Raw genomic sequence first — 115,343 nt, forward strand, 5'->3', positions numbered from 1 at the left:
CAGACGGCGGCCTACGCCGTCACGCCCGCCCTGCGCGAGTGGTACCTCTCCGACGACATCGAGGAACTGGAGTACGCCGCGCTCAACCGGGCAGCGCTGGCCTCGCTGCGGCTGCTCGCGGCCGACCCGGGGGCGCCGCGGCGCCGGGTGGTCGTCGCGGTCGACGTACCCGACGGTGCCGCGGCCGCAGATGCCGACCGCGCGCTGGACCCGGCGGCCCTCGGCGAGGTGCGGGTCGCGGGACCCGTGCCGCTCGGCAAGGCGGCCGCGGTGCACGCCGACGCGGACGACGCGGAGACGGACCTGACCGCGGCGGCCGAGGCGCTGGAGGCGGCGGACGGCGGCGACGACGACGCGCAGTTCGTCGTGGACGGCGCCGAGGACCACGAACTGCTCTGGTACGCGACGCAGGAGATTCCCCAACTGCTCGGCCCGGGCATCTGACCTGGCGTTTTCCCTCCGTGCCCTGTCCGCCCCGGCGCCTGTCGGCACGTGATTGTCACCGGGGCCGGGTACGTTTTCGGGCATGGGGACGTACGTAAGCGCGCACATCGTCTGGGACTGGAACGGCACGCTGTTCCACGACAATGACGCGATCATCGGGGCGACGAACGCGGCCTTCGCGGAACTCGGCCTGGAGCCGATCACGCTGGAGAAGTACCGGACGCTGTACTGCGTGCCGGTGCCGAAGTTCTACGAGCGGCTGATGGGGCGCCTGCCGACGAACGCCGAGTGGGAGGTCATGGACGCCGTCTTCCACCGGTACTACACGCTGCACCGGGTCCGGTGCGGGCTGACCGAGGGCGCCGCGGATCTGCTCGCGGGATGGCGGTCGGCGGGCCGCAGCCAGTCGCTTCTGAGCATGTACGGGCACGACGAGCTCGTCCCGCTGGTCAGAGGCTTCGGCATCGAGACGCACTTCCTGCGGGTGGACGGACGGACCGGGCCCTCCGGGGGCAGCAAGGCCGATCACATGGTCCGGCATCTGACGGCTCTGGACGGCGTGGAGCCGGCGCGCACGGTGATCATCGGGGATGCCGCGGACGACGCGGTCGCGGCCTTGCACGTCGGAGCGCAGGCCGTCCTGTACACCGGGGGCTCGCACAGCCGTGCCAGCCTGGAGGAGGTCGGCGTCCCGGTGGTGGACACACTGGCGGAGGCGGTCGCGGAGGCCGAGCGGCTGGCGGCGTGAGCGGGTGCGGCGTCCGAAGACGCCGCACCGCCCGGAGTCAGGTCACCGGCGCCTTGGCGCGCAGGACCGTCAGGAACTCGCGCATCCAGCTGGAGTGGTCGGGCCAGGCCCTCGAGGACACGAGCGTGCCGTCGACGACCGCCTCGGCGTCCTGGAAGGTGGCGCCCGCCGCCTGCATGTCCAGCTCCAGCGCGGGATAGGCCGTGACGCGCCGTCCGCGCAGGGCGTCGACCGCGGCCGTGAGCAGGGGGCCGTGGCAGATCTGGGCCACCGGCTTGTCGGTGTCGAAGAACGACTTGAGGATCTTGCGGAGCTCGGGGTCGTTGCGCAGGTACTCCGGGGCGCGGCCGCCGGGGATGACGATGGCGGCGTATGCACCGGGGTCGACCTCGGAGAAGGCGAGGTCCGCGGGCCAGGTGTAGCCGGGCTTCTCGGTGTACGTGTCGAACCCGGGTTCGAAGTCGTGGACGACGAAGCGGAGGGTCTTGCGGGTGGGGGCCGCGATATGGACCTCGTACCCCTCCTCGCGCAGGCGCTGGTAGGGATACAGGACTTCCAGTGATTCTGCCGCGTCGCCGGTGACGATCAGGATCTTCTGCGTCATGTTCGCCGTGCTCCCCTCGGTCGTGCGGACGGCTCCGTCGGGTGCTTCTGGCAACGTGCCCGAGGTCGAGGGTGCTTGCCAAGGGGCCTCGTACCACTCGTACAGACGTGCTCGCTGTTCGTACAGCCATGCTCGCACCGACGGGACTGCACGGCAGCGCTCCCTGCGCCCCTGTGCAGAACGTCAAAGTTCGACCCCCTGTTTTGTACACATACGGCTCATGACGTGCCCCCCGTGATGAGCGATAGCCTGGTGGCGTGATCAGCGCGATACATCGCGGGGACGTCGTCGTCCCTGCCCTGCGCCCGGTGAGCACGGACGACATCCGTGACCGGGCGGCGGTCGCTGATCCTGGCAGGCGGGGCCGGTCGGAAAGGGCGCCGCAGGCGCCCGGTACGGCTGCCGGAGCGCCGGGGACGCGAGAGGCGCCCAGTGCGCCGAGACGAGCGTCACAGTCGCCGAGGGCGCCGGAATTGGCCGATAAACCCCCACCTTTCTCTCCGTGCGGCATAGCGTCGAACCAGACCGGACACCCCGCGTCGCGGCGTTACGTCGGAGAAGAGACCGTATTTCCTTCTACGTCACGCAACGGCGCGCGACAGGAGCCAGAGGACAATGCAGACCAAGCTGGACGAAGCCAAGGCCGAGCTGCTCGAGAGGGCCGCCCGGGTAGCTGAGAACAGCCCGGTCGGGGGGCACCTACCGACTGGGACGACGGGCGAGGGCACCCCGGACCGGGACACCGTGCTCGCGTTCCTCCAGCGCTACTACCTGCACACCGCCCCGGAGGACCTCGCCGACCGTGACCCGGTCGATGTCTTCGGAGCCGCGATCTCGCACTACAGACTGGCCGAGACGCGACCGCAGGGCACGGCCAGCGTGCGGGTGCACACCCCGACCGTGGAGGAGAACGGCTGGACCTGCAGCCACTCCGTCGTCGAGGTCGTCACCGACGACATGCCCTTCCTGGTCGACTCCGTCACCAACGAGCTGTCGCGGCAGGGGCGCGGAATCCACGTCGTCATCCACCCCCAGTTCGTCGTTCGCCGCGACCTGACCGGCAAGCTCCTCGAGGTGCTGCCCGACGCGGCCGGTGGCGAGCTGCCGCACGACGCGCACATCGAGTCGTGGATCCACGTCGAGATCGACCGGGAGACCGACCGCGCCGACCTGAAGCAGATCACCGCGGATCTGATGCGTGTCCTGTCCGACGTCCGCGAGGCCGTCGAGGACTGGGAGAAGATGCGCGAGTGCGCGCTGCGCATCGCCGAGGGGCTCCAGAAGGAGGCCGTGCCCACGGACCTGCCGGTGGCGGAGCTGGAGGAGGCCGGCGAGCTGCTGCGCTGGCTGGCCGCCGACCACTTCACCTTCCTCGGCTACCGCGAGTACGAGCTGCGCGAGGACGACGTGCTGGCCGCGGTGCCCGGCACCGGACTCGGCATACTGCGATCGGACCCGAGCCACGCCGGCGACGACCAGCACCCGGTGAGCCCGTCCTTCGAGCGGCTGCCCGCCGACGCCCGTGCCAAGGCCCGCGAGCACAAGCTGCTGGTCCTCACGAAGGCCAACAGCCGCGCCACCGTGCACCGGCCGTCGTACCTCGACTACGTCGGCGTGAAGAAGTTCGACGAGCAGGGCAACGTGGTCGGCGAGCGCCGCTTCCTCGGCCTGTTCTCGTCCGCCGCCTACACCGAGTCCGTGCGCCGTGTGCCGGTCATCCGGCGCAAGGTCGAAGAGGTGCTCCGGGGCGCCGGGTTCTCACCCAACAGCCACGACGGCCGCGACCTGCTCCAGATCCTGGAGACCTACCCGCGCGACGAGCTGTTCCAGACCCCGACCGACGAGCTGCGCTCCATCGCCACCTCCGTCCTCTACCTCCAGGAGCGCCGCCGGCTGCGGCTGTACCTGCGTCAGGACGAGTACGGGCGCTACTACTCGGCCCTTGTCTACCTTCCGCGCGACCGCTACACCACCGGCGTCCGACTGCGGATCATCGACATCCTCAAGGAGGAGCTCGGCGGCACCAGCGTCGACTTCACGGCCTGGAACACCGAATCGATCCTCTCCCGGCTGCACTTCGTGGTCCGCGTCCCGCAGGGCACGGAGCTGCCGGAGCTGTCCGACGCCGACAAGGAGCGCATCGAGGCCCGCCTGGTCGAGGCGGCCCGCTCCTGGAGTGATGCCTTCACCGAGGCGCTGAACGCCGAACTCGGCGAGGAGCGCGCGGCCGAGCTGCAGCGCCGTTACGCGGGCGCCTTCCCCGAGGGGTACAAGGCCGACCACACGCCGCGCGCCGCGGTCGCCGACCTCGTGCATCTGGAGCAGCTGACCACGGAGGAGGGCGGCAGGAAGTTCGCTCTCAGCCTGTACGAGCCGGTGGGCGTCGGTCCGGGCGAGCGCCGTTTCAAGATCTACCGCAAGGGCGAGGCGGTCTCCCTGTCCGCCGTGCTGCCGGTCCTCAACCGGCTCGGCGTGGAGGTCATCGACGAGCGCCCGTACGAGCTGCGCTGCGCGGACCGCACGATCGCGTGGATCTACGATTTCGGCCTCCGGCTGCCCACCTCGCTCACCGACAACGGCGAGATCCTCGGCGACGACGCCCGTGAGCGGTTCCAGGACGCCTTCTCCGCCACCTGGACCGGGCAGGCGGAGAACGACGGCTTCAACGCCCTGGTGCTGAGCGCCGGGCTCACCTGGCGCCAGGCGATGGTGCTGCGCGCGTACGCCAAGTACCTGCGCCAGGCCGGTTCGACCTTCAGCCAGGACTACATGGAGGACACCCTCCGCAACAACGTCCACACCACCCGGCTGCTGATCTCCCTCTTCGAGGCGCGGATGTCGCCGGAGCGGCAGCGCGCCGGGGTGGAGCTGACCGACGCCCTGCTGGAGGAGCTGGACGCCGCTCTGGACCAGGTCGCCTCGCTGGACGAGGACCGCATCCTGCGCTCCTTCCTCACGCTGATCAAGGCGACCCTGCGCACCAACTTCTTCCAGGAGGCCAGGGGCGGCAAGCCGCACGACTACATCTCCATGAAGTTCGACCCGCAGGCCATCCCGGACCTTCCGGCGCCGCGTCCGGCGTACGAGATCTGGGTGTACTCGCCGCGTGTCGAGGGCGTGCACCTGCGCTTCGGCAAGGTCGCGCGCGGTGGTCTGCGCTGGTCCGACCGGCGTGAGGACTTCCGCACCGAGATCCTCGGCCTGGTCAAGGCGCAGATGGTGAAGAACACCGTCATCGTGCCGGTGGGCGCCAAGGGCGGGTTCGTCGCCAAGCAGCTGCCCGACCCGGCCGTGGACCGTGACGCCTGGCTCGCGGAGGGCATCCGCAGCTACCGGACGTTCATCTCGGCGCTGCTCGACATCACCGACAACATGGTGGCCGGCGAGATCGTGCCGCCCGCGGACGTGGTCCGGCACGACTCGGACGACACCTACCTCGTGGTCGCCGCGGACAAGGGCACGGCGACGTTCTCGGACATCGCCAACGAGGTCGCGGAGAAGTACGGCTTCTGGCTGGGCGACGCCTTCGCCTCCGGCGGCTCGGCGGGCTACGACCACAAGAAGATGGGCATCACCGCCCGCGGCGCCTGGGAGTCCGTGAAGCGGCACTTCCGCGAGCTGGGCGTCGACACCCAGACCGAGGACTTCACGGTCGTGGGCATCGGCGACATGTCCGGTGACGTGTTCGGCAACGGCATGCTGCTGTCCGAGCACATCCGCCTGGTCGCCGCCTTCGACCACCGGCACATCTTCATCGACCCGAACCCGGACGCGGAGACCGCGTACGCCGAGCGCCGCCGGCTGTTCGAGCTGCCGCGCTCCTCGTGGGCCGACTACAACACCGAACTGCTGTCGTCCGGCGGCGGGGTGTTCCCGCGCTCGGCCAAGGCGATCCCGATCAACGCGCACATCCGCGAGGTCCTGGGCATCGACGGCCGCGTCGCCAAGATGACCCCGGCCGACCTGATGCGGGCCATCCTGAAGGCGCCGGTCGACCTGCTGTGGAACGGCGGCATCGGCACGTACGTCAAGTCCTCCGCGGAGTCGAACGCGGACGTCGGCGACAAGGCCAACGACGCCATCCGTGTGGACGGACGCGATCTCCAGGTCAAGGTGGTCGGCGAGGGCGGCAACCTGGGTCTGACCCAGCTCGGCCGGATCGAGTTCGCCCAGCAGGGCGGAAAGATCAACACGGACGCCATCGACAACAGCGCGGGCGTGGACACCTCCGACCACGAGGTGAACATCAAGATCCTGCTCAACGCGGTCGTGGCCAACGGCGACCTCACCGTCAAGCAGCGCAACCAGCTGCTCGCCGAGATGACCGACGAGGTCGGCACCCTGGTGCTGCGCAACAACTACGCGCAGAACGTGGCGATCGCCAACGCCCTGTTCCAGTCGAAGGACATGCTGAACGCGCAGCAGCGGTTCATCCGCCATCTGGTGCGCGAGGGTCACCTCGACCGGGCGCTGGAGTTCATGCCGAGCGACCGGCAGATCCGCGAGCGGCTCAACTCCGGCCAGGGCCTGACCGGCCCGGAGACGGCCGTCCTGCTGGCGTACACGAAGATCACGGTCTCCAGGGAGCTGCTGGAGACGCAGCTGCCCGACGACGCCTATCTGCGCAGCCTGTTGCACGCGTACTTCCCGACGGCCCTGCGCGAGCGGTTCCCGCAGCAGATCGACGGCCACGCGCTGAGCCGTGAGATCGTGACGACCCTGTTGGTCAACGACACGGTCAACACGGGCGGTACGAGCTTCCTGCACCGTCTGCGCGAGGAGACCGGCGCCTCGCTCGAGGAGATCGTTCGGGCGCAGACCGCGTCCCGGGCCATCTTCCACTCCGGCGCGCTGTGGGACGCGGTGGAGGACCTCGACAACAAGGTCGACGCCGACGTCCAGACCCGGATCCGGCTGCACTCCCGCCGACTGGTCGAGCGCGGCACACGCTGGCTGCTCAACAACCGGCCGCAGCCGCTGCAACTCGCCGAGACGGTCGAGTTCTTCGCGGAGCGTGTCGAGCAGGTCTGGAGGGAGCTGCCCAAGCTGCTGCGCGGGGCGGACCTGGAGTGGTGGCAGAAGATCTACGACGAGCTGACGAGCGCCGGGGTCCCCGACGAACTCGCCACGCGCGTCGCCGGTTTCTCCTCCGCCTTCCCGGCGCTCGACATCGTCTCGGTGGCCGATCGCACGGGCAAGGACCCGATGGCCGTCGCCGAGGTCTACTACGAACTCGCCGACCGGCTGGGGATCAGCCGCCTCATGGACCGCATCATCGAACTGCCGCGCGCCGACCGGTGGCAGTCCATGGCCCGCGCGTCGATCCGTGAGGACCTGTACGCGGCCCACGCCGGCCTGACCTCCGACGTCCTGGCGGTGGGCAACGGCAGCTCCACGCCGGAACAGCGGTTCAAGGCCTGGGAGGAGAAGAACGCGGCGATCCTCGCGAGGGCGCGCACCACCCTCGACGAGATCTCCGGCTCGGACTCCTTCGATCTCGCGAATCTGTCCGTCGCGATGCGCACGATGCGCACGATGCTGCGGACGCACAGCTAGGCCCGGTACGGCCGGTCCTCCGGTCGACGACGGGGGCGCCCCAACGGTGTTGGGGCGCCCCCGTCCGCGTGTCCGGACGTCCTCCTCCGGCGCGTCCTCCCGGCCCCGCTTTCTTGCCAACACCTTGGGCAATTCCGGCGTTGAATTTACCGTTTCCTGCTAAACGGGACATTTGGGCTAGGGTTTGGCCTGATCGCCGGACGAGTGTGGAGGACCCGTACCCGTGACAGTGAACCTCTCCGAGCAGCGACCCCAGGTCGCTCGCCCGGTCGCCGAGACCGTCGTACCCGCCCCCGTCCCGGCGTTCGCCCGGGTCCGGCGGCTCGCGGTCGAGGTGGCCAAGTTCGGGGTCGTCGGCGGCAGTGGTGTCGCGGTCAACTTCCTCGTTTTCAACTTGCTGCTTCATGCGGTGAGTTGGGCGCCGATGACGGCCACCGTGATGGCGAGCGTCGTCGCGATGGGCACCAACTACCTGGGCTTCCGCTTCTTCGCCTACCGGGACCGGTCCTCGCGCACCCGGCAGCAGATCGCGCTGTTCTTCGTCTTCAGCGGGATCGGCGTGATGATGGAGAGCCTGCTGTTCTACATCGGCTACCACGGGCTGGGCATGAACGGTTCGCTGGGCTCCAACGCCGCCAAGGCGCTGTCGATCGTGCTGGCGTCGGCGTTCCGCTTCCTGGTGTACCGGACGTGGGTCTTCCAGCACGAGGCGAAGCAGGGCGCCGGAGCGCGATGAGCCTTTCGTCCGAGGGGGCGGGCGGGGCCGAGGGGGCAGGAGGAACGACCGGGACGACCGGGTCGGGCACGGGGCGTGAGGGACCGAAGCGCCCCCGGGACGCAGGCGTCCACACCGGTGCGCGGCGCGGACCGACTCGGGCCGCACTGTGGGCGGTTGCCGGCCTGATCGTCGTACTGATGCTGCTCGTGATCGTCCGGCTGCCGTGGGACGGCGACCTCGGCATGCACGCCGCGACCGTGGAACGGCTGCGGCACCGGCTCCTCGACCCGGGCAATCCGCTGGTCGACGAGAACACGCCGAGCCCCTACTACTCGCCGTGGACCGTGTTCCTCGGCGTCGTCGCGCGCTGCACGGGACTGTCCGTCTGGGTCGTGCTGCGCATCGGCGCGCTGATCGGTCTGGCGCTGCTGGTGACGGGCCTGTGGCGATACGTCCGCACACTGAGCGACCGGAGTGCCGCGCCGCCGCTCGCCCTGCTGTGCACGGTGTTCCTGTGGGGCACCCAGGTCTTCAAATGGAGCGGCTTCCTCGGGCTCAACTCGCTGGCGCTGACGGTGGCCTACCCGAGTGTGTTCGCGCTGGGGCTCACCTTCCACTTCTGGGCCGCGCTGGCACGGGCACTGAAGGGGGAACCCGCCGCTCCGGCCGTCTTCCTCGGGCTCGGTGCGCTGTGGGTGGTGATCCTGCTGAGCCATCAGTTCACCGGAGTGGTGGCGACGTTGGGCGCACTGGCGACGGCGGTGGGGGCGCGAGCCGGCCGCCGTGCCCTGCCGCGACTCGGAGCCGGGATCCTGCTGGGGGTCGTGGTCCTGGCGGTGTGGCCGTACTACGACTTCTTCGCCCTGTTCCGCGTGGGGGGCCTCGAGACGATCCACCGGGCGCTGTACCAGGATCTGTTCGCACGCTTCTGCCTCGTGCTGCTCGGGGTGGCGGCGCTGGCGGTCCGGGCGCGGCGGGATCCGCGGGACCCTCTGGCGCTGTTCTTCCTGCTCGGGGTGGCGGTGTTCGCGGCGGGCGGGCTGAGCGGGCACTACTCCTGGGGCCGGGCGCTCCCGGCGGTGCTGATCCCCGCGCAGATCGCGGCGGCCGTGGAGGTGGCCGGGGCGGCATCCGGGACACCGCGGAAGGCGGCGGCCGGTGTGCTGGCCGCCGCGCTGGCCGCCGGGGCGTGGACGCAGGCGCAGACCGTGGGCTATGTGGTGGGGCGCAGCGCGCTGCCCGGGCCGGTCGCGGCGAAGTACCGGGTGCCGTGGGCGGGGTACCACTGGATCACGCCATGGGTGCGGTACGGGGACGTGGTGATGGCGAAGACCTATCCCGCGCGGCAGATTCCCGCGTACGGCGCGTACACCGTGGCTCCGGGGTATCCGGACTTCTTCCTGCCGGACGAGGGGCGGCGGGTGTCGGCCGCGGGGACGTACTTCGGAGGGGGCGTGCCGCGGAACGCGCGTCTTCGTGCACTGCGGTCCTACGGCGCGCGTTGGGTGGTGCAGGGGCCGTCGGACGGCGGACTGCCGGCGGGGGACCGGGCGCTGCGGCGGGTGGCCGCGGGGCCGGGGGGACAGGTGCTGTACGAGGTGGTGCGCTGAGGGGCGGCTCGCGCGGCACCCGCCGCCGGTCCCCTGCGTGCACGAAGTGCAGCAGGTGCGGGCGGCACCCGCCACGTGGGCGCCGCGCCGTCACTCGTCCTGCGGGAAGCGGCAGTGCCACCACCGGGGGCCCCGGACCCGCGGGGCGCTCCGCCTCCGGCCCGGTCGCCGAGGGAGGCGAGGACCGCCTCGGTCCCGGAGACCGGCCGGGCGCCGTGGGCGTCGAGGAGTTCACGACGCCCAGCGCTCGTCGCACCCGGCCTTCCCGCCCTTGGGGCGCCCCCGGCGCACCGTCGCGCCGGGGACCTGGCACGCTGTCGTGCCTCAGGAGGAACGAGGCGCTTCCGCGGCCGCCGGTTCCTTCTTCTGCGGACTGGGCTTCTTCGCGGGCTTGGGCTTGGCGCCGCCCTCCGTGAACGCCTCGTACTCCTGGAGGACCTCCTCGGTCGGCCCGTCCATGCGCAGCACACCGCGCTCCAGCCACAGCACCCGCTCGCAGGTGTCGCGGATGGACGCGTTGCTGTGGCTGACCAGGAACACCGTGCCGGCTTGCTGGCGCAGTTCGCGGATGCGCTTCTCGGACCGCTTGCGGAAGGACGCGTCACCGGTGGCCAGGGCCTCGTCGATGAGGAGGACGTCGTGGTCCTTGGCGGCGGCGATGGAGAACCGCAGCCGGGCGCCCATGCCGGAGGAGTAGGTCCGCATGGGGAGGGTGATGAAATCGCCCTTGTCGTTGATGCCGGAGAAGTCGACGATGTCCTGGTAGCGCTCCTTGATCTCCTCACGGGACATGCCCATGGCGAGGCCGCCGAGGTAGACGTTCTTCTCGCCCGTCAGGTCGCCCATCAGGGCCGCGTTGACGCCGAGAAGGGAGGGCTGGCCATCGGTGTAGATGGCGCCGTTCTCCACCGGGAGCAGCCCGGCCACGGCCTTGAGCAGGGTCGACTTGCCGGACCCGTTCGTGCCGATCAGGCCGATGGCCTCGCCCTTGTAGGCGGTGAAGGAGACGTTCTTGACGGCGTGCACGCGGCGCACGCCTGCGGCCTTCTCTGCCGTCTTGCGGCGCAGCATGCGGTTGAGCGCGGCGGTGGCGGAGCCACGGCCGGCCCCGGTTCCGTTGACGCGGTAGACGATGTCGACGCCGTCGCAGATGACGGTGGGGATGCGCTCGTCGCTGTTCGGGTTAGCCACGGCCGTACGTCTCCTCAGCCTTCCAGAAGTAGATGAAGCCGCCGACACCGGCGAGCAGGGCCCAGCCCGTCGCGATCACCCATACGTGGGGCGGCAGCTGGTTCGCGTGGAAGCTGTCGATGAGGGCGAAGCGCATCAGGTCGATGTAGACGGCGGCCGGGTTGGCCTTGAGTACCGGGGCCACCCAGCTCGGCAGACCGCTCTGCTGATCGGTCAGCTTGTCGATGCTCCACATGACGCCGGAGATGTACATCCAGGTGCGCAGCACGAACGGCATCAGCTGGGCGATGTCCGGGGTCTTGGCGCCCAACCGGGCCATGATCATCGAGATGCCGGCGTTGAAGGTGAACTGCAGGATCAGGGCCGGGATCGCCAGCAGCCAGGAGGCGGCGACCGGCACGCCGAAGAAGAGCAGGATCACGAGCAGGGCGGCCATGGAGAACAGCAGCTGCTGGAGCTGCTGGAGGCAGAACGAGATGGGCAGCGAGGCTCGCGGGAAGTGCAGGGCCCGGACCAGCCCGAGGTTGCCGGAGATCGCACGGGTGCCGGTCAGGATCGAGCTCGATGTGAACGTCCAGATGAACACGCCCGTGACCAGGAACGGGATGTAGTCCGGCACGCCCTTCTTGGTGTGCAGCAGAACACCGAAGATGAAGTAGTACACCGCGGCGTTGAGCAGCGGGGTCATGACCTGCCAGACCTGGCCGAGCTTCGCCTGGGCGTACTGGGAGGTCAGTTTGGCGGTGGCGAACGCCGAGATGAAGTGCCGCCGCGCCCACAGCTGGCGGACGTACTCCGGCAGGGAGGGACGGGCACCGCTGACCGAGAGGCCGTGCCGTGCGGCGAGCTGCGCCGGGGTCTCGGCCGATTCGGTGGCCGTGGGGGGCGGTGTGTCGAGGACCTGGCTCACATCCGCTGCTTTCGCTCGGGGGGTCGGGTGCGCGAACCGGTCCGCAGTCTTCCGTCGGATCGACCCCGGTGACTCCGCTTTCCGGCATTTCTCACGTTTTCTTGCCGGGGTCTTGCTCTGCTCTAGGGTCTTGTACAGCTCTTGGGGGTTCGGACGACTGCTCTTTGCGTCGGGACGGGACCGTATCGTCGCATCGCGAGCCTAAGCCGATCTGACGTCGGAACGCAACCGTATCGTCGTCACGCCCTATGCTGGTCGGCATGACCACGAACGCCGGCACTTCCCAGGTGAAACGGCGCCGCCGGGCCCCAGCGGGCGCGGCCGTCCTCCGCGAGGACGTGACGGAGGCCATTCGCGCAGCCGTCTTCGAGGAACTCGCGGCGGTCGGCTACGCCCGAATGTCCATCGAGGGCATCGCGCGCCGGGCGGGCGTCGGCAAGACGGCGGTGTACCGCAGATGGCGCTCCAAGCTGCACCTGGTCCTCGACCTGGTCTCGGCGGTGGCGGTCCAGGGCCTGCCGGCGCCCGACACCGGGTCCCTGGAGGGGGACCTGAGACTTCTGTACGAGGTGACGTCCCGCGCCCTGCGCCACCCGGTGGCCGGCCAGATCATCCCGGACCTCCAGGCGGAGGCTGCCCGTAATCCGGACATCGCGGAGGCCATGCAGAAGGCGCTGCGCGAGGGCCAGCAGAGCGTCGCGAGCGGTGTCGTCGCCGCGGCCGCCGCTCGCGGTGAGATCAGCGACGGCATCGACGTGGACCTGGCCCTCGACCTGATCTCGGGCCCGCTGTACTGGCGAGCGGTCGTGGTGCGGGGCCCGAAACTGCCCAAGGGGTACCTGGCGGGACTGGCCCGGGCCACCGCGGGGGCGCTCAAGGCGCTGTGAGGGCGTCGGCGTGTCCGGCGGTACCTCGGCCCGGTCGGCCGCCGCGCCGACGGCGGCCCGAAGCGGCGTCCCGTCGCACAACCGGCCGGTGAGATGCGACACGTGACAGCGGTCGCTCCACCACGATTCAGCCGGCCTCGCCTCGCGGGGACGCGAGCCTCCCCGCCGGCCGCGCGAGTTCCGGCGCGCTCAGCACACGGTCGCCGAAGCCCGGCAGCGGTACGTGCAGCGGCTGCGTCCAGCGGACCGGGATCGCGTCCGGGCCGTGGACGGCTCCGGCCAGACCTCCTGTCACCGCCGCGACCGTGTCCGTGTCGCCGCCGAGGTCGACCGCGGCGCGTACGGCGTCCTCGTACGACGTGGTGGTCCGCAGGGCCCAGACGGCCGAGCCCAGGCATGGCCAGACCGCGCCGTTGAACTCCGTCGCCAGGTCCGGATGCCAGTCGGGGGCCAGAACCTGCGCGTAGCGGGCGCGGTGGCGCGGATGGACGGCGCCCAGGGTCTCCGAAAGCGCCTCGAGCGGGTCCTCTCCGGTGAGCGCCACGCGGATGAGCTCGTGGAAGATCGCCGTGCCCTCCCAGGCCGCCCGGTCCCCGTGGGTGAGCGCCGCGATCCGGCGGGCGGCGTCCATCGTGGCTTCCCGGCCGTGCGGCGCGAAGTACACGGCCGAGGTCGACGCACGCATCAGCGCACCGTTGCCCGCCCGCTCGTCCGGAAGTGCAGTGCCGCCGCCAGGTCCCAGGGGTCACCGCCGGTGAGAACGGCCTCGGTCGCCAGGCCGATGTCCTTGGGGCCGGCCGCCGCCCAGCGCCGGAACCGGGCGAACACGTCCGGGAGCTCGAGTCCGCCGTGCTCCAGCAGCGACTCCCCGACGAGCACCGCCATCTGTGTGTCGTCGGTCGCCTCGCCGGGCTCCCAGCCGCCGCCCCCGCACATCCCGGCGCCCTGGTCCGCTGCCGGGAAGCGTGCCGAGAACGCGCCCTCGGGGCCGAACTCGAAGGGCGCGCCGAGTGCGTCGCCGACGGCGGAGCCGACGACCGCGCCGATCGCGCGCAGGGTGCGGGAGCGGGGCGCGGGGCCGGGGGAGTCGGTCATCGGCGAAGCGTACGGGTGACGCGCGTGCGCTCACGCCTCCGGGGCGCAGCCCCGCAGGATGTACGCCACCAGTTCGTCCAGGTCCTCTCCGCGCATCTCTTCCGGCAGGGAGTCGCTGGCGGCGAGCGTGGCATAGCCGTGGAGGGTGGAGAAGACCCCGATGCCCACGCGCTCCAGAGGGCCCTCGCGCACCTCTCCGCGACGCTGACCCTCGACGATCAGGCTCAACATCTGCTCGGTCCACTGCTGGGAGGCCGCGCCCAGTTCCTCGGACGCCTCGGGGGTGTGCTTGATCGAGTACATGAGGTCGAGCAGCTCGGCGTTGGCGACGGCGAAGTCCACATAGGAGCGGGCTCCCGCCGCCAGCCGGTCGGCGAACGACTCGCCTGCCGCCTCCAGGGCCGCCGTCATCGACTGTGTGATCCGGTCGAAGCCGACGAGTGCCAGGGCGTCCAGCAGTGCCTGCTTGTCCTTGAAGTGGCGGCTCGGGGCGGCGTGGCTGACTCCCAGGTCGCGCGCGAGTTCCCGGAGGGACAGCGCGGCGGGTCCCTTCTCCCGGAGCGTCTCCTCCGCACCGGCGAGGAGTGCGGCGCGGAGGTCTCCGTGGTGGTAACGACGGCGGGTCTGCATGAAGGCAGTGTATCCGGAATGTGATCGACGCCTACATTGTGGGCAGCGACACCATTGTTGTCATTGACAGCATTGTTGGCGACGCCTACATTGAAGCCATGGCTCAGACATCACGTAAATGGAACATCTCCGACATCATCGATCAGAGCGGCCGCACCGCCGTGGTCACCGGCGCCAACAGCGGTATCGGACTCGCCGCCGTCGACGCACTGGCCCACGCGGGCGCTCATGTGGTGCTCGCCGTACGGGACGTGCGGCGCGGCGAGGCCGCCGCCGCGACCGTGCGCGGCGCGAAGGGCAGCGTCGAGGTGCGCCGCCTCGACCTCGCCGATCTCTCCTCCGTACGGGAGTTCGCCGCGGGCTGGCAGGGGGACCTCGATCTGCTGGTCAACAACGCCGGCGTCATGAACATCCCCGAGGCCTCCACCAAGGACGGCTTCGAGATGCAGCTCGGCACCAACCACCTCGGGCACTTCGCCCTGACCAACCTGTTGCTGCCGCACATCACCGATCGTGTGGTCACCGTCTCCTCCGGCGCGCACCGACTGCCGGCCGGTATGCACATCCACTTCGACAATCTGAACCTGACCGGTGAATACGCGCCGATGGTGGCGTACGGCCAGTCCAAGCTCGCCAATCTGCTGTTCACACTGGAACTCCAACGCCGCCTGGCCGAGGCGGGTTCACCGCTGCGGGCCCTCGCCGCGCATCCGGGCTGGGCCGCGACCAACCTCCAGGGCCACGACGCCAGCGCGGTGCGCCGGGTCGCCATGCGGATCGGCAACCGCGTGCTCGCCCAGGACAACAAGTCGGGCGCGCTGCCCACCTTGTACGCGGCGACCCGGGATCTGCCGGGCGCGAGCTATGTGGGACCCGACGGTCTCGGGGAGATGCGCGGCGCGCCGACCCTGGTCGGCCGCTCCCACGCGGCCAGTGACCCGGAGTCGGCCCGCCGCCTGTGGACGGTCTCGGAGGAACTGACCGGGGTCGTGTTCCCGCGCCTTCCGCAGCGCACGGAGGCGACGACCTGAGGGCGGCGGCCGTCCGGGCCCTATGCCCGGGCCGCCCCCGGATGTCTGCGTACCCACGCCTCCCACGCGGAGGTGATCATGTCCTCCACGTCGTGCTTGGCCGTCCAGCCCAGTGCGTGGGCGATGCGGTCGGCCGAGGCGACGACCCGGGCCGGGTCGCCGGGGCGGCGGGGGGTGACCGTCGGCGGAGTGCCGTAGCCGGTGATCGCGTTGATCCGGTCGACCATCTCGCGGACCGACACGCCCTCCCCGCGGCCGATGTTGAGGGTGAGGTCGGCGCCGGGCGAGGTCCGCAGGGCGCGGGCCGCGGCGACATGGGCCTCGGCGAGGTCGACCACATGGATGTAGTCCCGCACGCAGGTGCCGTCCGGTGTGGGGTAGTCGTCGCCGAAGATGCGCGGGGGCGCGTTCTCCGTCAGCTTCTCGAAGACCATCGGGATCAGGTTGAAGACACCGACGTCGGCCAGTTCCGGTGCGGCCGCCCCCGCCACGTTGAAGTAGCGCAGGCACGCCGTGGACAGGCCCGTCGCCCGGGCCGTGGCGCGCACCAGCCATTCGCCGACGAGCTTCGTCTCCCCGTAGGGCGACATCGGCAGGCACGGTGTCTCCTCCGTCACCAGGTTGACGTCCGGCATCCCGTACACGGCCGCGGAGGAGGAGAACACGAACGAGGGAACGCCGGCCCCCGTCACCGCTTCCAGCAGGACGCGCAGGCCCTCCACGTTCTCGCGGTAGTAGTGCAGGGGGAGTTCCATCGACTCGCCCACCTGTTTCTTCGCCGCCAGGTGGACGACCCCGGTCACCGCGTGGTCCGTCAGGGCGCGGCGCAGCGACTCGGCGTCCAGTGTGGACGCCACCACCAGCGGAACCTCGGCGGGCACACGTTCGACGAGGCCCGTGGACAGGTCGTCGTAGACCACGGTCCGTTCGCCCGCCTCGGTCATCGCGCGGACGACGTGCGCTCCGATGTAACCGGCGCCGCCGGTGATCAGCCAGGTCATGTGCGGCCGTCCCCTCGTCAGTTGGCCCACCGTGTCGATGCGTTCACGTCCAGTGAAGCAGGCGCCGCAGCCTGCGGCCCAGAACGGACGCCGCTTCGCGCACCCCGCACGCCACCCGCAGGGCCAGGGCCCCCGAGTGCGTCGCGTACGGCTGCACCAGCAGTACGCCGCACCCGGGGTTCGGCAACACGCGCCGGCGCAGCAGACCGGGCCCGGTGAGGGCGCGGGGCGTGGTGGCGCGGCTCGTGCCGTCGTCGAAGCGGAGCGTCAGCGAGAGGTCCCAGGTGCCGGTGCCGAGTGCCGCCAGGTGCACGGGCGTCTCGGCCGTCCAGCCGGCCGAGTCCGCATCGCGCCGCAGGGCGGCAGGATGCGAAGGCCCCACCCGGGTACCGTCCTCCCGGCGGACGAACTCCACGTCCACCCTGCCCGGTCGGGCGTTCTCCACCCGCCCGTACAGCTCGTGCAGGCGCAGTCGCAGCAGGGTGGCCCGCACCCGGGGGCGCAGTTCCGCGTCGACGGCGATCGGCAGGTGCCGCACGGGGCGGTACAGCAGGTGCTCCAACTGGACCTGGGGCAGATCCTCCGACCAGACCGGGGTGCCGTCCCGGGTGCTCGCGTACGGCGGGGTGAGCCGCGCGGGGCGGGCCGCCAGCTCCTTGAGCCGCTGCAGGTCACGCGGTCGCCCGGCGGCGAGCACCACCTGGGCGACGACCCTGCCCGGCACGGAGGCCTGGGCGAGGTCCGCCGCGTCGAAGGCCGACAGATACGCGCGGGTGAGCCTCCACCACTCGTCCCGGTACTCGGCGTCGCGGAGCGGGAGTTCCCGGGCGTACAGACGCAGTCCGCGGTCGAGGAAGGTGGTGCGTGCCGCGCGCGCGAGCCGCTTCTCGCCGGCGCCCAGCAGGATCTCGTGCGCCTGCCGGTTCGCCTCCGTGCGCGCCTTCCAGTTCTCGATGTCGGCGCGGTCCAGGGAGATGGACAGACGCCGGGCCGAGCGCCGGACGTGCCAGATGTAGACCCGGTCCGGGACCAGGGCCACGCTGGGGCCGGCGGCCAGGACACGCGCGCCGAACACGAAGTCCTCGTAGGGGAAGCGGCCTTCGGGGAAGCGGATGCCGTGCTCGCGCAGGAAGTCGGTCCGGTACAGCTTGTTGACGCACAGCGTGTCGTAGGTCAGACGGGGGCGCTTGGCGGGGCGGGAGACCAGCGCCGGACGCTCGTACAGCTCCGGTTGCCAGGGCGTCTCGCGGCCGGAGGGCAGTTCGCGGCGCACACAGAGCCCCGCGGCGAGCGGGGATCCGTGCGCGACGGCCGCCATCAGCAGTGCGTCCACCGCGCCGGGCGGCAGCAGGTCGTCGCTGTCCAGGAACATCAGGTACGGGGCGGTGGCCGCGTCGATCCCGTCGTTGCGCGGGGTGCCGCAGCCGCCGCTGTTGACCGTTCTGCGGACGACCCTCAGGCGCGGGTGCTCGGCCGCAAGGGCGTCCAGCAGTTCGGGGCTGCCGTCGGTCGACGCGTCGTCGACCGCGATCACCTCGCGGACGCAACCGCCCTGGGCGAGGGCGGAACGCACCGCGTCCGTCACATGAGTGGCGTCGTCGTACCCGATGACGACGACGCTGACCTGTGCATCGTGAGGGTGCATCGATTCCACGAGCCGAAACATTAGGGATGCCTGGTAATCATCGGTTAAGAGGCAATTCTCCACCTGTGCGGAAGTATGCAGGAATCCGGTCGGAGTTCCAGGACGACGCGTCCGGTTCCGGCCGTTCCGCGAGGGGGTGTCCGGAACGCCACAGGCGGACGAGGGACACGACGGCGGCGGTCGTCAGCAGCCCGTTGCGCACGAGCATGAGCATGCAGCCCGTCCAGGTGGTGTTGATGACCTCCCCGTAGCACGCGGGGTACTCGACGGCGCTCACGGCGGTGGCCGCCAGCAGGAGCGCGGCCACCGGCCGCTGGGTGGTGTGACGCGACGTCAGGCAGACGGCGGCCAGGCCGACCAGCCAGATCATGTACTGCGGGCTGATCACCCGGCTCGTCACGGTGAAGAGCAGGACGGCGGTGAGAGCCGCGTCATAGGGGGTCGCGGGCGTCCAGCGGCGGTTCCGCAGCCGCCACAGGAGCAGGAGGGCGAAGGCGGCCCCGGTCAGCGCGAGCGAGCCGACGGCGACGAGGTGCACGTGCGGGCCCACGAACTCCACGGCCCCGTACTGGTAGCGGGTGCGACCCGGCCAGCCGGCCCGGCGCGCGAACATCAGGACGGTGCCGCCCAGCGACTCGATCTGCACACCCCGGCCGCCCTGCTGGCGCAGGAAGTCGAACGGGTTGCGGAAGAGGGCCTCGACGACGGCGAGCAGTGTCACCACGGTGAGCAGGGCGGCGGTCCACGCCTGCCGGGTCGTACGGCCCCGCGGCGTGCCGATCAGGGCCAGCGCCGGCCACACCTTCACCAGGGCGCCGAGAGCGGCGAAGACGCCGGCCGCGCGCGGGTGGCGTGACACCGCCAGCAGGGAGATCACCGCGAAGGCGGTGACCTGGACGTCGTACCGGGCGAGCGGGATGTGCAGCAGCAGCGGCAGGCCCGCCGTCCACACGGCGGCGCCGAGCAGCGTACGGCCCGGGCGGGTGCCCGCGCGCGTGAGGGCGAGCACGATCACGGCGTCCGTGACCAGCGTGAGGACCACAAAGGCCTGAAAGTACGTCAGGCCCGGTACGAGCGCGGGCGAGAGCAGCACCGCACCCGCTCCGGGCGGGTACTGCCACAGCTGGTCGCCCGACGGGAACGCGCCGTGCCGCAGGACGCCGTACCAGTGGAAGTACAGCTTCCACACCTCTCTGGCGACCCCGCCCCGGCCGAGCGGGGGGTACTGGTCGTGGGTGAGCAGCCACAGCATCAGGGCGCGGGTGGTGAGCCACCCGGCGCCGAGGAGAAGCAGCCGATGCTTCTTGCCGATCCTCTTCACGAGGGGCGGCGAAAGCGGCGCGGCTACGGTCGTTCGGGACCACGTGGCACTCTTCAAGGCACTCATCAAGCCCGGATAGTAGGCCGTCCGTACGCGGCATGTGCGCAGATACGCCGTCAACTGCCACCAAAGGTTAGTTAATACTACAAAAACCGGTCATGTTGAATGCGGGCATGAGTCGGTTGTCGGAGAGACGTGCGGAGTGCCTGGCCGTCCTCGTGCCCGTCGTCGCCATGTGCGCGATCGGGCTGTGGGGACTGGACCGCGACGGGATGTGGCGCGACGAGGCGGTCACGTTCCAGGTGGCCCGCCGCTCGGTGCCGCAGATCCGGCATCTGCTGGGCAGTGTGGACGCGGTGCACGGCCTGTACTACCTGCTGATGCACCTGGTCCTGGCCGTCCACCCGGGCGAGGTGGCGCTGCGGCTGCCCTCGGTCTGCGGAGCGGCCCTGGCGGCCGGCCTGGTCGCCGCGCTGGGCACCCGGCTGTGTCGGCCGCGCGTGGGGCTGTGGGCGGGCCTGATGTACGCGGCCACGCCGATGGTCGGCCACTACGCGCAGGAGGGCCGCTCGTACGCGCTGGTCGCGGCAGGGGTCGCGGGCGCGACGCTCCTGCTCGTGCGGGCCGTGCGGGGCGGGAGGTGGTGGCCGTACGGGACGGTCCTCGCCGTCACGTGTGTGCTGCACGAGTTCGCCGTGCTGGTGCTGCTGGCGCACGCCTGCACGCTGGCGCTCGCGCGGGTGCCGGGGGCGACGTGGCGGCGCTGGGGATGCGCGGCCGGGGCCGTCGTGGTCGTACTGCTGCCGCTGGTGCTGGTCTCGTGGGGGCAGTCGGCACAGGTGGCGTGGCTGACCGCGCCCGACGGACGAAGCGTCGAGGAACTGTTGGAGCGGTTCGCCGGGTCCTCGCCCGTGCTTCTGGGGCCGTATCTCGTGCTGATGGCGCTGGCCGGCGGGATGGCGAGGTCCAGGCGGGACCTTTCGCCGGCGGGGGTGGCGCTGCCGCTGATGGTGCTCCCGCCGGCGGTGCTGATGGGGATCTCGCAGATCTCCCCGCTCTACGACGACCGGTACGTGCTCTATTCGCTGGCCGGGGCGCCGCTGCTGGCCGCGGCGGGCGCCGAACGGGCGGCCGGTGTCCTGGGCCGGCTGCGCACGGGGCGCCGTCGTCTGCCGGCCGTGCCCCGGCAGGCGACGTACGGACACGGCGCGGCCGTCGGCGCCCCCGTGCTGCCCGCGCCGCGTGGACCCGCGGGCCGCGGTGGGGGCGTCGCCCTCCGGGACGCGCCGCGGATCTCCGCGTCCCGCGCCCATGACGCCGTCCCGCCCTCCGCGTGGGTCCGGTACCGGGGTGGCGCCCTGCTGGGTGTGCTCGCCGTCTGCACCGTGCTGGTCGCGCAGTTGCCCCTGCTCAGGGCCGATCGCCGGGCCGATCACCGGCCGGACGACCTGGCGGGTGTCTCCGCTCTGGTGGGCCGGGTGGTGCGGCCGGGGGACCCCGTGCTGTTCCTGCCGTCGCTGGAGCGGCGGTCGGCGCTGGCCTATCCGGCCGGGTTCAAGGGGGTGCGCGACGTGGCGCTCGACGTGCCCGCCGCCGAGGACGGCTCGCTGTACGGACGGGAGGCCAGCCCCGCCGAGCTGCGGCGCCGGCTCGGCGGCCTCGCCTATGTGTGGGTGGTCAGCGAGCCGTTCGCGCTGAGATCCACCTGGGCTCCCCCGAACCCCACGGAGCGCGCCAAACTCGCGGTGGTGAACCGGGAGTTCATCACCCGTGAGGAGTATGTCCGGCGCGGTATCACCCTTCGACTTTACGTACGCCGCGAGGAGCCCTGGTCCGCCGGCTGGACGCAGCCGGGCGCCTCCTGAAGCGCCGCCTCGTCGAGCGTGCGGGTCAGCCGGTCGAGCCGGGCGTGCAGGTCCATGATCTCCTCCAGCTCGAAGCCGGTCGAGGCGGCGATCCGGGTCGGCACCAGCAGGGCGCGCTGCTTCAGGGCGGTCCCCTCCTCGGTGAGATGAACGTGCACGGACCGCTCGTCCTCGCGGCTGCGCTCGCGTCGCACCAGACCCGTGGCCTCCAGGCGCTTCAGGAGCGGCGACAACGTCCCGGAGTCCAGCCGCAGATGCTCGCCGAGCCTCTTCACCGGCAGTTCGCCGTGCTCCCAGAGCACCAGCATCACGAGGTACTGGGGATACGTCAGCCCGAGGTCCTTGAGGACTACGCGGTAGACGCTGTTGAAGGCGCGGGCCGCGGCGTGGAGCGAGAAGCAGATCTGGCGGTCCAGACGCAGGAACTCCTCGCCGGCGGAGGCCTCGGTACTGGGGGTCGGCGTGGTCGTCATGACCCCAGGATAGCCCTGGCGGATGATTCAGTTGTGCACAACTGAGTTGTGTGCTCTACTTGTGGTCGTGAGGCGGTCCGGACGAAAGGCCCGGTCGCCCCGGACATGACTTCGAGAGGGATGGTTCCCCATGGATGCGCTGTACACCGCCGTCGCCACCGCCACCCACGGCCGTGACGGCCGTGCCGTCACCTCCGACGGCAAGCTCGATCTTCAGCTGGCCCCGCCGGTCGAGATGGGCGGCAACGGCGAGGGCACGAACCCCGAGCAGCTGTTCGCCATCGGCTACGCGGCCTGCTTCGCCAGCGCCCTCGGCGTGGTCGGCCGGCGGGCCAAGGTCGACGTCAGCGACGCAGCCGTGACCGGCGAGGTCACCATCGGCAAGCAGGGCGAGGGCTTCGGTCTCGCGGTCACCCTGCGCGTCGAACTGCCGGAGTCGGTGGACCAGGCGACCGGCCGCAAGCTGGTCGAGCAGGCCCACCAGGTCTGCCCCTACTCCAACGCCACCCGCGGCAACATCCCGGTGGAGCTCGTCGTCGAGTAGTCCCACCCCGAGCGGCTCCGTGCGCCTTCGAGGACGTACGGGTCGGTTCTCGGGCCTGCGCCCGGCGCCGGGACATCCTCCCGGCGCCGGGCGCGTGTCATGTCGAGGCCGGCACGTCGCAGTCGCCCGCCGAGGGGGCCGGGATGGAGACGGCGGTGTCCGGCTCGCCCAGCATCAGGGTCCGCACCACCCGCCGGGCCGCCTGGCCGTCGTCGAACTCGCAGTAGCGCGCCCGGAAACCGGCCCGCAGTGCCGCCGCGTCCGCGTCCTGCCAGCAGCCGGAGGTGAAGAGCCAGGCCAGCTCGCGGTAGGAGCGCGAGACCTGCCCGGGCGCGTTCGCCGTGATGTCGACGTATGTGCCCCTGCTCGCCCGGTACGCCCCCCAGTCGGCGGCGTGCACGACGATCGGCCGGTCCAGGTTGGCGTAGTCGAACATGAGGGCCGAGTAGTCCGTGACCAGGGCGTCCGAGGCGAGCATCACCTCCTCCACATGCGGCTCGTCGGTGGCGTCGACCAGCACGCCCCGCCGGTGCAGCTCCGCCAGCCCCATCCCGCGGGCGGGACCGTCCGCGAGCGAGGGGTGGAGCCGGACCACGAGGGTGTGCCCCTCACCCAGGTCCTCGGCGAACCGCGCGGGGTCGAAGGGCTCCACATGACCACCCCGCACATGGTCGCGGCGGGTGGGCGCGTACAGCACGACCGTGTGGTCCTCGGGAATGCCGTGCCGAAGCCGGAAGGCGGCCCCGTCGTCGGGTTTCGCGTTCACGAGGACGTCGTTGCGCGGGCTGCCGGTGCGGAGCGAGGTGAAGTGGCAGGGATAGACCCGGTCCCACACCAGTTCGGAGTGGCGGTTGGCGACCAGGCTGTAGTCCCAGCGGTCGGCGCGGCGCAGCATCCCCGGCACGTCGAGGCCGTGCCGGGCGCCCGGCTTGCCCCGCAGATCGGTCCCCATGTACTTCAGCGGGGTGCCCTGATGGGTGTGGACGTGCACGCTGCCGGGGCGTTTGACCAGCGAGCCCGGCCAGTTCACGTTGTTGACGAAGTAGGTCGCCCGCGCGGTGACCTGCCGATACGCGGGGGAGCCCGGCAGGACGTACTCGATGTCCGGCGGCAGACGCTCGACCCCCTCCGGGTGCACCACCCACACGCCCCGGATGTGCGGTGCCAGGTCGCGCGCCGCGCGGTGGATCGCGGCCGGGTCACCGAGGACGCCTTGGTGCGAGAACGCCGAGTACACCGCCAGGTTCGGGTCGAGCGGCCGGTGTTCGTGCGCCCAGGACCACCCGCGCCCCACCCGGCCGGCGGCCGCCCGGCGGGCCTGCCCGGCACGCAGACCGAGCGCGCGGCCGGCGGCCGAGGCACGCTGCCGGGCCCGGTAGCGGGTGTAACCGCCTTCCAGGACACGCAGTGCGGCGGGGACCGGCTCCCGCGTACGGTGCCTGCGGAAGAGCTCGGCCGTGCGGGCGAAGAACTCGGCCTTGGCGGACGCGGGCAGCCGGTCCGGTTTGGCGAGGACGTCCAGGCAGTGCTCGCCCATCTTGCGATGCAGGCAGGGCCGCCAGCGGTTCAGTTCCGGGTGGGCGTCGACGTATGCGAAGACCCGCTCGTACTGGTCGTGGATGTCGAAGTGCTTACGGCTCGTGGTGGACAGGATGTTGCCCTGGCGGCGCTGCCGGTAGAGGAGGCAGATCCGGTCGAGGGCGGCGATCCGCCCGGCGCTGAGCAGAGCGGGGAAGGTCCAGGGAGTGTCCTCGTAGTAGCCCGGCGGGAAGCTGAAGCCGTGGTCGGTGACGTAGTCCCGGCGGTAGGTCTTGTTCCACACCACCATCAGCAGGTCGAGGATCTCGGGGCGTTCGGCCGCGGTGAACGTGCCGGCGGCCTCCGTGAGCACCCGGGCCAGCGCGTTGCGCCGGGTGCCGCCCCACCAGTAGGAACGGGCGTAGTCGAAGACCAGGACGTCCGGGTCCCGGGTCTCCTCGAGCCGGTCGGCGATCGCCCGCAGCGCGCCGGGTGTGAGGGTGTCGTCGCTGTCCAGGAACAGCAGGTAGTCACCGGTGGCGTGCGGCATCCCCGCGTTGCGCGCCCGGCCGAGGCCGACGTTCTCCGGCAGGTGCAGCACACGCATGCGGGGGTCGCGTTCGGCGTACTCGTCCAGGATCGCCCCGCAGCCGTCGGGGGAGCGGTCGTCGACGGCGACCACCTCGAAGTCGGCGTACGACTGGCCGAGCACCGAGTCGAGGCACTCGCGCAGGAAGCCCTGCACCTTGAAGACGGGGACGATGATGCTGAAGCGGGGCACGGGAATCAGCTCCTGACGAGGGCGGGGGCCGGGGCCGGGATGCGCTCGGCGAGCGGGATCACGGGCGGGATCGACTCCGGCGGCTCGCCCAGCAGCACCCGGCGCACCACGCGTTCTGCGGCGCGCCCGTCGTCGAACCCGCAGAAGCGCTTGCGGAAGGCGGCGCGCAGGGCGGCGGCGGAGCCGTCCGCGTACGAGCCGTCCCGGAAGACGGCGGCCAGGTCCTCGGGCGCGTGGGCCACCCGGCCCGGCGGTGCCTCCATGAGGTCGAAGTAGACGCCCCTGGTCTCCCGGTACACGTCCCAGTCGTCCGCGTACACGACGATCGGCCGGTCGAGGTTGGCGTAGTCGAACATGATCGACGAGTAGTCGGTGATCAGCGCGTCGGCGGCCAGGCACACGTCCTCGGCGGAGCGGTGCCCCGTGACGTCGATGATCCGGCCGCCGTTCCGCGCCGCGCCCACGTCGTAGAAGTAGTGGGCGCGCAGCAGGACGACGTAGTCGTCGCCGATGGCCTCGCAGAACGCGTCCAGGTCGAGGCGTGCGTCGAATTCGGTGCTGTAGTCGCGGTGCGTGGGCGCGTAGAGGATCGCCGTCCTGCCCTCGGGGACGCCCAGTTCGCGGCGGATGCGGGTGACGTCGCGTGCGGTCGCGGTGTAGTAGACGTCGTTGCGCGGATAGCCGTACTCGAGGGTCTCGTAGGAGCCGGGGAAGGCCCGCTCCCACATCTCGGTGGAGTGCCGGTTGGAGGAGAGGTTGTAGTCCCAGCGGTCCACCCGGGTCAGCAGCTTGGCGAAGCTGCCGGTCGCGGCCGCGACCACGGGATACGTCGACTGGTCGACGCCCATCCTCTTCAGCGGGGTGCCGTGCTGGGTCTGCAGATGCACGCTGCCGGGGCGCTTGACCACGCCGTCCGCGAAGTTGGCGTTGTTGATGCAGAACGCGGCGCGGGCGAGCACGTCCCAGGAGGCCCGGCTGCCGAGCACCGCGTACTCCACGTCCGGGGGAAGGGTCGCCACCGCGTCCGGCTCGACCAGGAACACCGAGCGGATGTGCGGGGCGAGTTCCCGGGCCTTGGCGTGGATCGCGGCCGGATTGCAGGTGTAGCCGCGGCCCCAGTACGCGCAGTACACGGACAGGTCGGCCTCGAGCGGGCGGCGCAGCGCCAGTGCGTACCGGAGCCGGGTGCGCAGCATGCGCGGAACCGGGGCCCTGCGTACCGCCTTCGTTGCGCCGCGGTTGGCGCCGCGCAGCGCCCGGAACGCGCTGTAGGCACCGCAGGCGAGCAGCCGGTGCTGGATCCCGGCGCTGCCCGCGGGCGGCCGGTAACCCGACGGGCGGTGGCGGCGGTAGAGGCGCGAGGCCTGCCGGAAGAAGGCACGGCGCCGAGGTGTCGGCAGGCGTTCCGGATGCGCGGCCGTCCGCAGGACCACGGCGAAGATCTGCTCGTACAGCGGCAGCAGCCGGTCCGTGGGAAGGGCGAGTTCGGCGGCCCGGCTCAGGACCAGATCGGCCTGGTCGAGAAGGTCGAACTGGTGCTCGCCCGGGGTGTGGAGCCGGCTGCCCTGCCGGCGCACCAGATGCCGTACGCAGACCGAGCGCAGCACCGAGACGCGTTCGGCGGCGAGCGTGACCAGGCCGCCCCAGCCGATGTCGGTGAAGTGGCTCGCCGGAAAGGCCAGTCGGTGGCCGGTGACGAACGCGCTGCGGTAGGCGGCGCTCCACGCGGGCACGGACACACCGGTCAGCTCCGGGGCCCGGCCGGGGGCGAAGGCGCCCTCGGGGGCCCGGCCGAGCGGGGGGGTGGACGGCTCGGCGTCCCACCAGTGGACCCGTTCATGGTCGAAGTAGAGGACGTCCACCTCGCCGACCGCAGCCAGGTGCCGGTCGATCGCCGCGAGGGCGCCCGGTGTGAGGACGTCGTCGCCGTCGAGGAACAGCAGATAGGACCCGGTCGCCGCCTCCGCCCCGGTGGTACGGGCCACCCCCAGGCCGCCGGAGGGAGGCGAGGTGAGCGGGACGACCCGCTGGTCCCGCTCGGCGTACGCGGTCGCGACCGTGCCGGCCGTGGAGTCGGGTGCGTCGCAGACCGGGATCACCTCGAGGTCGCCGAAGGACTGGCCGAGGACGGAGTCCAGGGCCTGGGACAGGCGGCCGGCGACGCCGAAGGCGGGGACGATGATGCTAAAGCGGGGCATTCTGCTCTTTCTCTCGGGCCCCGGTCCCCGTCCCGGGGCCGGTGCGTCGTACGCGTGCGGATGGGTCAGCGCCCGGGCCCTCCGGGGAGGACGGTGGCGGGCCTGTGCGGCATGCGGAACTCCGGGGGTCGGGGCGGTTCGGTGGTCAGAGGCGTTCGGTGGCCGGTACGCGGCCGGCGGGCACCGGGACGGTGGTGAGCGGTGCGGTGGGCTGTCCCGCCGTGGCGGGCGGGACCGGGTGCCGGCCGGCCAGGGGGACCACCGACGGCAGCCAGGCGTTCTCCCCGAACACCACCCTGCGCACGATCCGTTCGGCCGCGCGCCCGTCGTCGTGCGGGCAGAAGCGCTCGCGGAACGCCCTGCGCCGCTGCTGCGAGCGTGAGCCGCACCAGTGGCCGGTCGTGAAGATGTCGGCCAGTTCCTCCTCGTCGCGCGCGACCGCGCCCGGCGGGAAGTCGCGCACGTCGAAGTAGGTGCCGCGGGTCGCCTCGTACGCCTCCCAGTCGTCCGCGTACACGACGACCGGCCGGTCGAGGTTGGCGTAGTCGAACATCAGCGACGAGAAGTCCGTGACGAGCGCGTCCGAGGCCAGGCACACCGCCTCGACGCTCGGATGGTCGGAGACGTCGATCACCCGGTCGCCGGTGGCCCGGGAGAGAGGTTCGCCGAACGACGGGTGCGACCGGGTCAGCAGCACAAAACGCGGTCCGAGCCGGTGCAGAAGCCGTTCGGGATCGAGGGCGGGGCGGTGGTCGCGGCGGTAGTCGCGGAACGTCGGCGCGTACAGGATCGCCACCGAGCCCTCGGGGATGCCCAGCGTCTGGCGCAGCCGGGCCACGTCCGCCGAGGTCGCACGGGCGAAGACGTCGTTGCGGGGAAGGCCGTACTCCAGTGTGGTGAACCCGGACGGGAACACACGCTCCCAGACGAGGGTGGAGTGGCGGTTGCCCGAGACGACGTAGTCCCAGGAGTCGGCGGAACGCAGCATCCGGCCGGAGTCGGCGGAGCGGGCGGCGGCCGGACGGTCCTGGAGGTCCAGGCCCATGCGCTTGAGCGGGGTGCCCTGCCGGGTCTGGATCAGGATCTGGCCCGTGCGCTTGACCACACCGGGGCCGAAGTCGTCGTTGTGCACGAGGTACTTGGAGCGGGCCAGCGCCGTCCAGTACGCCGCCGAGTCCGGCCGCAGCCGGCGTGTGGTGAGCGGGACGGTGTGGTGATGCTCGGGTCGCGCGATCCACGCGGTGCGGATGTGCGGGACGAGATTGCGGAACGCGGACTCCAGGGCGCCCGGATTGCAGCCGTACCTGCCGCCCTCGTCCCGGGTGAAGACGGCGCGGTCCGCGCGGAGCGGAAGACGGAGCTGGAGGCGGTAGTGCGCCCGGAGCGCGGCGGCGCTCAGCCGCCGGCCCGCCCCGGCGGCCAGGCGCCGGGTGCGGCGTGCCAGGCCGGACGCCAGCGACAGCGCCCGGTAGGTGCGGTGGCTGCCGAGCCTGATCAGGAGGTGGCGCAGCCTGAGCGGTGCGCCCGGGACGCGGTATCGGCGGTAGTGGGCGCGGGCCAGCCGCAGGAACTCGGTACGGCTGTCCCGGGGCAGCCGGCCGCGCCGGCCGTAGACGGTGGCCAGATGGTCGACCATGCGGCGGAACAGCACCGGGCGCCAGCGGTCGAGTTCGGGACGGGCGTCGAGATGGGCGAAGACCCGGTCGTACTGGTCGAAGACGTCGAAGTGCCTGCGGCTCGTCGAGACGAGAATGCTGCCCTGGCGGCGCTGGCGGTAGTGGATGCAGACCCGGTCGAGCGTGGCGACGGTGTCCGCGGTCAGCAGCACCGGGAACGTCCACGCGGTGTCCTCGTAGTAGCCGGGTGGGAAGACGAAGCCCGCGCGCTCGACGAACTCCCGGCGATAGGCCTTGTTCCAGACCACCATCAGCAACGAGAGCAGGCCGGGGCGGTCGTCGAGGCGGAACGGCGCCGGCCCCTCCTCGGTGAGCAGATCGGCCAGCTGGTTGCGGACCGTGCGCCCGGTCCAGCACGTGCGGGCGTAGTCGAAGACCAGGACGTCCGGCTCGGACGTCGCCTTCAGCCGGTCCGCCAGGTCCCGCAGCGCGTCCGGGGTCAGGGTGTCGTCGCCGTCGAGGAAGAGCACATAGTCGCCGGTCGCGAGCTCGAGACCCGCGTTGCGGGCCGGGCCGAGTCCCACGTTGTGCGGCAGATGCAGCGGCCGGACGCGGGGGTCACGGGCGGCGGCCTCGTCGATGACGGCGCCGCAGGCGTCGGGCGAGCAGTCGTCGACGGCGATCACTTCGATGTCGGTGAACGACTGCTCCAGCACGGATGTGAGGCATTCCTCCAGGTACGCCTGAACCTTGTACGCGGGAACGATGACACTGAACCTGGGCAAGGGGCATCCATGGGATCGGCGCGGGCATACTGCCCGGAAACGGCCGAAGGGCCGCTTCGGTTACGCCGGATGCGGCATCCGGGGGAACGTCGACGGAAACCCCAGGTGAACGGAGGGGGTGGACCCCGGTAGCGGCCCACCCCGGAACTTCCGTACGGTCGGCCCTACTTGACGGCGCCCGCCATGACACCCGACACGAACTGCCGCTGGAAGGCGAAGAAGACGACCAGCGGGATCACCATCGAGATGAACGCGCCCGGTGCCAGGACGTCGATGTTGTTGCCGAACTGGCGTACCTGCGTCTGCAGTGCGACGGTGATCGGCTGCGTACCGGACTTCGTGAACACGAGCGCCACCAGCATGTCGTTCCACACCCACAGGAACTGGAAGATGCCGAGACTCGCGATCGCAGGACCGCCGAGCGGCAGCACCACCCGTGCGAACAGCCGGAGTTCGCCCGCACCGTCGAGCCGGGCCGCCTCGAGCAGCTCCCGGGGGATCTCCGCGAAGAAGTTCCGCAGCAGGAACACCGCGAAGGGCAGGCCGTAGCCCGTGTGGAAGAGGACCACACCGAGGACCGTGCCGAACAGGCCGATCTTCCCGAAGAGTTCGGCGATCGGGATCAGCGCCACCTGCACGGGGACGACCAGCAGGCCGACCACGCCCAGGAACCACCAGTCACGGCCCGGGAACTCCATCCAGGCGAAGGCGTAGCCCGCGAGGGAGCCGATCGCCACGACCAGGAGGGTCGCGGGAACCGTGATCAGGACCGTGTTCAGCAAGGAGTTGGTGATGTCGCCGTTCTCCAGGAGCTTCTGGTAGCTGTCGAAGGTCAGCTGCGAGGGCTCGCTGAGGACCTTCCACCAGCCGGAGGCGCTCATGTCGGCCGGTGTGCGCAGCGAGGCGAGCAGCAGACCCACCGTCGGCACCAGCCAGAACAGCCCGACCACGATGAGGAAGACCCGCACCAGGCCCCCGCCCACGCCCTCCGCGAGGCGCGCACCCAGGGACCGCCCGGCGCGCACGGCCGTGGTGGACGCCGCCTTCGGCAGACTTCCGGCCTGTGTCGTCATCGCCGCACCTCCCGCCTGAGTCTGCGGATGTTGAACAGCATCACCGGGATGACGAGCAGCAGCAGGAACACCGCGATCGCACTCGCGATGCCCGGCTGGTCCTCGGAGAACCCCTTGCGGTAGAGCTCCAGGGCGAGGACGTTCGCGTCGTCCTGGGACGAGCCCGGCGGGATGATGAAGACCAGATCGAAGATCTTCAGAACGTTGATCATCAGCGTCACCGTGACCACGGCGAGCACGGGCGCCAGCAGCGGCACCGTGACCCGGCGGAACACCTGCCACTCGTTCGCACCGTCCACGCGCGCCGCCTCCAGCAGCTCCCGCGGCACGCCCGCGAGGCCCGCGGCGATCAGCACCATCGCGAAGCCGGCCCACATCCACACATAGGCGCCGATGACGGCCGGGGTCACGAGCGCGGGGCCGAGCCAGTCCACGCCGTTGTACGGCTCTCTGAAGTTGCTCGCCGGCAGCCGCAGCCGAGCCCCGTCGGCGGCGGCCGGCAGGGTGAAGGTCCCGTCGGCGGCGGCCTTGGTGGAGGCGACGACCCTGCCGTCCTTCACCGCCTCGATCCGCATGCCCGCGTAGCCCTGCTCGGCCGGGTCCACCGCGCCGAGCTTTCCGACACCCTTGCCGCGCGTGAAGTCCTGCCAGGCCGTGCCGGTGACCTTGCCCGGCTGCGGCTGCGCCCGGGCGGCCGGCCCGGCGCTCTTCGGCATCCGGTCGGGCGCGACGCCGACCAACGGGAGCGCGACCGTCCGCCCCGTGTGCACCGTGGTGGCGGTGACGAAGCCGCCGCGGTCGGGCCGGAGGGGCGACTGACGACCCGGGTGGGCCTTGGGGAACGCGGACGACTCGGCGAACGTGTCGTGGACGCCCACCCACACCGCGTTGGCGACGCCCTTGTCCGGGTCCTGGTCGTACACCAGCCGGAAGATGATTCCCGCCGCCAGCATCGAGATCGCCATCGGCATGAAGACGACCAGCTTGAAGGCCGTTCCCCAGCGCACCCGTTCGGTGAGCACCGCGAAGATCAGTCCCAGCGCGGTCGAGACCGTCGGCGCGAACACCACCCAGATGATGTTGTTCTTCAGGGCGGTGCGGATGCCGTCGTCCGTGAACAGGGCCCGGTAGTTGTCGAATCCGGCGAAGGAGTCGCCGGACTGGCTGAGGAAGCTGCGGATCAGCGAGTACCCGATCGGGTAGACCACGAGCGCGCCCAGCAGTACCAGGGCGGGCAGCAGGAACAGCGCCGCCACGGTCCTGCGGGTGCCGGTCACGCTCTTGCGCCGACGGGGGCCGGAGGACGGCGCCGGTGTCCCGGCGACGTCCTCCGCGGCTGCCGACGACATCGCCGGATCAGCTCCCGCTTCCATATGCCGCCGCCGCGTCCTTCTCCAGCTTCGCCTGGGCGCCCGCGACGTCCTTGGGGTTCTTCAGGAAGTCCTGGAGGTCCTTCCACTCGCCCTTGCCGGGCGTGCCGCCGAAGGCCTGCGGGGCCTGATCGGACATGTCGAAACGGAAGTTGTCGCCGGCCGAGACGAGTGCCTCGGCCATCTTCCGCTGCACGTCGTTGGGGTAGGCGGACAGCGCGACCGACCTGTTCGGCGAGAGGTAGCCGCCGAGCTTCGCCTGGATCGTCGCGGCGTCCGGCGACGCCAGGAAGGTGACCAGTGCCTGGGCCGCCTCGGAGTCCTTGAGGATCACGGCCGCGTCGCCGCCGGAGACCACGGGCGCCTGGCCGCCCACCGCCGGGAAGGGGAACACCTTCGCGTCCGTGCCGATCTTCGCCTTGGTCTCCGCGATGTTGACCTGTGCGAAGTCGCCTTCGAAGACCATGGCGGCCTTCGGCTGGTCGCCGCCGGTGAAGGTCTGGGTGACGGATGCCGGGAACTCCGTCTGCAGCGCGCCGTTCGCGCCGCCCGCGACGAAGTCCTTCTTGCCCCAGATCTGGGCGAGTGTGGTCAGCGCCTCCTTCACGGACGGGTCGGTCCACTTGATCGTGTGCTGGGCGAGCTGGTCGTACTTGTCCGGTCCCGCCTGGGAGAGGTAGACGTTCTCGAACCAGTCGGTGAGGGTCCAGCCGTCGGCGCCGCCGACGGAGAACGGGGTGACCCCGGAGTCGTAGACGGCCTGGGCCGCCGTCATCAGCTCCTCCCAGCGCTTCGGCTCCTCGGCTCCCGCGTTCTCGAAGGCCTTCGCGTTGTACCAGATCAAGGACTTGTTGGCGGCCTTGTAGTACGCGGCGTACTGCTTGCCGCCGACCTTGCCGAGGTCCTGCCAGCCCTGGGAGTAGTTCTTGCCCAGCTCGGCCTGGGCCCCGGGCCCTAGGGGCTTCGCCCACTTCTTGTCGACGGCCTGCTTGATGGCGCCGGGCTGGGGGAGCAGTGCGACGTCCGGCGGCTGCCCGCCGGCGATCTTCGAACCGAGGAAGTTGATGATCGGGTCCTGGGCGGGCACGAAGGTGACCTTGGCGCCCGTGCGCCTCTCGAACTCCGCGAGGACCTGTTTGAAGTTCTTCTGCTCACCACCGGTCCAGACGGCGGCGACCTCCAGGCTCTGGCCGTTCAGCTTGGGGAGCGTGACGGTGGAACCGCTCTCCTTGCCGCCGGCGCTCGGTTTGTCGTCGCTGCTCTTGTCGTTGCCGCCGCCGCAGCCGGTGAGGGCGAGTGCCCCGGCGAGGAGGGCGGCCGCCGTGGTCAGCGCGGCTCTGCGGGTCGAGTGAATGGGTTGTTTCGGTGACGTGCGCATACGAAGAGTGCTGTGCATCACTGCCCCGTTCTTCGTTCCTCGTCGAACGTTCGAGTGCTGTCCCGTGCGCTCCGGTCTACGCGGGGTCCTTCGGGTCGGCAAGAGCGCCTGCACTGTCAACCCCGCGATCGTGACCGCGTCGTGACGTACCGTCAACGAGCGGCCCGGTGCGACTCGGCACACGCCGGGCACGGGCCCCCGGCGTCACAGCAGCGAAGGCACCTCGATCGCCGACACCGAACGTGCGGCCCGCTCCAGCGCGCTCGCCAGCAGCGCCAGGTCCGTGGGGCCGTTGCCCAGTTCGCGGACGGGACGCCGGGCAGGCGGGTCACCCATGCGCTGCCACTCCAGCGGGACGACCGTGGGGCGCAGCGTCGCCGTGCGGGGGATGCGGCCGGTGATCCGCCCACCCTGGAAGGGCGTGACCTTGCCGTCCGCCCGTGTCAGCCGCCCACGTCCGGGCGTCGGTTCGTCCGTACCCGGGGAGACCTCCTCGAGCGCGATGCGCAGCGCGGCCGTCCGGGCCGGCTCCCACTGTGCCGTCCGCCCACCGGGGGCAGCGGCGGCGACGAGATGCACACCGAGCCGATCACCCTCCCGGGCCACCGCCTCCAGGGCGCGTACCACCGATCCCGCCGCCGGGCGTCCCGGCGAGCCGAGCGCCGGTGACAGCAGCGCGTCGAGATCGTCGACCAGCACGACCAGCCGTGCCGGCGGCGGCACCTGCGGCGTCCGCTGCCGGGTCGCCGCGGGCCGCAACCTCAGCGTCGTACTCGGCGGGGTGTCCAGGTCGCCGGAGTCCGAACTCCCCGTCCGCTGCGACCCGATCCGGCCCGACACCCCTTGGCGCGTGTGCCACTCGGCGAAGCCGAGCCGTCCCAGCAGCTCGGCCCGCCGCTTCAGCTCGGCGGTCAGCGACTGCGCGAACTCCCGCATGCGCACCGGGTCGTTGGCCGCAAGATGTGTGGTGACGTGCGGCAGATCCATGCAGGCCCGCAGGCCGTCCCCGCCGGCGTTGCCGTTGGTCCCGCAGTCGCGGCCGTCGACCAGCACGATCCCGAGCCGGTCCGGCCGCTCGGCCGAGGCGAGCGACGCGGCGATCGAGCGCAGCAGTTCCGTACGGCCGCTGCCGGGCGGTCCCTCCAGCAGCAGATGCGGCCCCTCCGCGGCCAGGTCCAGGCACACCGGGCCGCGCGGCCCGGCGCCGAGCACCGCCCAGACACGTCCGCCCGGGGCCTGGACGTCGTCCATCGCATCCGCCCAACGCGCCATCAGCGACGCCGGGGTGGCCCGCGCCAGGCCCAGCTCGTCCAGCAGCCGCACCGCCTGGGGCAGCGGCGCCGAGACGCGCGTGTGCCGGTCCCCGCCGCCGTCGGTGCGCAGCGGGGCGAGTGCCCGCGCGAACCGCTCGGCCCACGCCGGGGACACCGCGTCCACCGCGGCGACCGTGCCGTGGCCCACCGGGGCGCGGAGTCCGAGCGCGGCGTCGGCGCCCTCACCCGGCGCGACCCGCAGCAGTCGCAGTGCCGTGGCCACGTCGCCGCTCAGCAGCGCCACGGCCCCGCACTCGCGGAACGCGGGCGAGACCGCGCACGCCGCCTCGAAGGTCGCCGTCATCGGTGAGGCGGGCGAGGCGGGCGGCGCCTCGGCCAGGCAGACCACATGGATCCCGGCCCGCGCCCCCTGCTGCGCCAGCCGTGCCACGGCCTCGCGCACGGCGGCACCGCCGGGGTCCCCGTCGACGATCACCACGGTGTACGGCCCGGGGAACGCGCCGCCCGCGGGGCCGTCCTCCTGCGCCCAGGCGGGACGACGGGCGGCACCGCGCAGTGCGGGGGCGTCGTGGCGATCGCCCGGATCGGCGGGATGGTGGGGGACGCCCAGGGACTCGCCCGCCGGACCGTTGGGGGCGGTTCCGTGCAGGGGACCGGAGAGCCCGTCCTGGTCCGTGAGGTGGTCCTCCAGGCGGCGCAGCAGCTCGTCCGTGCGTGCTGCCGCCTGTTCCCGGTCGTAGGCCAGCAGGAGTCTGCAGTCCTGCCCATGGGCCGGGCGCAGATGGGGCAGCCAGCCGAGCCAGGACCAGTCGGCGGTGCGCTCCTCCAGCGAGCGGGAGCGGTCCGCGCTGATCAGCACCAGCTCCAACGTGTCGGGGGAGTGCAGGGCGGCGAGCTGCGCGATCACCACGCGGGCCAGCCCGGACAGCCGCTCCCGGGGCCCCGCGAGGCCGAGCGAGCCCACCTCGCGCAGCCCGGCGGTCACGGGGACGGCGGGCAGCAGTCCCGAACCGTCCGGGGCGGCCCGGTCGGCCGTGCCCAGCCGTACGGTGAGCGTCTCCGGATGCCCGGGTCCGCGCTCCCACAACCGCGGTCCGGGGCCGAGGACGGCCAGCAGCAGCGATGCGGGATCGGGCCACTTCTCCGGGGCGGCGGCCGCCAGGAACGCGGGCGCCGGCGCCCTTCCGTCCGCGTCGTACGCCCCTCCTCCGATGCCGCTCTGGTCGCCGCGGCCGCCGGTCAGCCTGCGCGCCCACGCGGTGAAGCCGCGCCTGCGCACCCCCGCGGGCACGTCCGTGCCGCGCGGTGGGGTGCCCTTGCGCGTGCCCTCGGCGGCCGGGTCCCGGCTCTCGATCGAGGGGGCTGCGCCCTGCCCCGGTACGACCGGAGCCGTCGGGGTGCCGTCCGCGTTCCGCGGGTCCTGCGGCTGGAGCGGGGCCGGGAACGCAGGGGAGGACGGCTCCACGGCCCCGTGCTCCTGCACGCCCGGGCCGGCCGCGTCCGCGGCCCCCCAGGCCGTGACGCCGAAGCCGTGATGCGTGTCGCCCGCGAGGCCGCCGGAGGGACCGGTGCGCCGGGCGCGGGCGGGATCACCGCCCGTTCCGGAGAGGTCGGCGGTGCCCGAGCCCGCCGCCGTGGCGTTCCCGCTGTGCGCGGGGGGCACGGACGCCGGCCGCGCTGCCTGCGCCGGGCCCTCGCCGTCCCCCTCGCCGAGGACGCGTACCCGACCCTCTCCGTCCGGTGCCGTCCCCGCGGGGCGCACCCGGCCGGGCAGGGTCAGCCGCAGGGCCGATTCGCCGATACGGAGCAGGGCGCCCGGGGCGAAGCGCACCGGGTGGTCGGTCACCGGGCCGCCGTCGAGCACGGTGCCGTTCGTGGAGTTCAGATCGGCGACCGAGACGCTGCCGTCGTCGGTGACCGTGATCGCGCAGTGCAGCCGGGAGACGTCCGGGTCGTCCAGCGGGACGTCCGCGTCGGCGGAGCGGCCGATGCGGATGGCGCCCCCGTGCAGCAGATGGACGCCGCCCGCGTCCGGGCCCGCGACCACGTGCAACTGGGGCGCGTCAGCGTCGGGCTCGGGGCCCGGCTCCGCGGGGGCGCCGAGCGTCAGTACCGCGCCGTCCAGCAGGGGAGGTTCACCCAGGGTGCAGCGCTGCGCGTCCAGCCGCTCCGCGCCCGCGTACAGCACCGAGGGACCCTCGCCCGAGCCGGCCGCCGCGGCCAGGCCCGACGCGACCGCGGCCAGCGCCGTCCCGGCGGGCGCGGTGACCAGCACATCGCAGCTCGCGGCGCGTGCCCGGGACTCCGGGGGCGGGCCCAGCGGGTCTACGACGGTCAGCCGGATCTGCATCGCCGTCAGCGGTCCCTTCTGCACGGGCGCCCGAGGCCGGAACAGGGAGCCGCGTCGCGGTCCCGACCGCGACCGTCCCCCCCACCGCGCACGAGCACATCGGCCAGTACGGGATGCATCCTCGCACCTGCCACCGACAGTGCGCCCGCCGCCCGCCGTCAAGTGATCTTGATTGGTCGGCTCTGCCCGCAAAAGTGCCTGACCGGTGCACGGCCCTTGTCCGCTTGAGATCGGTCACGTCCGGTCCTGGCAACCATGTGTGCCGGAGCGAGCGTCTTCTCGTCGACGACCGAATGTCGAACATCTGCATGCCTCTCGTACGTACATCCCATGGATCGGGCGGGAAAGGGCATGGGGACGCGTGAAGCCCGTGTACAGGGGGCCGGGGAACGGCGGGGTGTCCGCAGACGTCCATGGCTGTGAAAGGCGGCGGACGCACAGCCGTCGACATCCCGGTGCCAGGATCTGCGGCACTACAGTGGGTCGAACCACCCTTAGAACGGGTGGACGGTCCGGACAAGCAAGCAGCAGGGAGCGCATGACGTGCGGCCGGTAGGCAGCAAGTACCTGCTCGAGGAGCCGCTCGGACGCGGCGCCACGGGCACCGTCTGGCGAGCCCGCCAGCGGGAGACCGCGGGTGCCGAGGCGGCCGTCGCGGGGCAGCCCGGCGAGACCGTGGCGATCAAGGTCCTCAAGGAGGAGCTGGCGAGCGACCCCGACGTCGTGATGCGGTTCCTGCGGGAGCGGTCCGTCCTGCTCCGCCTGACCCACCCGAACATCGTGCGCGTGCGCGACCTGGTGGTCGAGGGCGATCTGCTGGCACTGGTCATGGACCTCGTCGACGGCCCCGACCTGCACCGCTACCTCCGTGACAACGGGCCCTTCAGCCCCGTCGCCGCGTCCCTGCTCACCGCGCAGATCGCCGACGCGCTGGCCGCGAGTCACGCGGACGGCGTAGTGCACCGCGACCTGAAGCCGGCGAACGTCCTGCTGCGGCAGGACAGCGGCCGTATGCACCCGATGCTGACCGACTTCGGGATCGCCCGGCTGGCCGACTCCCCGGGCCTCACCCGCACGCACGAGTTCGTGGGCACGCCCGCGTACGTCGCACCCGAGTCGGCCGAGGGCCACCCGCAGACCTCCGCCGTCGACATCTACGGCGCAGGCATCCTGATGTACGAGCTGGTCACCGGGCGTCCCCCGTTCGGCGGAGGGTCGGCCCTCGAGGTGCTCCACCAGCACCTGAGCGCCGAACCGCGCCGCCCCTCGACGGTGCCCGACCCGCTGTGGACGGTCATTGAGCGCTGCCTGCGCAAGAACCCGGACGAGCGGCCCGGCGCCGAGAACCTGGCGCGGGCGCTGCGGGTCGTCGCCGAAGGGGTCGGCGTGCACGCGAACTCCGCGCAGATCGCCGCCGCGGAGGGGGTGGGCGCGCTGCTCGCCCCGGACCCCGATCCGGCGAGCGTCCCGGGCTCCGCCGACCCCACCCAGGTGCTGCCGCACAACGCCGCCGGGTACGACCCGAACGCGGCGACCAGCGTCCTGCCGAACACACCGGGCGCCGGGGACCCCACCACCGTGCTGCCGAGCACCGGCGCGGCGGACCCCACCGCCGTGATGCCGCCGGTGCCGCAGCACCAGCCGGGCGGTCAGCCCCGGCCGGAGGAGCCGCACCCCTGGCAGACGCAGCTGCGCGCGGCCCGTGACCGCAACGAGCAGACGCAGGTCCAGGCGTACCTCGATCCCGGCCAGGACCCGCTGCGCCGCCGGCCGCAGCGGCAGGTCGCCCGTCCCCAGCAGGGGCAGCGGCAGTCCGGGCCCGGGTACGGGCATCCGCAGCAGCAGGGATACCCGCAGCAGCAGCCCCAGCAGTACCCGCCCCAGCGTCAGCAGTACGCGCCCCAGCAGCAGCCGCAGCGGTACGCCCCCGCGCCGCAGCAGCCCCGGCAGCCAGCCCCGCGTCCGGCACGCGAGCCGCGCGAGCCGCGGCAGCGCAGCGCCAACCCGATGAAGATCCCGGGACTCGGCTGCCTGAAGGGGTGCCTGTTCACGATCGTCATCCTGTTCGTGGCCGGGTGGCTGGTCTGGGAGTTCAGCCCGCTCCAGGACTGGATCGGTACGTCGAAGTCGTACTGGGCGCAGCTGAGCCAGTGGTTCTCCGACGTGACCGGCTGGATCGGGAAACTGGGCGGCGGCACGTCCTGAACGAGGGGTCGGAGAGCCCAAGAACCCTTCGAGCTTGGGGATTTGTCGACACCTGACGGGTGATTTCCGCCTTGGCGGTGAAGGTTGCGGCCCCGGACGCGTAGTTTTGTCGACCGGGTCCGGGGATCCGCGGCATCCGCCGCGGCATCACCGACCCGGAACGGCGCAGCGTCGGCAACCCGCGTCCCAGTAGGAGCAGTCTTGGCACGGAAGATCGGCAGCCGGTACACCGCGAACCAGATCCTGGGACGGGGGAGCGCCGGCACGGTGTGGCTGGGCGAGGGGCCGGAAGGGCCCGTCGCCGTCAAGCTGCTCCGGGAGGACCTCGCGTCCGACCAGGAGCTCGTGGGCCGCTTCGTCCAGGAGCGCACGGCGCTGCTGGGGCTCGACCACCCGAACGTCGTCGCCGTGCGGGACCTGGTGGTCGACGGCAACGACCTGGCGCTGGTCATGGACCTGGTCCGGGGCACCGATCTGCGGACCCGGCTGGACCGCGAGCGCCGCCTGGCGCCCGAGGCCGCGGTGGCGATCGTGGCGGACGTGGCGGACGGGCTGGCGGCGGCGCACGCGGCCGGGGTCGTGCACCGGGACGTGAAGCCGGAGAACGTGCTGCTGGACATGCAGGGGCCGCTCGGCCCGGGCGGCGCCCATCCCGCGCTGCTGACCGACTTCGGTGTCGCCAAGCTGATCGACTCACCGCGCCGCACCCGGGCCACGAAGATCATCGGCACTCCGGACTACCTCGCGCCGGAACTGGTGGAGGGGCTGCCGCCCACGGCGGCGGTGGACATCTACGCGCTGGCGACGGTCCTGTACGAGCTCCTGGCGGGCTTCACGCCCTTCGGCGGCGGGCACCCGGGCGCGGTACTGCGCCGCCATGTCACCGAGACCGTCGTGCCCCTGCCCGGCATCCCGGACGAGCTGTGGCAGCTGATCGTGCAGTGCCTCGCGAAGGCCCCGGCCTCACGGCTGCGCGCGTCGGAGCTCGCGGCCCGGCTGCGGGAGCAGGTGCCGCTGCTGACCGGGATGCCGCCGCTGGACGTGGACGAACCCGATGCGGAGCCGGCCGAGGAGCCGCCGTACGAGGCGGTGGTGCCGGGCGAGCGGGCCACGGCCCGGGAGCGCCGCGGGTCCGTCCCGCTGGTGCCGGGGGCGAAGCCGGACTCCAACCGGGACACCCACACCTCGATGCGGGTGCCGGCGCCGGACGAGCTGGCCGGCGGCGCCCGGGGCACGGCCCGCGCGCCCCGCGCCGCGGGCGCCCCGCGCCCGGGGTCGGCCCGCCACCGGGCGCAGACCCGCAGACGCCGGCTGGTCCTGGGCGCGGTGACGGCGGCCCTGCTGGCGGCGGTCGGGGTGGGGGCATGGCTCGCGACGTCCGACGGCGACGACGGGCAGCCCCCGGCGACACGGAACTCGGCTCCGGCCTCCCCCTGACAGCGGGCGCCTGCTCGACCGCCGGCGCCCCGCCCCCACCGCCTGCGGTCGGTACGGGCGGCGCGGCCCCCCGCACCTGCCCCGGCGCCCGGCCGTTCCGTAACCGGCGGTCACCCGGCGTTCACCGCCTGGCGGAGCCGTTACGCTGGATGCGTGGCAGTCGTCGATGTATCCGAAGAGCTCAAGTCCCTCTCCTCGACCATGGAGTCGATCGAGGCCGTTCTGGACCTCGACAGGATGAGGGCAGACATCGCCGTGCTCGAGGAGCAGGCAGCCGCGCCGTCCCTGTGGGACGACCCGGACGAGGCGCAGAAGATCACCAGCAAGCTCTCCCACCTCCAGTCCGAGGTGAGGAAGGCAGAGTCCCTGCGCGGCCGGATCGACGACCTCGGGGTGCTCTTCGAGCTCGCCGAGGCCGAGGACGACCCGGACACCCGTGCCGAGGCCGAGTCCGAGCTCACCGCGGTGCGGAAGGCTCTGGACGAGATGGAGGTCCGGACGCTTCTCAGCGGCGAGTACGACGCCCGTGAGGCGCTCGTGAACATCCGCGCCGAGGCCGGTGGCGTCGACGCCGCCGACTTCGCCGAGAAGCTCCAGCGCATGTACCTGCGCTGGGCCGAGCAGCACGGCTACAAGACCGAGGTCTACGACACGTCGTACGCGGAAGAGGCGGGGATCAAGTCCACGACCTTCGCCGTCCAGGCGCCGTACGCCTACGGCACCCTCTCCGTCGAGCAGGGCACGCACCGGCTGGTCCGCATCTCCCCCTACGACAACCAGGGGCGGCGTCAGACCTCCTTCGCGGGTGTGGAGATCCTTCCCGTCGTCGAGCAGTCTGACCACGTCGAGATCGACGACTCCGACCTCCGTGTCGATGTGTTCCGGTCCTCCGGTCCCGGCGGCCAGGGCGTCAACACGACCGACTCCGCCGTGCGGATCACTCACCTTCCCACCGGCATCGTCGTCACCTGCCAGAACGAGCGGTCCCAGATCCAGAACAGGGCCAGCGCGATGAACGTGCTGCAGGCCAAGCTCCTCGAGCGGCGCCGGCAGGAGGAGCAGGCCAGGATGGACGCCCTCAAGGGCGACGGCGGCAACTCCTGGGGCAACCAGATGCGTTCGTACGTCCTGCACCCCTACCAGATGGTCAAGGACCTGCGCACCGAGCACGAAGTCGGCAACCCCGAGGCCGTGTTCAACGGCGAGATCGACGGGTTCATCGAGGCCGGGATTCGCTGGCGCAAGCAGCAGGAGAAGTAGACCGGACGACGGACGCCGTCGCCGCGGCCGAAAAGCGGCCTTCTGTCCAAAGGCAACTGCCCCCCGCGCGGGGGCAGTTGCCTTTTCCGTGACCGATGTCCGGGTTTTGCATCACGCTCACAGGGTGGCGTCTCCGTCAAACGATCAGCAAGGGGACATCGCGCACGCAACGACCTTGACGTTGCTGTGAAAACTCGGAAGGGTGAAGCGCGGCATGCGCATCACTGGGGCGTTTGAGAACCGGGGGGTTCCAGTACCGCCGTCCCCGACGTCGTGGCCCCCGTGCGCTGCTCCGATGACGATCAGCTACAGGGGGTAACAGGAAGATGACCAAGAAGACGCGGATCCGCGTGGCGCGGATAGCCGCCGGTGCGGTGATAGCCGCGGGCGCCTCGCTGACTGCCGCGGGTGCGGCCTCCGCGCTGGACGCGCATATCGAGGCGGGCCCGATCTCCGTGGATGTGAGCACGGGCGACGGAGAAAGCGACGGCGGCACGAGCGTCGGCACGTCCACAGGCACCAGTGACGGCGGCACGAGCGTCGGTACGTCGACCGGCACCAGCGATGGTGGTACGTCGACCGGCACCAGCGACGGTGGTACGTCGACCGGCACCAGTGACGGTGGTACGTCGACCGGCACCAGTGACGGTGGTACGTCGACCGGCACCAGTGACGGTGGTACGTCGACCGGCACCAGCGATGGTGGTACGTCGACCGGCACCAGCGATGGTGGTACGTCGACCGGCACCAGCGATGGTGGTACGTCGACCGGCACCAGTGACGGTGGTACGTCCACCGGCGCCAGTGACGGCGGTTCCGGGAACTCCGGCGGCAACGGCGACGGCGGTTCCGGGAACTCCGGCGGCAACGGCGACGGCGGTTCCGGGAACTCCGGCGGCAACGGCGACGGCGGTTCCGGGAACTCCGGCGGCAACGGCGACGGTGGCTCCGGCAGCTCCGGCGGCAGCAGCACCGGCGGGGACCAGACCGGCCCCGACGGCAACAACGCCGTACCGCAGGACCAGGGGTCCTCCGCCCTGACCGACACCGGGTCGTCCACCGAGGCCGGCACCGGGTCCAAGGGCAAGGAACTCGCCGACACCGGCGCCGGCGAGACCACGGTCCTGCTGCTCGGCGCGGCCACGATGGTTGTCGGAGGCATCGGTTTCCGTGTGCTGCCGCGCCTCGTGAGCGGCCGTGGCGGGACCGTCGCCTGATCGGCGGGCGCACAAGCCCGTCCGCGGGCGTCAGAAGCGCGTAGGAAGGGCCCGGGGCGTTCTCGCCCCGGGCCCTTCCCGTACGTTCCTGAGTGCGCTCTGCGGCGTCTCGCCGGGCTACGCCGTCTGGTGCGCCAGCAGCGCCACCGCCGCGATCAGTACGGCGACAAGTACGATCAGTGCCGTAGGGTTCAGCCCCGACCAGGGGTTTTCCTGCTGAAGCCGCTGTCGGCTGGCACGGCATACGGGGCAGCGACCCTCACTGACGGGCGCCGCACAGTTCGCGCACACCAATCGGTCGTACGTCATGCGCCTCGCCCTCCTTGTGCCGCTTCCACGTACACAACGTTTCCGGGAACGCAACCGTTCCCACTCCACTGTGCCAGGTTCCGTGAATTTCGGCGCGGGACCCTGGTGGACTGGGCCCGGAAGCGTTCGCCGAGGAGCGGTTCCGCCCCTTTTGCGGCCGTCGGCGGTCCTTGGCCGCTCGCGCGGTCTCCCGCACCCCTTCCGCGGCACTCCTCACGCCGGTGGCGGACAAAAGGTGCGACTCTCGTGCAACCCAGACCGGCGACTGCGCTTGCACACCTGCTTCGCGTATGGTCACGGTCACCTACCCCAACGGCCAGTGGTGCATCCGTGATCCGATTCGACAACGTGTCCAAGGTCTACCCCAAGCAGAACCGCCCCGCCCTCAGGGATGTGTCCCTGGAGGTCGAGAAGGGCGAGTTCGTGTTCCTCGTGGGATCCTCCGGCTCCGGAAAGTCCACTTTCCTGCGGCTCATCCTCCGCGAGGAGCGGTGCAGCACCGGGCAGGTGCATGTGCTGGGCAAGGATCTCGCCCGCCTCTCCAACTGGAAGGTGCCCCAGATGCGCCGCCAGCTGGGGACGGTGTTCCAGGACTTCCGCCTGCTGCCGAACAAGACGGTCGCCGAGAACGTGGCCTTCGCCCAGGAGGTCATCGGCAAGTCGCGCGGTGAGATCCGCAAGTCCGTGCCCCAGGTGCTCGATCTCGTCGGGCTCGGCGGCAAGGAGGAGCGTATGCCCGGTGAGCTCTCGGGTGGTGAGCAGCAGCGTGTGGCGATCGCCAGGGCCTTCGTCAACCGCCCCAAGCTGCTGATCGCCGACGAGCCCACCGGCAACCTCGACCCGCAGACCTCCGTCGGCATCATGAAACTGCTCGACCGGATCAACCGGACGGGCACGACCGTGGTGATGGCGACCCACGACCAGAACATCGTGGACCAGATGCGCAAGCGCGTCATCGAGCTGGAGAAGGGCCGCCTCGTCCGAGACCAGGCGCGCGGCGTCTACGGCTATCAGCACTGAGATCCACGGAAAGGCTTGAGCAGACGCCATGCGCGCCCAGTTCGTTCTGTCGGAGATCGGTGTCGGTCTCCGCCGCAATCTGACGATGACCTTCGCGGTGATCGTCTCGGTCGCCCTCTCCCTCGCCCTCTTCGGTGGCTCACTCCTGATGAGCGACCAGGTGAACCAGATGAAGGGCTACTGGTACGACAAGGTCAACGTCTCCGTCTTCCTCTGCAACAAGAGCGACGCGGAGTCCGATCCCAACTGCTCCAAGGGCGCGGTCACCGAGGAGCAGAAGAAGCAGATCACCGGCGACCTGGACAAGATGACCACCGTCGTCCAGAAGGTCACCTACGAGTCGCAGGACGAGGCCTACAAGCACTACAAGGAGCAGTTCGGCGACTCGCCGCTGGCCAGTTCGCTGACCCCGGACCAGATGCAGGAGTCGTACCGCATCAAGCTGAAGAACCCGGAGCAGTACCAGGTCATCGCGAGTGCCTTCAACGGCCGCGACGGCGTGCAGTCGGTACAGGACCAGAAGGGCATCCTCGACAACCTCTTCGGGTTGCTCAACGGCATGAACTGGGCCGCGCGCGCGGTCATGGCGATGATGCTGGTGGTCGCGCTGATGCTGATCGTCAACACGGTGCGTGTCTCCGCGTTCAGCCGCCGCCGGGAAACCGGCATCATGCGCCTGGTCGGCGCCTCCGGCTTCTACATCCAGGCGCCGTTCATCATGGAGGCCGCGGTCGCCGGGCTCATCGGAGGCACGGTCGCCTGCGGTTTCCTCGTGGTCGCCCGGTACTTCATCATCGACCACGGTCTCGATCTGTCCCACAAGCTGAATCTGATCAACTTCATCGGCTGGGACGCCGTGCTGACCAAGCTGCCGCTGATACTCGCCACGAGCCTGTTGATGCCGGCGCTTGCCGCATTCTTCGCGTTGCGCAAGTACCTGAAGGTGTGACGCACGACAACGGGGCGGTACGGGCAACGGCCGGTACCGCCCCGCGGGTTGTCCTAGACTCACCCGCATGTCAGGCCGTGACCCGTTCTGTCAGCCCCGTCGCATCGGCCGCGGGGCGGCCCTGACGTTGGTCTTCACGAGCGTCCTCGTCGCGGGCGCGGCGACCGGCTCGTTCGACGAGTCCGTCGGCAAGGCCACCTCCGCCGCCGGGTCCGACACCCTGACCGCCGAGGACGACACCGTGACCGAGGCGGCGGCCAAGGCGATGGCGGACGGCAAGTCCCCCATGGAGGCGGCCGAACGCGCCGTGAGCCGCAGCGGCGACCGCTGGAGCGCCGTCTACTCCCAGGGCGAGTACCAGGAGTTCGAAGAAGCCCTCGACGGCCAGTACACCGGCGTCGGACTGTCCGCACGGCGCGAGCGGGACGGCAGGATCGAGGTGACCCGGGTCCAGCCCGGCTCGCCCGCGGCAGGCGCCGGTGTCCGCACGGGCGACCGGCTGCGCAGCGTCGACGGCAAGGGCGTCGACGGCAGGCCCGTGACCGAGGTGGTCGCCCTCCTGCGTGGGGACGCCGACGAGGCACCGGCCGGCACCCGGGTCCGGCTCGGCCTGCAGCGTGGCCCGCACCGCTGGGACCAGGAGCTGCGCAGGGCCCGGCTGTCCACGGACTCGGTGTCCGTGAGCCGGCTCGCCGACCGGGTCGTCGTGATCAGGATCGCCGCCTTCACCAAGGGGTCGGGCGACCTCGTCCGCCGAACCGTCGCCGAGGCGCCCAAGGGCGCCGGGATCGTCCTCGACCTGCGCGGCAACTCCGGCGGCCTGGTCACCGAGGCGGTCACCACCGCTTCGGCCTTCCTCGACGGGGGACTCGTCGCGACGTACGACGTCAACGGCGACCAGCGTGCCCTGCATGCCGACCCCGGCGGCGACACCACCAGACCGCTGGTCGCACTCGTCGACGGCGGCACGATGAGCGCGGCGGAACTGCTCACCGGTGCCCTCCAGGACCGCGGGCGCGCCGTCGTCGTGGGCACCCGCACCTTCGGCAAGGGCTCGGTCCAGATGCCGAGCCGCCTCCCCGACGGCTCCGTCGCGGAACTGACCGTCGGGCACTACCGGACCCCTTCCGGCCGCGGCGTCGACGGCCGCGGCATCACTCCCGACCTCGTGACCGACCGCGAGGTGCTCAAGCGGGCCGAGACGGTGCTCAGCGGTCTGGGCGACCCTTCGTAGCGAGCCCGGCGCTCCCGGTAATGCGCTTCCCTCCAAGGCCCTCCGTAGTGCGAAAATGGTGGGCACTATGGCTAAGGAAAAAGGGCGCAAGCTGATCGCGCAGAACAAGAAGGCGCGGCACGACTACCACATCCTCGACACCTACGAGGCCGGTCTCGTCCTCATGGGCACCGAGGTGAAGTCGCTGCGCCAGGGGCGGGCCTCGCTGGTGGACGGCTTCGTGCAGCTGGACGGTCACGAGGCGTGGCTGCACAACGTGCACGTGCCGGAGTACAGCCAGGGCACCTGGACCAACCACAGTGCCCGCCGCAGGCGCAAGCTGCTGCTGCACCGCGACGAGATCGACAAGCTGGAGTCCAAGTCGCAGGAGACGGGTCACACGATCGTGCCCCTCGCCCTGTACTTCAAGGACGGCCGCGCCAAGGTCGAGATCGCGCTGGCGAAGGGCAAGAAGGAGTACGACAAGCGGCAGACGCTGCGCGAGAAGCAGGACCGCCGCGAGACGGAGCGGACGATCTCGGCGGTCCGGCGCCGGCAGCAGGCCTGAGCCGGGGAATGACCGGGTCCCGTACGCGGTTGAACGTCTAGTCATGGCGGGGTGACCGCCGGGAATACGCTGGCACAGGGGTGCGTCGATCACGTACGATGGCGGCTGCACCGCATAGCCGGTGTGAGGATTGAAAAATCAACATGGGGATGATCGGTTTCGACAGCGGTTGTCGAAGCAGGGGAAGCGTGTCGAGGAAGCGGCCATGATCTCGTAAACCACAGGCCGAAAAAAATAATCGCCAATACCAAGCGCGATTCCTCCCAGCAGGCCTTCGCCCTCGCTGCCTGATAAGGCAGCAGAGCGAGCCTCCTAAACAGGGAGTGTCAGCCCGGGGCTGTTCCCGACCCGGATCCTGGCATCAGCTAGGGGACTAAACCTTGATCCCGGTCACGGGGTGAAGAGGGAAACCAAACAGTGACTGAGCCCGTCGGAGACTTGTCCGCGTGATCTCCGGGGCTGAGAAAAACGAAGCGGACTGCACACGGAGAAGCCCTGATTCCGCACCGTTGGACGCGGGTTCGATTCCCGCCATCTCCACCTACCCCATGTGGGCAAGGCCTCGCTGTTCTCGGACAGCGGGGCCTTTGTCGTCGCAGCCGTCGGTGCGAGCCGGTGGAGCGGGGGAAGCGCACCCCCGCTCCACGCCCGGCTGCGACGACGGGTCGTGCGCGGCCGGGCTCGACCCCCACGGTCCCGGCCGGGTCCGGTACGCGGACCTCGGCGCAGGCGGAACGTCGACAGGCGAAGATCTCCGTGCAGGACCAGGCACACGTCCCGGCTCCCCCTCGCCGCAGTCGTCAGCGGGGCCTTCACCGTCTCGTAGGCGTAGGGCGACGACGTGCCGTCGAAGTGCGCCGTGCCGGCGAGTGCGCCGGTGGGGGAGCCGAGGCGGACCTCCACCGTGCCCGCCGCACCGGCGAGGCGCGCGGCGAACCCGTCCGTGCCCGAGCCCAGGAGCATGTCCGCGAACTTCGGCCACGCCCCTCCGCCGTCGCCCGCACCGCCGTTCCGCGCACCTTCGACTCGTCCACCAGGCTGATCCCCCGGTAGTCGTCGAAGTTCTCCGCCCGGGTCGTCCGGGACAGGTCACGGGGCGGGATCGTCTCCCCCCGCACCTCCAGTGACGTCCGTGCACGGATGTCCGCCGACGACGCGCCCACCAGCACGTCGTACACGGCCGTCTCGACGACCCACTTCGAGCGTGTGACCCCTTTCATCTCAGGGCTCCTTCGAGTAAGGCCGTGCAGGTGAGGGATCTCAGGACGCGTTGCGTGGCGCGGTGCTGGCGCGGTCCGTCAGGCGCGGCGGCAGGAGCGTCGCCTCGGGGACGGCCGCGCCGTCCAGCTTCTTCGTCAGCAGTTCCACGGCCCGTGCGCCCAGCTCGGCGGACGGCAGGGCGACCGAGGTGACCGGGACGCGCAGGGACTCGGCCAGCTCGTCGGGACAGATCGCGATGATCGACAGATCTCCGGGGACACGCAGTCCCAGCTGCTCGAAGGCCTCGATCAGCGGCTCCAGGACCGCCTCGTTGTGGACGACGACCCCGGTCAGCGCGGGCTGTTCGCTCAGCAGCCGTTCGGCGACCCGGCGGGCGGCGCCCGGCGCCGCCTCGCACGGATCGACGCAGGAGGACATCCCGTTGCGGTCGGCGGCGGCCGTGTACCCCTGCACCACCCGCTGGGCGAACGCCGTCTTCCGCACGTAGACCTCGGGCGGTGAGCCGACCAGCGCCACGACCTGGTGGCCGAGCCGGGCGAGTCGCTCCACGCACAGCTCGCCCGCCGCCCTGAAGTCGAGGTCGACGCAGGTGAGACCGTCGGGCTCCTGCGGGAACCCGATCAGCACCGAGGGCCGGTCGAGTGACCGCAGCAACGGCAGCCGCGGGTCGCGCAGCTGGACGTCCATGACGATCAGGGCGTCCACCAGCGCCGTGTCCGCGACCCGGCGGAGCCCCTCCTCACCCTCTTCCTGGGTGAGCAGCAGCACGTCGTGGTCGTGGCCGCGTGCGGTGGTCACCACCGACACCGCGAACTGCATCACCACCGGGACATGGATGCCGGCCCGCAGGGGGACGACCAGCGCGAGGACGTTCGACCTGCTGCTGGCCAGCGCCCGCGCGCCGGCGTGCGGGCGGTAGCCCAGCTCGCGGATGGACGACTCGATGCGCTGCCGGGTCATCTGCGAGATGGGGCGCTTGCCGCTCAGCGCGTACGAGACGGTGCTGGGCGACACACCCGCATGCCGTGCCACATCCGTGATCTTCACCATGGTCAGCCCAGTTCGAGGGAGAGGAACCCGGTGCCCGCGGCCGCCCGTACGGCACGGTCCCCGCAGGCCAGGGCCCAGGGCGCCGTCGGGTCACTGCTGGAGGCCCGCAGTGTGTCCCCCTCCCGGACGACGGTGAAGGTCACGTCCCCGACGGCCACCGTCACCCGAGCCCCGCGCCCGAGGCCGTAGGCATGCAGGGTGACTCCGTCCGCGTAGGGGTAGTCGGGCCGGTCGTCCACCGCTCCCATCGGGATCACCGCCCCCGGCCTCACCAGCAGCGGCAGGCTGGAGAAACCGTGCCGCTCGCGGACCCAGCGCGGCCCGGTGACCGTGCGCCCGTCGAGCAGATGGGTCCACTCGCCTTCGGGCACGTAGTACGAGACGTCGCCCTCGTCGCTGAAGACCGGCGCGACCAGCAGGTCGGAGCCGAGCATGTACTGCCGCTCCAGATGCGCGCACCCGGGGTCGTCCGGGAACTCCAGCATCATCGCCCGCATCATCGGCACGCCGTCGGTGTGTGCGGTGCGCGCGGTCTCGTACAGATACGGCATCAGGCGCAGCTTCAGCCGGGTGAACAGCCGCAGGACGTCGACGGCCTCCTCGTCGAACAGCCATGGCACCCGGTAGGAGGAGGAGCCGTGCAGCCGGCTGTGCGAGGACATCAGCCCGAAGGCGAGCCACCGTTTGAACAGGGCCGCGGTGGGAGTGCCCTCGAAGCCGCCGATGTCATGGCTCCAGAACCCGAAGCCGGACATGCCGAGACTGAGCCCGCCGCGCAGCGACTCGGCCATCGACTCGTACGTGGCCTCGCAGTCGCCGCCCCAGTGGACGGGGAAGTGCTGGCTGCCCGCCGTGGCCGAGCGCGCGAAGACGACGGCCTCGCCCTCGCCGCGGTGCTTGCGCAGCACGTCGAAGACGGTGCGGTTGTACAGGTACGTGTAGTAGTTGTGCATCCGCTCCGGGTCCGAGCCGTCCGCGTACGCCACGTCCACCGGGATGCGCTCGCCGAAGTCGGTCTTGAAGCAGTCCACGCCCTGCGCCAGCAGTGCCTCCAGTTTGGCGGCGTACCAGTCGCGGGCGGCCGGGCTGGTGAAGTCGACGAGCGCCATGCCCGGCTGCCACAGGTCCCACTGCCACACACTGCCGTCCGGGCGGCGCAGCAGATGACCGAGGGCCTTGCCCTCGGCGAAGAGCGGCGAGCGCTGGGCGATGTACGGGTTGATCCAGACGCAGATGTGCAGGCCCTTGTCCTTGAGCCGGGACAGCATGCCTTCGGGGTCCGGGAACACGCGCGGATCCCACCGGAAGTCGCACCAGTTGAACTCGCGCATCCAGAAGCAGTCGAAGTGGAAGACGGACAGGGGCAGTTCGCGCTCCTTCATGCCGTCGATGAAGGAGGTGACGGTGCCTTCGTCGTAGGAGGTGGTGAAGGACGTGGACAGCCACAGACCGAAGGACCAGGCGGGCGGCAGGGCGGGGCGGCCGGTGAGGGCCGTGTACTTGCGCAGGATCTCCTTGGGGGTGGGGCCGTAGACGACGTAGTACGTCAGCTGCTGGCCCTCCACGCTGAACTGGACCCGGGACACCGCCTCCGAGCCGACCTCGAAGGACACCTTGCCCGGATGGTCGACGAAGACCCCGTAGCCCGCGTCCGTCAGATAGAACGGGACGTTCTTGTAGGCCTGTTCGGTCGCCGTGCCGCCGTCGGCGTTCCACATGTCGACGACCTGGCCGTTCTTCCGGAGCGGCCCGAAGCGTTCACCGAGGCCGTACACCGAGGCCCCGACGCCGAGATTCAGCTGCTCGCGCAGGTAGTGGGCGCCCCCGGGGTCCCGCATGATGCCCATGCCCTTGGGGCCGCTGGTGGTCAGGGTGCGTCCATGGGCCAGGAAGTCGATCTGCCAGCGGCCGGTGCGGGCGACCCGTACCGACAGGGCACCCGAGGTGAGGGTGGCGTGGTCCTCGTCGTACTCCGTGTGCGGTGCGAAGCCGTCCTCCCGCCGCACCTCGAAACGGGGGCCCCGGGGCTGCTCGCCCTCGAAGTGGGTGAAGGTGACGCCGATGACGTCCGGCATCGGCGCGTGCGCGCTGATCGTCACGACCGGTCCCTTCAACAGGTCGCCGCGGTGGCGGATGGGCTGCGTCGGCGCGTGGATCTCCAGTGCCCCCGGGGAGGCGGTCACATCGAGGACCTCCACCGGGTGGGCCGCGGTGACGCCTTCGCGCAGCAGCCAGTAGCCGTCGGTGAACTTCAAGCGCGTACCCCCTACTTGACGGCACCCACGGCGATGCCGCGGGTGAGAGTCCGCTGGAAGACGAGGAAGAAGACGAGTGCGGGCAGGACGCCCAGCAGGGCCGCCGCATTGGTCATCGTGGCGTCCATCAGCCGCTGGCCCTGGAGCACGCCGAGCGCCACCGACACCGTCTGGTTGTCGTTGGAGATCAGCATGACCAGCGGGAGCAGGAACTCGTTCCACGTCCAGATGAAGAAGAAGACGAGCAGCACGCCGATGGTGGGGCGGCTGACCGGGACCACGACGCGCCACAGCACCTGCCACTGGTTCGCCCCGTCGATCCGGGCCGCCTCGATGACCTCGCGCGGGAACTGCCCGAGGACGGAGGAGAGCAGATAGGTGCCGAAGGCGGACTGGATCACCGTGAAGACGATGATCACGCTCAGCCGTGTGTCGTACAGGCCGACCTGCTTGCTGAGGTAGTACAGCGGGTAGACCAGCGCCTCCTGCGGCAGCACGTTGGCCAGCACGAAGAAGGCCAGCACCCAGGTGCGGCCCTTGATGCGGCCGATGCCGATCGCGTAGGCGTTGAGGATCGACAGGACCGCGGCGAGAACCGCGACACAGCCGCTGATCAGTACCGAGTTGAGGAGCTTCTGGCTGTAGTCCACGCGCTGCCAGAAGTCCTTGAGACCGTCGACGTAGAAGCCCCCCGGCAGGCTCAGCGGGCCGTGCTGGGAGTACTCCGCGGGCGACTTGAAGGCGTTGACCGCGACGATGAGGAACGGCAGCACCATGAACAGGGCCGCCAGGCAGAGGGCGACGAGCACGGGGTAGCGGCGTAGGGCGGTGGTCATGCGCGGACCCCTTCCTCGGTGTCCTCGGCGCGGGTCTGGAACCTCAGGCCCACCAGGGAGAGCAGCAGGATGATCACGGTCAGCACGGTGGAGATCGCGGCGCCGTAACCGACCTGGGTCTTCTCGAAGAACGTGGTGAAGGAGAAGTACGACGGGACGTCGGTCGCGCCGCCCGGGCCGCCCTTGGTCAGCACATAGACCGCCCCGAAGACCTTGAGCGCGGCGATGGTGCACCAGGTCAGCACCACCGAGATCTCGGGCCTGATCTGCGGCAGCGTGATGTGCCAGAAACGGCGCCACCAGCCCGCGCCGTCCAGTTCGGCCGCCTCGTACAGCTGCGGGTCGACGCGCTGGAGACCCGCCATGAAGACGACCAGCGGGAAGCCGATCTGCACCCACACCATCACCCCCATGACGCTGTAGAGGGCGATGTCCGGGTCACCGAGCCAGTCCTGCTGCCAGGAACCGAGCCCGATCGCCTTCAGCAGTGCGTTCAGGGCGCCGTTCTCGGGTGCGAGGATCCAGCTCCAGACGATGCCTGCGACCGCGATGGGCAGCACCTGCGGGAGGTAGAAGCAGGCGCGGAGCACGGCGGCGATCTTCGTGCCGAAGTGCTTGCCGATGTAGTCGAACAGCGCGGCGGCCAGGACGAGTCCGACCACCGTCGGTACGACGGCCATGGCGACGACCATGAACAGGCTGTGCCGGAAGGACGCCCAGAACTCGCTGTCGTGCGTCAGCTCGCGGTAGTTGGCGAGCCCGGTCCACTTCGGCGAGCCGATGCCGCTCCATTCGGTGAAGCTCACGCCCGTGTTCATCAGGAACGGGACGACGACCACGACAAGAAAGGTGAGTACACCGGGGAGCAGGAAGAGGGCGTACGAGGTGCGCGGGCGGCGCGGGCCGGTGCGCGGTGGTTTCCCGACGGCCCGCGCGCCCCGTTCGACGGTGACCGTCATTGCTGCGGCACGCCCTTGTCGTACGCCTGCCGCACATGGTCGAGGAAGTCGTCCGGCTTCTCGCTGCCCGTGATCAGCTTCTGGGTCTCGGAGACGAGGACGTCGTAGAAGCCGGGAACGGGCCAGTCGGGGTAGAAGGCCAGGCCGTCACGGTCGGACAGGGTGTTGAAGTTCGAGATGAGCGTTTTGGCCTGCGGGTCCGTGATGGCGGACGTGTCGGCGGCGACGGGCACGCCGCCCTTGTTGCCCAGCAGGTTCTGGATCTTCTTCGACATGGTGATGTCGATGAAGTCGTAGGCGAGGTCCTTGTTCTTCGCGCCCTTGGGGACGACCCACAGATTGCCGCCGGAGCCGAGGGTCAGGTTCGAGCCGGGCCACAGCATCGTGCCCCAGTCGAACTTGTTCTCCGCCTTGAAGCGGCCGTACCACCAGCTGCCGCTGAACAGGATGGGGTTCTTGCCCTGGATGAAGGCGACGCCGGCGTCCTCCGCCTTGGCGCCGCTGGAGGTCTTGCCGATGTAGCCCTTCTTCACCCAGTCGGCGAAGGTGGTGGCGCCGTACGTCCAGGCGGCGTCGTGGAAGTCGGCCTTGCCCTTGTAGAGCTCGTAGGAGTCGACCCAGGAGCGGTCGGCCTTGGACAGGGCCAGCTGGTAGAGGTACTGCTGGGCCGGGTACTCGGCGCCGGCGTTGGCGAGCGGGGTGACGCCCTTGGCGACGAACGTGTCCATGGCGGAGGTGAGGTCGTCGAGCGTCTTCGGCTCGGCGATGCCGTACTTCTTGAAGAGGTCCTTGTTGTAGAAGACCATGGTGTATTCGGCGTAATTGGGTACTCCGTACCACTTCCCGGACCCCATGACGCCGTTCGCGTCGTACTGGCTGGTGGTCCTGACGCCCGCGCTGAGCATCTTGTCCCAGCCGTGCTCGGTGACCTCGGGGGTCAGATCGGTGAGGAGCCCCTGCTTGGAGAGCAGGCCCGCCGTCGCGTTGCCCTTGTTGTACTCCATGAGATCGGGCGCGTCGGAGGAGTTGAGGACCATGGGCGCCGTCTTCTGGATCTGTTCGAAGCCCTTCTCCTCGAACTTCACCTTCACGCCCGGGTGTTTCGCCTCGAACTCCTTGATGGCCTCGTTCCAGGCGATGCCCATCGCGCTGTTCGGGGCCTCGTAGTGCCACAGTTTCAGTGTCTTGCCGTCGGAGGATCCGCTGTCCGAGCCGCCGCAGGAGGCCAGGAGCAGGGATCCGGTGAGGACCGCAGCCGCCGTCGCCACCACACGCCTTCGTGCCGTCAACATCCAGTGCCTCCCGGGGAGTCGGATGGGGGTCTGGGGTGCCACGCAACCGTCGTCGAATCGTTTCGATGCGTGACGTCGAAGCGCTTCGACGGGGGAAGGTATGTGGGGGCTCGGGGCACGTCAATGGGCGGCGCACGAATCAGCGCAGATTCGCTGCGCCGCCGAGCGCCGTCGGGGAGTGCCGGCGGGAGTCCACGGCGCGGTGAACACCCGGCCCGCCCGCCGTCGCGGAAGGGATCAGGCGCGTCGGCGCGGGCGCCCACCGCGACGGCGTGCGGTGGGCGCGGGACCCGGGCAGGACATGGGCGGCGGATCCTGCCGGGCCGCGGCCCGGCGCGGTTTCCGCTACGCCCGCCGGGTGGCTGCCGCGCGCCGTTAGCCGCGGGTGGCGGCGGTGTGGCCGGCCGCGATCAGCAGAGCGAGGGCCGCCGCGGCCGTCGGTACGACGAAGCCGGTGGACGGGGACAGATGCTCCGCGGCCCAGCCGCCGATGGCGGAACCACCGGCTACGCCGCCCAGCAGGCCGGTGACCGCGAGGGTCATGCCCTCGTTCAACCGGCCCTCGGGGGTGCGCTGCTGGACCAGGGTCATCGCCGTGACCATGGTGGGGGCGGTGGCCATGCCCGCCAGCAGCAGGGCGGGTGCCAGGGCGGCGAGGGAGCCGGTGGTACGGGCCGCGAGCAGGGGCAGGCTCATCAGTCCCGTCATGGCGGCCAGGCACCAGGGGTAGCGGAGTTCGGCGGGGCCGGCCGGCTTCAGCGCGCCGTACAGCAGGCCCGCGGCGCACGAGCCCGCGGCCTGGAGGGCGAGGACGGCACCCGCGGCCGACCTGTGTCCCTGCGCGTCGGCGAACGCGATGGTGACGACCTCCATCGAACCGAAGACCGCGCCGGTGGCGAGCAGACCGAGCAGGAGCGGGGGCATGCCGGGGGCCCGCAGGGGTGGAGCCGCCCCGGTGCACCGGTTCGGCGGCGGTTCCGTCGCCCGCTGCGCGGTGAAGAGCAGCATGCCCGTCATCAGCAGGATCCCGCCGGCCAGGGTGCCCGCCTCCGGGAACAGCGTTCCGCACAGGAAGGCGGCGAGCACCGGCCCGAGCATGAAACACAGTTCGTCCGCAGCCTGTTCGAAGGAGTTCGCGGTGTGCAGGGCCTCGGGCTCGTTTCTGAAGAGATGGGCCCAGCGGGCGCGGGACATACCGCCGATGTTGGGTGTGGTGGCCGTGGCGGCGTAGGCGGCGAAGAGGGTCCAGTCCGGGGCGTCGTAGTGCACGCAGAGGAGCAGGGACACGCCGCCGAGCAGGGCGAACGCCGTCGCGGGCACGGCTGTCCTGGCCTGCCCGTGGCGGTCGACCAGGCGCGCGACCCAGGGCGCGACGACGGCCGTGGCCAGCAGGCCGGTGGCGGTGACGGCGCCGGCGAGCGCGTACGAGCCCCGTGCCCCGGCGATCATGATCACCGCGCTCACACTGAACATGCCCATGGGGAGCCGGGCCACGAGGTTCCCGATCGTGAAGGCGAGTGTGCCGGGCAGGGCGAAGAGGCGGCGGTACGGGTTCCGGGACGGATCTGCTGCGGAGGCGGCCTGCGACATGGATCAACCGTCGCCCAGGCCCTGACCTGGCGTCCAACACCGAATTCCATGGCGATTGACGCACCTGGGTTGTAGGTTTCCCGGATGCCCGCCACCGGCCTCGACGCCCGCCTCCTGCGCTCCTTTCTCGCCGTGGCGGAGGAACTCCACTTCACCCGGGCGGCGAGCCGCCTCTACCTGGCCCAGCAGGCGCTCAGCCGGGACATTCGCCGGCTGGAGCGGGAACTGGGCGCCGAGTTGTTCGTCCGCACCACCCGCCAGGTGGCGCTGACACCCGACGGTGCGCGCCTGCTGCCGTACGCGCGCCGGGTCCTGGAGGCGCAGGGCGCGCTGCTCGCCGCGTTCGGGCGGGCGGGGGAGCCCGAGCGGCCCCTGCTGGTGGACGTCAACAGCCCTGGCCTGATCGGCGGCCGGGTCCTGGAACGGGCTCGTGAACTCGTCCCGGACATCGACCTGATGGCGCGCTACGAAAGCGGGCTGACCGGGGCCGCCGCGGAGATACTGGCCGGACGGCTCGACGTGTCCTTCGGACGGTTCGCGGGACTGGACCCGGCGGTCCGGGCGCGGCTGGACCAGCAGCCGGTGCGCTACGAGCGGATGGCGATCGTCCTGCCCGCGGACCATCGCCTTGCGGCCCTGGCCGAGGTGCCGCTGTCCGAACTGGCCGGTGAGACCGTGTACGCGGGTGCCGGGAATCCCCGGACACCGGAGTGGACGGACCTCGCGCGGCGCCTCTTCGAGAACCGGGGCATACGGCTGGCGCCCCCTGCGCCGCTCGCCGTGGGCGCCGAGGAATTCCAGCGGATCATGGCGAAGCGGGGAAACCCGATCCTGGCCGTGGTGGACTTCCCGCCCATGCCGCGGATGGTGCTGCGGCCGCTGGTCGGCCCGGTTCCCCTGTCACCCGTGTCACTGGTGTGGCGAAAGGGCGCGGCCCATCCCGGAATCGATGCGCTTCGACGGGCTGCGGTCGAACTGGGTGCGAAGGACCGGTGGTTGCGCCCGGGGGACGGGACCTGGCTGCCTGCCGCGGACGCACACGTGATGGGAGCCGGCTGAGTCCGCGGCCGGGCCCGGGGTCGTCCGGGAGGCGCGATCGCGGCACCGGTCCTGGCGTCGCCGCCGGCAGGGCTCTGCATCCGGGGCGCTTCGACGGCCGGGTGGCGGCCCGCCTCACCGCGTCCCTTCCCACCGCGTGAGAGCAACGTTCCCTTGCGGTCACCCGGGGCCACAGCGCGGAAACGCGTCCTTCCTACCTTCTGGTCTCGTCAGCGCGTACGACGCCAGGGCACCGGAGAACCGTGGAGGCGCCATGTCAGCCCCGAACACAGCTCCCGCACCGCGCGGGGGAGGCCGCTGGATCGACCACTGGGACCCGGAGGACGAGACCTTCTGGAGGGAGACCGGGGAGAGGACCGCCCGGCGCAATCTCGTCCTGTCGGTCCTCTCCGAGCACATCGGCTTCTCGATCTGGACCCTGTGGTCGGTGCTCGTGCTCTTCATGGGACCCGAGTACGGGCTGACCCCCGCCGACAAGTTCCTGCTCACCTCGATGGTCACGCTCGTCGGGGCCGTGGTCCGCGTGCCCTACACCTTCGCGGTGGCCGCCTTCGGCGGGCGGAACTGGACGGTCGTCTCCGCCGGTCTGCTGCTGATTCCGACCATCGCCGCGTTTGTCGTCATGAAGCCGGGCACCTCCTTCTCCACCTTCCTGTGGGTCGGGCTGCTCGCCGGAATCGGCGGCGGCAACTTCGCCTCCTCCATGACCAACATCAACGCCTTCTTTCCGCTGCGGAAGAAGGGATGGGCCCTCGGACTCAACGCCGGCGGGGGCAACATCGGCGTGCCCGTCATCCAGCTCGTCGCGCTCGCGATCATCGGTGCGAGCGGTGGGCCACGGGTGCTGCTCGGGATCTACATCCCGCTCGTGGTCGTGGCCGCCGTGCTCGCCGCGCTGTTCATGGACAACATCGCGTCCGTCAGGAACGACACGGGCGCCGCGCTCGAGGCCGCGAAGGACGTCCACACCTGGATCATGTCCTTCCTGTACATCGGCACCTTCGGGTCCTTCATCGGCTACAGCTTCGCGTTCGGGCAGGTGCTCCAGAACGAGTTCGGACGGACCCCGCTGCAGGCGGCCTACCTCACCTTCATCGGCCCCCTCCTCGGCTCCCTCGTCCGCCCCGTGGGCGGCCGGCTCGCGGACCGGTACGGCGGTGCGAGGATCACCCTGTGGAACTTCATCGCCATGGCCGCCGCCACCGCGGTGCTGGTCGTGGCCGGTGCACGGAAGTCGCTGCCGCTGTTCGTCGCCGTCTTCGTGGTGCTGTTCGTGCTCAGCGGGCTCGGCAACGGATCGACGTACAAGATGATCCCCGGCATCTTCCAGGCCAAGGCCGCCGCCCTGGGGCTCATCGGGGAGGAGGCCGTCTCGTACGGCCGCCGGCTGTCCGGTGCCGCCATGGGGCTGATCGGGGCGGTGGGCGCGCTCGGCGGTGTGGGCATCAACCTCGCCTTCCGGCAGTCCTTCCTCTCCTACGGATCCGGGACGGGCGCGTTCCTGGCGTTCCTCGCCTTCTATGCCGCGGCGTTCGCGGTGACGTGGGCCGTATACCTTCGCCGTCCGGCCGCCGACTCCCGAGCCGACGTTGCCGCCTCGGAGGCGAAGCCGCTGCTCGGCTATGCCGAGGTGTGACGTAACACCGGCGACATGGCGCCGAACCGGGCCCGTCATGCGCCGTTGACAGGCTCGGTCGGCATCCGGGGACCCCGGTACGGCAGGCAGGTACGACGACTCGAGTGCGGGACGACAGCCATGGACGACAACCAGCACCGAACCGAACACGGCCCGCTCGCGGGGTTCACCGTGGGGGTGACGGCCGCGCGGCGCGCCGACGAGCTGGGCGCCCTGCTCCAGCGGCGCGGCGCGGCGGTGCTGCACGCCCCCGCCCTGCGCATCGTGCCGCTCGCCGACGACGGCGAGCTGCTCGCCGCCACCGGGGAACTGATCGACCGGGCGCCGGACGTCGTGGTCGCCACCACCGCGATCGGCTTCCGGGGCTGGGTCGAGGCCGCCGACGGCTGGGGACTGGGGCGGGATCTGCTCGCCCGGCTGCGCGAGGTGGAGCTGCTGGCCAGGGGACCCAAGGTCAAGGGCGCCATCAGGGCCGCCGGACTGACCGAGGAGTGGTCGCCCACCTCGGAGTCGATGGCCGAGGTCCTGGACCGGCTGCTGGACGAAGGCGTCGACGGGCGCCGCATCGCCGTCCAGTTGCACGGCGAGCCGCTGCCCGGCTTCGTGGAGGCGCTGCGGGAGGGGGGCGCCGAGGTCGTCGGGGTGCCCGTGTACCGGTGGATGCCGCCGGAGGACCCGGCACCTCTCGACCGGCTGCTCGACGCCACTGTCGCACGGGGGCTCGACGCCCTCACCTTCACCAGCGCGCCCGCCGCCGCGTCCCTGCTCTCCCGGGCCGGGGAACGCGGGCTGCTGTCCGAGACGCTCGCCGCCCTCCGGCACGACGTGGTGCCCGCCTGCGTCGGACCGGTCACCGCGCTTCCGCTCCAGGCGCGGGGCCTCGACACGATCCAGCCCGAACGCTTCCGGCTGGGCCCGCTCGTCCAGCTGCTGTGCCAGGAACTGCCCGGCCGGGCCCGTGTGTTGCCCGTCGCGGGTCACCGGGTGGAGATCCGTGGGCATGCCGTGGTGGTGGACGGGGCGCTGCGGCCCGTGCCGCCCGCCGGTATGTCCCTGCTGCGCGCCCTGTGCCGGCGGCCGGGCTGGGTGGTCGCCCGGGCCGAACTGCTGCGGGCGCTGCCGGGCGCCGGGCGGGACGAGCACGCCGTGGAGACGGCGATGGCCCGGCTGCGCACGGCCCTGGGGGCGCCCCGGCTGATCCAGACCGTGGTCAAGCGCGGCTACCGGCTCGCGCTCGATCCGGCGGCGGAGTCCAAGTACGCCGACGCGTGAGCCGTCCTGCCGGGTGACGGCCCGGGGGACGCGGGAGCGCGCGTGCGGGGTCCGGCCTGGAGGCGGGGGCGAACGGGGCCTTTCCGGGGCGGGTGCGGACGGGCACTGTAGTGGGTACGAACGGGGGTACGACCTCCGGTACGGCTCTCCCGGCAGCGCCCTCGAGCGGACACGTCCGCCCGGTGGACCTCACCGGCCGCCCACGGCGGCAACCCAAGGCGGTGACAGGCACATGGCAACCGGCGCCACGGCCTCCTACGAGCTGCGGTTCGACTCCGGGCGGACCTGCCTGGACCTGCTGGCGACGACACATCCCGAGGAACGGCTCGACTCGGTGGAGCGGTTGCGGGCGTGGATCGCCGGTGCCGGGCTCGTCCCGGCGGGCACGCCGCTGGCCGAGGTGGACCAGGGGTGGCTGTCGGCCTTCCTTGAACTGCGGTCTCACATCGGGCAGCTGGTGCGGGGGGAGTTGGAGGGCCGGCCGGCCGACGGGGCGCTGGCGCGGGTGAACACGGTGGCGTGGGGAGCGCCGCCGACGCCGTGCGCGGTCCGTGCGGCGGACGGCGGGCTGGTGCGGAGGCTGTGTACGGCGCCGCGCCGCGAGGAACTCCTCGCCGTGGTGGCCCGCGAGACGGTCGAACTGCTGACGGACCCCGCGGCGCGGGCGAGCCTGCGGCAGTGCGAGGGCGACAACTGCCCCATCGTCTACCTGGACACGTCCAGGGGCCGCCGTCGCCGCTGGTGCTCGAGCGAGGTGTGCGGCAACCGGGAGCGCGTGGCCCGCCACCGCCGCCGGGCGGCGCTGGCCCGCGCCTGAACCCCGCCGCGCGCGAAGGCCTCCGGGCCGAGCCCGGCCCGGGCCCGGCGGTCGGGCTCGGCCCCGAGCCGTGCCCTGCCGACGCCCGTACCGCGGAACGGGAACGCGGCGGCAGAGAAAACGGAATGGTGACGGAAAGGGATCGGATCGTCGCCGAAAGTAGACCATTGGTCGCAGAAAAAGAGGCTTTCACGGAACTCGCAGGAAACGGGCGAGTCATGGCAAACGGTGGCCGTGACCGAACCGGAGCGCCAAGGCCTCGACAATTCCTCCATCGAAGTCAAGGGAAATTTTCACAGGATGATCCGGCGTGCCGTGAGAGTGAAGCCCGCGGCCGCTGTGACCTGCGTCTCTCGGGCGCGGCGGCCGTATGTCCCCTTGGGGGAGAAATGAGTGCCCAGCGGTGTGGCCTCCCACACCTCGCCCAGGAAAATTCTGGTCTCACTTTGAACACGGCGGTGCCCGCTTCCGTATCCCGATGCGAGCGACCGACTGGGGGAACCCCCGGACACCGGAGGTAGGCGTGCGCAAGGATTCCGCCGTGGCTGATGAACGAAGGCCAAGGGCCCGACATCGCATGACCTCGTCCGCGGCGTCCTCCTCGCCGGAACCCGACGAGGAGCTGATGCGTGCCCTGTATCGGGAACACGCGGGACCCCTGCTCGCCTATGTGCTGCGCCTGGTCGCCGGCGACCGGCAGCGCGCCGAGGACGTCGTGCAGGAGACACTCATCCGTGCCTGGAAGAACGCCGGTCAGCTCAATCGAGCAACCGGTTCGGTACGCCCCTGGCTGGTGACGGTCGCCCGGCGCATCGTCATCGACGGTCACCGCAGCCGGCAGGCCCGGCCGCAGGAGGTCGACCCGTCGCCGCTGGAGGTCATCCCCGCGGAGGACGAGATCGACAAGGCGTTGTGGCTGATGACACTGTCGGACGCGCTGGACGACCTGACCCCGGCCCACCGGGAGGTCCTGGTCGAAACGTACTTCAAAGGGCGTACGGTCAATGAGGCGGCCGAAACGCTCGGCATCCCCAGCGGAACGGTGCGCTCCCGGGTGTTCTACGCCCTGCGGTCCATGAAGCTGGCACTGGAGGAGCGGGGGGTGACGGCATGAGCAATGTGTACGGGGGGTTCGGCACCGGCGGCCCTGGGGCCGTGCGCGGTCCACAAGGCCCCCAAGGACAGGGCGACATCCACGAGACCGTCGGCGCGTACGCCCTCGGGATCCTGGACGACGCCGAGGCCACGGCCTTCGAGGCCCACCTCGCCACCTGCGACTGGTGTGCCCAGCAACTGGACGACCTCGCGGGCATGGAACCGATGCTCGCCGCCCTCGCGGATCTGCCCGGCAGCCAGGGGTCCCCGGCCATCGGCGAGTCCCTGTCGGCCAAGCCCAGCCCTCGGCTGGTCGAGCGGCTGATCGACGACGTGTCCGAACGGCGGGCCCAGAAGCGCCGTCGCGGTTTCTACCTCGTCGCGGCCGCGGCCGCCCTGATCATCGGCGGTCCGCTCACCGTGATGGCGGTGAACGGCGGCAGCGACCGGGGCGCCACCGACCCGATGGCCATGGGCCCCGCCCAGCAGGCCTTCCAGGTCATGGGCGACAAGCATGCGGGGACCGACCCGAGCACCAAGGTCAACGCGGTGGTCGCGATGGAGCCCAGGGCCTGGGGCACGCACGCGGTGCTCCAGCTGAAGAACGTCACGGGTCCGCTCAAGTGCTCGCTGATCGCCGTCGGCAAGAACGGCGAGCGCGAGACGGTCACCTCGTGGTCCGTCCCGAGGTGGGGCTACGGCATCACGAACGCCAAGACCGAGGAGGCCAAGAAGCCTCTCTACGTCCACGGCGGCGCCGCCTTCACACCGAACGAGATCGACCACTTCGAGGTCATGACCTTCGACGGGAAGAAGCTGGTGGACGTGGACGCGTAGGCGTTCGCACACCTGCCTGAGCAACCCCGCGGCGTACGAACGAGGGACGCCGCGGGCCGACGCGTGTGGGGGTCCGGAGCAGGCCGTAGCCTCTTCGGGCCCCCTTCGCGTACGGTAGACGGCTGCCCAGCACGTCAGAAGGGGGCCCGGTGGCCGCTCAGGTTCAACAGGAAACCGCGCTCGGCCCGGTCGGCAAGTCCGCGCACGACTCGCTCCGCGACCGGGAGATCAGCGTCGAACAGGAACACCTGGACCGGGTGTACCGGCGCTTGGAGGAGAAGATCCACGAGGCGGAGTTCCTGATGCACGACGCAGCCCAGCGCGGGCACGTCGGCACACCGGGAGCCCTGGCCGAGCGGGACGCGCAGGTCTTCCGCGCGGGTGTACACCTGAACAGGCTCAACAACGAGTTCGAGGACTTCCTCTTCGGCCGCATCGACCTGCTGCGCGGCAAGGACGGCAAGAAGGGCCCGGACGGCGCCTACACGGCGGTCGAGCCCGCCGAGGGCGCGGTGCGGCCCGACAACACCGCCGACATCGCCGAGACCCTGCACATCGGCCGTATCGGCGTCCTCGACGAGGAGTACGCGCCGCTGGTCATCGACTGGCGCGCGCCCGCCGCGGCTCCTTTCTACCGCTCCACGCCGGTCGACCCCGGGCGGGTGGTCCGCCGCCGGGTCATCCGCTCCAAGGGGCGCCAGGTGCTGGGCGTCGAGGACGACCTGATGCGGCCCGAGCTGACGGCGACCCTCGACGGCCGCGAACTGCCCGTGATCGGTGACGGCGCCCTGATGGCGGCCCTCGGCCAGGCCCGCACCCACACCATGCGGGACATCGTGGCGTCGATCCAGGCCGAGCAGGACGTGGTGATCCGGGCACCCGCCTCCTCCGTGACCTACGTCGAGGGCGGTCCCGGCACCGGCAAGACGGCCGTCGCCCTGCACCGGGCCGCCTACCTCCTCTACCAGGACCGGCGCAGATACGCGGGCGGCATTCTGATCGTCTCGCCCACGCCCCTGCTGGTCGCGTACACCGAAGGAGTGCTGCCCTCGCTGGGCGAGGAGGGCCAGGTCGCCATCCGCGCGATCGGCTCGCTCGTCGACGGCGTGCAGGCCACGCTGTACGACTCCCCGTCCGTCGCCCGCGCCAAGGGCTCGTACCGCATGCTCAAGGTGCTGCGGAAGGCCGCCCGGGGCGCCCTGGAGACGAACGAGGCGCCCACCCGGCTGCGGGTCGTCGCCTTCGGCCGCCGCCTCGAACTGGAGGCCGAGGAACTGGAGCGCATCCGGCGCACCGCCCTCGGCGGTACCGCCCCGGTGAACCTGCTGCGCCCGCGCGCCCGCAAACTGCTGCTCGACGCCCTGTGGGCGCGCTCCGGCTCGGCCCATCGGCACACCGACCCCGAACTGGCCGCCGAGCTGCGCTCCTCCTTCGACGAGGACGTCGCCTCGGAGGACTCCTTCCTCGACTTCCTGGCCGCCTGGTGGCCGGAGCTGACCCCGCAGGCCGTGCTGGACACGATGGCCGACGAGAGGCGCCTCGGCCGCTGGGGGCGGCGCATCCTCAGCCCCGGCGAGGTGCGCAGGGTCGCGCGCTCCCTGAAGCGGGACGGCCTGTCCGTGCACGACGTCGCGATGCTGGACGAGCTCGAGGCCGTTCTCGGCCGGCCGGCCCGCCCGAAGAAGAAGCGCGAGCTGGACCCGCTGGAGCAGCTGACCGGGCTGGAGGAGCTGATGCCCGTCCGCGAGGAGACCCAGCGCGAGCGCGCCGAGCGGCTCGCGGCGGAGCGGACCGAGTACGCGCACGTGATCGTGGACGAGGCGCAGGACGTCACCCCGATGCAGTGGCGGATGGTCGGGCGGCGCGGTCGGCACGCCACCTGGACGGTGGTCGGCGATCCGGCCCAGTCCTCCTGGTCCGACCCGGACGAGGCGGCCGAGGCCCGTGAGGAGGCCCTGGGCACCCGTCCGCGCCGCCGTTTCACCCTTACGGTGAACTACCGCAACCCGGCGGAGATCGCCGAACTGGCCTCGAAGGTGCTCGCGCTCGCGATGCCGGGCTCCGAGTCCCCCTCGGCCGTGCGGTCCACCGGTGTCGAGCCGCGCTTCGCGGCCGCGCACGGGCCGCTGGGCCGGACGGTCCGCGAGGAGGCCGCCCGGCTGCTCGGCCGTGTCGACGGCACGGTCGGCGTCGTCGTCGCCATGAACCGGCGCGACGAGGCGGTCCGCTGGCTCGAAGGGCTCGGCGACCGGGTGGTGGCGCTCGGCAGCCTGGAGGCCAAGGGGCTGGAGTACGACGCGACCGTCGTCGTCTCGCCCGCGGAGATCGCCGACGAGAGCCCCGCGGGACTGCGGGTGCTGTACGTGGCGCTCACCCGGGCGACGCAACAGCTGACGGTGGTCTCGGGAGAGCGCGACGAACCGGACGCGGCCGGGGTTCCGGACCTGCTGCGGGACTGAACGGGGGAGGCTTCCACGGCCTGGCGGAAAGGAACTTCCGGTGCGGGAATGGCCTTACGGGATCTGTTTGTTAGCCTTGGTGTGACACCGGCTCGATCCAAGCCCCCGGGCCCAACCTTCGTCGCTACGAGCGACCACTTGCCGCGAGGCGAGCATGGCGGGTCGGTGTCATGAACGTCGCAGAGGTCCGCGCCACCGAGTGGCGCGGACCTCTGGCGTCCGTGGTGACCCGGCCCCTCTTCGGCCGCCGCGACCGCCCTCTCGTATGGTCGAAGGTGCTTTCCGAACGTACGCCGGCTGAACACAAGGTTCGCAATCCGGGGTGGCTACCACGTACTCCCCGGTAGGTGCGACGATCGGACGGCACATACGCGACACGGTGAAAGCAGAGGAAGTCGGCCATGGCAACGGCGCCCAGCGTCTCCTACTCGATGACGGTCCGGCTGGAGGTGCCCGCGAGCGGAACCGCGGTGTCCCAGCTCACCACGGCCGTGGAGTCCTCCGGAGGCTCGGTGACCGGCCTCGACGTCACCGCCTCGGGCCACGAGAAGCTCCGTATCGACGTCACCATCGCCGCCACCTCGACCGCGCACGCCGAGGAGATCGTCGGGAAGCTGCGCGGCATCGAGGGCGTGACCCTGGGCAAGGTCTCGGACCGTACCTTCCTCATGCACCTCGGCGGCAAGATCGAGATGGCGTCGAAGCACCCCATCCGCAACCGTGACGACCTCTCCATGATCTACACCCCGGGCGTGGCGCGCGTCTGCATGGCGATCGCGGAGAACCCGGAGGACGCCCGCCGTCTCACCATCAAGCGCAACTCCGTTGCGGTCGTGACGGACGGGTCGGCCGTGCTGGGCCTCGGCAACATCGGCCCGAAGGCCGCGCTGCCCGTGATGGAGGGCAAGGCGGCCCTCTTCAAGCGGTTCGCCGGCATCGACGCCTGGCCGCTCTGCCTCGACACCCAGGACACCGACGCGATCGTCGAGATCGTCAAGGCGATCGCCCCCGGCTTCGCCGGGATCAACCTCGAGGACATCTCGGCACCCCGCTGCTTCGAGATCGAGGCACGGCTGCGCGAGGCCCTCGACATCCCGGTCTTCCACGACGACCAGCACGGCACCGCGATCGTCGTGCTCGCGGCCCTGACCAACGCGCTTCGTGTGGTGGGCAAGGCGATCGAGAGCGTCCGGGTCGTCATGTCGGGCGCCGGCGCGGCCGGTACGGCGATCCTCAAACTGCTGCTCGCCGCGGGGGTGAAGAACGCCGTCGTCGCCGACATCCACGGCGTCGTGCACGCCGGACGCGAAGACCTGGTGGCCGCCGCCGCGGACTCGCCGCTGCGCTGGATCGCCGACAACACCAACCCCGAGGGCCTGACGGGCACGCTCAAGGAGGCCGTGCACGACGCGGACGTCTTCATCGGCGTCTCCGCCCCGAACGTCCTCGACGGCGACGACGTGGCCGCCATGGCCGACGGCGCGATCGTGTTCGCGCTCGCGAATCCCGACCCCGAGGTCGACCCCGCAATCGCTCGTCAGACGGCGGCCGTTGTGGCCACCGGCCGCTCCGACTTCCCGAACCAGATCAACAACGTCCTGGTGTTCCCCGGCGTCTTCCGCGGTCTGCTGGACGCGCAGTCCCGCACCGTCAACACGGACATGATGCTGGCCGCCGCGACCGCTCTCGCGGACGTGGTGACCGAGGACGAGCTGAACCCGAACTACATCATCCCGAGCGTCTTCAACGAGAAGGTGGCGGGCGCGGTGGCGGGCGCGGTGCGGGAAGCAGCGAAGGCGGCGGCGCCGTCGGGCCGGTAGTCCGGCCCTGTCGCACTGTGACCATGGCCACGGTGGCCGCGGATCCGGCGCGTCGCGGAACCCGGGAGCCCTGGCCGCCCTCTATGGTGGCGGCCAGGCTCATGGCCCCAGGGGCCTGCGGTCCGTCGCCGGGAGGGGCGGAGCGTCACCACAGCGAGGCCGTGGCGCTTTCGTGTGACTCCCAAGGGTGTTCTCGTGGCTCCTACGGGTGCCGGATTGGCTTTCCCGCCGCAGGTGGGGGCAGGATGCGTATTCGGGCGCGAGGGTCTGACGACGGACCCGGGTCCGGGGACCCACCGAGGACCCTGGCAGCATCGGCTTCGCCGTGCCCATCATGCGGCTCCGCCGCGTGGCACGCCTCAACGGCAAGAAGAACACGGGAGTAACAACATGAACCGCAGTGAGCTGGTGGCCGCGCTGGCCGACCGCGCCGAGGTGACCCGCAAGGACGCCGACGCCGTGCTGGCCGCGTTCGCCGAGACCGTCGGCGAGGTCGTCGCCAAGGGCGACGAGAAGGTCACCATCCCCGGCTTCCTGACCTTCGAGCGCACCCACCGTGCCGCTCGCACCGCGCGCAACCCGCAGACCGGCGACCCCATCCAGATCCCGGCCGGCTACAGCGTGAAGGTCTCCGCGGGCTCCAAGCTCAAGGAAGCCGCCAAGGGCAAGTGACCTCGCCGGTCGTACGCCACGGGACGGCGTACGAGGCCGTACCGTCACGGAACGGCGCACACAAGGCCGTACCGCCACGGAACGGCGTGACGAGGCCCGCAGACGCTCCTCGTGACGGCGTGCGGGCCCAGTAAGGCCGAAGGGGCGGTCACCCGGTTCGGGTGGCCGCCCCTAGCGCTGTCCTGGTGGCCTCAGCCGAGCGCCTTGCCCGGCAGCTCGACCTTCGCGCCCAGCTCCACGAGCTTGTCCATGAAGTTCTCGTAGCCGCGGTTGATGAGGTCGATGCCGTGGACCCGGGACGTGCCCTGGGCCGCGAGGGCCGCGATCAGGTACGAGAACCCGCCGCGCAGGTCGGGGATGACCAGGTCGGCGCCCTGGAGCTGGGTCGGGCCCGAAACGACCGCGGAGTGGAGGAAGTTGCGCTGCCCGAAGCGGCAGTCGGAGCCGCCGAGGCACTCGCGGTAGAGCTGGATGTGCGCACCCATCTGGTTGAGCGCGGAGGTGAAGCCGAGGCGGGACTCGTAGACCGTCTCGTGGATGATCGACAGGCCCGTGGCCTGGGTCAGGGCGACCACCAGGGGCTGCTGCCAGTCCGTCTGGAAGCCCGGGTGGACGTCCGTCTCCAGCGCGATGGACTTCAGCTGGCCGCCGGGGTGCCAGAAGCGGATGCCCTCGTCGTCGATCTCGAAGGCACCGCCCACCTTCCGGTAGGTGTTCAGGAACGTCATCATCGAGCGCTGCTGCGCCCCGCGGACGTAGATGTTGCCCTCGGTCGCCAGCGCCGCCGACGCCCAGGACGCGGCCTCCAGACGGTCCGGGAGGGCGCGGTGGGCGTAGCCGCCGAGCTTGTCCACACCGGTGATGCGGATCGTGCGGTCGGTGTCCATCGCGATGATCGCGCCCATCTTCTGCAGTACGCAGATGAGGTCCTCGATCTCCGGTTCGACGGCCGCGTTGGACAGTTCGGTGACACCCTCGGCGAGCACGGCCGTCAGCAGGACCTGCTCGGTGGTGCCGACGGACGGGTAGGGCAGCCGGATCTTCGTGCCGCGCAGCCCCTTGGGCGCCTCCAGGTACTGGCCGTCCGCGCGCTTCTCGATGGTGGCGCCGAACTGCCGCAGCACGTCGAAGTGGAAGTCGATGGGACGGCCGCCGATGTCGCAGCCGCCGAGGCCGGGGATGAACGCATGGCCCAGCCGGTGCAGCAGGGGGCCGCAGAAGAGGATCGGGATACGCGACGAGCCTGCGTGGGCATCGATGTCGGCGACGTTCGCGCTCTCGACGTGCGTCGGGTCGAGCACCAGCTCGCCGGGTTCCTCGCCCGGACGGACCGTCACACCGTGCAGTTGCAGCAGTCCGCGCACCACACGCACGTCGCGGATGTCGGGAACGTTGCGCAGGCGGCTCGGCGCGCTGCCCAGCAGGGCGGCGACCATGGCCTTCGGCACGAGGTTCTTTGCGCCGCGGACACGGATTTCGCCCTCCAGGGGGGTTCCGCCGTGGACAAGCAGGACATCGTCGTTGACGGTCATGGATCTCGCGTTCCGTGGAGTTGGGCAGGGGCCGGAGACGTAAGCGTAATGGCCGTCCACCCCCCGCAAGTAAGCCCGAGGACCTCCGGGCTACGTCATAGCTTTGCCACAACACGAACCGTGCGTAACCGGACGCGCCTGGTTACCACCCGTCACGGGCGCCCGCGCGCCGGCCGCACGCGCTCCGGTCTCCCGCCGCCTCCCGGGAACGGGCCCTCACCAGCGGGCCCGTCCGGTCACCGACCGCATTCACCCGCGTACCCGCATTGCCTCTCCACGCGGAGGCAAGATGCGGGATCATGTCTGCCATGACCGAGGTGTCCTCGCTCACAGGACGGCTGCTCGTGGCCACACCCGCCCTGGCGGACCCGAACTTCGACCGCGCTGTGGTACTCCTCCTCGACCACGACGAGGAGGGCTCGCTCGGTGTGGTCCTCAACCGCCCCACCCCGGTGGACGTGGGAGACATCCTGGAGGGCTGGGCGGAACTCGCGGGCGAACCCGGTGTCGTCTTCCAGGGCGGTCCGGTCTCACTGGACTCGGCGCTCGGCGTGGCGGTGATCCCCGGAGGTTCCGGGGAGCGTGCCCCGCTCGGCTGGCGGCGGGTGCACGGGGCGATCGGTCTTGTCGACCTGGAGGCGCCGCCGGAGCTGCTCGCCAAGGCCCTCGGTTCACTGCGCATCTTCGCCGGGTACGCGGGCTGGGGTCCGGGGCAGCTCGAGGACGAGCTCGTGGAAGGCGCGTGGTACGTCGTCGAGTCGGAGCCGGGTGACGTGTCGTCCCCGGAACCGGAGCGGCTGTGGCGGGAGGTGCTGCGGCGACAGCGCAGCGAGCTGGCGATGGTGGCCACCTACCCGGACGACCCTACGCTCAACTGATGTGTGGGAGTCTTCAGTACTCTTGGCCCTATGAGCACTCTTGAGCCCGAGCGCGGCACCGGTACGGGGACCCTCGTAGAGCCGACGCCGCAGGTGTCGCACGGCGACGGTGACCACGAGCGCTTCGCCCACTACGTCCAGAAGGACAAGATCATGGCGAGCGCCCTCGACGGTACGCCCGTCGTCGCGCTGTGCGGCAAGGTGTGGGTACCGGGTCGCGACCCGAAGAAATACCCCGTTTGCCCCATGTGCAAGGAGATCTACGAGTCCATGGGCAGCGGCGACGACGGCAAGGGTGGCGACAAGTAGCGATCGGCCTCCCGCCGGGTATCTGCTGAGCCCCCGGAGTGCACTTCGATGCACTCCGGGGGCTTTTGTGTGTTCTGTCGGGGCGCTGCCGTTGCACGGGATGCGTCCCGCGGTCACAGAGTGGTTCAGACCTCTTGTCGTCATGTTCATGTAGTACCTAGCCTCCGATGTGTTGTGCAGAGCAAAACAGCCATTGCGCATGTTGCAACGCGCTCAGCTCCGGAGGATGCTCCATGAAGCTCTCTGCCCCAGCCACCCGTCTGGCCGCCCTACTGCTCGCGGCCCTCACCGCCACCTCGTGTGCCCCTCAGACCGCCGACGGCTCCGGATCGGGCAAGGACGAGAAGACCGGGACCCTGCGGGTGTGGCTCTTCCAGGAGGTCGACAACAAGCCCAAGGAACGGGTTGTCGACCGGGCGGTCGCCGCCTTCGAGAAGGCCCACGACGGTGCCGAGGTCACCGTCGAGTACATCCCCGTCGAGACCCGCGCCCAGCGCGTCAAGGCCGCCTTCAACGATCCGAAGAGCGCGCCCGACGTCATCGAGTACGGCAACACGGACACCGCCGGCTACGTCAAGGACGGCGGACTCGCCGACGTCACCGAGGACTTCACCGCCTGGAGCGAGTCCAAGGACACCGACCCCACCGCGCGCCAGTCGGTCACCGTCGACGGCCGCGTCTACGGGGCCCCCTACTTCGTCGGCGTCCGGGCCCTCTACTACCGCACCGACGTCTTCAAGGAGCTGGGACTGCAACCCCCGCAGACGATGGCGCAGTTGGCGGAGACCGCGCGCCGCATCCACGCGGCCAGGCCCGGTCTGTACGGCCTCGCCGTGGGCGGCGCCTACACCTACGGTGCCCTGCCCTTCATCTGGGCCCACGGTGGTGAACTCGCCGCCGGCAGCGGTGGTTCGTACAGCGCGGCCGTGGACGGCACCGCCGCCAGGGCGGGCATCTCCGCCTACACCTCGCTCTTCGGCGACGGCAACTGCCCCGCGGCCAAGTGCGCGGAAATGGGCGGCAACGACACGGTCACCGCGTTCGCCGCGGGCAAGGCCGCCATGGCGATCGGCGGCGACTTCAGCCACCAGGCGGTCGAGGCCGGGAAGGTCAAGGGCAAGTACGCCGTCGTACCGCTGCCGGGTCTGAAGGAGGGCGAGATCGCACCGGCGTTCGCGGGTGGCAACAACATCGGCGTCCTGAAGAGCACCGCGCACCGGAGCCTCGCCGTCGACCTCATGGAGCGGCTCGCCTCGAAGCGGACCCAACAGGAACTCTTCGACGCCATGGGCTTCCTGCCGACGTTCACGGACGCGCGGGAGCAGGTCGCGCGCGAGGAGCCGTTCGTCGAGCCGTTCGTGCGGACGCTCGCCGCGGGCACCAGGTTCGTACCCGTGTCCCCGGCATGGGCCCAGATCGACGCCTCGCTCGTCCTGCCGACGATGTTCCAGGAGATCGTCAGCGGCAAGAAGGACGTGAAGGCGGCCTCGGCGGAGGCGGCGAGGAAGATGAACGACGCGTTCGGCTCCGCGGGCTGAGCGGGTGGCCGCTCCGGACACGGTCGTGGACCGGCACCCGCCCGCCACCACGACCGTGACACGCACACAGGGGCGTGCGCGGGCGGGCCGCACCCCGTGGCTCTACCTCGCCCCCGCCCTCGTCGTGCTCGGCGGGCTGCTCGTCTACCCCGTCTACCAGCTCGGGCTGATCTCGGTCCTGGAGTACACCCAGGCCCAGGTCAGCGGCGGCCGGCCGACGAGCTTCCGGGGACTCGGGAACTACACGACCCTCTTCTCGGACGACCAGTTCTGGTCGGTGCTGCTGGCCACGGTCGTGTTCGCGGCGGCGTGCGTCCTGTGCACCCTGGCCGTCGGCTGCGCGCTCGCCGTGCTGCTCACCCGCGTCCGTGCCCTGCCGCGGCTCGCCCTGATGCTGGCCGCTCTCGGAGCATGGGCGACCCCGGCCGTCACGGGCTCCACGGTCTGGCTGTTCCTGTTCGACCCCGACTTCGGCCCGGTGAACCGTCTCCTGGGACTCGGCGACCACTCGTGGACGTACGGCCGCTGCAGCGCGTTCCTCCTCGTGCTGCTCGAAGTCGTCTGGTGCTCCTTCCCGTTCGTGATGGTGACGGTGTACGCGGGTATCCGCGCCGTCCCGGCCGAGGTGCTGGAGGCCGCCGCGCTCGACGGCGCCTCGCAGTGGCGGATCTGGCGGTCGGTGCTCGCGCCGATGCTGCGCCCGATCCTGGCCGTCGTCACCATCCAGTCGGTCATCTGGGACTTCAAGGTCTTCACACAGATCTACGTGATGACCAACGGCGGCGGCATCGCCGGGCAGAACCTGGTGCTGAACGTGTACGCGTACCAAAAGGCGTTCGCGTCCTCGGAGTACAGCCTCGGCTCGGCGATCGGCGTGGTGACGCTGCTGATCCTGCTGGCCGTCACACTCGGCTATCTGCGGCTGCTGCGCAGGCAGGGGGAGGAGCTGTGACCCTCGTGAATCTTGTGCGCGGATCCGTACGCCGTCCCTGGCGGTCGGCGGCGGAGGCATCGGCGCTGCTGATCGCGGCGGTGGTCGCCTTTCCGCTGTACTGGATGGTGCTGAGTGCCGTGAAGCCGGCCGGCGAGATCGAGTCGACCCGCCCGCGTCCGTGGACCGGAGCACCGAGCCTGGATTCCTTCCGCCGCGTCTTCGGGCAGCAGGAATTCGGCCGTTACTTCCTCAACAGCCTTGTCGTCGCGGGCTGTGTCGTCGTCGCCTCGGCACTGATCGCGTTTCTCGCCGCGACGGCGGTGACGCGATTCCGCTTCCGTTTCCGGACGACCTTGTCGATCATGTTTCTGGTCGCCCAGATGGTGCCCGTGGAAGCCCTGACGATCCCTCTGTTCTTCCTGATGCGGGACCTCGGACAGCTCAACACCCTCGGCGCGCTCATCCTGCCCCACATCGCCTTCTCGCTGCCGTTCGCGATCTGGATGCTCCGGGGTTTTGTGAAGGCGGTTCCCGAGGCGCTGGAGGAGGCCGCCTACCTCGACGGGGCGAGCCGGACACGATTCCTGTGGCAGATACTTTTCCCGCTCGTACTGCCCGGCCTGGTGGCGACGAGCGTGTTCTCCTTCATCTCGGCCTGGAACGACTTCCTGTTCGCGAAGTCGTTCATCATCAGCGACACGTCGCAGTCCACACTCCCGATGGCACTTCTGGTGTTCTACAAGCCCGATGAGCCGGACTGGGGAGGTGTGATGGCCGCGTCGACGGTGATGACCGTTCCGGTCCTGGTCTTCTTCGTTCTCGTGCAGCGACGGCTCGTATCGGGGCTGGGCGGATCTCTCAAGGATTGAGGACTGACGTGATGGAACTGATTCCGGCGCCACGCGCCGTCGAGGGCCCCACACGCTGCGGTGTCGAGCTCGACGAGGACACCACCCTGTGGGCCGGACCTGGTACGGGGACCACGGAACGCTGGCTGCGCTCCACACTGGGGCCGGCCCTCGGGCTGCCCCTGGCACCCGGTCCGAAGGACGGCGCCAATTCCCTGCGGCTGTGCCTGGACGACGAACTGGAGCCGGAGGCGTACAAACTCTCCGCCGTCGTCGGCTGGGGGCTCGAGATCCGCGGCGGCGGCCCGGCCGGGGTGTTCTGGGGCGCCCAGACGCTGCGTCAGCTGCTGGGCGCCGACGCCTTTCGGCGCGCCCCCGTACGTCCGGAACTCGGCCATGGAATTGCGCACCAGATCATCGAGGACGCACCCCGTTTCGGCTGGCGCGGTCTCATGCTCGACGTGGCCCGGCACTTCATGCCCAAGGACGGCGTTCTGCGCTACCTGGATCTCATGGCCGCCCACAAACTCAACGTCTTCCACTTCCACCTCACGGACGACCAGGGCTGGCGTCTGGAGATCGAGCGGTACCCGCGGCTCACCGAGATCGGATCGTGGCGGGCGCGCACCAGATACGGTCATCGTGCCTCCCCGCTGTGGGAGGAGAAGCCGCACGGCGGTTTCTACACTCAGGACGACATCCGCGAGATCGTGGCGTACGCGGCCGAGCGGCATATCACCGTCGTTCCCGAGATCGACGTCCCCGGGCACAGCCAGGCCGCCATCGCCGCCTATCCGGAACTCGGCAACGGCGATGTCGTCGACACGGGCTCCCTCTCGGTCTGGGACGACTGGGGCGTCTCGAAGAACGTGCTCGCCCCCACCGACGCCACCCTGCGGTTCTACGAGGGCGTGTTCGAGGAGGTCCTGGAACTGTTCCCCTCCACGTTCGTCCACATCGGCGGCGACGAGTGCGCCAAGGACCAGTGGCGGAAGTCCCCGGCCGCCCAGGCGCGCATCAGGGAACTGGGCCTGGCCGACGAGGACGGACTCCAGTCGTGGTTCGTACGGCACTTCGACACCTGGCTCACGGCGCGCGGCCGCCGGCTCATCGGCTGGGACGAGATCCTGGAGGGCGGCCTCGCGGACGGCGCCGCGGTGTCCTCGTGGCGCGGCTACGCGGGCGGGGTCACGGCGGCGCGGAGCGGCCACGACGTCGTCATGTGCCCGGAGCAGCAGGTGTATCTGGACCACCGTCAGGACGGCGGGGCGGACGAGCCCGTGCCCATCGGGTACGTGCGCACACTGGAGGACGTCTACCGTTTCGAGCCGGTTCCGCCCCGGCTGACCGAGGAACAGGCGCGTCACGTCCTCGGGGCCCAGGCCAATGTGTGGACCGAGGTGATGGAGGACGTGGGGCGCGTCGACTACCAGACGTTTCCCCGGCTCGCCGCCTTCGCCGAGGCGGTCTGGAGCGATCTGCCCGCGCCCGCGGACCGCGACTTCGCCGACTTCGAGCGGCGGATGACCGCCCACTACCCCAGGCTCGACGCCCTGGGCGTCGCCTACCGGCCGCCCGCCGGACCGTCGCCGTGGCAGCGGCGACCCGGTGTGCTCGGACGCCCGATCGAGGGTGCCCCCCCGAACGTGTGAGGAGGCCCGCGACGGGCAGCCGGGGGACCCGGCTCCCTGGAAACGTGACCCGGCATGGGAAAAGCGCACAAGGGTCACCGAAGAGCAGCAATTCGCCCGCATTTGCGAACTGGTTGCAAAACGGACCATCAGCCTGGTGAGAGGGCGAATGCCTCCTAGCGGACCCCTGCGTCAGGGACCCGGGAAGATGTGCCAGAGTTGCCACGTCCGCCCTGTCAGCACGTACCGTACGGCAACACAGGTGGGACCAGGTGGGGCAGCGGGAAGGGGCAGCCGGTTTGACCACGCACGCACCGCAGGCGGCGCAGGCCGTGACGCTGCCCGCCTCTCTCGACGAGGCCGTGGCGGCGCTCGCCGCGATGCCGACCGCCGTCCCCGTGGCGGGCGGCACCGACCTCATGGCCGCGGTCAACTCCGGTCAGTTGCGGCCCGCCGCGCTGGTCGGCCTCGGCCGCATCAGTGAGATCCGCGGCTGGCAGTACCAGGACGGCCACGCACTGCTCGGCGCCGGGCTCACCCACGCACGCATGGGCCGTCCCGACTTCGCGGCCCTCATCCCCGCCCTCGCCGCCGCGGCGCGGGCCGCCGGGCCGCCGCACATCCGCAACGCCGGCACCCTGGGCGGCAACATCGCCTCGGCCGCCCCCACCGGGGACGCGCTCCCGGTGCTGGCCGCCTTGGAGGCCACGCTGATCATCGCGGGCACGAACGGGGCCGGCCGTGAGATCCCGGTCTCGCATCTGCTCGCCGGCATGGAGCTGCTCCGGGCCGGCGAACTCATCGGCTACGTGCGCGTACCGCTGCTGCACGCCCCCCAGGTCTTCCTGAAGGCGACCGGACGCACCGGTCCGGGGCGGGCCGTCGCGTCGGTGGCGCTCGTCCTCGACCCCGCCCGGCGCGGGGTGCGCTGCGCCGTCGGTGCCATCGCGCCGATGCCGCTGCGCCCCCTGGAGGCCGAGCAGTGGGTCGCCCAGCTCATCGACTGGGACAACAACCGCGCGATCGTCCCGGAGGCGCTCACCGCCTTCGGCGAGTACGTCGCCGCCGCCTGCATCCCGGATCCCGCTGCGGCGGAGGACGGCACCGTGGAGCAGCTGCCGCCCGCCGTACTGCACCTGCGGCGCACCGTCGCCGCGCTGGCCCGACGAGCACTGGGGAGGGCGCTGTCGTGACCGACGACCAGCACCGGGAGGGCGGCCCTCAGGGGCGCGCCCGCGGCTCCTGGGAGCGGCTGCCGCAAGGGGACTACGACGACGGCGCCACGGCCTTCGTGCAACTGCCCGAGGGCGGCATCGACGCCCTGCTCGCCTCCGACAGCCCGCTGGCCGCACCCGGTCACGGCTATGTGCCCCCGCAGTTCACCGCGGCGCCGGGCACGGCCGCGCAGCCGCAGGGCGACGGAGCGTGGGGTGCGCCCGCGGAGGGTGCCCAGTGGCCCGATCCCGGCGCGGCCGGCACGGAGGGTGCCGGCGACCGGTTCACCTACCAGCCCGGTGCGACCGGGCAGTGGAACTTCGAGGACGCCGCCGCGCAGGGGGCTCCGGCCTCGGGGCACGACGTCACCGGGCAGTGGTCGATCCCCGTGGCGAACGGTGATCTTCCGGACGAATCGGGCGAGTTCAGTACCTCCGCCCTCGTCGAGCAGTGGGGCGGCAGTCCGCCGGCGACCCTGCCGGGGGGCGCCGCCGCCCCCTGGGCGTCGAGTGCGGCCGGACAGCCGTGGCCGGACGGAACACCGGAAGGTCCCGCGCAGACGCCCGTCGAGGCCCCTTCAGAGCCGTCCGGCGGCCCGTACGGTGACACCGGGCCCTCCGGTGTCACCGAGGCGCCCGAGGCGGCACAGGAGCCGTCCACGGCCGCCGAGGCGTCCGAGGCCGGACCGGCACCCGAAGCCGGCCCGGAACCGGCGGCCGAAGCCGTCGACGCGGAGGAGCCGGCCCCCGGCCCCGCCGGGGCGCACGACGAGCACCCGCTGGCGTCCTACGTCCTGCGGGTCAACAGCGCAGACCGGCCCGTGACCGACGCATGGATCGGCGAGTCACTGCTGTACGTGCTGCGCGAGCGGCTCGGCCTCGCGGGCGCCAAGGACGGCTGCTCACAGGGTGAGTGCGGCGCCTGCAACGTCCAGGTCGACGGACGGCTCGTCGCCTCCTGTCTGGTGCCCGCCGTGACGGCGGCGGGCAGCGAGGTGCGCACGGTCGAGGGCCTCGCCGCCGACGGACAGCCCTCGGACGTGCAGCGGGCGCTCGCCCGGTGCGGCGCCGTGCAGTGCGGCTTCTGCGTCCCCGGGATGGCGATGACCGTGCACGACCTCCTGGAGGGCAACCCGGCGCCCACCGAGTTGGAGACGCGTCAGGCGCTGTGCGGCAACCTGTGCCGCTGCTCCGCCTACCGAGGCGTCGTGGAGGCCGTCAAGGAGGTCGTCGCCGAGCGCGGGGCCCACGCGCAGGCCGAGTCCGCAACGGACGGCGACGAGCCGCGCATCCCGCACCAGGCCGGTCCCGGCGGAGGCGGTGTGCACCCCTCCGCGTTCGACGGCGCCGACCCCGACCAGCACCCGTACGGCCAGGACGGAGGCCAGGCGTGAGCAACGAAGCCGCCACCGCGACCACCGCGGCGGCCGCACCGGCCCCCGAGCCGCTGCCGCACGGCCTGGGCGCCTCCCTGCCGTCCGCCGACGCCGGGGCGAAGACCGAGGGCACCTTCCCGTACGCGGCCGATCTGTGGGCCGAGGGCCTGCTGTGGGCCGCCGTACTGCGCTCGCCGCATCCGCACGCGCGCATCCTGTCCATCGACACCAGCCACGCGCGCGAGATGCAGGGCGTGCGGGCCGTCGTCACCCACGAGGACGTTCCGGGCGAGGCGGTCCACGGGCGGGGCAGGGCCGACCGGCCCGTGTTCGCCTCCGAGGTCGTGCGCCACCACGGGGAGGCCATCGCGGCGGTCGCCGCCGACCACCCCGACACCGCGCGCATGGCCGCCGCCGCCGTCATCGTCGAGTACGAGGTGCTCGAGCCGGTCACCGATCCCGAACAGGCCTTCGACTCCGAGCCGCTGCACCCCGACGGCAACCTGATCCGCCACATCCCGCTGCGCCACGGCGACCCCGACGCGCTCGGCGAGATCGTCGTCGAGGGCCTGTACCGCATCGGCCGCCAGGACCCCGCCCCGATCGGTGCGGAGGCGGGTCTCGCCGTGCCCCGGCCCGACGGCGGGGTCGAGCTGTACATGGCCTCGACCGACCCGCACACCGACCGCGACCGCGCGGCCGCGGTCTACGGGCTCGAGCCCGAGCGGGTGAAGGTCGTCGTCACCGGTGTGCCCGGCGCCAGCGCGGACCGCGAGGACCAGGGCTTCCAACTGCCGCTCGGACTGCTCGCCCTGAAGACGGGGTGCCCGGTCAAGCTGACCGCGACGCGCGAGGAATCCTTCCTCGGGCACGTCCACCGCCACCCCACCCTTCTGCGCTACCGCCACCACGCGGACGCCGAGGGCCGGCTGGTGAAGGTCGAGGCACAGATCCTGCTGGACGCCGGCGCCTACGCGGACACGTCCTCGGAAGCGCTCGCCGCGGCGGTCTCCTTCGCCTGCGGCCCCTACGTCGTGCCGAACGCCTTCATCGAGGGCTGGGCCGTCCGCACCAACAACCCGCCGTCGGGCCATGTGCGCGGCGAGGGCGCGATGCAGGTGTGCGCCGCCTACGAGGCCCAGATGGACAAGCTGGCCAAGAAGCTCGGCCTCGACCCGGCCGAGCTGCGGCTGCGCAACGTCATGGCCACGGGCGACATCCTGCCCACCGGCCAGACGGTCACCTGCCCGGCACCCGTCGCCGAACTGCTCGAGGCGGTCAGGGACCATCCGCTGCCCGCGCTGCCCAAGGACACCCCCGAGGACGAGTGGCTGCTGCCCGGCGGCCCCGAGGGCGCGGGCGAACCGGGTGCCGTGCGACGCGGTGTCGGCTACAGCATCGGCATGGTGCACATGCTCGGCGCGGAGGGCGCGGACGAGGTCTCCACGGCCACGGTGAAGGTGCAGGACGGGGTGGCGACGGTGCTGTGCGCCGCCGTCGAGACCGGCCAGGGCTTCACCACGCTGGCCCGGCAGATCGTCCAGGAGACGCTCGGTATCGACGAGGTGCACGTGGCGCCGGTCGACACGGACCAGCCGTCGGCCGGCGCGGGCTGCCGGGGCCGCCACACCTGGGTGTCCGGCGGCGCCGTGGAGCGTGCCGCCAAGATGGTCCGTACCCAGCTGCTGCAGCCCCTGGCGCACAAGTTCGGCATGTCGACCGAGCTGCTCCAGATCACCGACGGCAAGATCACCTCGTACGACGGGGTGCTGTCCACCACCGTCACGGAGGCGATGGACGGCAAGGAGCTGTGGGCCACGGCGCAGTGCCGCCCGCATCCGACGGAGCCGCTGAACGAGACCGGCCAGGGCGACGCCTTCGTGGGGCTCGCTTTCTGCGCGATCCGCGCCGTGGTGGACGTGGACATCGAGATCGGCTCGGTGCGGGTCGTGGAACTCGCCCTCGCCCAGGACGTCGGCCGGGTGCTGAACCCGGCCCAGCTCGCCGCGCGCGTGGAGGCGGGCGTCACCCAGGGCGTGGGCATCGCACTCACCGAGAACCTGCGCACGGCCCGCGGCCTGGTCCGCCACCCCGATCTGACGGGCTACTCCCTGCCCACGGCTCTGGACGCGCCCGACATCCGGATCGTCAAGCTCGTCGAGGAACGGGACGTGGTCGCGCCCTTCGGTGCGAAGTCGGTCAGCGCGGCGCCGGTGGTCACCTCCCCGGCGGCCGTCGCGTCCGCGGTGCGGGCGGCGACCGGCCGCCCGGTCAATCGCCTGCCGATCCGACCGCAGGCTGCCGTGGTGACGGGGCAGTGAGCACCGGAGAGGGCGCGGACGACCCGAGCCCCGGGACCCCGTCGGACGGGGAGCAGCGCTACGAGCCCGCGCCCGGGGTCGGGAAGCTCCTGGTCTGGATCCTTCTCTTCGTCCTCGCCGCGATCGTCGTCGTGCTGGGCGGCGTGTACTTCACCTGACGGACCCCGGCCCGTAGCCGGTGCTCGGTGTGGTTCTCGTCACGAGTCCGTGGTCAACGGCGGGGACGCGCCGCAAATCCGGCGGCGTTGTCAGTGCGGCGGCGTATGGTTTTCGGCGTCGGGGGAGAGGCGCTCCACAAAGATCGACCACGGGAGCGCTCAGGGAACGAAGTACGCGGGGGAACAATGGGCTTGAGCGACGTCGGCAGCGTGATCACGCTTGCCGGGGCGGACCTCGATCCGTACATCACGCACGCGGGGACGCGGCGCCTGCTCACGGGGGCGGGACTGCCGTCCGACAGCTCCCTGCTGGGGTTCAGGCCGCTGTACGAGCGGCCCGCGCTGCGACGGGTGACCGAGCTGGTGGACGACGCGGGGAAGCTCGCCGAGGAGCTGCGTGACCAGCTGGTCATAGGGGCGCTGCGCACCGTCGACCGCGACCTTGAGTCCCTCGTGCTGAACGGGGCCACGGGCGAGGTCTCCACGACATACGTCCACCCGCGCCATCCCGGCCTGATGGGCCTCTCACCGCTCGCGCCCTCGCTGGAGGTGCTGCTGCGCTTCGCCGCGGTCACCGACGAACTGGCCACCTCCCGGGGCCGGTTCGCCTCGCACGGGTACGGCGCCAAGGCGGTGGCGCAGGCCTCCGAGCAGCTGGCGTCGGTGTTCGCCGAGGACGCGGGAGCCGGCCTCGCACCGTACTGGCGGATGGCCGCGCTGATCCGTCCGCTGGCCCGGATCGCCCGTCCCGGCACGGGACTTGCGCTCGACCTGCCGTCGCGGCTGCTGGACGAGGAGTTCGGCTCCGCCGCCATCGTGCGCTTCGAGGACGTCGACTTCCCCGGCACGCTCACGCACGAGCCGACCCGCCGCTTCCTGCGTGAGGTGGGCCTGCCGGAGAACGGCTACTGGTACGAGCTCGACACGGACGTGCCGCTGCCCACCCTGGCCGAGTACTACGCGGACGAGGATCGCGGCCCCGCGGACGAACTCCCGCCCGAGGCCGACCGTTTGATACGTCTCGGCTATCTCCTGGAGGACACGAGCCTGGTCCTGGACGGCTCCACGGGAGCGGTCCTGTGCTGGAGCGAGCCCGACGCCACGCTGCGCCCGCTCAACGCGGACATCTCCACCCTGGCCTTCACCGTCTGGCTGGTGCACCGCGAGAAGGCACTGGACGCGGAGCACGATCTGACGGACGCCTACGAGCAGCTGGCCGCGACGATGGCCGAGACCCTCGCCGCGGTCGATCCGATCGCCTGCGACCCGACCCCGAGGACGCCGCAGGACGACGGCCGGCGCTATTGGCCCGAGGCTTTCGAGGACGAGGCGGGCGGGGGCCTGTACGCGTAGGTGTGCTGTCCCGGGACGCGGCGGCGGAGGGCTTCGGTACCGGGGCGGCACGGGTGCCGCGTACGGCACTCCCAGGCGTCCGAGGGCGCATCGGACCGCAGGACCGCCGACCACCGTCGGGCGCGGATGCCGGACAGGTCACCGCAGGCCGGCCGCCCGAAGCACGACTGCGCCGGTGCGGGCCGCCCGCCCCACCGGATGCGTCCCTGTGACGTCCGGGGGAGGCGGCTGGTGTCCGCCCCCGCAGCAGGCGGTGCGGGGGCGGGGACCTCGCTCGGTCAGGTGGTGGTCAGGGCGCACTGGCCGCGGTCGGCCGTCGCCGGGCCGGCGGCGGAGGGCCGGATCTCGAAGTCGAACATCGCGGTGGGGACGTACAGCGAGCAGCAGGCGTTGGGGACGTCGACGATGCCGCTGATGCGTCCCTCGACGGGCGCGGAGCCGAGCAGCAGGTAGGCCTGCTCCCCGCTGTAGCCGAACCTCTTGAAGTACTCGACCGCGTTGAGGCAGGCCCGGCGGTAGGCCAGCGTCGCGTCCAGGTAGTAGTTCGTGTCGGTGTCGTGGTCGACGGAGATTCCGATGAAGGTGAGGAACTCCGTGTATCGCGGCTCGACGTTGCCCGGGATGAACACCGGGTTGGTCGAGATGCCGTACTTCTCCATGCCGCCCTTGATCAGGTCGACGTGGAAGTCGATGAAGCCGCCCATCTCGATGGCGCCGCAGAAGGTGATCTCTCCGTCGCCCTGACTGAAGTGCAGATCGCCTCCCGAGAGCTTGGCGTCCTTGACGTGTACGGGGAAGAACACCCGCGAACCGCGTGTGAAGTTCTTGATGTCCTGGTTGCCGCCGTTCTCACGGGCCGGAACCGTGCGTGCGCCCTCCGCGGCGATGCGCGCGGCGAGGTCCCCGGTGGCCGTGCCGGCGAGCGCGTTGGTGCCCTCCGGCGGCAGCGCGAGGGGCGGGACCCGGTTCGGGTCGGCGTCGATCAGCGCCTGCTCACGTGTGTTCCAGTGGGCGAGCATCTCGGACGACGGTGCCGTTCCGAACAGCCCGGGGTGCGTGATCCCGGTGAAGCGGATACCGGGCAGATGACGGGACGTGGCCTGCTGCCCGTGGAAGTCCCATATCGCCTTGTAGGCGTCCGGGTAGTAGTCGGTCAGGAAGCCGCCGCCGTTGGCCTTGGCGAAGATGCCGGTGTAGCCCCAGTTCTGGCCCGCCGCATCCCCGGTCTGCTGCGGCACGGGGCCGAGGTCGAGGATGTCGACGACGAGCAGGTCGCCGGGTTCGGCGCCCTCCACCCCGATCGGGCCGCTGAGCATGTGAGGGATGGTCAGGTCGATGTCGCGTACATCGTCGGCGGTGTCGTTGTTGCCGATCTGGCAGTCGGTCCAGTCGCGGCACTCCATGCGGAACTCCGCTCCCGGCTTCACCATGGCGACGTTGGGGATGTCCGGGTGCCACCTGTTGTGTCCGGGCACGTCCTGGTCACGCATCGACTTGCTCTGGTCCACAGTGAATACGACTTCGGGCATGACAGCCTCTCATTTCAGATCCGGTCAGGACGGTGTGCCCGTACCTCCGGTCGATCCGGCCGCGGCCGGTTGCCGTGATTTCCTGGTGAGCGGCCACAGCGCCGCGAATACGACGACGCCGAAGGCCCCGAGGGCGATGGCGATCTCCGTGGTGTGCTTCCAGTAGCCGGAAAGCAGCAGCGCCGCGGGAATGACTCCGGTGACCCAGCCCTCGATCGCCGTCACCCAGCCGACATAGTCGGACAGCGCCGTTTTCTTGAGGCCGAGCAGCAGGAAGAACAGGAACCAGAGGAAGGACCAGTAGAGCCAGATGGCTCCGAACGGATAGTCCCTGAACAGGTGGAAATTGGCGAACGAATACCCGAGGGCGACGATCGCGACAAAGAGGGAGTAGTAGCCGACACAGATGTTGTCGATGCCGGCGAGCAGGACGATGCCCACGTAAAGGTAGGTGAATCCGAACAGATAGATCCCGGACGCCGCCAGGATCTTCATCTGGTCGCCGCCGGCCGTGAAGATGAGATAGGTCGGGGTCAGTACCTGCAATGCACCCACGAAGAGGTTGAAGACCGCCGCGGACTTGGGATCGACCCTCCCCAGCAGCAGCAGTCCGTTCATGAACAGCACCGCACCGACAAAGAGCAGTCCCACGTTGCTCACGGGGACGCACCTCCTCGGTCCGCATGGGGCGGAATCGCCCGCAGCCCGCCCTCAAGGTCGCGGCAACCGCGACAACGCGGGGTGCGGGCGCCGGACAGGCGCCCGGCCCGGCGGCAGTTCGGACACGACTTCCGGGGCATCGCGGGACTGCTCCTGCCGGTCGTGCAGGGCGGCGACCGCGTGCGGGGTCGTCGCGAGGCCGGGCGCGGAGAACACACGTCGTGCGGTGCCCGAGCACGCGGGGCAGCCGTGAACGGGGGGCGCAGTCCCGATCGCCGTTTTCACGTCGAAGGGCCCGCAACGGCTGCAAAGATATTCGTAGGTTGCCATCACCACTCCGCATGTAGGCGGACGCCGGTCAACCCGAGGGCGTGGCCGGCATTCGCCTGCGCCCACGTCCCAGTGCCGCTCTCCTTTCAAGTGGACGACTCGCCCATCCGTGCGTCAAGTGGAGGGCGCAAGGGGCGCTTGAGGGCATTGCGGCGGCGTTCGGAACCGGCCGGAAAACAAGATCACCGTTGTCGGCCGGTTCGGTCGCCGTCCGCGGGGAAAGGTCACCGAGGGATTTTCTCCGTGACCGTCGTACCTCGCCCGGGTGCCGAGATCCGGTTCGGCCCACCTCGATGGCGCCGAGCGCCATGGCGGTGACCGATCGTCCCGCGCACCGCGCGGATCACGGGTTCAGGCCTGTTGTGAGTCGACTCACGCCGAATTCGCTGGACGGTTTCGATTCGGACCTTTAGGTTCCGTAAACAGGTCATTTTTTTCTTATGCGGAGGCACCGGCGCCGCGCATGCCGTTGTGCGAGAAAAGGCGAACGCCGGAAGGGCGGATCAGTGAGCAATATGGACGCCGTATGGGTACGTGGCGTGAACGGCATTCAGTTGCATCACGTGACCGACCTTCAGGACGCCGGCAGGTTCCTCGGCAACGCGGCGATGGCCCTGCGGGCCGCGCACGTGAGGACCGGCGGCGAGCGGTACTCCGGTCTGGCCGCCGAGCTGAAGAGCCTGGTGGAGCGAGTGCGGGAACTCGAGGACGAGGCCAGGTCGACCATGCACGACCTGCACGCCACCGACCCCGAGCGCTTCGCCCGCTGCCGGGACGGTCACGAGCCGTGGCCCGGCGAGATCCCGGCGGGGTTCATCCCGCGCCACACCTGCAAGGACGAATGCCTGTACCACGACCGCGGCGTCGTCGAGGCCCTGATGCAGTGCACCTGCGGCCGCCCGCCGTGCCAGGCATGCGAGATCGGCGGCAAGCTCTGAGAACCCGGAGCGCGGGGCGGCACCCTTCCGCGGGTGCCGCCCCTTCGTTTTTTCCAGGTCCGGCAGCAGCGGCCGTGGCGGGGGCCGAAGCCGCGTGACCCGCTGTCGTCGGGCCCGTTGTCAGTGGCCTGCGGCATGATGCAGGGCATGTGACGGCCCGTCCGACCGGGGGTTTTCGAGGCCGTCGGTCACAGGGGGAGGGGTGCCGTGCGCAGGCCGGTCACAGGCGAGGTGCACGTCGCCTACGGTCAGATCTACGTCCAGAGCGATCCGGACAGCGCCAACCCGGGACTCTCCGAGGCGTTCGCAGGCCAGCACGGAGGGCTGTGCGGGGCCGCGGTCCCGGGTGCGCTCTGGCTGAGCACCGGACTGCACACGGGAAACGTCGGCTTCGTCGTGGAGGTCTACGACGAGGAGCCTGCGCTGGACCGCGTCTGGGAGGACGTGGTGGAGGTGTCCTTCCACCCGGTGTCGGAGCGCACCGGTTTGGTGCAGTGGGCCGGCGAGGCCGTGTGGGATCTGGATCTCGCCCGGACCGACTACCGGGTGCGGTACTGCGCCCGGGGGATGGACGAGGGACGGAGGCTCGACACCAGAGTCTCCGGGGAGCCGCAGGCGGACAGCTACCTTCTGCAGTTCTGGCCCGCGCCGCCCCGCCCGAACCGGGTGATCCGCCAGACCTCCGGGATCGCCGCGTACTGGCACCGCTACGCGCGCGAACTCCCGCCACCGCCCGCACCCGAGCAGCGAGCCGAGACCGAACGGCTGGCCCGCCAGGCGGCGGAACGGGCGGCAGAGGAGCGACGACTGCACCACCGGCGATGGGAGTGGGGCGGACGGCTGCCGAGCGAGGGGCTGCACGGCGTCGGCGGCAATGTACGCGGTCTGCTCCGCTTCGACAGCGACCTGGTGCACGCTCTCGACGCCGCGGATCCCGAAGCCCGGCGTGCGGTGGCGCAGCTGGCCGCTCACCGGGCCTGCGAGGCGGCCGGATCGGCCGACGTGCCGTGGGTCGCCCAGGCACTCACCGCGTTGACGCGGAGACGCCCGCTGCCGCCGCCGTTCGACGACTCGGGCCGGATGTGGGAGACCCTGCGCTCCGACCCGCAGGTCCCGAGGCGGTCGGTGCGCGAGGCGGTACCTCCCGAGCGACCGCCGTACTGCCCACCGGCTTCCCCGGCGGCGGCCGGGTGGACGACCCTCCCGGCCGCGGAGTCGGGAGGCGACCGGCCGACGCGGCCTGGCCTCGGCCGGGCACTGGGCACGCTCGTACCGACAGGCTCCGCCGGCCGGAGTGCGCCGCCGAACGCAGGCCTCGGACAAGGCGCCGCCGTGGTGGTGCACGCCTCCGGCAAGCCGCGCGGCCCCCGGCGGATCTCACAGCCGCACTTCGCTCTTCCCGCTGTGCTCGCCGCCGCCGAACCCGCCCCGCTCAGGGCGGCACTGGACGCGGTGTGGCACGCGGTCAACACGTACGGAGAGCATTACCCGGAGCTGCTGGTGGAGATCCGGTCGGCATGCGCCGAGCAGGTGGGGGAGCACGCAGACCTGCCGTCCTGCCGTGGTGCCTTCGGGTACGGGGCGTCGAGCTCCGGCAGCATCGAGCCCGAGTGAGCCCGGCGGTCGCCCATCAGATCGACCCACTGATCTTTGATGCGTTCCCGGGCACACCCGTCACCGGGGACGGCGCGGCCGTCGCGCTCGTACCGGCCGACCGGGACGCGAACCGAGACGGACAACCGGAGGGGCGGCACCCCTTCTGGAGGTGTCGCCCCTTGTTTCACCTGTTCAGGCAGGTAGAGGCCGTGGCGGGGATCGAACCCGCGTAACTCGCTTTGCAGGCGAGTCCCTGAACCACTCGGGCACACGGCCGGAATCAGGTGCGGCACGGCTCACTCGTTCCGACCTGACGCATCGACCGTACGGTCGGGCGGAATACGGGCTCAAGGGAATCGCCGGCGCTGCAACGGGACTGCCACACGCCGTTCACGAACGGCGGGTCGTACGACCAAGGTCTCACTCCGGCACCGCCTCCGGACAGGGGCCAAACCCTGCCGAGCCCCTTACCCTGACCTGCATGGCAGCCCTGGACCCCCGCGACACCGACGTCGCCGACACGGCCCTGTCCGGTTCCCCGGACGGCACCGTCGGCGTGCTGAGCCGTCCGTACCGCGCGCTGAGCATCGGCATCGTCTCCGTCGTGCTGCTCATCGCCTTCGAGGCGACTGCCGTCGGCACGGCGATGCCGGTCGCGGCGCGGGAGCTGGACGGGCTGTCGCTGTACGCGTTCGCCTTCTCGGGCTATTTCACGACGAGCCTTTTCGGCATGGTGTTCGCGGGCCAGTGGTCGGACCGCAGCGGCCCGCTCGGTTCGCTGGCCTGCGGCATCGGCGCCTTCGCCGCCGGGCTGCTGCTGGCGGGCACGGCGGGGTCGATGTGGCAGTTCATCCTGGGCCGGGCCGTCCAGGGCCTCGGCGGCGGACTTGTGATCGTCGCCCTCTACGTCGTCGTGGGCCGCGCCTACCCGGAGCGGCTGCGCCCGGCGATCATGGCCGCGTTCGCGGCGGGCTGGGTCGTCCCGTCCGTGGTGGGCCCGCTGGCCTCGGGCGCGGTGACGGAACAACTCGGCTGGCGCTGGGTCTTCCTCGGCATCCCGGTACTCGTGGTGTTCCCGCTGGCACTCGCACTGCCCAGCATCCGGCGCTCGGCGAACGGTCCCGCCGAGCAGGCCGACGCGGCTCCCTTCGACGTCCGCCGCCTGCGCCTGGCCTTCGGTATCTCGCTGGGCGCGGGACTCCTCCAGTACGCGGCCCAGGATCTGAGCCCGTTGTCCCTCCTGCCCGGTGCCGTGGGCGCCGCCCTGCTGGTCCCGGCGGTGCTCGGACTGCTGCCCCGCGGCACCTATCGCGCGGCCCGCGGGCTGCCGTCCGTGGTGCTGCTGCGCGGAGTCGCGGCCGGCGCCTTCATCACGGCGGAGAGCTTCGTCCCGCTCATGCTCGTCACACAGCGGGGACTGTCCCCGACCCTGGCCGGGTTCTCGCTCGCGGCGGGCGGCGGCACCTGGGCGCTGGGGTCCTACGTCCAGTCGAGACCGCGTCTGGAGCCCTACCGGGAGCGCCTGATGACGCTCGGCATGATCGTGGTCGCCGCCGCGATCGTCACGGCACCCAGTGTGCTGATCCACGCGGTCCCCGTCTGGACCGTCGCCGTCGCCTGGGGGTTCGGCTGCTTCGGCATGGGCCTGGTCATCTCCTCGACCAGCGTCCTGCTGCTGCAACTGTCCGCTCCCGAGGAGGCGGGGGCGAACTCGGCGGCGCTGCAGATCTCCGACGGTCTCTCCAACGTCGTCCTGCTCTCGGCGGTCGGCGCCGCGTTCGCCGCCCTCGGCGGCGGTTCGATCGCCCCCTCCGCGGCGGAGGCGAGCGCCTCCGGTTCCCACCCGGCCGCCTTCGCCGCGGTGTTCCTGCCGATGATGGCGGTGGCGCTGGTGGGCGCCTGGGTGACGACCCGGCTGCGGGCGCGATGACCCCTGCGCGGCCGAAACCCCGTGGTCCCGATGATCTGTGACCCGTGTCGCACCCGGGCCGGAAGCCGCGGCGTCGCCCCGAGTGGCGGGTGGGTCCACCGGTAGGGTGGCCCGGTTGTCATACACAGCCGAGCCCGGCCCGACCGTCGACGACCCCCGCTGGTCCGACACGCCGGACGCGGACCCTTTGAGCGCCGACCGAACCGGAGACCGTGACTACCACCGCCGCCAGCTCCCCCTCCTCCCCCTCGCACCACCTCTCTCCCGCCTTCCCCGGCCGCGCTCCCTGGGGCACCGCCGGCAAGCTGCGCGCCTGGCAGCAGGGAGCGATGGAGAGGTACGTCCAGGAGCAGCCGCGTGACTTCCTCGCCGTCGCCACGCCCGGCGCCGGCAAGACGACCTTCGCGCTGACGCTCGCGTCCTGGCTGCTGCACCACCACGTGGTGCAGCAGGTGACCGTCGTCGCCCCGACCGAACACCTGAAGAAGCAGTGGGCGGAGGCCGCGGCGCGCGTCGGCATCAAGCTCGACCCCGAGTACAGCGCCGGACCCCTCAGCCGGGAGTACCACGGCGTCGCCGTCACCTACGCGGGCGTCGGGGTCCGGCCCATGCTGCACCGCAACCGGGTGGAGCAGCGCAAGACCCTGGTCATCCTCGACGAGATCCACCACGCGGGCGACTCCAAGTCCTGGGGCGAGGCCTGCCTGGAGGCGTTCGAGCCGGCCACCCGCCGGCTCGCCCTGACCGGTACGCCGTTCCGCTCCGACACCAACCCCATTCCGTTCGTGGCGTACGAGGAGGGGAACGACGGGATCCGCCGGTCGGCCGCCGACTACACCTACGGATACGGGTCCGCCCTTGCCGACGGGGTCGTGCGCCCGGTCATCTTCCTCTCCTACAGCGGCAACATGCGCTGGCGTACCAAGGCGGGCGACGAGATCGCCGCCCGGCTGGGCGAGCCCATGACCAAGGACGCCGTCAGCCAGGCCTGGCGCACCGCCCTCGACCCGCGCGGCGAATGGATGTCCAGCGTGCTGCGCGCCGCGGACCAGCGTCTGACCGAGGTCCGCAAGGCCATCCCGGACGCCGGTGCCCTCGTCATCGCCTCCGACCAGGAGGCGGCCCGCGCCTACGCGAAGCTCATCCGCGACATCACCGGGCACCGGGCGACCCTCGTCCTGTCCGACGACGCGGGAGCCTCCGACCGCATCGACGAGTTCAGCCACGGCGACGACCGCTGGATGGTCGCGGTGCGCATGGTGTCCGAGGGCGTCGACGTGCCCCGGCTCGCCGTCGGGGTGTACGCGACCACCATCTCCACCCCGCTCTTCTTCGCCCAGGCCGTCGGCCGTTTTGTGCGGTCCCGGCGTCGAGGCGAGACCGCGTCGGTGTTCCTGCCGACCGTCCCGGACCTGCTCACCTTCGCCAACGAGATGGAGGTCGAGCGCGACCACGTCCTCGACAAGCCGAAGAAGGGCGGCGAGGACGAGGACCCGTACGCCGAGTCCGAGAAGGAGATGGACGAGGCCAACCGGGAGCAGGACGAGGACACCGGTGAGCAGGACATGCTGCCGTTCGAGGCGCTGGAGTCCGACGCCGTCTTCGACCGGGTCATGTACAACGGCGCCGAGTTCGGCATGCAGGCCCATCCCGGCAGCGAGGAGGAACAGGACTACCTCGGCATTCCGGGCCTTCTCGAGCCCGAGCAGGTGCAGTTGCTGCTGCAGAAGCGGCAGGCCCGGCAGATCGCGCACAGCCGCAAGAAGCCGGACACGGAGGCCGACCTGCTGGAACTGCCCGCCGAACGGCGGCCCGTGGTCACCCACAAGGAATTGCTGGAGCTGCGCAAGCAGCTCAACACGATGGTCGGCGCGTATGTGCACCAGAGCGGCAAGCCGCACGGCGTGATCCACACCGAACTGCGCCGGGTGTGCGGCGGCCCGCCGAGTGCCGAGTGCACCGCCGGCCAGCTGCGCCAGCGCATCGCGAAGGTCCAGGAGTGGGCCACGCGCATGAAGTGAGCGCGGATACCGCCCCGATGGGCGGGCGGTATCCGGTCAGCGGTGCGTATCGCCGCAAAACGAGCGAGTGACTCCCCGCCCCTGACCGGATTCTGGACGGAGCCTTCCGCTGAGCGGACCGGCTCGCTAATGTCCCGCTACGCACACGCCCCGTGGCAGCTCCGCCGCGGAGCGCAGCCGTGAAGCGACTGGGCCCGGGATCCGCCGGGCCGCCGGCCGATCGGCGGCCTCTGGAGCGCGGCGTCGACGGGACTCGGCGCCGCATCCGCCGCGACCGGGCCGCCGTCTCACCACTAAGGAGTGGGCGTCGTGACCGCGGAGACCTCCCAGACGCTCGATCGGGGCCTCAGGGTCCTCAAGCTGCTCGCCGACACGGACCACGGGCTGACCGTCACCGAACTGTCCACCAAGCTGGGCGTCAACCGGACCGTGGTGTACCGCTTGTTGGCCACGCTGGAGCAGCACTGCCTGGTCCGCCGTGACCTGGGCGGCCGTGCCCGGGTCGGGCTCGGTGTGCTGGGCCTCGGCCGTCAGGTGCATCCGCTGGTACGGGAGGCCGCGCTGCCCGCGCTGCGTGCGCTCGCCGAGGACATAGGGGCCACCGCGCACCTCACGCTGGTCGACGGGTCCGAGGCCCTGGCCGTCGCCGTGGTCGAACCGACATGGACGGACTACCACGTGGCGTACCGGGCCGGATTCCGCCATGCGCTCGACCGGGGAGCCGCCGGCCGGGCCATACTCGCCGCTCGCCGGCAGCCGGTCACCGACCCCGGATACACGCTCACCCACGGGGAGTTGGAGGCCGGCGCGAGCGGTGCGGCGGCGCCGTTGCTCGGGGTGAGCGGGATAGAGGGCAGCGTCGGGGTCGTGATGCTCTCGGACGCGGTGCCCGACCGGGTGGGGCTGCGGGTGGTGGACGCCGCTCGGGAGGTGGCCGAAGCGCTGCGCTGAGTGCCGGGCGGCCGCCCTCAGCGTCCTTCGCCGGTGTCCGTCGCCGTCCTCAACTGCAGCCACAGCACCAGCCGTTCGTCGGGATCGTCCAGGTCGACCCCGACGTGCCGCCGCACCTGCCGCAGTCGGTAGCGGCAGGTGTTGGGGTGCACCGCGAGCCGCTCCGCCGCGCCCGCCATGTCGCACCCGGCCTCGAACCACGCCAGCAGGGTGCGCGCGTACTCGGTGCCGTGCCCGGCGTCGTAGGCCTGCACCTTCTCCCCGGCCCCCGTGCGCAGATCCCGTTGCCCGTCCATCACTTCGGCCAGCCGCAGCAGGGTGATCCGGGGCCGCACCCCGCTCACCGACGCGACCGGCAGTCCCGGTCCGAGCACCCGCAGCACGACATCCGCGTCCCGGCGTGAGGCGACCGCATCGGCGGCCGAGGGCACGATGTCACCGAGTCCGGCCCGAACCGGTACCCGCAGCGCCTGCCCGGCCCGCCGCACGATGTCCTCGGCCAGCCGCAGATGCCGCTCCTCATGGCCGCGGCCGCGACCTGCGCCGCGTTCCGCCGGAGCGGGCAGCAAGGCGTAGACGACCCCGTCGAGGAGCACACACGCGTGCCGTCCGTAGCGGGACTCGCACTGCAGCCTCACGAGGTCCAGCAGCCGCAGCACGGTCTGTTCGTCGTCGGGCGCGGAGACGGTGGCGTCCGGGACGAACGCGGCCACGCGTACCGGTTCCGGTCCGAGCCGCTGGGCGGCGGCCGGGTCGGCGGTGCCGTCGAGGAGACGGCGCAGCAGATCGCCGTCCTGATGCCGGGCCAGCTCGCGGGCGGCGCGCACCCGCAGCAGGAGCAGCGCCGCCGTGGACGCACCCTGCGCCAGCGCCTTCCCGGCATCGGGTGCGAGCCGGCCGTCGTCGACGACCCAGAGCGAGCCGAGGGTCTCGCCCCCGGCGCGCACCGCGACCGCCAGCCGTGGCAGGGCGCCCGCGAGTGCCGGCAGCCGCACCGGACCCGGCGCGGCGAAGACGGTCCGGTACTGCTCGGTGTTCTGCGGGCTCCCCGGCACCCGGAGCCCGAGGATGCCCTGGCGGCGGTCCTCGTCCGTCACCTGTCCGGGCACCGTCGAGTACGCGAGGATGCGCTGCCGGGGGTCCTCGACGGTGGTGGCCCCGCCGACGGCGGCGGCCACGGCGTCGGCGAGCGCGAACAGCTCGCCTCGTGCGTCCCCCGGGCCCGTGGCCGCCGGGCGCGCCCCGATCGCCGAGGCCAGCAGCAGGTGCACCCGGTGCCAGGCGGCGTCCTCGTCCACGGACAGCAGCGCGATCCCGGCCTCCTCAGCCTCCTCGACGGGCCCGTCCTGACCGCGTACGACGAGCCCGGCCATCCCGGCCTCGGCGGCGGCCCGCACGAGCGGTCCGGCGGAGCGGGCGCGCACGCCCACCGCGAGCAGCAGCGCACCCGGCACGCGGGGGACAGGGGCGTGGGCGTCGTGGAGCAGAGCCTCGGTGACGGGCACGGTGAGTCCGGAGGGCGCGGTGTGCAGCCGCACGGAGGGTTCGCCGACGACGTCCAGCAGATCCCCGAGGGAGTGCGCGTCCACGGGATGCCTCCTCGGTCGTCGGCCGATCCCCTCAGGACCGGTCGTTGGCCGATCCCCTCAGGACCGTACGCAGGTTTTGGCGTCCCGCACAACGCGTGTCCCGGCATGCGCCCCGAGACTCGACCCATGACAGCAGAGACGGACCTGTCCGCGGCCCACTCGGGCGCGGTGCGGCTCGCGGAGGAGACGGCGCGCACCGCGGGCGTCCACCTCCGTACCGTGCACGATGTGACCGGCCTCGCCGCCGTGGCCGACTACTTCTGCGACGTCTGGCGCACTCCCCGCACCAGCCCGCCCCTGCCCGCCGAGGTGCTGCACAGCGTGGTCCACGCGGGCGGGGCCGTGCACGCCGCGTACACCGTCGAGGGGGAGCGGCTCGCCGGGGCCTGCGCCGCCGTCTTCGGCCCGCCCGCCGACGCGGACGCGTACTCCCTGCTGGCGGCGGCCGACCGCGGCGTCGGCCACCCGCTGAAGCAGGCGCAGCGCGCCTGGCTGCTGGAGCGGGGCGCCCGCGTCCTGCGCTGGACCTTCGACCCGCTGGTCGGCCGCAACGCCCGCTTCAACCTGGTCAAACTGGGCGCGACCGGGACGGAGTACCTCGTCGACTTCTACGGTCCGATGGCCGACGGAGTGAACGACGGCGACGAGAGCGACCGGCTGGCCGTCCTGTGGGACCTGCGGACGCCCCGGCGGGCCGGTGGGAGCGCGGACCGCACCGTCGCGCCCGGCCCCGGACCGGCCGGGATGCCCATGGCGCCGGACGGGGCACCGCTCGCCCGGCGCTCCGCCGACGGCGGGCAGCTGTGGTGCCGTGTGCCGGAGGACGTCGTGGCCCTGCGGGCCGCGGACCCCACCCTCGCGCTGCGCTGGCGGCACGCCGTCCGGGAGGTGCTCGCGGAGGCATTCGCCGAGGGGTTCCGGGCGACGGGCATGTCCCGGGACGGCTGGTACACGCTCACCCGAGAGGAGCACTGCCCGGTATGAGACTCGAACGTGCCGAGATCGTCCATGTGGCGATCCCGCTGGTCACCCCGTTCCGCACCTCCTTCGGGACCATGACCGCGAAGGACACCTTCCTGCTCCATGTGGTCACCGACGCCGCAGAGGGGTGGTCCGAGTTCGCCGCCGACCCCGAACCGCGGTACTGCTCGGAGTTCGCGGCCGGCGCCGAGATCGTTCTGCGCGACTTCCTGCTGCCGCGGGCCGCCGCGCTGCCCCGGCTGACGGCGGCCGCACTCGCCCCGGCGCTGGCGCCGGTCAAGGGGCACGAGCTGGCCAAGGCCGCCCTGGAGACGGCCGTCCTCGACGCTGAGCTGCGCGCGTACGGAATGTCGCTCGCGACCTATCTGGGGGCCGTGCGGGACCGGGTGCCGGCCGGGGTGTCGGTCGGCATCAGGGACTCCGTGCCCGAGCTCCTGGACGACGTCGAACGCCATCTGGCCGAGGGCTACGTCCGGATCAAGCTGAAGATCGAACCGGGCTGGGACCTGGAACCCGTCCGGGCCGTGCGCGAGCGGTTCGGCGACGAACTGCCGCTCCAGGTCGACGCGAACACCGCCTACACGCTTGCCGACGCCGAACACCTGCGGAAGCTGGACGCGTTCGGGCTGCTGCTCGTCGAGGAGCCGCTCGAGGAGAACAACCTGCACGCCCACGCCCTGCTCCAGCAGCGTCTCACCACCCCCGTCTGCCTGGACGAGTCCCTGCACAACGCCCGTGACACGGCCTCCGCCATCGCCATGGGCGCCTGCCGGGTCGTCAATGTGAAGCCGGCGCGGGTCGGCGGCTATCTGGAGGCCCGCCGCGTGCACGACGTGGCTCATGCGCACGGGGTGCCGGTGTGGTGCGGCGGCATGCTCGAGACGGGGGTCGGCCGCGCCGCCAACCTGGCCCTGGCGGCCCTGCCCGGCTGCACGCTCCCCGGGGACACCTCGGCGTCCGCACGCTACTTCGCCGAGGACCTGACCGAGCCCTTCGTGCTGCGGGACGGCCATCTCCCGGTGCCCTCAGCCCCCGGGATCGGCGTGGAGCCGCTCCCGGAGGCCCTGCGGCGCTTCACCACCGGGCGGAGCGCCCTGTACGGGGGCTGACCGGCACCCGGCCGGACGCCACCGTCACGTTAGATTGATCCCGTGCTCTCTCGTCTCTCGCGTCCCAAGGCCGTCGCCGTCTGCGCCCTGCCCGCGGCGGCCCTGTTCGCCACGGCCGCGGCCGCGCCGCTGCCGTTCTCCGTGGCGCAGCCGGGGCTGACGGCCAACGTCCTCGGTGCGAACAAGGGCGCTCCGGTGATCACGATCACCGGTACGCCCACCCGCACGACGAAGGGTCAGCTGCGGATGACGACGATCGAGGCGACGGGGCCCGACGCGCACGTCTCGCTCGGCGACGTGGTCGACGGCTGGCTCCGCACGGACCGCGCGGTGCTGCCGCGCGACGCGGTCTACCCGAGCGGTGACACCGTCAAGGAGATCGAGCGGCACAACTCCGAGCAGATGAGGCAGTCCCAGGACGCGGCGACCCGGGCGGCGCTGAAGTACCTGGATGTGAGCGACAAGAACGTCAAGGTCACGCTGAAGCTCGCGGACGTGGGCGGGCCGAGCGCGGGCCTGCTGTTCACGCTCGGGATCATCGACAAGCTGCACGGCGACGGCGCCGGCGGCGACCTCACGGGAGGCCGCACCGTCGCGGGCACGGGCACCATCGACGACGCAGGCAACGTGGGAGCCGTCGGCGGTGTCGCGCTCAAGACGCAGGCCGCCCGCCGTGACGGCGCGACGGTCTTCCTGGTCCCGAAGGCGGAGTGCCCCGACGCCAAGGCGGAGCTGCCGAAGGGGCTGAGGCTGGTGCCGGTGACCACGCTGGACGGCGCGGTCGACGCCCTGGTGGCGCTCGAGCGGGGGAAGGGCTCGGTACCGAGCTGCTAGCCGGCGGCGGTGACGGGCGGGTCCTCGGCGCGCACCGGCCGTGGGGTCCTCAGTCCCGCTCCCCGAAGCGGGGCCGCACCAGGAGTTCCGCCACCGACACCAGCCAGTCGAGCAGCAGCGCGAGAGCCACCGTGAGGATCGAGCCGAGGGCCAGCACGGGCACGCAGCGACGGGTGAGCCCGGTGGTGACCAGTACGCCCAGACCGCCGCCGCCCCCGAGGGCCGCCAGCGTCACCGTGCCGACGTTCAGGACCAGGGCCGTGCGCACGCCCGCGAGGATCAGCGGGACGGCCGAGGGCAGTTCCACCCGGGCCAGCACGCCCAACGGGGACATGCCGACGCCGCGCGCGGCCTTCAGGAGCGCCGGATCGTTCGCCTCGAGTCCCGCGATCGTCGTCGCCAGCACCGGCAGGACGGCGTAGACGGCCACGCCGAGCAGGACCGCCTTCGCGCCGGTGCCGAGCCAGAGCACCGGCAACGCCGGCAGACCGAGCACGGGAACCGCACGGCCCAGGGTCGCGATCGCCGACGCCACGGGTGTGGCCCTCCGCAACGACGCGCGGGTGAGCAGGATGCCGAGCGGGATCGCGACGACCAGCACCAGGACCGTGGCGATCGCGGTCAGTCCGATGTGCTGCCACAACGCTCGCGTGACCCGGCCGTGCGCCATGGCGTCCCGTGCGACGGGGTCCAGATGGACGCGCCGGAAGAGGGCGAGGGTCGTGAGCAGGGCGATCACCAGCGCCAGCGGCAGGCAGGTCAGCTTCTGCCAGGAGATCCAGGGCGTCACCGGAGGATTCGGCCGGACCGGCATCCTGGCCTTCTTCTTCTCCCTCACCTGGGACGTGGTCACATCCGCCTCTCCTCCGGTTGTGCCGGTGCCGTGACCGGTGCCGTCTGCGCCCCCGGGGCGGTCGGCCGCCCGGGGAGCAGGCGGCAGGCGTCCAAGAGCAACGGATGGTGGGGGTCGTCCACGTACTCCCGGAAACTCACGTGCGCTCACCCCGGTCGGCTAGGTCGTCTCCCGGTCCTCGGCCGCCTGCTCCACCAGGGGGATGATGCGCAGCGGAACGGGGTTCTCCATGACGATCGCCGTGGAAGCCCGGACAATGCCATCAAAACCGACAACCCGGTCGATCACACGTTGAAGATCGGCATTCGAGCGAGCGACCAGCCGGCACAGCATGTCCCCGGTGCCCGTGGTGGTGAGCAGCTCCAGGACTTCCGGAACGGTCGACAGATGGGCTCTGACGTCCGCTCCCTGTCCCTGCCGGATCTGCAGCGTCGCGAACGCGGTCACGGGGTAGCCGAGTGCGGCCGGGTCGACCTGAGGACCGAATCCGCGGACCACTCCATTCGACTGAAGCCGGTCCAGGCGCGCCTGCACGGTGCCGCGTGCGACGCCGAGCCGCCGGGACATCTCCAGCACCCCGATGCGTGGCTCCCGCGCCAGCAGCACGATGAGCCGGGCGTCCAGATGATCGATCGCCATGCCGCTCTCCCCGATGGTCATCTTGTACAGAACGCCCGCCAAAAGGGGGCACCTGCTGTGCAGCTTGCCCAGCGGATACGCAAACTATTGCGCAGCTTGCGGGGAGGGGTGAGGCTGCCGCTATGAGCCAGACCACACACCACACCCCCGACACCGCGCGCGAGGCAGACCCCTTCCCGGTCAAGGGAATGGACGCGGTCGTCTTCGCCGTGGGCAACGCCAAGCAGGCCGCGCACTACTACTCCACCGCCTTCGGCATGCGGCTCGTGGCGTACTCCGGACCGGAGAACGGCAGCCGCGAGACCGCTTCCTATGTCCTGGAGAACGGCTCCGCCCGTTTCGTCTTCACCTCCGTCATCAAGCCCGCCACGACCTGGGGCCACTTCCTCGCCCAGCACGTGGCCGAACACGGCGACGGCGTCGTCGACCTCGCCATCGAGGTCCCGGACGCGCGTGCCGCGTACACGTACGCGATCGAGCACGGCGCCCGTTCGGTCGCCGAGCCGTACGAGCTGAAGGACGAGCACGGCGTCGTCGTCCTGGCCGCGATCGCCACGTACGGCGAGACCCGGCACACCCTGGTCGAGCGCACCGGCTACGACGGCCCGTACCTGCCCGGGTACGCCGCCGCCGATCCGATCGTGGAGCCGCCCGAGCACCGCACCTTCCAGGCGATCGACCACTGCGTCGGCAACGTCGAACTCGGCCACATGAACGAGTGGGTCGGGTTCTACAACAAGGTCATGGGCTTCACGAACATGAAGGAGTTCGTGGGCGACGACATCGCGACCGAGTACAGCGCGCTGATGTCCAAGGTCGTGGCCGACGGGACGCTCAAGGTCAAGTTCCCGATCAACGAGCCCGCCCTGGCCAAGAAGAAGTCGCAGATCGACGAGTACCTGGAGTTCTACGGCGGCCCCGGTGTCCAGCACATCGCGCTGAACACGAACGACATCGTGCGCACGGTGCGCACGATGCGGGAGGCCGGCGTCGAGTTCCTCAACACCCCGGACTCGTACTACGACACCCTCGGCGAATGGGTCGGTGACACCCGGGTCCCCGTGGAGACCCTGCGCGAGCTGAGGATCCTCGCCGACCGCGACGAGGACGGCTATCTGCTGCAGATCTTCACCAAGCCGGTCCAGGACCGTCCGACGGTCTTCTTCGAGATCATCGAGCGGCACGGTTCCATGGGCTTCGGCAAGGGCAACTTCAAGGCCCTGTTCGAGGCGATCGAGCGGGAGCAGGAGAAGCGCGGAAACCTCTGAGCCCCTGACGTCCGCCACCGAACGGGACCGATGGGCGCCCGGGGGCGGCGCGGGCGGCCCGCACACGGCCTCCCCTCTCCTTTTCGAGCGGGGAGCCGTGTGCGAGCGGGGTTCACACCATCGCCCCCGGGTGCAACGCTGTGATCATGAGCCGTATCGAAGCCCCGCGCGACGAAGTCACCGGCAACCTCCTCGACCGACTCAGGGCCGGCCTGCCGCCCGAAGCCGTCCTGAGCGACCCCGACGTCACGGCCTCGTACGCGAACGACATGGCGAGCTTCTGCGTGGCGGGCGCCCCGGCCGTGGTCGTGCTGCCGCGCACCGTCGAGCAGGTCCAGCACGTGATGCGGATCGCCACCGAGCTGCGGGTCCCGGTCGTACCGCAGGGCGCCCGCACCGGCCTGTCGGGCGCGGCCAACGCCTCCGACGGCTGCATCGTGCTCTCCCTGACGAAGATGGACCGGATCCTGGAGATCAACCCGGTCGACCGCGTCGCCGTCGTCGAACCCGGCGTCGTCAACGCCACGCTCTCCCGCGCGGTGAACGAGCACGGCCTGTACTACCCGCCGGATCCCTCCAGTTGGGAGATGTGCACGATCGGCGGCAACATCGGCACGGCCTCCGGCGGGCTGTGCTGCGTGAAGTACGGGGTGACGGCCGAGTACGTCCTCGGCCTGGACGTCGTGCTCGCGGACGGCCGCCTCATGTCCACCGGCCGTCGCACGGCCAAGGGCGTCGCCGGCTACGACCTCACCCGGCTCTTCGTCGGCTCCGAGGGCTCGCTCGGCATCGTCGTCCGCGCGGTCCTCGCCCTGAAGCCCATGCCGCCCCGGCAACTGGTGCTGGCGGCCGAGTTCGCGTCCGCGGCCGACGCCTGCGACGCCGTGTGCCGGATCATGGCGGGCGGTCATGTGCCGTCCCTTCTCGAACTGATGGACAGGACGACGCTCAAGGCGGTCAACGACCTCGCCCACATGGGCCTGCCGGAGAGCACCGAGGCCCTGCTCCTCGCCGCCTTCGACACCCCGGACCCGGCCGCCGACCTCGCCGCCGTCGGGGCGCTGTGCGAGGCCGCCGGCGCCACCGAGGTCGTCCCGGCCGATGACGTGGCCGAGTCCGAACTGCTGCTGAAGGCACGGCGGTTGTCGCTCACCGCGCTGGAGGCCGTCAAGGGCACGTCGATGATCGACGACGTGTGCGTGCCCCGCTCCCGGCTCGGCGAACTGCTGGAGGGCGTGGAGCGGATCGCCGAGAAACACCGGCTCACCATCGGGGTCTGCGCCCATGCGGGCGACGGGAACACGCATCCGACGGTCTGCTTCGACGCACAGGACCCGGACGAGTCCCGGCGCGCCCGGGAGTCCTTCGACGAGATCATGGCCCTCGGCCTGGAACTCGGTGGCACGATCACCGGTGAGCACGGCGTCGGCATCCTGAAGAAGGAGTGGCTGGCGCGCGAGATCGGACCGGTGGGCGTGGAGATGCAGCGGGCGGTCAAGCAGGTCTTCGACCCCCTCGGCCTGCTCAATCCGGGCAAGCTCTTCTGAGCCGGACGGCCCGCTCACCCGGCCGGTGGACGGGGCGCGCGGCGCGGAGGTCGGGCTCGCGTTCCGGCAACGGGCGCGGGCCCACGGAAGGACGGCGGCGAACAGCTCCGAAAGGTGCGACGCGCCTTTCGGAGGAATTCTTTCGGGGAGTGTTCCAGGTGTGTGAAGGCCGTGCACGGTATCGCCCGGAAAGGGGTGGATGCAGCCGGACCGGCAGAACACCGTGCCCGGTTCTGATAGATGTGGGTGTCCACACGACCCCCCGAGCAGATACGGGACGACGGACATGAGCGCCCCAACCCCGGCACCCGGTGACGACAGACCCCGCGAGGGCTACTACCCGGATCCGTCCATCCCCGGATACGTCCGGTACTGGAACGGTGCCGCCTGGGTGCCCGGCACCAGCCGGCCCGCGCCCGGTGACGGCGGACCGCTCTCCCCGCCGCCCGGCGCTCGCCCCGCTCCGCCCGCCGTGGAGGAGACCGGGCCGCACTTCTTCGACGAGGACCCGGTCGAGGAGCCCTCCGGGGCGGACCCGGCCGACGCCCGGCACGGCAGCCGCCCGGAGCCCGCCTCGGCCTGGGGTGCCGACCGCTCCCGGCAGTCCGGGTTCGGTGGCGACCAGGACCGCCGGGTCTCGTGGGGCGCGCCGCAGGCAGCCGATCCCCGGGTTCCGCACGCCGGCCGGCCCGACGGCGCGGCGACCCGCACGGACGGCACGGCGACGATCCCGCCCACCGAGGCGACGGGTGGCCCCGGTTCCTCCCCGGCCCCGGACGGCACGGTCGTGTTCCGCCGGCAGCCGCGCGGCGAAGACGCCGGCGCACCGGGCACCACGGGCAACGACGGTCCCGTCGCCTCCGAGGGCACCGCCGCGTTCCGTGCGCTCTCCCCGCGCACGGGGGAGCAGGGGGGAAGCACGGGGGCGGCCGCTTCCGGTTCGGGCCGGCCCCCGCACACCGACGGCGCCCAGGCGGCGGCCCGGCAGGCACGGGGCCAGGACCCGCAGGCGCAGGCCCCCGCTCCGCAGCGGACGGCTCCGCGGTCGGGGCCCCCGGCTCCCGCGCCCGGCACGCCCGCGACGGGATCCCCTGCGCAGCAGCCCGCGGCGGGCATCCCTCAGCAGTCCGCCGGCACACCCCTGACCACGGGCTCCGGCGGCGGCCAGCCTTCCTGGGCCCAGCAGGTGCACCGGCTCGCGAGCCCGGGTCCCGAGGGTGACCGGCCCGTGGCGCCGTGGAAGCCTCCCGTGGAGGACCCGTTCCTGGCGGCCGTACGGGCGCAGGTGGCGGCCCGTCCCGCGGGCCTCGGCAGGCGGCTGGTCGCCCGGCTGCTGGACACGGTGGTGCTGGCGGCGGTCACGGGCGTGGCCGCCGTACCACTGGGCACCGAGGCGATCGACCACATCAACGACAAGATCGACGCGGCCAAGCTCTCCGGGCAGACCGTCACGGTCTGGCTGCTCGACGGCACGACCTCGATGCATCTCGCCGTGGTGCTCGGCGTGCTCCTCGGTTTCGGTGTCCTCTACGAAGTGCTGCCCACCGCCAAGTGGGGCCGCACGCTCGGCAAGAAGCTGTGCGGCATCGAGGTACGGGACATCGAGGCCCATGAGCCGCCGGGTTTTGGTCATGCGTTGCGCCGCTGGCTCGTCTACAGCGTCCCGGGCCTGCTCGTGGTCGGCGTGGTCGGCGTGCTGTGGTGTGTGTTCGACCGGCCGTGGCGCCAGTGCTGGCACGACAAGGCGGCGCACACGTTCGTGGCGGGCTGACCCGGACGGACCTGTAGGGATGCGGAGCCGGAGGGTTCGCGGTCGACTCGGGCCATGAGCACCGAACCGCCGCCCCCCGGCTCCGGGGACTCCCCGGAGGAGGACCCGTTCAGAAAGCGTCAGCCCCCGCCGTCCCAGGGCGGCGGCACCGAACCCCGCTGGGGACCGCCTCCCGGCGGTGAGCCCCCGCCCGGCGGCCGGCCTCCCCCGCCCGGCCAGCCCCCTCCGTACGGTCAGCCTCCGCCCGGCGGCGGAAGCCCTTACGGTGCGCCCCCGCCCGGCGGCGGAAGCGGTGCACCCCCGCCCGGTGGCGGAAGCCCCTACGACCAGCCTCCGCCCCCCGGTTCCCCGTACGGCGGCGGCCCCTACGGCGGAGCGGACCCCCTCGCCGGGATGCCCCCGCTCGCCGACAGCGGCAAGCGGGTGCTCGCGCGGATCATCGACATGATCCTCGTGGGTATCGTCGTCGCGCTGCTGTCCTGGGTGTTCCGCACCGCCGAGTACGACGTGGACGCCAACCGGATCGAGTCCGGCAAATCGCTCGGCCAGTCCGTGATCGCCGCGGTGCTCTACATCGCCTACGACACCGTCATGATCTCCAGGTCGGGGCAGACGCTCGGCAAGAAGCTGCTGAACATGCGGGTGGCGAATCTGCAGGACGGCTCCAGCCCCTCCGTGCGGACCTCGCTGATCCGCGCCGCGGTGCTGTGGCTTCCGTTCGCGTTCTGCTGTGCCTGCGTCTGGACGGCGATCTGCGGCGGCTGGAGCTTCTTCGACAAGCCCTACAAGCAGGGTCTGCACGACAAGGCGGCCAGAACGGTGGAGGTCAGCACGGTGTGATGGCGACGCCGGGGTGCGGCGGCCTACGCGCGAACCGGCGGGCCCGGTAACGGGACCCGCCGGTTTCGGTGTGCGCTGTGCTGTGGTGCCTGTGGCGACCGTGAAGTGCTGCGCTGCGCGCCCGGTTCAGGGGTTCGCCGGCTCGTGTACGGACTTGGCCGCAGCCGTGGATCCCACGGACGCCGTCGGCCGTCCGGCCGGTGCGGGCTGCCGGGCGGCGGGCCGTCGGGCACCGGCCGAAGCGGACTTCGGCACGGGCACCGTCACGGCGACGAGCAGTCCGAGTGCGAGCGCCGCGAGGGCGATCACGGCGATCCCCAGGCCCGAACTCGTCTGTGACAGCAGCAGCATGGCGAGGGTGGAGAAGATCACGGTGCAGGAACCGTAGGCGAGCTGTGCGGCGTTCGGACGAGGCATGGCCATTCCTCGGGGTGGGGGTCTCCCCCCGGTGCCTCTCGCGATGGGGGAGGATGCGGACAACGTGTGGAATCTGTGGCACTTGTCGTGTCGGGGGTGACACCGGTGTCGACCGGGCGATCCGTCGCCGTTCCGACGCTCCGCCCGCCGACTCTATTCGCCTGCATGCCCGAGCGGAACGTCTGGTAAGCGTGACCTTACCCACGGTGCTGATGCACGGGGGGCGCACGGAGTCATAGGGTCCGCCAACTGGGGAGATGCACGCGCCCGTTGACAGGCGACTATGCCGTTCGTATACCGAACGTCGGTTTCTATTAATGCACTTGGCCTGTTCAAGTCAAGGTCTGTCTTTTCTTCTAAACCTCCGGTCAAATGTCGTCACTTGACACACGCGTACACCACGCGCGGACCCCTCTCGATCGGGATTCGTCATCCGCGCGATCGGACGCGTCGGGGAGGACTTCAAGTGACCAGTAGACCCTGGACGTTCAGAGCGGCCGCGATAGGCGCGACCCTCGCGGCGGCCTCGGCCACGTTCGCGACCTTCGCGGTGGCAGAGGCGAACACGCCGGCGGATCCCGCCGCCGTGAACCGGCACGACCCGCAGCCGGTGAAGCAGAAGGAGCACGACTTCGACGGCCCGCTGAGCAAGACCCAGGATGCTCAGCGCCAGGAAGCGCTCGGCCAGGTCATATCCGGCAAGGCCAAGATCAAGAACCGTGACGGTTCGAACGTCGTCCAGCTCAAGGGCAAGAAGGGCGACAGCAAGTACGTCGAACTCGGCCGCGAGAAGACCGACAAGATCTTCACGATCCTGGTCGAGTTCGGCGACCAGGTCGACAGCCGCTACGGCGGCACCCCGGGCCCGCTGCACAACAAGATCGCCAAGCCCGACCGCAAGAAGGACAACAGCACGGACTGGCTGGCGGACTACAACCAGAAGCACTACCAGGACCTGTACTTCGGCACCGGCAAGGACACCGAGTCGCTCAAGAAGTACTACGAGACGCAGTCCTCGGGCCGCTACTCGGTCGACGGTGAGGTGACCGACTGGGTCAAGGTCCCCTACAACGAGGCCCGTTACGGATCCAACAAGGCCGGCGACAGCGCCGCCTGGTACGCGGTCCAGGACGGCGTCAACGCCTGGGTCGCCGAGCGTGAGGCGGCCGGTGACACCGCGGCCGAGATCCGCACGGAACTCGCCCAGTTCGACCAGTGGGACCGCTACGACCACGACGGCGACGGCGACTTCAACGAGCCCGACGGTTACATCGACCACTTCCAGATCGTCCACGCCGGCGAGGACGAGTCCGCGGGCGGCGGCGCACAGGGCGAGGACGCGATCTGGGCCCACCGCTGGTACGCCTTCGGCACCGACGCGGGTGCCACCGGCCCCGACGGCAACAGGCTCGGCGGCACGCAGATCGGCGACACCGGCATCTGGGTCGGCGACTACACCATCCAGCCGGAGAACGGCGGACTCGGCGTCTTCGCCCACGAGTACGGCCACGACCTCGGTCTGCCGGACGAGTACGACACCAACGGCGGCGAGAACTCCACCGGGTTCTGGACGCTGATGTCGTCCGGCTCCTGGCTGGGCACGGGCAAGGACGCCATCGGCAACCTGCCCGGCGACATGAACGCCTGGGACAAGCTCCAGCTGGGCTGGCTCAACTACGACACGGCCAAGGCCGGTGTGAACTCCTGGCACAAGCTGGGCCTGGCGGAGTACAACACCAAGCACAAGCAGGCGCTGGTCGTCTCCCTGCCCGACAAGGCCGTCACCACCGAGGTGGTCACCCCGGCCCAGGGCGCGACCCAGTGGTGGAGCGGCAGCGGCAACGACCTGAAGAACACGCTGACCCGGTCCGTCGACCTCACCGGCAAGTCCTCGGCCACGCTGTCCCTGGACGGCTGGTACGACATCGAGGCCGACTACGACTACCTCTACGCCGAGGTGTCGACCGACGGCGGCGCCAACTGGACCGTCCTCGACGGCACGGTGAACGGTCAGCCGGTCCCGCGTGACGCCAGCGGCAAGCCGGCGCTCACCGGTTCCATCGACGCGTACGCGAAGCTGTCGTACCCGCTCGACGCCTACGCGGGCAAGAAGTTCGACCTGCGCTTCCGCTACCAGACCGACGGCGGTGTGGCCCTCAAGGGCTTCGCGGCCGACGAGATCACGGTGACCGCGGACGGCTCGGCGGTGTTCTCCGACAACGCGGAGAGCGCGGACCCGGCCTGGACGGCGACGGGCTTCTCCCGCATCGGCGCGTCCTTCTCCAAGCTCTACAAGCAGTACTACGTCGCCGAGAACCGGCAGTACGAGTCGTACGACAAGACCCTGAAGGTCGGCCCGTACAACTTCGGCTTCTCGACGACCCGTCCGGACTGGGTTGAGCACATCCCGTACCAGAACGGTCTGTTGATCTGGAAGTGGGACACCTCGCAGCCGGACAACAACACCGCCGACCACCCGGGCACCGGCCTGATCCTGCCGATCGACTCGCACCCGGCGCCGCTGAAGTGGACCGACGGCACGCTGCTGCGCAACCGGTTCCAGGCCTACGACTCGCCGTTCACCCTGGAGTCCACCGACGCGATCACGCTGCACAAGGCGGACGTGCCGGTGCGGATCAAGTCGCAGAAGGGGGTGTCGGTCTTCAACGACCACACCAGCACCTACTACGACGCGTCGAACCCGGCCGCCGGTGTCAAGATCACTGACACCAACACCAAGATCAAGATCGACAAGGCGGCCAAGGACGGCTCCACCATCGAGCTCGAGGTCGGGCCCGCGGTGAAGTAGTCCGCATCTTCGCAGGTCAGAAGCGTATCGGCGGCGACCCCCTGGCGGGCCGCCGCCGATCGTGTTTAGGTGCGTCCTGTGACGCACTTATTGACACCGACCGGAACGGGGATGTGACTGAATGGCCGCAGGAGGTTTCTGCAAGCTGCCGAACGGCAGCGTGGTGGTGGCGCTGAACCTGCCGAGCCCGGGTTCCGGCAGCGGCTTCGTCCGCGTGCTCGTCCTCGCCCAGAACCGCGCCCGGGCGCTGACGCGACTGCGCAACCTGGGCCTGCGTGCCGTCTACCTGCGCGGCAACGCCGCTCCGCCGACCCCCGACGAGATCACCGCGGTCCTGCACCACCCCGACGGGCTGATATGGCGCACGGCGCCCGACAGCGCGGGCCAGGAGCTGTCGCAGGAGCTGTGGCACCCGATCCGGGCGCTGCTGAGGAGGCCGACGGCGCAGGCCTGAGCGGCCCCGGAGGGGACCGCACAGTCGGTGCGGTCCCGGGCCCTAGGAGACGACGGGCTTGCCGGACAGCTCCACCCCGGCATCCCGGAACTCCTCCAGCGCCCGTTCCGTGGTCTCCGCCGACACTCCGGCGGTGAGGTCCAGCAGCACCTGCGTACGGAACCCGCGCCGCGCGGCGTCCAGGGCGGTGGCGCGCACACAGTGGTCCGTGGCGATGCCGACCACGTCCACCTCGTCGATCTCCCGCGCCTGCAGCCAGTCGCCGAGCGGCACCCCGTTCTCGTCGGTCCCCTCGAACCCGCTGTACGCGCCGGAGTACGCCCCCTTGTCGAACACGGCGTCGATCGCCCCGGAGGCGACCGCCGGGGCGAAGTTCGGGTGGAAGCCCACGCCCTCCGTGCCCGCCACGCAGTGCGCGGGCCAGGTGTGGACGTAGTCGGGGTCGTCGGCGAAGTGTCCTCCCGGGGCGATGTGGTGGTCCCGGGTGGCGACGACATGGCGATAGCCGGCGGGCGCCTGCCCGATCAGCTCGGTGATCGCGGCGGCCACATCGGCACCTCCGGCCACCGCGAGGCTGCCGCCTTCACAGAAGTCGTTCTGTACGTCTACGACGATCAAGGCGCGGCGCATGGTCGGTGTCCTTCGGCTTGGCGGCGGTTCGGAGTAGAGGGTGCGAGCCCGGCCGTCCGTACGAACTACCGAGCCTAGAGACTTCGGGGGCCGGGCGGGAGGGGGCGTCAGGGGGTCGGCGGCGTGCGCGGGTGCGCTGCCGTTGCATTCCCGCGGGCCGCGCGTTCATGCGCCCGCGGCAGGGGTCCGGCCGAAGCCGCACCCCGCACGCGCACCACGGCCCGGCCGCATCCGTCCCGCGCGCCGGTCCGGCCGGCCCGGACGCCTCACACGTAGACGGTCGGGATGACGGGTTCCCCGCGGGACAGCTGCGTCGCCGACAGCGGCAGACCGGCGCGCACGGCGGCGTGCCGATCGCGTACGACGTCCAGCGGCTCGCGGGCGAGCACCTGGCCCCCCTTGACGAGCTGGACCAGCAGCTGCCGGTCCGCCAACCCGTCCGGCACCGCTCCGGTGCCGACCATCTCCGCCTCCGCCACGCCGTGCTCGTCGACCCGTCGCGCCGCCCACTTGCGGCCGCCGATGGAGGTCTTTCCGCCGAGCGACTTCTTGGCGACCGGCTCCAGCGGAGCCTGCGGGTCCGCCGACTCGGCGCGGGCGACCAGCTTGTAGACCATCGAGCAGGTCGGATGGCCGGAACCCGTCACCAGCTGGGTGCCGACGCCGTAGGCGTCCACGGGCGCCGCCCGCAGCGAGGCGATGGCGTACTCGTCCAGGTCCGAGGTCACGACGATCTTCGTGTGGGTCGCGCCCAGTTCGTCGAGCTGCTGGCGCACCCGGTGCGCCACCAGCAGCAGGTCGCCGGAGTCGATGCGTACGGCTCCGAGCTCGGGCCCGGCGATCTCGACGGCCAGCCGGACGGCCTCGGTGACGTCGTAGGTGTCCACCAGCAGCGTGGTGCCGCGCCCGAGCGACTCGACCTGGGCCCGGAAGGCGTCCCGCTCGCTGTCGTGCACCAGGGTGAAGGCGTGGGCGGAGGTCCCGACCGTCGGGATGCCGTAGCGGAAGCCGGCGGCCAGGTCCGAGGTGGTGGTGAAGCCGCCGATGTACGCGGCCCGGGAGGCGGCCACGGCGGCCAGCTCGTGGGTGCGCCGGGCGCCCATCTCGATCAGCCCCCGGCCGTCCGCGGCGGAGGACATGCGGGAGGCGGCGGCCGCCACGGCGGAGTCGTGGTTGAGGATGGACAGGATCACGGTCTCCAGGAGCACGCACTCGGCGAAGGAGCCCTCCACCCGCATGATCGGGGAGCCGGGGAAGTACACCTCTCCCTCCGGGTAGCCCCAGATGTCGCCGTCGAAGCGGTATTCGGCGAGCCAGGCCAGGGTCTGCGGGTCGACGACGCGGCGCTCCCGCAGGAAGCCGAGGACGTCCGCGTCGAAGCGGAAGTTCTCGACCGCGTCCAGGACGCGTCCGGTGCCGGCCACGACGCCGTAGCGGCGGCCCTCGGGCAGCCGCCGGGTGAAGACCTCGAAGACGGAGCGCCGATCGGCGCTGCCCCCCCGGAGGGCGGCCTGCAGCATCGTCAGCTCGTAGTGGTCGGTGAAGAGTGCCGTCGAGGGCACGTCCACCGGCAGCCCAAGGTCCGCTGAGTTCATGACGTCGGATCGTACTCCCATCTCGTCAGTCTGACGATTTGTGGGGGTGGCGGCTGTGTCCGTTTGTGCGGGGGCCCGGTCGAGGTGGCAGCATGGGCCGTGTGACGGCTCCTGCACCCCTAGAGATCGAGAAGACCGAGTCGGCGGAGGAACAGTTCGCCGTCCCCGAACCCGATGTCCCCTGGGTGACGATCGTCCACAACGACCCGGTCAACCTGATGAGCTACGTGACGTACGTCTTCCAGACGTACTTCGGCTACTCGAAGGACAAGGCCACCAAGCTCATGCTCGACGTCCACCACAAGGGCCGGGCGGTCGTCTCCAGCGGTACCCGCGAGGAGATGGAACGCGACGTGCAGGCGATGCACGGCTACGGTTTGTGGGCCACCCTCCAGCAGGACCGGAAGTAACGACCTCCCCGATGTCAGGACACTTCGAATCACTCCCCGGCGGCGGTGCCGCCGTCGCGCTCGACGACGTCGAGATCTCCATCATCCGGTCGCTGGCCGTGCAGCTGCTGGAACTCATCGGCCCCGGCCCCGCCGAGAACGCCCCGGACGATCCGCTCGCCGAACTCTTCGCGGAGGGGCCCAGCGAACCGCCCTCCGACCCGGTGCTGCGCCGTCTGTTCCCGGACGCCTACGGCGGCCCCGGCGGCGACCCTGGCTCGCCCGAGGAGGTCGAGGAACAGCGGGCGCACTCGGCCGAGTTCCGCCGCTTCACCGAGAACGACCTGCGGGCGCGCAAGCGCGACAACGCCCTCGCCGTGATCCGCTCGCTGGACGCACTGACCTCGGCGAGCGAGGAGGGCGGCGTCCTGAAGCTGTCGCAGGAGGAGTCCGGGCAGTGGCTCGGCGCCCTGAACGACCTGCGCCTGGCGATCGGCTCGCGGCTGGAGGTCGTCGACGAGGACGACACCGACCATCTCTACCGGCTGCCGGACGAGGATCCGCGCAAGCCCATGGTGATGGCCTATCTGTGGCTCGGCGGCCTTCAGGAGACGCTCGTCACGACCCTTATGCCCTGATTCGCCAGGGTCTGCGCGCACTCGGCGAGAGGCCGGTGTTCGCTCAGTGGGGGCTCAAGTCCGGATAACGATCACGTCACCGCCACGGTCCGGCATGCCCGCATGAGTGCATATTTGTCCGGTTCTTCCAGTGCGGTACGTCACACGGCGTCCAGCCGATCAACGGTGCGGCCGTGATAGACCTTCACGACCGCCCGACGGGACAACACCCACGTCCGGTCGGGTGCGCCACCGAGCCGACAACCGTCGGCCAGGCACTGCTCCATCACATTCCGGGGGGATCGGAACCCGATCCGAAGCCAAAGGGACTGGCTCGGATCGGCATGGAGAAAGGTGCACCACACATGACCTCATCGCAGGTCGGTAAGAACTACGACGGCAGTGAGGCCGTGGGCGGCAACACCCCCGAAGAGGGGTACGAGCGCGGGCTCGGCAGCCGTCAGGTCCAGATGATCGCGATCGGCGGCGCCATCGGCGTCGGCCTCTTCCTCGGTGCCGGGGCGAACATTGCCAAGGCCGGCCCCAGTCTGATCTTCATGTACGCCCTCGCGGGCGTCGTCATCTTCTTCATCATGCGGGCGCTCGGCGAGCTGCTCCTCTACCGCCCGGTCTCCGGCTCCTTCGCGGAGTACTCCCGGGAGTTCCTCGGCCCGTTCTTCGGCTACTTCACCGGCTGGACGTACTGGCTGATGTGGGTGGTGACCGGCATGGCCGAGCTGACGGCCGCCGCGATCTACGTCCACTACTGGTTCCCGTCCATCCCGCAGTGGGTGACGGCGCTGATCTTCCTGGTGGTCCTGTTCGTGGCCAACCTGATCTCGGTGAAGCTGTTCGGCGAGATCGAGTTCTGGTTCTCGATGGTCAAGGTCACCGCGCTGATCGGCATGATCGTCATCGGTCTCGGTGTGCTGACGTTCGGCTTCAGCTCCGCCGGTGACACCGCCTCCGTCTCCAACCTCTGGCAGTTCGACGGCTTCTTCCCCAACGGCATCGGCTCCTCGCTGATGACCCTGCAGGGCGTCATGTTCGCCTACCTCGCCGTCGAGCTGGTCGGTGTGACGGCCGGTGAGTCGGAGAACCCGGAGAAGACCCTGCCCAAGGCGATCAACACCCTGCCCTGGCGCATCGCGCTGTTCTACGTCGGTGCCCTCACCGTCATCCTCTGCGTGGTGAAGTGGACCGAGTTCGGGGCCGGTGTGAGCCCGTTCGTCGAGGCCTTCGCGAAGATCGGCATCCCCGCCGGTGCGGGCATCGTCAACTTCGTGGTGCTCACCGCGGCCCTGTCCTCCTGCAACTCGGGCATGTACTCCACCGGCCGCATGCTGCGCACCCTCGCCGACAACGGCGAGGCCCCGAAGGCGTTCAGCCGGCTGTCGACGTCGAAGACCCCGGCCCTCGGCATCACGACCTCGGTCGCCTGCATGGGCATCGGCGTGGTCCTCAACTACGTCGTCCCGGAGAAGGCCTTCGGCTACGTCACCTCGGTGGCCACCGCGGCCGGCATCTGGACCTGGCTGATGATCCTGATCAGCCACGTCCTGTACCGCCGCGCGGTGGTGGCGGGCCGGCTGCGCGCCTCCTCCTTCCCGGCGCCCGGCGGCGCGGTGTGCAGCTGGATCGCCATCGCGTTCCTGCTCTTCGTCACCGCCCTGATCGCGTACGACGCCGACTCCCGCGTCTGCCTGTACGTGATGGCCGTCTGGGCGGCGGCCCTGGCCGTCGGCTGGGTCGTGCTCAAGGCCCGCAACCCGCAGGTCGCCGAGCGCCGCGAGACGCTGGAGAGGGTCGGCTGAGCCGTACCGCCCACCATGTGGGCCGCCCCGTACCACCCTTCGGTACGGGGCGGCCCTCTGCTTATCCTGACCGTCATGCTGACCATCACCGAGGACCTGTACGACCGGATCGTCGCCCATGCGCGCCGGGACCACCCCGACGAGGCGTGCGGCGTGGTCGCGGGCCCGGTGGGCTCGGGCCGCCCCGAGCGTTTCGTCCCGATGCTGAACGCGGCCCGCTCGCCCACGTTCTACGAGTTCGACTCCGGCGATCTGCTCAAGCTGTACCGGGAGATGGACGACCGCGACGAGGAGCCGGTGGTGATCTACCACTCCCACACGGCGACCGAGGCGTACCCCTCCCGCACGGACATCTCGTACGCCAACGAGCCGGGCGCCCACTACGTCCTGGTCTCGACCGCCGACTCCGACGAGGCCGGCCCCTTCCAGTTCCGCTCGTTCCGGATCGTGGAGGGCGAGGTGACAGAGGAGGAGGTCAGGGTGGTGGAGAGCTACTGATCCCGCAATTCGGGCAGAATTCATCCACCATGCGAGATCACACTCCGGACGCCGAGGGGGGAATCGATACGATGACCCCATGGTTCTCCACGACGTGAGCAAGAAGACGCCGGGCACGCTGCTCGTGGCGCGGCTGCACGTCGATCTGTGCAGGTCGAACAGCGCCATCTGTTGACGCCGCACTGCCGCCGTCCGGCCGGGCCGCGGCGCACCGCCCCGCGTCCTGTCACGACGCTCCGCGCCGCCGTGCGCGCCCGCAAGCTCTCGGCTCCGCTGGAGCAGGGGGCGCCCCCCATTCAGACCTCTCCCGACAGGAGCCCCGAGCCATGGCCATCGAGGTCCGCATCCCCACCATCCTCCGCCAGTACACCGACGGCCAGAAGGCCGTCGAGGGCAACGGGGAGACCCTCGCCGTGCTGTTCGCCGACCTCGAGACCCGTCACACGGGCATCCAGGCCCGCATCGTGGACGGCGGGGAGCTGCGCCGCTTCGTGAACGTCTACCTGAACGACGAGGACGTCCGCTTCCTCGACGGCATCAACACCAAGCTCGCCGACGGCGACAACGTGACCATCCTGCCCGCCGTGGCCGGAGGCTCCGCCGCGGCGAAGCCGCGTCCGGCCCGTACGGTGGCCGGGCGCCGGCCCCGAACGGCCTGATCCCGGATGCGCTACGACTCCCCGCTGGCCGCGGTGGGCAACACCCCTCTGGTGCGCCTGCCGCGGATCTCGCCGTCCCCCGACGTCCGTATCTGGGCCAAGCTGGAGGACCGCAACCCGACCGGCTCGGTCAAGGACCGGCCCGCCCTGCACATGATCGAGCAGGCGGAGAAGGACGGCCGGCTGACCCCGGGCTGCACGATCCTGGAGCCCACCTCGGGCAACACGGGCATCTCCCTGGCCATGGCGGCGAAGCTCAAGGGCTACCGCATGGTGTGCGTCATGCCGGAGAACACCTCGCAGGAGCGCCGTGACCTGCTGGGCATGTGGGGTGCCGAGATCATCTCGAGCCCGGCCGCGGGCGGCTCCAACACCGCCGTGCGCGTCGCCAAGGAGCTGGCGGCCGAGCACCCGGACTGGGTGATGCTCTACCAGTACGGAAATCCGGACAACGCGGGCGCGCACTACGCGACCACCGGTCCGGAGATCCTGGCCGACCTCCCCTCCGTCACGCACTTCGTGGCCGGCCTCGGTACCACCGGCACGCTCATGGGCGTGGGCCGGTATCTGCGCGAGAACAAGCCGGACGTGCGGATCGTCGCGGCCGAACCGCGCTACGACGACCTGGTCTACGGCCTGCGGAACCTCGACGAGGGCTTCGTGCCGGAGCTGTACGACGCCTCGGTCCTGACCACCCGCTTCTCCGTCGGCTCGGCGGACGCGGTGACCCGTACCCGTGAACTGCTCCAGCTGGAGGGCATCTTCGCGGGTGTCTCCACGGGCGCGGCCCTGCACGCGGCCATCGGGGTGGGTGCCAAGGCCGTCAAGGCGGGCGAGAGCGCCGACATCGTCTTCATCGTGGCCGACGGCGGCTGGAAGTACCTGTCGACGGGCGTCTACACGGCGGCGACGACGGAAGAGGCGATCAAGACACTGCACGGACAGCTGTGGGCATAGGGTTTTCCCTACGCAGGTGACCGGGGGCCCCGCCCCCGGAACCCGCCTTCTCATCAACACGCCAATGCCCGCCAATCGGCGCGCTAAGTGCCGCCTATGGAGCGGCAAAGATCTCTCTTCGGGACTGCCCGCCCTCGCCGGACCGGGCTAGGTTCTGCCCGCACCCTGTCATGTCACGCTCACTGGGCTCTCAGGGTGTTCACGGCGCTATAGGTGTCATGCCCATGGCAACGCGTCCTACCGTCGCTACGCGCGTCACAGGCCTGCCACTCAGCTTCAGGAATCCCCACTTCCCGGCTGTGGCTCCGCGTCCGGCCCGACCCAGGCCCGCGCGGCGCCGGCCTCAAACCGAGAGAGGCAGCACCCCATGCGTGAGTCCCGCCCGAGCAAGCGGCGACGGAGCCTGCGAAGACTCCTGACCGCCGCCCTCCCCGCTCTCGCCCTCACCGTCGCCGGTCTCATGGCGGCCCCGGCCGCCGGCGCCCAGAGCGCCTCCGGCACCGCGCAGTCCTCCCACGCCACCCAGAACGCCCGGGCGCTGACGAGCCCCGAGGCGCAGACCGTCCACGCCACCGGCAAGCCCGGCCAGAAGGTGCCGACGCAGCACCTGTGCGGCGCCCCGACCGCCGGCCACGCGTCCTGTTTCGCCCAGCGGCGCACCGACATCGAGCAGCGGCTCGCCTCCGCGACGGCGGCCGCCGCACCCTCCGGCCTGAGCCCCGCCAACCTGCACAGCGCCTACAACCTGCCCTCGACCGGCGGCTCCGGCATGACGGTCGCGGTCGTCGACGCGTACAACGACCCCAACGCCGAATCGGACCTCGCGACCTACCGCTCGACCTACGGGCTGTCCGCGTGCACCAAGGCCAACGGCTGCTTCAAGCAGGTCAGCCAGACCGGTTCGACCACCTCGCTGCCGTCCAACAACACCGGCTGGGCGGGCGAGGAGGCGCTGGACATCGACATGGTCAGCGCCGTCTGCCCGAACTGCAAGATCATCCTCGTCGAGGCCAACTCCGCGAACGACACCGATCTCGGCACGGCCGAGAACGAGGCCGTCGCGCTCGGCGCCAAGTTCGTCTCCAACAGCTGGGGCGGCAGTGAGGCATCGTCCCAGACCAGTGAGGACACCCAGTACTTCAAGCACCCCGGCGTCGCGATCACCGTCTCCTCGGGCGACGAGGCCTACGGCGCCGAGTACCCGGCGGCCTCCCAGTACGTGACCGCCGTGGGCGGCACCGCGCTGTCGACGTCCTCCAACTCCCGCGGCTGGACCGAGTCCGTGTGGAAGACCAGCAGCACCGAGGGCACCGGCTCCGGCTGCTCGGCCTACGACCCCAAGCCGAGCTGGCAGACCGACAC

Annotated in this window: 91 protein-coding genes, 1 tRNA gene, 1 other RNA gene and 2 pseudogenes (2 of these 95 cut by a window edge); 60 read left to right on the forward strand and 35 right to left on the reverse strand. The window is 71.1% G+C overall.

What is annotated here, in order from left to right; all coding sequences use genetic code 11:
- Both ACSHXN_RS24745 and ACSHXN_RS24750 read left to right on the forward strand, forming a co-directional pair.
- A protein-coding gene (locus ACSHXN_RS24745) for a DUF6912 family protein (protein ID WP_438303712.1) crosses the window boundary here: on the forward strand, positions 1-444 show its 3' portion. Its footprint begins 72 nt before the window's first position; the window shows 444 of its 516 coding nt (coding positions 73-516); its start codon lies off the left edge, out of view; the stop codon is at positions 442-444.
- An 82-nt stretch (positions 445-526) separates the two neighbouring features.
- Positions 527-1,192: an HAD family hydrolase gene (locus ACSHXN_RS24750; RefSeq protein WP_356114672.1), complete on the forward strand. Its 666-nt coding sequence runs from the start codon at positions 527-529 to the stop codon at positions 1,190-1,192.
- A gap of 37 nt (positions 1,193-1,229) precedes the next feature.
- Here the strand turns inward: ACSHXN_RS24750 and ACSHXN_RS24755 are convergent, their stop codons facing one another.
- A complete protein-coding gene (locus tag ACSHXN_RS24755) occupies positions 1,230-1,796 on the reverse strand; it encodes a DJ-1/PfpI family protein (protein WP_355128978.1) in 567 nt (188 codons plus the stop codon).
- Positions 1,797-2,411: 615 nt separating this feature from the next.
- Between ACSHXN_RS24755 and ACSHXN_RS24760 the strand changes: the two genes are divergently transcribed.
- From ACSHXN_RS24760 to ACSHXN_RS24770, 3 genes are all read left to right on the forward strand, one after another.
- Positions 2,412-7,352, forward strand: coding sequence for an NAD-glutamate dehydrogenase (locus tag ACSHXN_RS24760; protein ID WP_355128980.1), 4,941 nt, complete (start codon positions 2,412-2,414; stop codon positions 7,350-7,352).
- A 223-nt stretch (positions 7,353-7,575) separates the two neighbouring features.
- Positions 7,576-8,088: a GtrA family protein gene (locus ACSHXN_RS24765; RefSeq protein ID WP_355128982.1), complete on the forward strand. Its 513-nt coding sequence runs from the start codon at positions 7,576-7,578 to the stop codon at positions 8,086-8,088.
- Between the two features lie 179 nt (positions 8,089-8,267).
- Positions 8,268-9,680: a hypothetical protein gene (locus ACSHXN_RS24770; RefSeq protein ID WP_438303714.1), complete on the forward strand. Its 1,413-nt coding sequence runs from the start codon at positions 8,268-8,270 to the stop codon at positions 9,678-9,680.
- 324 nt (positions 9,681-10,004) lie between these two features.
- On the opposite strand, the gene ACSHXN_RS24775 is transcribed toward ACSHXN_RS24770, so the two are convergent.
- Both ACSHXN_RS24775 and ACSHXN_RS24780 read right to left on the reverse strand, forming a co-directional pair.
- Complete coding sequence (locus ACSHXN_RS24775) at positions 10,005-10,871, reverse strand: ABC transporter ATP-binding protein (RefSeq protein WP_356114669.1); 867 nt, start codon at positions 10,869-10,871, stop codon at positions 10,005-10,007.
- Complete coding sequence (locus ACSHXN_RS24780; RefSeq protein ID WP_355128986.1) at positions 10,864-11,781, reverse strand: ABC transporter permease; 918 nt, start codon at positions 11,779-11,781, stop codon at positions 10,864-10,866. The genes ACSHXN_RS24775 and ACSHXN_RS24780 overlap by 8 nt, the downstream gene beginning before the upstream one ends.
- A gap of 260 nt (positions 11,782-12,041) precedes the next feature.
- Here ACSHXN_RS24780 and ACSHXN_RS24785 point away from each other — a divergent pair, with 260 nt between their 5' ends.
- Positions 12,042-12,668 carry a TetR/AcrR family transcriptional regulator gene (locus tag ACSHXN_RS24785; protein WP_059127868.1) on the forward strand — a complete coding sequence of 209 codons (627 nt, stop codon included), beginning with the start codon at positions 12,042-12,044 and terminating at the stop codon, positions 12,666-12,668.
- A 127-nt stretch (positions 12,669-12,795) separates the two neighbouring features.
- Here the strand turns inward: ACSHXN_RS24785 and ACSHXN_RS24790 are convergent.
- Positions 12,796-13,763: pseudogene (locus ACSHXN_RS24790) on the reverse strand (ADP-ribosylglycohydrolase family protein).
- A 30-nt stretch (positions 13,764-13,793) separates the two neighbouring features.
- Positions 13,794-14,393, reverse strand: a complete 600-nt coding sequence (locus ACSHXN_RS24795) for a TetR/AcrR family transcriptional regulator (RefSeq protein WP_356291781.1) — start codon at positions 14,391-14,393, stop codon at positions 13,794-13,796.
- Positions 14,394-14,491: 98 nt separating this feature from the next.
- On the opposite strand from ACSHXN_RS24795, the gene ACSHXN_RS24800 reads away from it, so the two are divergent.
- Positions 14,492-15,424 (forward strand): oxidoreductase, encoded by a 933-nt coding sequence (locus ACSHXN_RS24800; RefSeq protein WP_356114667.1) that lies wholly within the window; start codon positions 14,492-14,494, stop codon positions 15,422-15,424.
- A gap of 20 nt (positions 15,425-15,444) precedes the next feature.
- Here ACSHXN_RS24800 and galE read toward each other — a convergent pair whose 3' ends face one another.
- The 3 genes from galE to ACSHXN_RS24815 are packed head-to-tail and all read right to left on the reverse strand — an operon-like array spanning position 15,445 to position 19,322.
- A complete protein-coding gene (gene galE, locus ACSHXN_RS24805; RefSeq protein ID WP_355128993.1) occupies positions 15,445-16,425 on the reverse strand; it encodes a UDP-glucose 4-epimerase GalE in 981 nt (326 codons plus the stop codon).
- A gap of 43 nt (positions 16,426-16,468) precedes the next feature.
- Positions 16,469-18,070, reverse strand: a complete 1,602-nt coding sequence (locus ACSHXN_RS24810) for a glycosyltransferase family 2 protein (RefSeq protein ID WP_355128995.1) — start codon at positions 18,068-18,070, stop codon at positions 16,469-16,471.
- A 37-nt stretch (positions 18,071-18,107) separates the two neighbouring features.
- A complete protein-coding gene (locus ACSHXN_RS24815; protein WP_355129359.1) occupies positions 18,108-19,322 on the reverse strand; it encodes a glycosyltransferase family 87 protein in 1,215 nt (404 codons plus the stop codon).
- A gap of 242 nt (positions 19,323-19,564) precedes the next feature.
- Here ACSHXN_RS24815 and ACSHXN_RS24820 point away from each other — a divergent pair, with 242 nt between their 5' ends.
- Positions 19,565-21,256, forward strand: a complete 1,692-nt coding sequence (locus ACSHXN_RS24820) for a glycosyltransferase family 39 protein (protein WP_438303715.1) — start codon at positions 19,565-19,567, stop codon at positions 21,254-21,256.
- On the opposite strand, the gene ACSHXN_RS24825 is transcribed toward ACSHXN_RS24820, so the two are convergent.
- Positions 21,199-21,729, reverse strand: a complete 531-nt coding sequence (locus ACSHXN_RS24825) for a MarR family winged helix-turn-helix transcriptional regulator (RefSeq protein WP_355128999.1) — start codon at positions 21,727-21,729, stop codon at positions 21,199-21,201. The genes ACSHXN_RS24820 and ACSHXN_RS24825 overlap by 58 nt on opposite strands.
- A 130-nt stretch (positions 21,730-21,859) precedes the next feature.
- Between ACSHXN_RS24825 and ACSHXN_RS24830 the strand changes: the two genes are divergently transcribed.
- Positions 21,860-22,273, forward strand: a complete 414-nt coding sequence (locus tag ACSHXN_RS24830; RefSeq protein ID WP_355129001.1) for an organic hydroperoxide resistance protein — start codon at positions 21,860-21,862, stop codon at positions 22,271-22,273.
- Between the two features lie 97 nt (positions 22,274-22,370).
- Here ACSHXN_RS24830 and ACSHXN_RS24835 read toward each other — a convergent pair whose 3' ends face one another.
- The 7 genes from ACSHXN_RS24835 to ACSHXN_RS24865 form a co-directional block, all read right to left on the reverse strand.
- Complete coding sequence (locus ACSHXN_RS24835) at positions 22,371-24,572, reverse strand: bifunctional glycosyltransferase/CDP-glycerol:glycerophosphate glycerophosphotransferase (protein ID WP_355129003.1); 2,202 nt, start codon at positions 24,570-24,572, stop codon at positions 22,371-22,373.
- Positions 24,573-24,577: 5 nt separating this feature from the next.
- Positions 24,578-26,770, reverse strand: a complete 2,193-nt coding sequence (locus tag ACSHXN_RS24840) for a bifunctional glycosyltransferase/CDP-glycerol:glycerophosphate glycerophosphotransferase (protein WP_438303717.1) — start codon at positions 26,768-26,770, stop codon at positions 24,578-24,580.
- A 145-nt stretch (positions 26,771-26,915) separates the two neighbouring features.
- Positions 26,916-29,171: a bifunctional glycosyltransferase/CDP-glycerol:glycerophosphate glycerophosphotransferase gene (locus ACSHXN_RS24845; RefSeq protein WP_438303718.1), complete on the reverse strand. Its 2,256-nt coding sequence runs from the start codon at positions 29,169-29,171 to the stop codon at positions 26,916-26,918.
- 164 nt (positions 29,172-29,335) lie between these two features.
- Complete coding sequence (locus ACSHXN_RS24850) at positions 29,336-30,244, reverse strand: carbohydrate ABC transporter permease (protein ID WP_355129009.1); 909 nt, start codon at positions 30,242-30,244, stop codon at positions 29,336-29,338.
- Positions 30,241-31,521, reverse strand: a complete 1,281-nt coding sequence (locus tag ACSHXN_RS24855) for a carbohydrate ABC transporter permease (RefSeq protein WP_355129361.1) — start codon at positions 31,519-31,521, stop codon at positions 30,241-30,243. Before ACSHXN_RS24855 ends, ACSHXN_RS24850 begins: the two co-directional genes overlap by 4 nt.
- A 79-nt stretch (positions 31,522-31,600) precedes the next feature.
- Positions 31,601-32,992, reverse strand: a complete 1,392-nt coding sequence (locus tag ACSHXN_RS24860) for an ABC transporter substrate-binding protein (protein ID WP_355797760.1) — start codon at positions 32,990-32,992, stop codon at positions 31,601-31,603.
- Between the two features lie 204 nt (positions 32,993-33,196).
- On the reverse strand, positions 33,197-36,616 hold the full coding sequence (locus tag ACSHXN_RS24865) for an FHA domain-containing protein (RefSeq protein ID WP_438303720.1): 3,420 nt from the start codon (positions 36,614-36,616) through the stop codon (positions 33,197-33,199).
- Between the two features lie 543 nt (positions 36,617-37,159).
- Here ACSHXN_RS24865 and ACSHXN_RS24870 point away from each other — a divergent pair.
- The 4 genes from ACSHXN_RS24870 to ACSHXN_RS24885 all read left to right on the forward strand — a co-directional run bounded on the left by ACSHXN_RS24870 (position 37,160) and on the right by ACSHXN_RS24885 (position 42,735).
- A complete protein-coding gene (locus ACSHXN_RS24870; protein ID WP_356291769.1) occupies positions 37,160-38,821 on the forward strand; it encodes a serine/threonine-protein kinase in 1,662 nt (553 codons plus the stop codon).
- A 201-nt stretch (positions 38,822-39,022) separates the two neighbouring features.
- The gene (locus ACSHXN_RS24875) at positions 39,023-40,258 is read left to right on the forward strand and encodes a serine/threonine-protein kinase (protein WP_356291767.1); all 1,236 of its coding nucleotides are present in this window, start codon (positions 39,023-39,025) and stop codon (positions 40,256-40,258) included.
- A gap of 153 nt (positions 40,259-40,411) precedes the next feature.
- Complete coding sequence (prfB, locus tag ACSHXN_RS24880) at positions 40,412-41,518, forward strand: peptide chain release factor 2 (RefSeq protein ID WP_355129017.1); 1,107 nt, start codon at positions 40,412-40,414, stop codon at positions 41,516-41,518.
- A gap of 326 nt (positions 41,519-41,844) precedes the next feature.
- Positions 41,845-42,735 carry a hypothetical protein gene (locus ACSHXN_RS24885; RefSeq protein ID WP_438303722.1) on the forward strand — a complete coding sequence of 297 codons (891 nt, stop codon included), beginning with the start codon at positions 41,845-41,847 and terminating at the stop codon, positions 42,733-42,735.
- Between the two features lie 117 nt (positions 42,736-42,852).
- Here the strand turns inward: ACSHXN_RS24885 and ACSHXN_RS24890 are convergent, their stop codons facing one another.
- Entirely contained in the window at positions 42,853-43,044 is a 192-nt protein-coding gene (locus ACSHXN_RS24890; RefSeq protein WP_351222103.1) for a hypothetical protein, read from the reverse strand.
- Between the two features lie 330 nt (positions 43,045-43,374).
- On the opposite strand from ACSHXN_RS24890, the gene ftsE reads away from it, so the two are divergent.
- The 5 genes from ftsE (at position 43,375) to ssrA (ending at position 47,337) form a co-directional block, all read left to right on the forward strand.
- Positions 43,375-44,064: a cell division ATP-binding protein FtsE gene (ftsE, locus tag ACSHXN_RS24895; protein WP_059127796.1), complete on the forward strand. Its 690-nt coding sequence runs from the start codon at positions 43,375-43,377 to the stop codon at positions 44,062-44,064.
- A gap of 28 nt (positions 44,065-44,092) precedes the next feature.
- The gene (ftsX, locus tag ACSHXN_RS24900) at positions 44,093-45,013 is read left to right on the forward strand and encodes a permease-like cell division protein FtsX (protein ID WP_355129019.1); all 921 of its coding nucleotides are present in this window, start codon (positions 44,093-44,095) and stop codon (positions 45,011-45,013) included.
- 67 nt (positions 45,014-45,080) lie between these two features.
- Positions 45,081-46,247, forward strand: coding sequence for a S41 family peptidase (locus ACSHXN_RS24905; RefSeq protein ID WP_355797768.1), 1,167 nt, complete (start codon positions 45,081-45,083; stop codon positions 46,245-46,247).
- Positions 46,248-46,314: 67 nt separating this feature from the next.
- Positions 46,315-46,794, forward strand: a complete 480-nt coding sequence (gene smpB, locus ACSHXN_RS24910; protein WP_355129023.1) for an SsrA-binding protein SmpB — start codon at positions 46,315-46,317, stop codon at positions 46,792-46,794.
- Positions 46,795-46,939: 145 nt separating this feature from the next.
- Positions 46,940-47,337, forward strand: a transfer-messenger RNA (tmRNA) gene (gene ssrA / locus ACSHXN_RS24915).
- A gap of 264 nt (positions 47,338-47,601) precedes the next feature.
- Here ssrA and ACSHXN_RS24920 read toward each other — a convergent pair.
- The 7 genes and pseudogenes from ACSHXN_RS24920 to ACSHXN_RS24950 all read right to left on the reverse strand — a co-directional run.
- Positions 47,602-47,757 (reverse strand): annotated as a pseudogene (locus tag ACSHXN_RS24920) (hypothetical protein); the annotation flags it as partial.
- 297 nt (positions 47,758-48,054) lie between these two features.
- Positions 48,055-49,065, reverse strand: a complete 1,011-nt coding sequence (locus ACSHXN_RS24925) for a LacI family DNA-binding transcriptional regulator (protein WP_438303725.1) — start codon at positions 49,063-49,065, stop codon at positions 48,055-48,057.
- A gap of 2 nt (positions 49,066-49,067) precedes the next feature.
- Entirely contained in the window at positions 49,068-51,320 is a 2,253-nt protein-coding gene (gene yicI, locus ACSHXN_RS24930; protein ID WP_356109558.1) for an alpha-xylosidase, read from the reverse strand.
- An 11-nt stretch (positions 51,321-51,331) separates the two neighbouring features.
- Positions 51,332-52,156 (reverse strand): carbohydrate ABC transporter permease, encoded by an 825-nt coding sequence (locus ACSHXN_RS24935; protein WP_355129028.1) that lies wholly within the window; start codon positions 52,154-52,156, stop codon positions 51,332-51,334.
- Entirely contained in the window at positions 52,153-53,115 is a 963-nt protein-coding gene (locus ACSHXN_RS24940) for a carbohydrate ABC transporter permease (RefSeq protein WP_438303726.1), read from the reverse strand. Before ACSHXN_RS24940 ends, ACSHXN_RS24935 begins: the two co-directional genes overlap by 4 nt.
- Positions 53,112-54,407 carry an ABC transporter substrate-binding protein gene (locus ACSHXN_RS24945; RefSeq protein ID WP_355129032.1) on the reverse strand — a complete coding sequence of 432 codons (1,296 nt, stop codon included), beginning with the start codon at positions 54,405-54,407 and terminating at the stop codon, positions 53,112-53,114. The genes ACSHXN_RS24940 and ACSHXN_RS24945 overlap by 4 nt, the downstream gene beginning before the upstream one ends.
- Before the next feature lie 375 nt (positions 54,408-54,782).
- Positions 54,783-55,997, reverse strand: coding sequence for an MFS transporter (locus ACSHXN_RS24950; RefSeq protein ID WP_355129034.1), 1,215 nt, complete (start codon positions 55,995-55,997; stop codon positions 54,783-54,785).
- An 84-nt stretch (positions 55,998-56,081) separates the two neighbouring features.
- Between ACSHXN_RS24950 and ACSHXN_RS24955 the strand changes: the two genes are divergently transcribed.
- From ACSHXN_RS24955 to ACSHXN_RS24995, 9 genes are all read left to right on the forward strand, one after another.
- Entirely contained in the window at positions 56,082-57,056 is a 975-nt protein-coding gene (locus ACSHXN_RS24955) for a LysR family transcriptional regulator (RefSeq protein WP_355129036.1), read from the forward strand.
- A 253-nt stretch (positions 57,057-57,309) separates the two neighbouring features.
- Complete coding sequence (locus ACSHXN_RS24960) at positions 57,310-58,692, forward strand: nitrate/nitrite transporter (RefSeq protein WP_355129038.1); 1,383 nt, start codon at positions 57,310-57,312, stop codon at positions 58,690-58,692.
- Between the two features lie 120 nt (positions 58,693-58,812).
- Positions 58,813-59,964 carry a uroporphyrinogen-III synthase gene (locus tag ACSHXN_RS24965; RefSeq protein ID WP_355129040.1) on the forward strand — a complete coding sequence of 384 codons (1,152 nt, stop codon included), beginning with the start codon at positions 58,813-58,815 and terminating at the stop codon, positions 59,962-59,964.
- A 232-nt stretch (positions 59,965-60,196) separates the two neighbouring features.
- Entirely contained in the window at positions 60,197-60,781 is a 585-nt protein-coding gene (locus ACSHXN_RS24970; RefSeq protein ID WP_438303728.1) for a CGNR zinc finger domain-containing protein, read from the forward strand.
- A gap of 577 nt (positions 60,782-61,358) precedes the next feature.
- Positions 61,359-61,895, forward strand: a complete 537-nt coding sequence (locus ACSHXN_RS24975; protein WP_059127811.1) for a sigma-70 family RNA polymerase sigma factor — start codon at positions 61,359-61,361, stop codon at positions 61,893-61,895.
- The gene (locus tag ACSHXN_RS24980) at positions 61,892-62,713 is read left to right on the forward strand and encodes an anti-sigma factor family protein (RefSeq protein ID WP_438303729.1); all 822 of its coding nucleotides are present in this window, start codon (positions 61,892-61,894) and stop codon (positions 62,711-62,713) included. The genes ACSHXN_RS24975 and ACSHXN_RS24980 overlap by 4 nt, the downstream gene beginning before the upstream one ends.
- A gap of 149 nt (positions 62,714-62,862) precedes the next feature.
- Positions 62,863-65,172, forward strand: coding sequence for a HelD family protein (locus ACSHXN_RS24985; protein WP_355129046.1), 2,310 nt, complete (start codon positions 62,863-62,865; stop codon positions 65,170-65,172).
- 401 nt (positions 65,173-65,573) lie between these two features.
- The gene (locus ACSHXN_RS24990; RefSeq protein WP_355129048.1) at positions 65,574-66,992 is read left to right on the forward strand and encodes an NAD-dependent malic enzyme; all 1,419 of its coding nucleotides are present in this window, start codon (positions 65,574-65,576) and stop codon (positions 66,990-66,992) included.
- 390 nt (positions 66,993-67,382) lie between these two features.
- On the forward strand, positions 67,383-67,664 hold the full coding sequence (locus tag ACSHXN_RS24995) for an HU family DNA-binding protein (protein WP_007498188.1): 282 nt from the start codon (positions 67,383-67,385) through the stop codon (positions 67,662-67,664).
- Between the two features lie 191 nt (positions 67,665-67,855).
- On the opposite strand, the gene murA is transcribed toward ACSHXN_RS24995, so the two are convergent.
- Positions 67,856-69,196 carry a UDP-N-acetylglucosamine 1-carboxyvinyltransferase gene (murA, locus tag ACSHXN_RS25000; protein WP_355129050.1) on the reverse strand — a complete coding sequence of 447 codons (1,341 nt, stop codon included), beginning with the start codon at positions 69,194-69,196 and terminating at the stop codon, positions 67,856-67,858.
- A 308-nt stretch (positions 69,197-69,504) separates the two neighbouring features.
- Here murA and ACSHXN_RS25005 point away from each other — a divergent pair, with 308 nt between their 5' ends.
- From ACSHXN_RS25005 to ACSHXN_RS25055, 11 genes are all read left to right on the forward strand, one after another.
- A complete protein-coding gene (locus tag ACSHXN_RS25005) occupies positions 69,505-70,074 on the forward strand; it encodes a YqgE/AlgH family protein (protein WP_059127816.1) in 570 nt (189 codons plus the stop codon).
- A 30-nt stretch (positions 70,075-70,104) separates the two neighbouring features.
- Positions 70,105-70,383 (forward strand): DUF3039 domain-containing protein, encoded by a 279-nt coding sequence (locus ACSHXN_RS25010; RefSeq protein ID WP_355129052.1) that lies wholly within the window; start codon positions 70,105-70,107, stop codon positions 70,381-70,383.
- Positions 70,384-70,616: 233 nt separating this feature from the next.
- Positions 70,617-71,921 carry an extracellular solute-binding protein gene (locus tag ACSHXN_RS25015; RefSeq protein WP_438303730.1) on the forward strand — a complete coding sequence of 435 codons (1,305 nt, stop codon included), beginning with the start codon at positions 70,617-70,619 and terminating at the stop codon, positions 71,919-71,921.
- A 25-nt stretch (positions 71,922-71,946) separates the two neighbouring features.
- Complete coding sequence (locus tag ACSHXN_RS25020) at positions 71,947-72,873, forward strand: carbohydrate ABC transporter permease (RefSeq protein ID WP_438306499.1); 927 nt, start codon at positions 71,947-71,949, stop codon at positions 72,871-72,873.
- A 5-nt stretch (positions 72,874-72,878) separates the two neighbouring features.
- Positions 72,879-73,724 carry a carbohydrate ABC transporter permease gene (locus ACSHXN_RS25025; protein WP_355129056.1) on the forward strand — a complete coding sequence of 282 codons (846 nt, stop codon included), beginning with the start codon at positions 72,879-72,881 and terminating at the stop codon, positions 73,722-73,724.
- A gap of 11 nt (positions 73,725-73,735) precedes the next feature.
- On the forward strand, positions 73,736-75,355 hold the full coding sequence (locus ACSHXN_RS25030; RefSeq protein WP_355129058.1) for a beta-N-acetylhexosaminidase: 1,620 nt from the start codon (positions 73,736-73,738) through the stop codon (positions 75,353-75,355).
- Positions 75,356-75,633: 278 nt separating this feature from the next.
- Positions 75,634-76,527: an FAD binding domain-containing protein gene (locus ACSHXN_RS25035; protein WP_438303731.1), complete on the forward strand. Its 894-nt coding sequence runs from the start codon at positions 75,634-75,636 to the stop codon at positions 76,525-76,527.
- The gene (locus tag ACSHXN_RS25040; RefSeq protein ID WP_438303732.1) at positions 76,524-77,942 is read left to right on the forward strand and encodes a 2Fe-2S iron-sulfur cluster-binding protein; all 1,419 of its coding nucleotides are present in this window, start codon (positions 76,524-76,526) and stop codon (positions 77,940-77,942) included. Before ACSHXN_RS25035 ends, ACSHXN_RS25040 begins: the two co-directional genes overlap by 4 nt.
- Entirely contained in the window at positions 77,939-80,245 is a 2,307-nt protein-coding gene (locus ACSHXN_RS25045; protein WP_355129064.1) for a xanthine dehydrogenase family protein molybdopterin-binding subunit, read from the forward strand. The genes ACSHXN_RS25040 and ACSHXN_RS25045 overlap by 4 nt, the downstream gene beginning before the upstream one ends.
- Positions 80,242-80,403 (forward strand): hypothetical protein, encoded by a 162-nt coding sequence (locus ACSHXN_RS25050; RefSeq protein ID WP_355797792.1) that lies wholly within the window; start codon positions 80,242-80,244, stop codon positions 80,401-80,403. Before ACSHXN_RS25045 ends, ACSHXN_RS25050 begins: the two co-directional genes overlap by 4 nt.
- 186 nt (positions 80,404-80,589) lie before the next feature.
- Entirely contained in the window at positions 80,590-81,756 is a 1,167-nt protein-coding gene (locus ACSHXN_RS25055; RefSeq protein ID WP_355129068.1) for an SUKH-4 family immunity protein, read from the forward strand.
- Between the two features lie 278 nt (positions 81,757-82,034).
- On the opposite strand, the gene fmdA is transcribed toward ACSHXN_RS25055, so the two are convergent.
- From fmdA to ACSHXN_RS25070, 3 genes are read right to left on the reverse strand one after another with little or no spacing between them, the layout of a single operon-like run.
- Complete coding sequence (gene fmdA / locus ACSHXN_RS25060) at positions 82,035-83,285, reverse strand: formamidase (protein ID WP_355129070.1); 1,251 nt, start codon at positions 83,283-83,285, stop codon at positions 82,035-82,037.
- Between the two features lie 24 nt (positions 83,286-83,309).
- Entirely contained in the window at positions 83,310-83,945 is a 636-nt protein-coding gene (locus tag ACSHXN_RS25065; protein ID WP_355129072.1) for an AmiS/UreI family transporter, read from the reverse strand.
- Between the two features lie 51 nt (positions 83,946-83,996).
- The gene (locus ACSHXN_RS25070; RefSeq protein WP_355129367.1) at positions 83,997-84,275 is read right to left on the reverse strand and encodes an FmdB family zinc ribbon protein; all 279 of its coding nucleotides are present in this window, start codon (positions 84,273-84,275) and stop codon (positions 83,997-83,999) included.
- Between the two features lie 515 nt (positions 84,276-84,790).
- Between ACSHXN_RS25070 and ACSHXN_RS25075 the strand changes: the two genes are divergently transcribed.
- Positions 84,791-85,213, forward strand: coding sequence for a hypothetical protein (locus ACSHXN_RS25075; protein WP_355129369.1), 423 nt, complete (start codon positions 84,791-84,793; stop codon positions 85,211-85,213).
- A 207-nt stretch (positions 85,214-85,420) separates the two neighbouring features.
- A complete protein-coding gene (locus tag ACSHXN_RS25080) occupies positions 85,421-86,827 on the forward strand; it encodes a hypothetical protein (RefSeq protein WP_438303733.1) in 1,407 nt (468 codons plus the stop codon).
- A gap of 186 nt (positions 86,828-87,013) precedes the next feature.
- Here the strand turns inward: ACSHXN_RS25080 and ACSHXN_RS25085 are convergent.
- Positions 87,014-87,085 (reverse strand) — tRNA-Cys (locus tag ACSHXN_RS25085).
- A 205-nt stretch (positions 87,086-87,290) separates the two neighbouring features.
- On the opposite strand from ACSHXN_RS25085, the gene ACSHXN_RS25090 reads away from it, so the two are divergent.
- From ACSHXN_RS25090 to ACSHXN_RS25100, 3 genes are all read left to right on the forward strand, one after another.
- Positions 87,291-88,739, forward strand: coding sequence for an MFS transporter (locus ACSHXN_RS25090; protein ID WP_438303734.1), 1,449 nt, complete (start codon positions 87,291-87,293; stop codon positions 88,737-88,739).
- A gap of 212 nt (positions 88,740-88,951) precedes the next feature.
- On the forward strand, positions 88,952-90,760 hold the full coding sequence (locus ACSHXN_RS25095) for a DEAD/DEAH box helicase (protein ID WP_355797803.1): 1,809 nt from the start codon (positions 88,952-88,954) through the stop codon (positions 90,758-90,760).
- 309 nt (positions 90,761-91,069) lie between these two features.
- Complete coding sequence (locus ACSHXN_RS25100) at positions 91,070-91,711, forward strand: IclR family transcriptional regulator (RefSeq protein WP_355129080.1); 642 nt, start codon at positions 91,070-91,072, stop codon at positions 91,709-91,711.
- Between the two features lie 17 nt (positions 91,712-91,728).
- Here ACSHXN_RS25100 and ACSHXN_RS25105 read toward each other — a convergent pair whose 3' ends face one another.
- Positions 91,729-93,300 carry a PucR family transcriptional regulator gene (locus ACSHXN_RS25105; RefSeq protein WP_356291748.1) on the reverse strand — a complete coding sequence of 524 codons (1,572 nt, stop codon included), beginning with the start codon at positions 93,298-93,300 and terminating at the stop codon, positions 91,729-91,731.
- A 126-nt stretch (positions 93,301-93,426) separates the two neighbouring features.
- Here ACSHXN_RS25105 and ACSHXN_RS25110 point away from each other — a divergent pair, with 126 nt between their 5' ends.
- The 3 genes from ACSHXN_RS25110 to ACSHXN_RS25120 are packed head-to-tail and all read left to right on the forward strand — an operon-like array spanning position 93,427 to position 96,224.
- Positions 93,427-94,284 carry a chorismate synthase gene (locus ACSHXN_RS25110; protein ID WP_438303735.1) on the forward strand — a complete coding sequence of 286 codons (858 nt, stop codon included), beginning with the start codon at positions 93,427-93,429 and terminating at the stop codon, positions 94,282-94,284.
- Positions 94,281-95,390 (forward strand): o-succinylbenzoate synthase, encoded by a 1,110-nt coding sequence (menC, locus tag ACSHXN_RS25115; protein WP_355129086.1) that lies wholly within the window; start codon positions 94,281-94,283, stop codon positions 95,388-95,390. The genes ACSHXN_RS25110 and menC overlap by 4 nt, the downstream gene beginning before the upstream one ends.
- A gap of 42 nt (positions 95,391-95,432) precedes the next feature.
- The gene (locus ACSHXN_RS25120) at positions 95,433-96,224 is read left to right on the forward strand and encodes a S16 family serine protease (protein ID WP_355129088.1); all 792 of its coding nucleotides are present in this window, start codon (positions 95,433-95,435) and stop codon (positions 96,222-96,224) included.
- 49 nt (positions 96,225-96,273) lie between these two features.
- Here ACSHXN_RS25120 and ACSHXN_RS25125 read toward each other — a convergent pair whose 3' ends face one another.
- Positions 96,274-97,077, reverse strand: coding sequence for an ABC transporter permease (locus ACSHXN_RS25125; protein WP_383353938.1), 804 nt, complete (start codon positions 97,075-97,077; stop codon positions 96,274-96,276).
- Positions 97,078-97,236: 159 nt separating this feature from the next.
- Complete coding sequence (locus ACSHXN_RS25130) at positions 97,237-97,716, reverse strand: Lrp/AsnC family transcriptional regulator (protein WP_059127841.1); 480 nt, start codon at positions 97,714-97,716, stop codon at positions 97,237-97,239.
- 122 nt (positions 97,717-97,838) lie between these two features.
- Here ACSHXN_RS25130 and hppD point away from each other — a divergent pair, with 122 nt between their 5' ends.
- From hppD to ACSHXN_RS25150, 4 genes are all read left to right on the forward strand, one after another.
- Positions 97,839-98,984, forward strand: a complete 1,146-nt coding sequence (hppD, locus tag ACSHXN_RS25135; protein WP_355797813.1) for a 4-hydroxyphenylpyruvate dioxygenase — start codon at positions 97,839-97,841, stop codon at positions 98,982-98,984.
- Positions 98,985-99,124: 140 nt separating this feature from the next.
- On the forward strand, positions 99,125-100,531 hold the full coding sequence (locus ACSHXN_RS25140) for an FAD-binding oxidoreductase (RefSeq protein WP_355129092.1): 1,407 nt from the start codon (positions 99,125-99,127) through the stop codon (positions 100,529-100,531).
- A 286-nt stretch (positions 100,532-100,817) separates the two neighbouring features.
- A complete protein-coding gene (locus ACSHXN_RS25145; protein ID WP_438303738.1) occupies positions 100,818-102,302 on the forward strand; it encodes an RDD family protein in 1,485 nt (494 codons plus the stop codon).
- Positions 102,303-102,356: 54 nt separating this feature from the next.
- Positions 102,357-103,142, forward strand: a complete 786-nt coding sequence (locus tag ACSHXN_RS25150) for an RDD family protein (RefSeq protein ID WP_355129096.1) — start codon at positions 102,357-102,359, stop codon at positions 103,140-103,142.
- Positions 103,143-103,268: 126 nt separating this feature from the next.
- On the opposite strand, the gene ACSHXN_RS25155 is transcribed toward ACSHXN_RS25150, so the two are convergent.
- Positions 103,269-103,559 carry a hypothetical protein gene (locus ACSHXN_RS25155; protein ID WP_355129098.1) on the reverse strand — a complete coding sequence of 97 codons (291 nt, stop codon included), beginning with the start codon at positions 103,557-103,559 and terminating at the stop codon, positions 103,269-103,271.
- Between the two features lie 466 nt (positions 103,560-104,025).
- Between ACSHXN_RS25155 and ACSHXN_RS25160 the strand changes: the two genes are divergently transcribed.
- Both ACSHXN_RS25160 and ACSHXN_RS25165 read left to right on the forward strand, forming a co-directional pair.
- Entirely contained in the window at positions 104,026-106,368 is a 2,343-nt protein-coding gene (locus tag ACSHXN_RS25160) for an immune inhibitor A domain-containing protein (RefSeq protein WP_355129100.1), read from the forward strand.
- A gap of 121 nt (positions 106,369-106,489) precedes the next feature.
- Positions 106,490-106,822, forward strand: a complete 333-nt coding sequence (locus ACSHXN_RS25165; protein ID WP_059127848.1) for a hypothetical protein — start codon at positions 106,490-106,492, stop codon at positions 106,820-106,822.
- 42 nt (positions 106,823-106,864) lie between these two features.
- On the opposite strand, the gene ACSHXN_RS25170 is transcribed toward ACSHXN_RS25165, so the two are convergent.
- Positions 106,865-107,452 carry an isochorismatase family protein gene (locus ACSHXN_RS25170; protein WP_438303739.1) on the reverse strand — a complete coding sequence of 196 codons (588 nt, stop codon included), beginning with the start codon at positions 107,450-107,452 and terminating at the stop codon, positions 106,865-106,867.
- Between the two features lie 266 nt (positions 107,453-107,718).
- Positions 107,719-109,047, reverse strand: a complete 1,329-nt coding sequence (locus tag ACSHXN_RS25175; RefSeq protein ID WP_355129104.1) for a nicotinate phosphoribosyltransferase — start codon at positions 109,045-109,047, stop codon at positions 107,719-107,721.
- A gap of 92 nt (positions 109,048-109,139) precedes the next feature.
- Between ACSHXN_RS25175 and clpS the strand changes: the two genes are divergently transcribed.
- From clpS to ACSHXN_RS25215, 8 genes are all read left to right on the forward strand, one after another.
- Positions 109,140-109,457, forward strand: coding sequence for an ATP-dependent Clp protease adapter ClpS (gene clpS / locus ACSHXN_RS25180; RefSeq protein WP_059127851.1), 318 nt, complete (start codon positions 109,140-109,142; stop codon positions 109,455-109,457).
- 11 nt (positions 109,458-109,468) lie between these two features.
- A complete protein-coding gene (locus tag ACSHXN_RS25185) occupies positions 109,469-110,074 on the forward strand; it encodes a DUF2017 domain-containing protein (protein WP_355797827.1) in 606 nt (201 codons plus the stop codon).
- 344 nt (positions 110,075-110,418) lie between these two features.
- Positions 110,419-111,867, forward strand: a complete 1,449-nt coding sequence (locus tag ACSHXN_RS25190; RefSeq protein WP_438303740.1) for an amino acid permease — start codon at positions 110,419-110,421, stop codon at positions 111,865-111,867.
- Between the two features lie 75 nt (positions 111,868-111,942).
- Positions 111,943-112,365, forward strand: coding sequence for a M67 family metallopeptidase (locus ACSHXN_RS25195; RefSeq protein WP_356109607.1), 423 nt, complete (start codon positions 111,943-111,945; stop codon positions 112,363-112,365).
- 79 nt (positions 112,366-112,444) lie between these two features.
- Entirely contained in the window at positions 112,445-112,540 is a 96-nt protein-coding gene (locus ACSHXN_RS25200; protein ID WP_319114358.1) for a putative leader peptide, read from the forward strand.
- Between the two features lie 151 nt (positions 112,541-112,691).
- Positions 112,692-113,024 carry a MoaD/ThiS family protein gene (locus ACSHXN_RS25205; protein WP_355129112.1) on the forward strand — a complete coding sequence of 111 codons (333 nt, stop codon included), beginning with the start codon at positions 112,692-112,694 and terminating at the stop codon, positions 113,022-113,024.
- 6 nt (positions 113,025-113,030) lie between these two features.
- Positions 113,031-113,981: a PLP-dependent cysteine synthase family protein gene (locus ACSHXN_RS25210; protein WP_355129114.1), complete on the forward strand. Its 951-nt coding sequence runs from the start codon at positions 113,031-113,033 to the stop codon at positions 113,979-113,981.
- Positions 113,982-114,348: 367 nt separating this feature from the next.
- Positions 114,349-115,343 carry the 5' portion of a putative Ig domain-containing protein gene (locus ACSHXN_RS25215; RefSeq protein ID WP_438303741.1) on the forward strand. The gene runs 1,075 nt beyond the window's last position, so 995 of the gene's 2,070 nt are visible here — the first part of the coding sequence; its start codon is at positions 114,349-114,351; its stop codon lies off the right edge, out of view.

The sequence above is a fragment of the Streptomyces sp. HUAS TT11 genome, from assembly GCF_051553595.1.
GTDB lineage: Bacteria > Actinomycetota > Actinomycetes > Streptomycetales > Streptomycetaceae > Streptomyces.

What these genes read in the sequence shown, in the direction of transcription:
- ACSHXN_RS25195 (WP_356109607.1), top strand. Translation starts at nt 111,943, where the DNA reads ATGCTGACCATCACCGAGGACCTGTACGACCGGATCGTCGCCCATGCG.
- ACSHXN_RS24840 (WP_438303717.1), bottom strand. Translation starts at nt 26,770, where the DNA reads ATGCCCCGCTTTAGCATCATCGTCCCCGCCTTCGGCGTCGCCGGCCGC.
- ACSHXN_RS24785 (WP_059127868.1), top strand. Translation starts at nt 12,042, where the DNA reads ATGACCACGAACGCCGGCACTTCCCAGGTGAAACGGCGCCGCCGGGCC.
- ACSHXN_RS25150 (WP_355129096.1), top strand. Translation starts at nt 102,357, where the DNA reads ATGAGCACCGAACCGCCGCCCCCCGGCTCCGGGGACTCCCCGGAGGAG.
- ACSHXN_RS25015 (WP_438303730.1), top strand. Translation starts at nt 70,617, where the DNA reads ATGAAGCTCTCTGCCCCAGCCACCCGTCTGGCCGCCCTACTGCTCGCG.
- hppD (WP_355797813.1), top strand. Translation starts at nt 97,839, where the DNA reads ATGAGCCAGACCACACACCACACCCCCGACACCGCGCGCGAGGCAGAC.
- ACSHXN_RS24820 (WP_438303715.1), top strand. Translation starts at nt 19,565, where the DNA reads ATGAGTCGGTTGTCGGAGAGACGTGCGGAGTGCCTGGCCGTCCTCGTG.
- ACSHXN_RS25165 (WP_059127848.1), top strand. Translation starts at nt 106,490, where the DNA reads ATGGCCGCAGGAGGTTTCTGCAAGCTGCCGAACGGCAGCGTGGTGGTG.
- ACSHXN_RS25130 (WP_059127841.1), bottom strand. Translation starts at nt 97,716, where the DNA reads ATGGCGATCGATCATCTGGACGCCCGGCTCATCGTGCTGCTGGCGCGG.
- ACSHXN_RS24825 (WP_355128999.1), bottom strand. Translation starts at nt 21,729, where the DNA reads ATGACGACCACGCCGACCCCCAGTACCGAGGCCTCCGCCGGCGAGGAG.
- ACSHXN_RS24810 (WP_355128995.1), bottom strand. Translation starts at nt 18,070, where the DNA reads ATGCACCCTCACGATGCACAGGTCAGCGTCGTCGTCATCGGGTACGAC.
- smpB (WP_355129023.1), top strand. Translation starts at nt 46,315, where the DNA reads ATGGCTAAGGAAAAAGGGCGCAAGCTGATCGCGCAGAACAAGAAGGCG.
- ACSHXN_RS24890 (WP_351222103.1), bottom strand. Translation starts at nt 43,044, where the DNA reads ATGACGTACGACCGATTGGTGTGCGCGAACTGTGCGGCGCCCGTCAGT.
- ACSHXN_RS25145 (WP_438303738.1), top strand. Translation starts at nt 100,818, where the DNA reads ATGAGCGCCCCAACCCCGGCACCCGGTGACGACAGACCCCGCGAGGGC.
- ACSHXN_RS24945 (WP_355129032.1), bottom strand. Translation starts at nt 54,407, where the DNA reads ATGTTGACGGCACGAAGGCGTGTGGTGGCGACGGCGGCTGCGGTCCTC.
- ACSHXN_RS24795 (WP_356291781.1), bottom strand. Translation starts at nt 14,393, where the DNA reads ATGCAGACCCGCCGTCGTTACCACCACGGAGACCTCCGCGCCGCACTC.
- ACSHXN_RS24935 (WP_355129028.1), bottom strand. Translation starts at nt 52,156, where the DNA reads ATGACCACCGCCCTACGCCGCTACCCCGTGCTCGTCGCCCTCTGCCTG.
- ACSHXN_RS25185 (WP_355797827.1), top strand. Translation starts at nt 109,469, where the DNA reads ATGTCAGGACACTTCGAATCACTCCCCGGCGGCGGTGCCGCCGTCGCG.
- ACSHXN_RS24975 (WP_059127811.1), top strand. Translation starts at nt 61,359, where the DNA reads ATGACCTCGTCCGCGGCGTCCTCCTCGCCGGAACCCGACGAGGAGCTG.
- ACSHXN_RS24970 (WP_438303728.1), top strand. Translation starts at nt 60,197, where the DNA reads ATGGCAACCGGCGCCACGGCCTCCTACGAGCTGCGGTTCGACTCCGGG.
- ACSHXN_RS24800 (WP_356114667.1), top strand. Translation starts at nt 14,492, where the DNA reads ATGGCTCAGACATCACGTAAATGGAACATCTCCGACATCATCGATCAG.
- ACSHXN_RS25170 (WP_438303739.1), bottom strand. Translation starts at nt 107,452, where the DNA reads ATGCGCCGCGCCTTGATCGTCGTAGACGTACAGAACGACTTCTGTGAA.
- ACSHXN_RS24995 (WP_007498188.1), top strand. Translation starts at nt 67,383, where the DNA reads ATGAACCGCAGTGAGCTGGTGGCCGCGCTGGCCGACCGCGCCGAGGTG.
- ACSHXN_RS25005 (WP_059127816.1), top strand. Translation starts at nt 69,505, where the DNA reads ATGACCGAGGTGTCCTCGCTCACAGGACGGCTGCTCGTGGCCACACCC.
- ACSHXN_RS24990 (WP_355129048.1), top strand. Translation starts at nt 65,574, where the DNA reads ATGGCAACGGCGCCCAGCGTCTCCTACTCGATGACGGTCCGGCTGGAG.
- ACSHXN_RS25210 (WP_355129114.1), top strand. Translation starts at nt 113,031, where the DNA reads ATGCGCTACGACTCCCCGCTGGCCGCGGTGGGCAACACCCCTCTGGTG.
- ACSHXN_RS24960 (WP_355129038.1), top strand. Translation starts at nt 57,310, where the DNA reads ATGTCAGCCCCGAACACAGCTCCCGCACCGCGCGGGGGAGGCCGCTGG.
- ACSHXN_RS25090 (WP_438303734.1), top strand. Translation starts at nt 87,291, where the DNA reads ATGGCAGCCCTGGACCCCCGCGACACCGACGTCGCCGACACGGCCCTG.
- ACSHXN_RS24955 (WP_355129036.1), top strand. Translation starts at nt 56,082, where the DNA reads ATGCCCGCCACCGGCCTCGACGCCCGCCTCCTGCGCTCCTTTCTCGCC.
- ACSHXN_RS25110 (WP_438303735.1), top strand. Translation starts at nt 93,427, where the DNA reads ATGACAGCAGAGACGGACCTGTCCGCGGCCCACTCGGGCGCGGTGCGG.
- ACSHXN_RS25070 (WP_355129367.1), bottom strand. Translation starts at nt 84,275, where the DNA reads ATGGCAACCTACGAATATCTTTGCAGCCGTTGCGGGCCCTTCGACGTG.
- murA (WP_355129050.1), bottom strand. Translation starts at nt 69,196, where the DNA reads ATGACCGTCAACGACGATGTCCTGCTTGTCCACGGCGGAACCCCCCTG.
- ACSHXN_RS24865 (WP_438303720.1), bottom strand. Translation starts at nt 36,616, where the DNA reads ATGCAGATCCGGCTGACCGTCGTAGACCCGCTGGGCCCGCCCCCGGAG.
- ACSHXN_RS25175 (WP_355129104.1), bottom strand. Translation starts at nt 109,047, where the DNA reads ATGAACTCAGCGGACCTTGGGCTGCCGGTGGACGTGCCCTCGACGGCA.
- ACSHXN_RS25155 (WP_355129098.1), bottom strand. Translation starts at nt 103,559, where the DNA reads ATGCCTCGTCCGAACGCCGCACAGCTCGCCTACGGTTCCTGCACCGTG.
- ACSHXN_RS24860 (WP_355797760.1), bottom strand. Translation starts at nt 32,992, where the DNA reads ATGCGCACGTCACCGAAACAACCCATTCACTCGACCCGCAGAGCCGCG.
- menC (WP_355129086.1), top strand. Translation starts at nt 94,281, where the DNA reads ATGAGACTCGAACGTGCCGAGATCGTCCATGTGGCGATCCCGCTGGTC.
- ACSHXN_RS24830 (WP_355129001.1), top strand. Translation starts at nt 21,860, where the DNA reads ATGGATGCGCTGTACACCGCCGTCGCCACCGCCACCCACGGCCGTGAC.
- ACSHXN_RS24885 (WP_438303722.1), top strand. Translation starts at nt 41,845, where the DNA reads ATGACCAAGAAGACGCGGATCCGCGTGGCGCGGATAGCCGCCGGTGCG.
- ACSHXN_RS24755 (WP_355128978.1), bottom strand. Translation starts at nt 1,796, where the DNA reads ATGACGCAGAAGATCCTGATCGTCACCGGCGACGCGGCAGAATCACTG.
- ACSHXN_RS25030 (WP_355129058.1), top strand. Translation starts at nt 73,736, where the DNA reads ATGGAACTGATTCCGGCGCCACGCGCCGTCGAGGGCCCCACACGCTGC.
- ACSHXN_RS24815 (WP_355129359.1), bottom strand. Translation starts at nt 19,322, where the DNA reads ATGCTGTGGCTGCTCACCCACGACCAGTACCCCCCGCTCGGCCGGGGC.
- ACSHXN_RS24980 (WP_438303729.1), top strand. Translation starts at nt 61,892, where the DNA reads ATGAGCAATGTGTACGGGGGGTTCGGCACCGGCGGCCCTGGGGCCGTG.
- ACSHXN_RS25205 (WP_355129112.1), top strand. Translation starts at nt 112,692, where the DNA reads ATGGCCATCGAGGTCCGCATCCCCACCATCCTCCGCCAGTACACCGAC.
- ACSHXN_RS25190 (WP_438303740.1), top strand. Translation starts at nt 110,419, where the DNA reads ATGACCTCATCGCAGGTCGGTAAGAACTACGACGGCAGTGAGGCCGTG.
- ACSHXN_RS25010 (WP_355129052.1), top strand. Translation starts at nt 70,105, where the DNA reads ATGAGCACTCTTGAGCCCGAGCGCGGCACCGGTACGGGGACCCTCGTA.
- ACSHXN_RS24965 (WP_355129040.1), top strand. Translation starts at nt 58,813, where the DNA reads ATGGACGACAACCAGCACCGAACCGAACACGGCCCGCTCGCGGGGTTC.
- ACSHXN_RS24750 (WP_356114672.1), top strand. Translation starts at nt 527, where the DNA reads ATGGGGACGTACGTAAGCGCGCACATCGTCTGGGACTGGAACGGCACG.
- ACSHXN_RS24850 (WP_355129009.1), bottom strand. Translation starts at nt 30,244, where the DNA reads ATGACGACACAGGCCGGAAGTCTGCCGAAGGCGGCGTCCACCACGGCC.
- ftsX (WP_355129019.1), top strand. Translation starts at nt 44,093, where the DNA reads ATGCGCGCCCAGTTCGTTCTGTCGGAGATCGGTGTCGGTCTCCGCCGC.
- ACSHXN_RS24905 (WP_355797768.1), top strand. Translation starts at nt 45,081, where the DNA reads ATGTCAGGCCGTGACCCGTTCTGTCAGCCCCGTCGCATCGGCCGCGGG.
- ACSHXN_RS24770 (WP_438303714.1), top strand. Translation starts at nt 8,268, where the DNA reads ATGCTGCTCGTGATCGTCCGGCTGCCGTGGGACGGCGACCTCGGCATG.
- ACSHXN_RS24925 (WP_438303725.1), bottom strand. Translation starts at nt 49,065, where the DNA reads ATGGTGAAGATCACGGATGTGGCACGGCATGCGGGTGTGTCGCCCAGC.
- ACSHXN_RS24940 (WP_438303726.1), bottom strand. Translation starts at nt 53,115, where the DNA reads ATGACGGTCACCGTCGAACGGGGCGCGCGGGCCGTCGGGAAACCACCG.
- clpS (WP_059127851.1), top strand. Translation starts at nt 109,140, where the DNA reads ATGGGCCGTGTGACGGCTCCTGCACCCCTAGAGATCGAGAAGACCGAG.
- ACSHXN_RS24760 (WP_355128980.1), top strand. Translation starts at nt 2,412, where the DNA reads ATGCAGACCAAGCTGGACGAAGCCAAGGCCGAGCTGCTCGAGAGGGCC.
- galE (WP_355128993.1), bottom strand. Translation starts at nt 16,425, where the DNA reads ATGACCTGGCTGATCACCGGCGGCGCCGGTTACATCGGAGCGCACGTC.
- ACSHXN_RS25055 (WP_355129068.1), top strand. Translation starts at nt 80,590, where the DNA reads ATGGGCTTGAGCGACGTCGGCAGCGTGATCACGCTTGCCGGGGCGGAC.
- fmdA (WP_355129070.1), bottom strand. Translation starts at nt 83,285, where the DNA reads ATGCCCGAAGTCGTATTCACTGTGGACCAGAGCAAGTCGATGCGTGAC.
- ACSHXN_RS25200 (WP_319114358.1), top strand. Translation starts at nt 112,445, where the DNA reads ATGGTTCTCCACGACGTGAGCAAGAAGACGCCGGGCACGCTGCTCGTG.
- ACSHXN_RS25075 (WP_355129369.1), top strand. Translation starts at nt 84,791, where the DNA reads ATGGACGCCGTATGGGTACGTGGCGTGAACGGCATTCAGTTGCATCAC.
- ACSHXN_RS24950 (WP_355129034.1), bottom strand. Translation starts at nt 55,997, where the DNA reads ATGTCGCAGGCCGCCTCCGCAGCAGATCCGTCCCGGAACCCGTACCGC.